The organism is Bacillus sp. YC2, assembly GCF_019891195.1.
Taxonomy (GTDB): domain Bacteria; phylum Bacillota; class Bacilli; order Bacillales; family Bacillaceae; genus Bacillus.
This window is the reverse complement of sequence record NZ_JAHXDO010000001.1, coordinates 115343-229680: the sequence shown is the minus strand read 5'-3', so window position 1 is coordinate 229680 and position 114338 is coordinate 115343. Positions and strand designations below refer to the sequence as shown.

Sequence of the window (114338 nt, the reverse complement as noted above, 5' to 3'; positions counted from 1 at the left end):
GCGGTCAGTCACTCCCGGTATATGAATGATAAACGGCACGCGCTGAAGCTGAACCGTGTCGTACGGAGTGATCTCCTCTTTTCCTAAAAACTCGGCGAGCCCTTTATTATGCGCTTCCGAGATGCCGTAATGATCTCCCATCAGGACGATCATCGCGTTGTCATACAGTCCTTCTTCTTTCAGCTTTTTGAAAAAGTGCTTCAGGGCTTCATCCTCGTAGCGGACGGTCGTCACATAGCGGTTTAATAAGCCGCTGCTTGAGTCAGATTCATCAATGAGTTTATCCCGTTCCCCGATTTCAAACGGAAAGTGGTTGGTTAAAGTAAGTAAATTGCTGTAAAAGGGCTGAGGCAGTTTTTTTAATTTTGCCGCGGACTGCTCCAAAAACTCTTTGTCCTTTAATCCCCAGCCTGTTGACGTTTCCGGTGTCACCTTAAATTCATTCACGTCAAAAAAACGGTCAATTCCAAATGTCTGATACATCTCGTCCCGGTTCCAAAAGGCCTTATTGTTGGCGTGAAACACGGCGGAATAGTAATCATGGTCTTTTAATGTATGGTACATCGTATTGAACTGATGGCCGCTTTTTGTAAAAAAAACGGCGCCGCTTGAAGACGGATATAACGAATTGGCGGCGATAAATTCTGAGTCAGATGTTTTTCCTTGCTCGGTCTGCTGATAAAAATGGGTGAAATCAAAACTTTTTTTTCGCAGTTTATTCATAAACGGGGTAATCTCCTGTCCGTTTACCCGCTTATTCATGACGAAACTCTGCGTTGATTCGAGCGTGACAAAGATTACATTGCGCCCCTTTGCCAGCCCGAACTTTGCTTCAGACGGCTTGCTGTAATCCGCTTGGGTGTAATTCGCAACTGCTGCCAGACTGTCTTCGTCAGCAAACGCTTTTGCGCCGGCATAAAGGGTTTGCGAAACGGTATCATACAAATGAAAGTGGAACAATCCGATTCCTTTCACAAGCGCTTCGCGGTCAAAGGGATGTGTGAACAGCTTCGGCTGCTCGGCTTCCGAGAGCGCAAGATTGCACAGAATCAGGCCGGCCGAAACCCAGGCGTACGTCTTGACGGTGCGGATGCCCGCTTTTTCTTTGACGGACGCGTTCCTTTTCCCAAGATAAAAAAGAAGTGCAATATCTATAAACAAAGCGATATAAAGCGGGTGAAACAGCTCTTGGACACTGCTCCCCATATCGCCCATATTGCTGGCCTGAAACAAAACCGGAATGGTAATAAAATCAATGTAAAACCCGTAAAAAACCGTGTTTGCGATCAAAATCCCCGTCAAGATGACATTGGCGGCGAGCAAAAACATCCGCTGTTTGTTTTCTGTCAGCAAAAGCCCGATCCCAAACAGCGGCAGAATAAAGCTCAGCGGATTGATGAGAAGCAGACATTCCTCCAGCAAGGAATTAATCTGCAATTCAAAGCCGAGTTTATAGACGAGATAGGTTTTTATCCACATAAACAGAATCGACAGGCATAAAAACCATTGTTTTCTTATGAAGGTTTCTTTCATATGTATGACTCCTCACCCTCGCAGCGCCGGTCATGATCCCGAACGCTTTCGTTTATGAGATGCGGCCGTGAAACAGTTCGTAAAAATAATAGCAGGATACAATCGTTAAGCCGGCCAGCACAAGCTGTTCCGAAAAGCTTCCCGTCCTCATGTATAAAGGAAGCCGGAAGCGGATCGCTGACGGAAACAGCAGTTTAATTCCATTAACCGTCCATGCGTCCAGCACCAGGTGGCTCGCCATCCCGATCATCAGCCCTGCCGAAACGCTTTCATTCGGAATGTATGCTGCCGTGATCAAAAACATAATGAGCATAAACAGCAGGCTGTGTGTAAAGGTTCTGTGGCCGAATACGGTGCTCACGACTTTGGACAGTAAAGGCAGCGTTCTGCCGATTTTGCTTTTCGTGTGGCATATATCGGGAATTAACGCCCCTATGGCTCCTGATGCCGTCATAAGGACCGGATCAAATCCGTAATAATAAGCGATTGCCGAACAAGAAGCGATGCCTCCCATGATGTGTGTTTTTCCTGTCATTTTCGCTTCTCCTTTTTATTTTTGCCAAAATCCCCTGAATTACAAATATATCAAGAGAATGCATGTTTGAGCAACAAACTTTACCTCTTCCGCCAAAAGGAAGGAGACGCGAATTTTCGCATATTATGCTGCGGAAAAAGCCACATTATAGGTGTACCCATTTTTCATAAAGAGGTGATACTGATGGCTTTCTTTAACAAAGAAAAAGGAAAAAACAACGATAAAGATAAAAACATCATGCAAGGCGCGCTTGACGATGCCGGTGCAGCTCTTAAAGACGATCCGCTTCAAGAAGCTGTTCAAAAGAAAAAAAACAACCGCTGACACATCAATCGGATAGAGCAAACGCTCTATCCGTTTTCCATCTAATTCCTTTGACAGATCTTTTTATCTCTGATAACCTCTGATTAGAATTGAATGATAAAAATCCTCACTCTTTCTCGGTGAGGTAGAGGTTGCGCTTGATGATGAGTCGCACATGCCAGGCCGACAGGGGCCGCAAAACATGTGTTAAAGGCATCAGCGCCGAAGTGTAAAGAAAGCCGCTCCTTCTTTATGCTGGGACTGTATCTGAATAAGTGCAGGACTGCCGCGTGCTTTTTCGCGGAGGGCTATCCGGAGATCAAGGGTGTGTGTTTCTTTAAGCATGGACTTTTGTTCAGGCTTTTTTTTGTGCGTAAATGTGGTCTCAGGGTCTGGTCCTTACGAATGAACAATCTGGAGGTACTGGAATGGAACAGACGAAAAAATGGGGTTTTTGGTTATTAACGGCATTTGTCGTAGGAAATATGGTTGGTTCGGGCATTTTTTCGCTGCCGAGCTCGCTTGCAGCCATCGCGAGTCCGCTCGGCGCTGCATCAGCATGGCTCTTAACGGGAGCCGGCGTTTTAATGATTGCGCTTGTGTTCGGGCACTTATCGATCCGCAAGCCTGGGCTGACGGCCGGTCCGCAAAGCTATGCAAGGGCGCTGTTTAACGATCCGAAAAAAGGCAACGCCGCCGGATTTACAATGGTCTGGGGATATTGGGTAGCGAGCTGGATCAGCAACGTGGCGATCATCACAAGCCTTGCCGGGTATTTAACATCGTTTTTCCCGATCTTAACGGATAAGCGCGTTATGTTTTCGCTCGGCAGCCAAACAGTCACGCTCGGACAGCTTTTGACGTTTGCCGTATGTACGGTTTTATTGTGGGGCACTCATACGATTCTCATTTCCAGCATTAACGGCGCGAGTAAGTTGAATTTCATCACGACGTTCTCAAAAGTGTTAGGATTTATCTTTTTTATCATTGCAGGTTTGTTTGTGTTTCAAACGTCGTTTTTTGATCATTTTTATTTTCCCGTTCAAAGCGCTCCTCATACAGTGGACGGGATCGGCGGCCAAATTCACAATGCGGCGATTTCAACATTATGGGCATTCGTGGGAATTGAATCGGCCGTTATTTTATCAGGCCGCGCGAGCTCACAGCGTGACGTCAAACGCGCGACCATTACCGGCTTGTTAATCGCGCTGAGCATCTATATCATCGTCACATTGATTACGATGGGCGTGCTTCCGCATGATAAGCTTGCCGGCTCTGAAAAACCGTTTGTTGACGTGCTGTACGCGATTGTCGGCAGCGCGGGGAGCATCATTATGGCGATTTTGGCCATCCTTTGTTTGTTCGGCACGATGCTCGGATGGATTCTGCTTGGCTCCGAGGTTCCGTATCAAGCGGCGAAATCAGGCGACTTTCCCGCTGTTTTTGCGAAAACGAATAAACAGGGCAGTCCGGTTGTTGCGCTTATCGTGACGAACGTGATGTCTCAAATCTTTATCTTTTCGGTCATTTCCCGGACGATTAGTGACGCGTTTACATTTTTGACGACGGCGGCGACGCTCGCGTATTTGATTCCATATCTTGTGTCGGCCATCTACAGCCTGAAGCTCATATGGAAAGGCGAGACGTATGATCAGCTGAAGGGCTCAAGAGTGAGGGACGGCATTATCGCCATCCTCGCCTGCCTGTATTCTGTATACGTCATTATCACAGGAACGGCCGATTTAACGACCTTTATTCTCGGCATCGGGCTGTTTTTCGTCGGGTTGATCATATATCCGTTTGTGTCAAAGAAATTTATCAAGGGCAAACAGACGGTATGAAAAAAAGACACTTCACAGATGTGAGGTGTCTTTTTTGTGTAAGCTTATTTTTTCACAGCGTGAATATAATGAATCGTTTCAAATGCAGACAAATAATCCGTGCGATTGCGAAAGAAAAGGTCATGGATCGCAGCTGGTGATAAATGTTCATAAATGAGTAAACCCGCTGCTTCTAATAATTTCTCCATTTCATCATACGTAAAACACGTCTTCATTGGTTCTCCGCCCGCTGCCGCCATTTGTATCATATGTTCAACCTTGTCAGACATCCCTTTTTCTTCAAAGAGTTTTTCGTCCGCATAATCAAAAACGATAGAACTTCCTGCCGGGACTTGGGCAAATAGGTGATTGATTAAGCGGGAAATGTCCTTTTTCGTTACATAATAAGAAACACCCAAAAAGCTGAAAAAGGTTTTTTTACAGCCGAATCCATGATCAATTAGATGCTGAAAAGAAAACGGATCGGTGAAGTCTGTCGGAACAAAATGAAGATGGCTCGGAATTTGAAAATTAGCATCTTCCAGCCTTTTTATTTTACTTTCCTGTGAAGTCGGGTAATCAAGTTCAAATATATCTAAGCAATGTTTTAATTCCGGATGCCGAAAGCAAAACGTGTCTAACCCGGCTCCGAGTATGACATACTGCTCTGCTCCCAGCATCACTTCGTTAAGCAATACTTTTTCGCAATACGCGGCACGTGCTAAGGGTGTTGGAGAAAGCTGGACTTGTGTAATCCATTTCAGCATTTCTTCCGGATCATCCTGAAACCGTTGAGCTATATCTTTACTGAAAAACGGTATACCTTGAATCATATTGTCTTTGATGTCTGAAAACTCTTTTTGGGAAATGAGATCCTGTGCGATAAAGTCGTCAAAAATTTTGGGACTATCGTATTGACTGTGATAGGCCCGGCCAAACGCTGATATTAACGAAGTTATACTCGACTCATTTTGCTTCATGCCATTCATCCCCCATATAAAAAAATAAGATTCCCCCGGCCGGGAGAATCTTATTATACACGTTGAACCGAAAATGTAAATTTTAGCATAAATAAATTTTTTTGTCAAGATATTTGCAGAAAGAGCCGCTGTTTTAGCGGCTCCCCGGTTACTTCGTTAAACTTTTCGTAATGTAGTCAAGCTGGCCTTCAAGCGAGATCGGATCAGAGAAATAGAAGCCGATCGGGTCAATATGGTACACATGCTTTTGTTTCACGGCATCGAGGTTTTTCCAAATCGGACTGTCGAGCACGCCTGTGTCGCCGCCTGCCTGCCACGGTCCCATAAAGATGTAGTCTCCGGCGAAGTCAGGCAGTTTTTCAAGTGAAATGCTGGCATAGCCAGGTCCTTGATTAATGGCTTTTTCTTTTGTCAGCTTTGTAGCCTTGAGTCCCAGTTTGTCGTAAATGATGCTTCCGCCCCGGCCGAAGTCTTTGCCGAATACGTAAATATCTTTGCCGTTTGTCTGCATAATGGAGATGGTTTTCGAGCCGACCGCTTTTTGAACCTTTGTTTTAGCGGCTGCGGTTTTTTTATCCCACTCGGCTAGCCATTTGCCGGCTTTATCTTCTGTGCCTGTCATTTTCGCAAATTCTTTGAACTGGTCAATGTTGTTCAGTTTGTCATATTTGATGGCGACCGTCGGCGCGATTTTTTCAAGCTTTTCTATATCTGCGCCCTGTGTCGTCCAGACGACGATCAAATCCGGCTTTAAGTCAATGATTTTTTCAACGGAGGTGCCGTCGCCGATATTTGTAACACCTTTTGTCTTTCCTTTGTAGTAAGGGTTTTTAAATACGTTTTCCGGTGCGCCGACAACGTTGATGCCGAGCTGTTTAAAGTCGCCGTAGTAGCCGTCAGCCATGACGACAACTCGTTTCGGGTGCTTCGGTATTTTGATATTGCCGTTTTCGGCTTTATATGTGACGGTTTCTTCTTTTTTAGAAGAACCTTTCGTGTCTGATGAATTTCCGCAAGCGGCCAAAGCGGTGATGAGCAGCACGGCAATGAGGGCGGCGCCGATCTTCTTGTATGTATGGAACATCTGACATTCCTTCTTTCATAGATTATGGGTGATAAAGAGAATCATTATCAGTGTGATTATATCATTGGCGTTTCAGAGAAGCACGCTATTTTTTATGAAATCTTTCTTTTTTATATGATTTTAGTCTATTACAAGGGAAGATAAAGATGCTATACTGAGAAAAGTTATTGATAATCATTATCACTATAGTCGTTGAGAAAGGAAGAACGAGTGTTGGGTCTATTGAAAAAGAAACAGACAATGACGGCTCAAGGTGCTTCAGGGAGCGAAATTCAGTGGACGGCGCGTTCCTTCAGAGCGGTCATTTTGCTTTGTGCGGGTATCGCCGTCTTACTGATCGGCGGAGCTCTTTCCGTTTCTGTCGGGGCTGCTGATATTCATCTTCGAACGGTGTGGGATGCTCTCTTTCACTTTCAGCCGCAAAATACATCCCACCAGATCATACGTGATCTCAGGCTGCCGAGAACCGCTGCCGCCGCGCTCGTCGGGGCTTTTTTAGCTGTGTCCGGGGCTATTATGCAGGGACTGACGCGGAACCCGCTGGCGGAGCCTTCCATTATGGGAGTGACATCAGGGTCAGGGTTTGCGATCGCTTTGGCGTTTGCTTTTGTTCCGGCATTGTCCGCCGCAGGGCTTGTATTATGGTCTTTTGCCGGAGCGGGGATCGGGGCTCTTGCGGTTTTTGGCATCGGTATGTTTTCCAAAGGCGGGCTGACACCGGTGAAGCTTGCGCTGGCCGGTACGGCCGTCAGTTACTTTTTAACGGGGCTGTCAAGTGCGATTGCGATCCGTTTCGATGTCGCCCAAGATGTGAAGTTTTGGTATGCAGGCGGAGTCGCATCCGTGAAATGGCAGGGCGTTCAGCTGCTTTTAGTTGTCGGGGCCATCGGATTGGTGCTCGCATTTCTTATTGCGCGCTCAGTGACGGTGCTTAGTTTAGGGGAAGAGCTGGCCAAGGGGCTCGGGCAATATACAGCGCTTGTGAAAGTGATCGGAATGCTTGTCGTTGTCCTGTTAACGGGCGTTTCTGTCTCAGTCGCCGGAGCCATTTCCTTTATCGGCCTGGTCATTCCGCATATCACCCGTTTTTTGGTCGGTGTTGATTACAGGTGGATTATCCCTTGTTCAGCGGTTTTCGGCGCTGTACTGCTTGTATTCAGTGATATTGCCGCAAGACTCGTGAATGCGCCGTTTGAAACACCGGTCGGCGCTTTGACCGCCCTCATCGGCGTTCCCTTTTTCTTTTATTTGGCGCGCAGGGAAAGGAGAGGGCTGTAATGAAAACGAAAAAACCGCTGGCCGTCATGGCCGTTACGTTTCTTCTTATATTAATCGTCTTTTTTATCAGCCTCAACATGGGTGTCATCCGCATCGCTCCTTTAGAAACGCTTCGTGTCTTTTTCGGACAGGGAGACGCCCGTGACCAGCTTGTTTTATTTGAATTCAGATTGCCGCGCATGGTGCTGTCCTTATTGGTCGGCGCCGGAATTGCGGTATCGGGCGCGATTTTGCAAAGCGTTTCCCAAAATGATTTGGCAGAGCCGGGCATTCTCGGCATTAATGCCGGGGCTTCTCTGTCCGTTGTCCTTTTTATTTTCTTTTTCAAGGGGACTGCTGCTGATTTGAGCATGTTCAGCACGTGGCTGCTGCCGGTAAGTGCGTTGGCAGGAGCCTTTATCGCGGCGCTTCTTATATATGTGCTGGCCTGGAAAAAAGGAGTCTCGCCTGTTCGTCTCATTTTGGTCGGGATTGGCGTAAATGCGGGGTTTAACGCTCTATTGCTGATTTTTCAGCTGAAAATGGAGCCGCGGGACTTCATGCAGGCGCTGGTGTGGATTTCCGGCTCGATTTGGAACGCCAATTGGAAGATGGTGCTGTCCATTTTGCCGTGGCTTTTGTTTCTCCTGCCGTTCAGCCTGTATAAAGCCCGGTATTTAAATGTGCTCCAGCTTGGAGATCAACTGGCAACAGGGCTTGGAACAGCGGTTGAAAAGGAACGGCGCATTTTGCTGATTGCTGCCGTCGCGCTGGCTGCCTCATGTGTCGCTGCTGCTGGCGGGATCGCGTTTCTAGGCTTGATTGCGCCGCATTTGGCAAGAAGGCTGACAGGCCCGCGCCACCAAACGCTTATCCCTGTTTCGGCTTTAATTGGCGCGTTTTTATTTCTGCTGGCTGATACGCTGGCGAGAAATGTCCTCGCTCCGTCGGAGGTTCCGGTCGGCTTGGTGATTTCCGTGCTCGGGGCGCCGTATTTTATTTACTTGCTGATGAAAACGAAATAAAGGAGGGAGACTGCCGCGATGAATTCATTATTGGCAGAACAGCTCACTGTCGGCTATGGCGACCGTTTGATTGTGAAAGATTTGCAAATCGCCATACCTAAAGGAAAAATCACAACATTAATCGGTCCTAACGGCTGCGGAAAATCGACGGTTCTCAAAACGATGTCCAGAATCATGCGTCCGAAATCCGGCGCCGTCTATCTTAACGGACAGGCGATCATGCAAATGTCTACCAAGGAGATAGCGAAGGAAATGGCGATCCTTCCGCAGACGCCTGAAGCGCCGAGCGGGCTGACCGTATACGAACTTGTCTCCTACGGCAGGTTTCCGCATCAGTCCGGAATGGGGCGTCTGAGTGAAAAAGACCGCGATATGATCAAGTGGGCCCTTGAGGAGACGGGAATGGCCGCTTTTCATGACCGTCCGATCGAGGCGCTTTCAGGAGGGCAGCGGCAGCGTGTGTGGATCGCCATGGCGCTTGCTCAAGAAACAGAGCTGCTTCTTCTCGATGAACCGACGACATATCTGGATCTTGCCCATCAGCTTGAAATTTTGCAGCTGCTGGATCAATTAAATAAAGAGCAGGGCCGCACCATTTTGATGGTTATTCATGATTTGAACCATGCCGCACGTTTTTCCCATTACATGATCGCGCTTAAAAAAGGGAGGGTCATTAAGGAAGGGACTGCGGAGGAAGTCATGACACCCGGCATTTTGGAAGAGGTCTTTCATATTGACGCGCAAATCGTCAAAGACCCGCGCACGAACAAACCCGTTTGCTTAACCTACGATTTAATCCAGCAAGAAAGCGTAACGGTGTAACGCAAAAAACGCAGCCATCCGGCCTGCGTTTTTTTTAGTGTGCCCGTGTGTTTTTATGGCCGGAAAAACATTTATCCAGACCGAAAAATACGGCGGCGACGATCAGCTCTTCTGTCGTAGACAGCCAAACATTCCCAATCAGCTCATCTGTCGTATAGGCGGTCATCCAGAGAAATAACAGCTGAACGGTGCTGGCTGAAAGGACAAAAGACAGCCTGCCCGTTTTAAAAAAAGTGAAGCTATGTATCATCAGCCGTTCAAACGGTTCAAAGAATAATCCGAGAATAATAAAAAGCACGGCAAAAAGCAGGACGTACGCAATTGACCCATAGCTCGTCCCCGCTAAAGAAAACACTGTCATCATTACGATAAAATAACCGAAAAATACGGCTGCCGCTGCTGCCGCATATTGAAGCACCTGAAGAAAAAACTCTTTCGGGTTGTGTTGAGTGATCATCTGTTCAGCTCCTTTTCACACAGAGGAAACTTGCAGAGACGAACCTCTGCAAGTCAATTTGTGTCTTTATTTTTTCTTTTTCACAACAGGATGTTTTTCTTTTGAAAGGATATCCGTAAAGTCTTTGCCTAAATCAAGATGCTGCTGAACGAATGTCTCAGGAAGCATGGCAAGCCATTGGTTCAGTGACACATCGGCATAGTGATCATCTTTAAAGATTTCTAAGAAAACAAGCGGCTCATCTCCAAGGTTCTCAACATAGTGGCCCATCGCGAATGGAACGTAACCGACATCGCCCGCCTGATAGTTAAAGGTTCTCGCATGCCCGTCAGAAGCAAACACCGTCATACGCGCTTTGCCGGAAATATAATATTGCCATTCATGCGTATTCGGATGCCAGTGCAATTCTCTCATTGCGCCGGGTTCTACCACAACAAGCGCTGAAGCAATTGTTTTTGACACTTTGAAGTTTGTAGAATCGGCGATATATACTTTACCGCCGTCTGTTTCCGCAGTCGGCCCTTTATCGAGGAGACGGTAGGTGAATGGGTAAGGCGGTTTGCCGTTCGGCCCTTCTGTAATGTCATCCTTCAGGCAGCCCGGAACAGGTTCTTCAAAGATATATTTTTCTTTCGCCGGAAGATTGGCAAGCTCCTTCTCCGTTACCCCGAAGTTATTCGCGATAACATCCAAAGGCGTATGGGCAAGCCAGTCAGTCACTTGGAATGTGCTGTTTTCTGAGAATGAGCCGTCATCAAAGACCAGGAGGAATTCACAGCCTTCTTTCAGCGCCTGAATGGAGTGCGGCAGACCTGACGGGAAGTACCATAAATCCCCTTCCTTCACATCATCAATGAAACTGCGGCCCAGTTCATCAACAATAGTAATCCGAGCTTTGCCTGTAATCATATAAGCCCATTCCGCTTCCTTATGCCAGTGAAGCTCGCGAATCGCGCCCGGTTTCAACCGCATGTTGACAGAAGCCAGGTTTTTTGAGATCGGCAGCTCGCGAACGGTTACCTCACGGGCGTAACCGCCTTTTTCTAACCGATTGTGAACATCTGAGAAAGAGAATTTCATGTTGTCGACTGTACCGTGATCTGTTTCCGGCGGCACCAGCATATCAGGGTTTTGCCGGTCCCTTTCAAGGTTGCGGGGAATGGTGACTGTAGCCCCTTTGTCTCCTCTGATCGGCTGCGGGATATTGCAGTTGTTTTCTTTTGACATGTAAATCGTCTCCTCTCAAACTATGTTTTTTGCCAGAAAGAGAATGTGAAAGGCCTTTCGTTTTCCCTTCTGTTTAGTTAAGTGATGCGTTCTGATGAAAAGTCAACTTCGTTCGAAAATTAATTTTTCATCTTCTGGTCTTTCAGTTCCGTCATCAGCTCGATCAAGTGGTCAAACTTTTTCTCAAACCGGGTGAGAAGGTACATGGCAATAAGTGCAGGGAAACCGAGATTGCCGATTTGTCTCACAACTTCTTCTATAAAAACCTGATCCATTTCCAACCACCTCCTGACTTGATCAGCAGTCGTATATATAAGTGAAAGAAAGAACGGATATCGTAAACCTGAAAGCCGGGAGCGGTTCTTTTTTTTGCTCAGATAAAAAACTGGGCCATAAGGGATACGACACCTTAGTCGGAAAGGAGTAGTTTACTTTTTTTTGCTTTCTTTCATTTAATGTAATTAGGAGGCGGTTTTATGGACTATCAAGTTCTGTTACGGTCAAAATGCAAGGAAATTATGAAACACCCTATTGTCAAACATTTTTTGAGCGACCCGCAGCATTACGAGCAGTTCAAAAATGTGATGGAACACTCAAATGAGAAGGATGCAAAATCACTGGACGAAAATTTTAAGCAGTTTTATAAGGAAATCCGGATCATTAAATATATGAACTCTATGATCCGGATTTTCTCCATCGACTTTGACAAGCGCATCCGCAAAAACCAAAAGCGGTATCCGCTGACGGTTGATCAGCCGGAAGGGGGTGAGCCGCTTCCTTATGAAATGGGGAAAGACGCGTATGAAGAGTTTTTGCGGCAGCAGGGAGATTTGAGCCAGCATGTCCAAAATCGGGATTTGTACGAAGCGCTTCAAACATTAACAGATAAACAAAAAAGTGTATTAACGAACATTTATCTTCACGGGGCGACAATGAAGGAGATTGCCGAGTCGTTAGGCGAATCGCGGCAAAACATTTCCAATATTCACAAAAAGGGGCTGGACAATCTCAGAAAACAGCTGGACAAGCAAAAAAAGGGGGAAAAGAAGCAGTGAACGGGCCATTTGATTGCAACAAAGAGAAAACAGATACTGACGAAATGGAATACCTCATTTCACGTTTTTCACCAATGATAAAAAAAAAACTGAGCAATACTTCTTACCAGGAAAGAGAGGATTTGGAACAGGAACTGAAGATCAAGATATTTGAGAAAGCGGACATGCTGTTATGCCAGGAAGTACCGGGATTTTGGGAATTTATTCTTCATTTTATTAACGAAAGCTCCTGAGGCGAACGGCGGCTTCAACTATATTCCGCCATCACACACGAGAAAAACGAGAGCAGCTGTCCGGTCTCGTTTTTCTTTTCTGTGCCCCGCATTACCTCCGCACTAAAAAAGTACCAAATCTCATCCATATAATGATATGATGAAAAAAAACAGAGAGAAAGGAACGTCAAAGTGGAAAATGCGTCAATTTTAATTGTAGACGATGAGAAGGCGATAGTTGATATGGTCAAACGCGTTCTCGTCAAAGAAGGCTACCATAACGTAACGTCGGCCGGAAGCGCTGAGGAAGCCATCGAGCATGTCAAACATGAAAACGTCGATCTGATCGTGCTGGATGTCATGATGGAAGGGATGTCCGGTTTTGAAGCGTGCACGGAAATAAGAAACTATACCGACGCTCCGATCTTTTTTCTGACTGCCCGGTCGTCTGACGCGGACAAGCTGTCAGGATTTGCATTGGGAGCAGATGATTATATAACGAAACCGTTTAACCCGCTCGAATTGGCAGCGCGCATCAGAGCGCACTTAAAGAGAACGTATAAGCGGGAAGATAAAGAAGCCGGAAAGACGTATTCTTACGATTATTTCTCGTATTCGCCGCAAAACGCCGAGCTGATTGTCGGCGGCCAGCCCGTCAGCTGCTCCGCGCAGCTTCTGCAATTGCTGCAGTTTTTCTGCGAGCATCCCAATGTGGTGCTTTCAAAGGATCAAATCTATGAAAAAGTATGGGGTTACCCGTCTTACGGTGACAACAATACGGTCATGGTGCACATCCGCAAGCTCAGAGAAAAGATTGAGAAGGACCCAAGCAATCCAGATTATATCGTGACCGTGCGCGGCCTCGGCTACCGGTTCATTCCTGATCAAGGAGAAAAAGGAACCGAATCATGAGGATGCGCGGGAAATTTCTGCTCCATTTTTTCGGGCAGCTGCTGCTTGTCATCCTGCTGATTACCGCCATGGCCATCGCTTCGTTTTTCTATTTGGATTGGCGCTTCAGTGAAGCCGAAGCCAACGCCGGTCTTACAAAAGCGACGGCTGACTCTTTTGAAGCATGGCTTGATAAAAATGAGGACGGCTCATGGGATGTCGATGAATTTTTAAAAATGTCGGTCAGAAAACAGCATGGCTGGCTGCAAATTATTAATGACCAGGAAAAAACAGATTACGCTTACCGTGTGCCGAGGGATGTGCCGAGCCATTACAGCAGAAAAGAGCTCTTATCCATTTATCAGAACAAAAATTTTGACAACTATAAGCTGAACTATTGGACCGTCACGATTAATGATGAGACCTATTTAATTTTGTTCGGCTGGAAATCTGCCAGCGAACAGCTCCTCACATACATCGAGTCGCATGAACCGTCCCTTTCTTCGCTTTCTCAATACAAAAAAAGCACAAAAGATTTTATTGAACGGGAGAAAGGCGCGGTGTATCTTCTTGAGGTCAACGGCAGACTGCTCGGAGATATCAACAGCACGAAAAAAGAGCGGGAAAATATAAATGAACTTGAGCTTTTGAAATACAGTTCAAAGCCTTGGAATTATAAGCGGGAATTTTCCTTTAAAAGAATTGATAGAACAAAATGGATGGTCGCGACGGTTCCGAATCCCGTTTATATTCCCGATCATGAATTTAATAAATCATTTTTGAAAAATGTGCTGAAAACCCTGTTTCTGCTGATCGGAGTATTGGTTTTCATGATTTGCATGCTGACGATTTGGTATTCCTTCCGTTTCGGATGGCCGCTTTTTCACACGATCAGATGGCTCGTCAACTTATCGAAAGGCCGGCTTGAGGAGCCGCGCAACCGAAAAGGCCGCCCGGTCAGCAAAAACAAGAAAGGCAAAACAAAGCAGCCGTTCCGCTTTTTCTCCGAGATTTTCGAATCAATGGATCAGCTGACAGACACGCTGAAACGGGATAAGGAAAACAGGGAAAAAATTCAGACGACAAGGGAAGAATGGATCGCCGGTCTGTCCCATGATTTAAAAACGCCGCTCAGCACGATATACGGCTACAGCATGATGTTGGAGTCAAAACAATACGACTGGACGCCGGAAGAAGTCAAAGAAATGGGGCAGATCGTCAGGGAAAAATCAGAATACATGTCTAAGCTGATTGAGGACTTAAACTTGACATACCGGCTGAAAAACGCCGCTCTGCCGATCGAAAGAAGAATGATCAGCGTCGTTCCCTTTATCAGAAACGTCACGAATGATTTTACGAAAAATACATTTTCGGAAGGCTATGACATTACGTTTTCAACGAAAAATGAAGACATTCTTTTCGCAATTGACGAAGCGTGGTTCCGCCGCATCCTGGAGAATCTGCTGGCGAATGCGGTGAAGCATAATAAAAAAGGAACGGCCATTCAGGTCGTGCTTGAGGAATCCGCCGAACAGCTCATTCTGAAGGTCAAGGATAACGGCAGAGGGATGGACGAAGAAACCATCCATCAGCTGTTTAACCGCTATTACCGCGGAACGAATACGAAGGGTCCGTCAGAAGGCACGGGGCTCGGGCTTGCGATTGCCAAGGAGCTCGTTCATCTCCATAACGGAACCATCCATGTCAACAGCAGAATCAACGCGGGAACAGTAATTACGATTCTTTTTAAAAAAGATTGAGTTTGGACGCCGCTTTGTCGGGAATAACAATAAGAGAACGACGAGCAAATGAGGTGTTCAAACATGGAAGCAGTATTACAAGCAGATACGAGAGCAGTTATCGGAGAAGGCCCTTTATGGGACAAGGAGAAAGAATGCCTGTACTGGGTGGATATTTTGGGCAACCAGCTCCATATGTTCACCCCGGCTGACGGTATAAACCGTTCCGTTAAATTTAAATCGTTTGTGACGGCGCTTGCTTTGTATTCAAAGGAAGAATTGATCATGACAATGAAGGACGGATTTTATCTATATCATCTTCAGGAAGACACATTAACGAAAATGAAGCGGCCGAAGGATATGCGGGACGGCATCCGCTTCAATGACGCGAAATGTGATCCGTCCGGAAGGCTTTGGGCGGGAACGACGAGTATGGAAGGAAAGGAGGAGGAGGCTTCGCTGTACCGGTTCAACACGGACAGCAGCCTTGTGAAAATCAAGGATCAAGTCTCCACCTCCAACGGATTGGACTGGGACCGAAATCGAAACCTGATGTACTATATCGATACCCCGACACAGGAAATCGTCTGCTACACATACGATCCGGAAACGGGAGACGTATCAAATCCTAAAACCGTCTACCGGTTTCCGGAATCGAAAGGGTCTCCTGACGGGATGACCATTGATCGAAACGGGATGCTGTGGGTGGCTTTATTCGGAGGCGGACGGGCCGTTCAGATTGATCCATTTCAGCATAAAGAAATCGCGTCAATTGACGTCCCCGCAAAGTACGTCACCTGCTGTGCATTCGGAGGCAAAGAGCTGAAAACATTGTATATTACGACCGCGACGGAAAAAATGACGGAAGCCGAGAGACTCGAACAGCCGCACGCGGGCGGCCTGTTTTCCATCGAGCTTGAGACGGGGGGCTGGGAGCCGGTCCCTTTTGCAGGCGTTGTATAAAAAAAGCCCGGGCACATCTGAGGGGACTGACCCCCTTGTGCCGGGCTTTTTTGTGCGGTTAGATGGAGCGGATAATGCCGCCCTCGACCCTTTGTGCGGTACCGTTAATGGCAGAAGCCGCCTCAGACGCGAGAAATACAATCGTATTGGCCACTTCCTCAGGAGTCGCGTAACGCTGAATGAGCGATGTCGGCTCGTTCACTTTGAAATAATCTTTGACAAAGGTATCTGTATCTTCACCGGCAGCTTTTGCGGCCCCTTCCATGTATGAAGCGACGCCCTCGGTCCAAGTGGGTCCCGGCAGCACGGAGTTGACGGTGACTTTTGTGCCTTTTGTCATTTCCGCCATTCCTCGGGATAAACTGATCAAGGCTGTTTTAGTCATTGAGTATGGAATCATTTGCGCAAGCGGTTTGACACCTGCTTCACTGGAAATGTTCAAAATCCGCCCGCTGTTTCTCTCAAGCATTTGCGGCAGATAGCGGCGGCACAGGCGGACGGCACTCATAACATTCACCTCGAAATACCGGCTCCATTCTTCATCTGTTACCTCGGCAAAGTCCTTCACTTCGAAAAAGCCGAGGTTATTCACGAGAATATCCGCTTCTCCGATCCGGCTGACCTGTTCTATCAGCTCGTCGGCCTCCTCTTGGCGTGATAAATCGGCGGCAATGCCGTGAACCGTACCGTAAGGGGAAAGCTCTTCAACCGTCCGTTCAACGGTGTCTTTTTTTCTCCCGTTCACAATCACTGAGGCTCCTTCGGCTAAAAAGCTTTTCGCGGCGGCTTTTCCGATGCCTGAAGTTGACCCTGTAATGAGAACGAGCTTCTGTTCAAGCTGTAATTGCATGATGATCCTCCCTTTTGCGCGATAATGTAACAGTATACACGATGGATTTTAGTGTTTACGAACAATCTGCTTTCATGCAAAAAGGACTGATATACAAGCTTGACAGACATATAGTATAATTACTGCGAAAAAAGGATACGAATGTCAAAGGGACAATCGTTTATCATAAGCAGGGGGAATACAAAGAATGAAAAAAATCACCGCAATCTGGACGGCGCTGCTTGTCACCGCGGTCCTGACAGCCGGCTGTTCCGGCGGCCACGAAGAAGGAAGCCGGACAAAACAAAAGGCCGTCTCAACCGAGGCATTCCCGGTTACCATCAAGGATGCTGCAAATGAAAAAGTAACTATTCAGAAGGAACCGAAAAAAATCGTTTCGCTGATGCCGAGCAATACCGAAATTACATACGCTCTGGGGCTTGGAGATAAGGTCGTCGGCGTGACGACAAATGATACATATCCAAAGGAAACAAAAAAAATCGCGAAAGTCGGAGATATGAATATTAACGTCGAGAAGGTGGTCGCGCTGAAACCTGATCTCGTGCTGGCACATGCGTCATCCATGTCGGCTTCGGCTGATGCGATGAAGCAATTAAAAGATGCGGGAATCACCGTCCTGACGGTCAATGATGCGCAATCATTCCAAGAAGTGTACAAGTCTATCAATATGATCGGAAAAGCGGCCGGCAAAGAGAAGCAAGCAGACCGCTTAGTCGGAAAAATGAAATCGGACCTTTCTGCCATAGAAAAAAAGGCGGATTCCATTTCTGAAAAAGATGAAAAGAAAGTATTCGTCGAGGTGTCTCCTGACGGCTACACGACGGGCAAAGGCACGTTTATGAACGAAATGCTTGAGGATATACACGCGAAAAACGCCGCCGGCGGCCAAAGCGGATGGGTGCAGCTGACGGATGAAGCGATTGTGAAACTGAATCCTGATGTGATCATTACGACGGACGGCGTAAAAGCCGCTGAAGTGGAAAAACGCGCCGGCTGGGGTGCCGTTAATGCGGTGAAAGACCATCATGTATATTCTGTTGATCCTGACCTTGTCACACGCTCAGGCCCGCGCCTTGCAGAAGGGGTCGAGAAACTTGCAGAAAGTGTTTATCCTGACACGTTTAAAAAATAACCGCGCACTGGCATATACGATAAGCCTTTTGTTTTTAGCCATCTGTATGATGCTCGGCATCTCTATCGGGAGTCTGCGTATTCCCGTATCCGATGTCGTTATGATTGCAATCGGCCGGACGTCCTCTGTTGATCCTATGTACACGAATATTATGATGAATATCCGTTTGCCGAGAGTTGTTCTCGCGGCTCTTGTCGGAGCAGCGCTTTCGATCGCGGGGGCGGCTTTTCAAGGGCTTCTGAAAAATCCGCTCGCCGATCCGTATACGCTCGGTGTTTCCTCAGGCGCCTCCGCGGGAGCTGTCATGACCTTGTTTTTCGGTATTCAGATTCCCTTCTTCGGACGCTTTACACTGCCGGTTATCAGTGTCGCCGCAGCCCTTGCGGCCATGGCGGCGGTGCTGTTTTTCAGCCGGCTCGTCCATGCGTCCATGTCTGTTTCAACGCTCATTTTGACCGGTATTATCATGAATTCATTTTTAGGCGCCCTCATTTCTCTTGTGATCGCCTTAACGGGAAATGATCTGCTGCCGATCGTCCGCTGGCTGTTAGGCAGCGTGTCGATGAGGGGCTGGGGCTATGTCGCGCTGTTTCTGCCTTTTTTTCTGGCCGGGACGGCGCTTTTGCTCATCAACGGAAGAGAATTAAACGTCATGACCTATGGAGAGGAAAAGGCGAAGCTCTTGGGCGTCAGTGTCCGGAGAAGAAAATTGCTCATGATCATTGCCGGTTCTCTGCTGACGGGAGGAGCCGTGGCCGTATCGGGAACCATCGGCTTTGTCGGCCTTGTCATTCCTCATGTGACACGGCTTCTATGGGGGACGGACCACCGCCATCTGCTGCCGCTGTCTGCATTGACGGGCGGCGGTTTTCTCATCCTGGCAGACTTGTTTTCCCGGACCGTGATTGAACCGGTCGAATTGCCGATCGGCATTATGACGGCCTTGGCGGGAGCGCCCGTATTCGCACTGATACTGCTTCGTCAGCATCATGGAGGGAAACGCTTATGATAGTGGTTAACAGCCTGACCGGAGGATACGGGGAGCGGCTGATCGTGAAGGATGTCAGCTTTACGGCTGAAAAGGGTGAATTCCTGGGCATTCTCGGCCCGAACGGCTCCGGAAAAACAACGCTCATGAAATTGCTGACAGGAATGATGGCTCCGGCAAAAGGGAATGTGCTTCTCTGCGGAAGGCCCGTCGGCGCATATAAGCCGAGGGAGCTTGCGAAAATCATGGCCGTTTTGCCGCAGCATACAGAACAAGCCTTTACATTTACCGTGAAAGAAACGGTGTCCTTCGGCAGATATCCCTTTCAAAAAGGGCTATTCAGACAGACGAATCAAAAAGACGAAGAAATCGTTCAAGATGCGATGGAAATGGCGGGCATCGCTCAATATGCGCATCACCCCGTCCAGCATCTGAGCGGAGGAGAACGGCAGCGTGTCTATTTGGCTCAAGCCTTGGCCCAGCAGCCGGATGTTTTATGCCTTGATGAGCCGACGACATTTCTCGACCTCAAATATCAAAAAGACCTGCTCGATATCGTAAAGCGGCTGACGAGAGAAAAAGGGCTTACGGCAGTCAGTATTTTTCACGATCTTAATGCCGCAAGCCAATACTGTGACTATCTGCTGATGATGAAAGAAGGCTGCGCTTATCCGAAACAAACGCCGGAGCAAGCCTTGACGAAACAGAAAATCGAAGACATATACGGCACAAGCGTCAGCGCTTTTCATCAGGAAACATCGCCTAAACCGCTTATCGCGATTGTGCCGGAGGATGGGAATGAAAAAGGGCCGCGATCCGTTCCCTTTTCATCTCTCATAAACAAAAGAGGCAATACTGTGACACTGCATACAGACCGGCCGCTGAGATTATTGTCAACGGCGGCTGACGGCACAGGTTTCTCATGGAGCCGCCGGCTTGTCAGCGCATGCGGCGGCAAAGAGAACGATTATGTTTGCCGCACGTTTGACTCGGTATGCATTGCCGTGACAGCGCATCACAGCCTTTGGGTGCTGGTCAGCGGCTCTTTATCTGATCAAGCGTTTGCAAGGCTTTTAATGGCGGCGAGTGAAGCGAGAACGCAAGCTCTTTTCGGCAAACAAGCAAAAGGCGATATTGTCATTGCCGCTTCGCAAACCGGACATGAACCGGATATCAGCCATGCGGAGCAGATCATCCGCCGCGGCGTGAAACAATGCGTAAAAGCAGCGGAAGAAGGAGGGATATAGCCATGAGACTGTATACGAAAACAGGCGATAAAGGACAAACGAGCCTTATCGGCAAAAGAACGGACAAAGATAGTCTCCGGGTCGAAAGCTACGGGACGATTGATGAGCTGAACAGCTTTGTCGGGCTCGCGCTCGCGGAGCTTTCCGGCTGCACGGACTGCAGCGATCTGGAAGCCGAGCTGCAAAACATTCAGCATGAGCTGTTTGACTGCGGCGGCGACTTGGCGACGGTTACCGAACATAAGGAATACAAACTGAAAGATGAATCGGTTTCCTTTTTAGAAACCTGTATTGACCGTTACACGGCTGAGGCGCCGCCGCTTGAGAAATTTATTCTGCCTGGCGGGCACAAGGCGGCTGCGCAGCTGCATATCGCGCGGACCATCACGAGACGGGCGGAGCGGATCGTGGTGAAACTGAGAAAAACTGAAAACATAAATGAAGCGGTGCTGCGTTACTTGAACCGCCTGTCAGATTATTTCTTTGCTGCCGCGAGAGCAGTAAACGCAAGACAAGGTGTTAATGATATCGAGTATGAAAGAAGCGCTACCGTATTCCGAGACGATAAATAAGTTTTTCACAGCCGGTAAATTCGCCATGCCGGCTGTTTTTTTATTTATCGCTCAATTGATCCCCTATTGCCCATAGGAAAATGTATCTTATGAATTATTGACTGAAAAATGAAACAATGAGATATTATAAGAAACATTGTAAAAAAATGGGGGATTTGATAGATGGATACATATAATAAGAGCGAGAGCATCTGGCATAAAAATTTTACCTTTCTGTTTATCTCCAGGCTTATCAAATTGTCCGGAGACGGCTTTGCCTTTAATTCAATTCTTTGGTTTCTGATTTTTGACGGGGAAGGCGCGATCGGCACAGCGCTTTTAATTGCCGTTACATTTCTTCCGGAGGCGATGCTGGCGCCGATTACCGGGCCATTTATGAAGCAGCATACGCTGAAATTCTGGATGTACTTCTCTGATATCACACGCGCTGCGGTCGTCTTAATCATTCCGATCTGTTATTTCAACGGATTCTCGCCCTTGTGGTTTGTCATGCTTCTGATGATTGTCCATTCAGCGACTGGAGCTGCCTATAATCCCGCCTCTATTTCCTTAATCCCCAATATTGTCGGAGAAAACAGCCTGCAGAAAGCGAATGCGGTTATTCAGTCATCCGGCCAGATCGTGAGGCTTGCCGCGATTACGTTAAGCGGGGTGTTTTTAACCTTCATCAGTCCCGTCTATTCCATGTTTATTGCCTTTATATTCTATCTTCTATCAGGTTTTCTCGTTCTTTTTATTACATATCAAGTGACTCAGGCAAAAACGGAGGCTGTCGCCGTCAAACAGCGGGGGACCTATTTGGGCAGGCTCAAACGGGGGTTCACCCTTGTCAGAAAGCACCAGATTTTATTTCCGCTTGCGATTTACTGTATCTTCATGAATTTTGCGGCCGCTCCGTGGGAAGCGCTCTCGGCTGTATATGTCTCGGAAGAATTAAACATGCCGCCGCTTGTTTTCTCTCTCCTGAAGGCGACGGGCACCGGAGGAGCGTTTTTAATGGGATTTATTTTGGCTAAGGTGAAAGTGAACAAATACGGGCTCTTATTTGTATCGGCGGGGATCATTGAAGGTGCCGCGTTTTTCATCACCGGCATAAACACGTTTTTGCCGCTCGTATTCTTCGCAGCCTTTGCGTTCGGTTCTGCGGTCAGCGCCATCAATGTACCGGAATATACCATTATCCAGACCTCTGTCGATCACGATGATCAGCCGCAAGTCTACGCGGTCATTCATATGATCTCTAATATCTCCATCCCGCTCGGCGCCGTCCTCTGCGGATATGCCGCAAATGCTTTCGGTTCCGGTAAAGTCATCGCGGCGGGCGGTTTGGTTGAAGTGCTTTCGGGAATCGGCATCTTGCTCTTTACGAAGCTGGCGAAAGCGGAACGCTCTGATTTAATCAGAGAAAAAGAAGCGAGCATCCGAATATAACATACTAAAAAAACGCCGTCTACAGCGGCGTTTTTTTATTTGGGGTCCGGGGTCTTATACGACTCCGGTCTGACATGAAAATCAATCTCTGACTTGTTTTGCCGGCGATCCGTTTTGTTTATAGTAAAGACAAGGAAAACGAAAGGAGGATATACATGAATATAAATGTAAAAACTGCAGGCGGTTTTCTGCTTATCGTGTTTGGACTTTCCGTCTTTTTCGGAGGAGGCCATTTCGCTTTTATCATCCCGCTCGTTATCGGCGGCCTCTTACTGTATTGGGGAATCAAACGCTTTTCAAAAGGCAGCGCCGTAACAGGTATCATCGCCGGATTATTCGGGGCGATGATTCTCGTCGCTTCTCTTCCGTTTATCGTTGCGATCGGTCTGGCGGGAGCCATGGTGTACTTTGGCTGGAAAATGATGAAGCAAGGCAGCTCATCCGCTGACGTCCGCTCATACGAGCCGGAAACGGCATCTCCCGGCTATCAATCTAATTTTGATTCAGAATGGGAAGAATTTTTGAAGAAAAAATAAGGAGGAATAAAAAATGGTCTTAAAAAGAATAAGAGATATGTTCGTCGCATCTGTTAACGAAGGGTTGGATAAATTAGAAAATCCAAAGGTTATGCTGAATCAATATGTGCGTGATATGGAGAGTGACATCGCCAAGGCAAAACAAACGATTGTCAAACAGCACACGATCGTCCATCAGTTTAAGAAAAAGCAAGAAGATGCTCACGAAACGGCGGCTAAGCGGAAAAATCAAGCCCAGCTCGCTTTTGATGCCGGTGAGGAAGAGCTTGCGAAAAAAGCTCTGACTGAAATGAAATACCTGGAGGGGAAAGCGGCTGAACATGCAGAGGCCTATGAGCAGGCGAAAACACAGTTGGCCGAGCTGAAGGAACAGCTTGATACGCTTGAAACGCGCCTTCGTGATGTAAAGGATAAAAAACAGGCGCTCATCGCCCGCGCCAATGCGGCAAAAGCGAAAGAGCATATGAATGCATCTTTCGATAAGATTGATAATGAGAGCGCCTACAGAGAGTTTCTGAGGGTTGAAAACCGCATTGAAGAAATGGAAGTCCGCGTAAAATACGGCAATTCAGCAGAGGCAAATACAGAATACAGCCGCTCGCAATATTCGGACGAGGTGGAGGCAGAGCTTGAAAAGATGCGCTCGCTGTCCTTGAAAAAAACAGATCAGCCGACAGCTGTCAGTGAATAATGTGCAAAAGGGAAGATCGGCGTGTAAAGCCTCTTCCCTATATGCACGTATCAATTATCCGGCTTTTCCTTTATAATAAAATGAATAAAAAAGGATGGAACGTAATGAAGCCCATGTTTGGCAAATTGCTGATTACGGCAGGCATCCTCATTTGCTGCTTGTTTTTGGTGAAAGATGTTTTTGCAGAGCGGCTTTTTCCGCTGAACGGGACTGAAGCAGAATCGGCAAGCGTTTCACCGCGGGACATCAGCAGCCTTTCGGTTTCTTCAGAACAAATGGATGTGAAAATCATTGCCGAGACGCGCAACGACATTGCGGCACACGTAACAGGCCCATCCGGAAAACTGTTTGTCCGCAGTCAGGGCAAAACGTTAAACCTCACGGCAAAGGAAAAAGGCTTTCAATTTTTGAATGTCTTTCACCGCTCTCTTTTAATCGTCCGCATTCCATATGAATATAAGCGGGACATTACCGTCCGTTCTTCAAGCGGAAACATAGAAGTTGACGGAAACAGGGGATTAGGCCTTGCTCACCTTGGCGTCCGTTCCTCAAGCGGCAGCATGACATTAAAGCAGGTGCGCGCTGAAACATTTGAAGCGAAGGGATTATCAGGCCATCTGACGGCATCCGATCTTTCCGCAAAAACCGCAAATGTCCGCTCATCCTCCGGAAATGTCAATTTGCATCATGTGGCGGGTGCTCTTAACGTGCGGGTTACTTCAGGAAATGTAAATGCTTCGCTGCAAGAAGCAAATGCTCCCGCGTCCGTCAGGCTTACGAGCGGCAGCGCAGCAATCAGCCTGCCGAAAGACGGGAATTTTACGGTCAACGCCGAATCGGCAAGCGGAAATATCAAACCGTCTTATTCATTTGACGAGACACATCAAGAAGGCGAAAGGCTCACCGGTGTCAAAGGGAACGGGGCTCAGCCGATCGAAATAAAAGTCATAAGCGGAAATGTTGCATTACAATAGACAAGATCGGCACTGGAAAGGAGGCGTAAGCAGCTGAAATGGCAAAAAAACAGATTCTCGGACTTATCATCGCCTTATTAGGCATCAGCATGTTCTTACGTATTATCGGCATCGGCGATTTCCTGTTTTGGCCGCTCTTTTTTCTGATTGCAGGCTATATTTTCAAAAAATATTCGCGCAGCTGGTTCGGCTCCGTCCTGTATATCTTCGCCGCCTTTTTGTTTTTAAGAAACCTGTTCAGCGTCACGTTTAACCTGTTCGGCTATGCTTTCGCTGCTTTTCTCATTTACGCGGGCTACAGGCTTCTCAAAGGAAAACGTGTGTTTGAGCACAAAGAGAAGAAAATCAATCTGGAAAAAGAAGAAGACCCGAAGCCTTCTTCCCAGCCGGACAGCAGACACCCGGATCTCCGCAGCTTTTTTATCGGCGAGCTCAGGATGATGAAGGACCCGTTTGATTTGAATGATTTAAATGTATCCGGTTTTATCGGCGATGTGAAAATCGACTTGTCAAAAGCCATCATTCCGGAAGGCGAAAGCACGATTACAATCAGCGGCGTCATCGGCAATGTAGATGTGTACGTCCCGCCTGATATTGAAGTCGCCGTCAGCTCTTCCGCTTTTATCGGCGATATGAGTCTGCTCGGTTCTAAAAAAAGCGGCATGAGCACGAAGCTGTATACGGTATCCCCTGATTACGGCGATTCGCCGCGGCGGATTAAAATATCAATTTCTTTATTTATCGGCGATGTGGATGTGAACTATTTATGAGGAAAAAAATACTCGCCAATATCCAGTGGCGCGCCATGCGGATGACAACGGGCATCAGCCTGCTCCTTTGCGCTGCGTTTATCACGCTGATGCTTTTATACTACCAGCTTGATCCGGTGCTGCTGCTTTCCTCCGGATGGTTCGGCATTCCGTTTGTTCTCATCTTGCTTTTAACGAGCCTTGCAGCCGGGCTGATCTCCGGATATATGTACGGAAACCGCCTTAAAACGAGAATAGATAAGCTGATTGAAGCGATTTTAAAATTTGAAAACGGCAATTTTGCTTATCGGGTGCCGCCTCTCGGTGATGACGAAATCGGTTTGGCGGCAGATCAGCTCAACGAAATGGCCAAGCGGGTTGAGCTTCAAGTCACATCGCTGCAAAAGCTTTCGAACGAGCGGGCGGAATGGCAGGATCAAATGAAGAAATCGGTCATCTCTGAAGAACGCCAGCGGCTGGCGCGTGACCTTCATGATGCCGTCAGCCAGCAGCTCTTTGCCATCTCCATGATGACGTCCGCCGTCTTGGAACAGGTGAAAGACACTGATGACAAAATCGTCAAACGGATAAAAATGGTCGAGCATATGGCGGGGGAGGCGCAAAACGAAATGAGGGCTCTGCTTCTTCACCTGAGGCCTGTCACGTTAGAAGGAAAAGGGCTGAAAGAGGGGCTGATTGAGCTGTTAAACGAGTTCAAAGCAAAGCAGCCGCTTGATATTGAGTGGGATATTCGCGACACGGGTGTGTCAAAAGGCGTGGAAGATCATCTGTTCAGAATCGTGCAGGAGGCGCTTTCCAACGTATTCAGACATTCCAAAGCGACAAAGGTCACAGTAAGGCTCGGCGCGAAGCATCAGCAGCTGCAGCTTAAGGTGATTGATAACGGGGCGGGTTTTACGATGGATCAAGTAAAGGCTTCCTCTTACGGTTTACACTCTATTAAAGAAAGAGCCAGTGAAATCGGCGGTATAGCGGAAATTATTTCTGTAAAGGGAAAAGGCACGCATGTCGACGTGAAAGTCCCGATTTATCAGAAACCAGAAGGAGAGAACGACAGTGATTCGAGTGTTACTAATTGACGATCATGAAATGGTCAGAATGGGACTGGCCGCGTTTTTAGAAGCACAGCCTGATATAGAAGTCATCGGCGAAGCATCAGACGGTCAGCAGGGAGTCGATCTTGCCGCAGAGCTTTCACCCGATGTGATCTTAATGGATCTTGTCATGGAAGGCATGGACGGCATTGAAGCGACGAAGCTTATCTGCGCCAGACTGGCCGATCCGAAAATCATTGTGCTGACAAGCTTTATTGATGACGACAAAGTATATCCTGTCATTGAGGCGGGAGCCCTCAGCTACTTGCTGAAAACATCCAAGGCGGCAGAAATAGCCGAAGCGATCAGAGCGGCTGCGAAGGGAGAGCCGAAGCTTGAATCGAAGGTAGCCGGAAAGGTGTTATCAAGGCTGCGCCATTCAGAAAACACGCTTCCTCATGAAACGCTGACAAAAAGAGAGCTGGAAATCCTTTGTCTTGTCGCGGAAGGAAAGACGAATAAAGAAATTGGCGAAGAGCTTTTTATTACGATTAAAACGGTGAAAACCCACATTACGAATATATTATCAAAGCTTGACGTCAGTGACCGGACGCAGGCCGCGGTTTACGCCCACCGCAATCATCTCGTGACATAAACGAAGGAGAGCGCGCTGATGCACACTCTCCTTCGCGGCGTATTATTGGGACATTCCCTTCGTTCCGAAATCTCTGATGGCCACTTTGACATGGAATTCAATATCGGATTCACTGAAATGGTGATCCCAGTCAGAGGAAATCTTTCTCCACTTATCCGGATAATGAATCCGCACTTCATCGCCTAAGCCTGTAATGTCCACCTTCAAGTCATGCTGCAAATAATCAATAAACTTTGTGACATCTGAATGAATGCTGCGTGTCACCGTCTTTTTGATTTCATCAATATAGGACTGTTTAAAGGAATCTTCCTTTGGGTTCCAGTCCTCGGACAGGCGGCCCTCCACAAATCGGGTTACGATAAATTTGAATTTCCCGTTTTTATACTTGGTTTTTACTTTATATTTGCTGGAAAATATCTCGAACGATAAAAAATAGCCTTTATGCTTTGAAAATGTAACACCGCCCTTTACCGTACCTGTAAACAGATTCATATCTTGAACCTGCATCGGTGTTAAATTTGCCAGCCAAAATTTATTTTTTATAATAGAAGCGCCGGATATTTCCAGACCGCCGCCCTTTACCTTGCGGACCTGCGGAATGGCGAATGTCTCACCTGCTGCAATTTTTTCTGATATATCTCCTAATGTTACGGGCTGCATCATGCGTATGGTGAACGAATTATTTTCCGTTAAGTCATAAATGGTGTTGGATGCAGGCTCCCCTTGGTCAGTTACGGTAAATATGTCTTTCGTCTGATCGGGCACTGTCATCACGTTGCAGCTTCTCCGCGTTCCGTTGTCCTTGATAAATTGATTCATGAGTGCATCAAGCGGGATATCGTCTTTTAACAGGTTTTGTGAAAATAACATGACGCGCAAATGCTGTGAAAAAGAACGGCGATTTTTTAACGCTGCCGTCCTCAAGGCTTGGTGAACCGTTTCACCGGGTGTCGAGGTGATCTTTGTCGTCTCTCCCGAAGAGGACTGCTCAGAACTGGCTTTTGTCGGAATGAGAATTTGCTGGGTCACCTGCACGTTTTCTTCCTCAGGCTTATCCAGGCCGACGCCTATGACAAGGCTCAAGTCCTCAATGTTCCGGCTGTCCCAGCATCCGGTTAAGAGCAATGTGCAGAGGATGATCACGATGTATGTTTTCATTGCGCTTTCACCTTCCTTTTTACAGCGACAACGATAAATAATAGTAAAGGCAGTAAAAACAAACCGAAGAAGATATAGCCCAGAAAATCGCTGAAGGTCATCAGCTCGTTGGCGTCTGTTGGCATTAATGAGCCGAAGTACGTGGCGATTGCGACAAAAATAATTCCTTTTTTCATCGGCAGTCCGAAAATTTTCTTCAGCCCTGAGGTGGCGAAGTAACCGTACGATACATAAGTGGTGAAGAATTGTACGATCCATACAGCGAGTAAAAAGGATTCAAATCTTTCAATAAACAGACCTTTCAGCTCGAATGATTGAAAGAGCGCAATGGTCGGCCAAATCATGGTTTGAACATCCTGAGTGGTTAACGCGCCGACAACGATGACGTATGAAATCATGTATAAAATGATAGGAATGCTAAAGCCCGTTGCTGACAAACGAAACGCGTGCTTTTTATTCTTGAGATATTCGGGCAAAAACAGCATAACCTCAATTCCCAAAAAGGATACAGAGACAACGGTGAGAGAGTTTGTAATGGAAGAAACCCCCTGGCCCAGCACCGGCCGCAGGTTGTCCAAATTAAAAATCTTAAAGCTGAAAGCAAACACAATCAGCAAAATAATCATGGTGATGGTCAAATAGAAAGGAAACAGCCTGCCAATATCGCTCATGCCGCCTATGATTAAATAAACGGAGCAGGCGATAAAAATAAAGAGAGTGACCGGCACTGGCGTTCTCTCTAAAAGGAAAAATTTCACCATCTCCGCCATGGCGCGCGCTTCAAAACTGGCGACTCCGATAAAATATAAACAGATCATGAGATTCACTAAATTTCCGGCCCATTTGCCGAGCCCTTCATTCATATATTCAAAAAAAGAAGGGTATTGATGCTTTTTCATAATGAGCGTGTTGAGATAGATCAAAAAGATAAAGATGATGCCTTCCAGGCCTAATACAAGCCAGCCGTCCGGTGAATTAGTCTTTAATGTCAGCGCCCGCGGCATGGTCAAGAGGCCTGCGCCCAGCATTGTGTTAGAAATCAACGCCGTTCCTTGATAGCTGGTGATCTTACTTTGCGTTTTTTTGTGGCTCATTTGGTTTTTTCGCCTCTTTTGGTTGATTTTTAATTGGGAGACGGAGTATAGAATCATCGGCATTTTTTAAGCTGAAAAACCCATTCGGCGAGAAATACGGAGATCCGAAGCTTCTTTGTCTTGATAAATGGGTGTAAATCGCCAGCATAAATAAAATCATGCCGTACAGTCCGAACGCTGCCGCAGTAAACATCGATATGAATCGGAGCACACGGAATGACAGACCCATCCCGTACTGAGGCACCGTAAACGAAGCGAGCGCGATAATGCTGACAACGATGACCATGATAGAGCTGACCAGATTGGCTTCAACGGCAGCCTGTCCGATGACGACTCCTCCAACCAATCCGATTGTCTGGCCGAGCGGATTAGGCAGCCGCAGCCCCGCCTCTCTCAGCAATTCAATCGTAATTTCCATCACCATCGCTTCAATGATAGGCGGAAAGGGAACATTTTCTCTGTTCGCCGAGATGGTGACCGCAAGCGCAGTCGGTAAAAGCCCTTGATGGAATGAAACGAGCGCGATATAAATAGATGAAAAAAACATCGTGATAAAAATGGAAGTGAATCGCAGCGCGCGGATGAGCGAGGCTGAAATCCACCGTTCATAATAGTCGTCGGGAGACTGCATCAAAATGCCGAGAGAAGCCGGCACAACCAGAACAAAGGGAGAGTTGTCCACAAGTATGGCGACGCGGCCGTTAAACAGGGCGGAGGACACTTTATCAGGCCGTTCGGTGTTTTGGATTTGCGGGAACGGCGAATACTTATTATCCTCAATGAGCTCCTCAAGCGTCCCGGAATCCTGGATGTCGTCCAGCTGCACTTCGCTGAGGCGTTTTTCAACATCGCTGATGACAGACGAGTCCGCCTTACCTTCTATGTACATGACAGTAGCGTATTTTAACTTGCTTTCTCCGATCAGAATTTTTTTCGTTTTCAGCTTCGGGTGGTTCGTTCTTTGTCTGATCAGGGCGACGTTCGTATCAGTGTCTTCCGTGAAGGCGACTTTAGGCCCTCTTACAAGCTTTTCAGATGTCGGCTCCGTTATGTTTCTCTTTTCCTTTTTCCCCGTTGTCAAAATGTATACGTTGTCAAGCCCGTTAATAAAAACGGCGCAATTTCCTCTTAGAATGGAGGTGATCGCTTCTTTTGCCGTAGTGACGGGGCGGGCGTCAATCATATCGAGACGTTTTGTCACGGTTTCAAGCGTCAGGGTCTCTTCTTCCTTAACCAGCGTTTTGACCGCTTCTTTTATTTTGTCTTCATCGTTTAGTTCGCTGAGATACATATAATAAAAAACAAGGCCGTTCGACAGCATTTTTTTATTTTGAATAAGATCATCGTTTTGTTCAACGTGAGGAAGAACCATCGCCAGATTAATGTGAATATATTCCTTAAATTCCGATTGTGCCACCGCAATCACCCCGCCTTCTAATCCTTGTTAGAGGTTATCTTTTCCTGTTAAAAAAATGATATACTATGTTAAAGTATTTCATGGTACAAGTTTTTTTATGAAAGCGGAGGAGAAATGTGGCACAAGTCAGACTGGCAGGCAATGCTGAAGAAATTGAACAGCTGATCAAATCATTTGAAGCGCATTATGAGGTAGCCTATACGTCAAAGGAGTACCGAAAAACAAATCCGAAGTATAAATATTCTAAGGATTCGCGCGTCTATCTTGAGCTGAAATTAAAGTCGGCAAAGATCGAAAAATAAAAAAGGGTTTCATCTGTTACTGGCGAATAATACTCAGGGTGAAGCAACTGTTATGGAGGGATACATAAAATGGAATACAGAATTGAAAAAGACACCATGGGAGAAATAAAAGTTCCGGCAGATAAGTTTTGGGGCGCTCAGACACAGCGCAGCAAAGAGAACTTCAAAATCGGTTTTGAAAAAATGCCTCAGCGTGTTGTGAAGGCGTTTGCAATATTAAAAAGAAGCACGGCGATCGCTAACGAGCGCCTCGGCAATTTAGATTCTGAAAAAGCACAGGCGATTGCTGCTGTTTGTGATGACGTGTTAAAAGGCAAATATGACGATAACTTTCCGCTTGTCGTTTGGCAGACGGGAAGCGGCACACAAAGCAACATGAATATGAATGAAGTGGTGGCCAACCGCGCGACTGCTTTATTGAAAGAAAAAAATTCTGACCTTACGATCCATCCGAATGATGATGTCAACCGCAGCCAAAGCTCCAACGACACATTCCCGACGGCAATGCACGTCGCGGCGGTCCTTGCCGTATATGAACAGCTCGTTCCGGCACTTGATCAGCTCCGCACAACACTTGATGAAAAAGCAAAAGCTTATGAAGACATTGTCAAAATCGGACGCACGCATTTGCAGGACGCGACTCCGCTGACACTTGGCCAAGAAATCAGCGGCTGGGTCTATATGCTTGACCGTTCGAAAGAAATGATCCTGGAAGCCACTGAAAAAATCCGCGCTCTTGCCATCGGCGGCACGGCGGTCGGAACGGGAATCAACGCCCATCCGCAATTCGGTGAACTCGTGGCTGAGGAAATCACAAAAGTAACAGGGCAGACGTTCAAAAGCTCGCCGAACAAATTCCATGCGCTGACAAGCCATGATGAAATCACTCACGTTCATGGCGCGTTAAAAGCACTTTCTGCCGACCTGATGAAGATCGCAAATGACGTCAGATGGCTGGCGAGCGGCCCGCGCTGCGGCATCGGCGAAATCGTCATCCCTGAAAATGAGCCTGGAAGCTCTATCATGCCTGGTAAAGTCAACCCGACTCAAAGCGAAGCGCTGACTATGATCGCCGCCCAAGTCATGGGGAATGACGCAACAATCGGTTTTGCGGCAAGCCAAGGAAACTTCGAGCTGAACGTTTTCAAACCGGTTATTATCTATAACTTCCTGCAAACGGTGCAGCTTCTCAGCGACGGAATGAATTCCTTCCATGACAAATGTGCCGTCGGTATTGAGCCGAATAAAGAGACGATTCAAGAAAATTTGTCTAACTCATTAATGCTCGTTACGGCGCTCAACCCGCACATCGGCTATGAAAACGCAGCAAAAATCGCTAAGCTTGCCCACAAAGAAGGCTTGACGCTGAAAGAAGCGGCATTACAGCTGAACCTGCTGACAGAAGAGCAATTTAATGAAATGGTGAAACCTGAAGATATGGTGCACCCGAAAGCATAAAAAAGAAAGAACGGCTGCAAATACTGCGGCCGTTCTTCTAAATAAACTGCTGTTTTAATAAATAGCTGAGCTGCTCTGCATTTTCAGCCAGCAGTTCTGATTCCTTCAAATTCAGAATCATCCCTTTTATAATTGCCAATTTCGGCGACTTTTTCTTCATTTCCGCTTCCAGAATCTCCAAGCTCTCGGTGAATTCAGATGCTTGCGATTTGTCCATCGTGCTGATAGAGGCACGGAGGGTCTGCAAAATCGATTTACTTAAAGGATCGGGCTGTCCGTTATGAAGAGGCCCGAACAGTGAGCTTGCCTCATCAAGAGAAATAAAAGGTTCATCCCGTCTGTCCGCCATCCCGTTCACCATGTCATCAACTCTATGAATCACAGTATCCGCCAATGCGGCAGGCTGTACGGTCCGGCCCGTCAAGAGGATATATTCAAGATATATCTGATTGATTCCTTCTATTAAAAAACAAAGCTCGGCTGTATACGGCTCAACCTTTTCTCCGTAAATATTGAGGAGACTGTCAATATGAAATTGCAGTATCGACCGCCGGATTCTTTTTCCGCACTGCGCCACTTCCTCTGTATAAGGAAGAGAGCCGTCTTTCATCTGAACCGTAATAAAATCCTGATGCGCGAGAATCGATTCATAAAACACAGCAAGCTGTTTTTGATAAGCGGCCCTCGGGCTGTCACCTTCTGTTTGAATCGTAGTGATTCGGGTAAACGTTTTATCATAGTAGTAATTCAGCATTGATAGAAGCAAAGCTTCTTTGGAAGGAAAATAAATGTAAAAAGCGCCTTTGGAGATTTTGCATTCATCGGCAATTTCTTGAACTGATGTTGATTTATACCCTTTACGGGCAAACAATTTTATTGCTGCTTCAATAATCAGCTTTTCTTTTTCCTTCAATGGTTCCACCCTTTCGGAGCCAGGAGGCTGGCGTTTACTGCTCATGTATGACTATATGGTCATATGGATTTTCCATAAATTTAACCTGATTGTAACTTGTTTTTTTGTCTTGTTTTATTTATATTATAAAGTGAGATGACCGAATGGTCAAAGTTCTGGCGAAAGGGTGAATCTCAAAAATGAGAGAATTAGACGAAATGATCAGCCGCTTGCGAAACAGAGGGATTAAAGTCGAAAAGGTAAAATATCCAAAGCAGACGATATCTGAAAAGAAATGGGTTCATCAATGCCAAAAACCGCTGAAAACGAATTACAGAGATTTTAACGGCTATTCCTTCACATAAAAAAAGACTGCAATAAAAAATCACAGTCTACTTTGGAACGATAATTCGGTAGGTAACACCCGATTGATCATTTTCAATTGTAATAGATGCTTTGTGCAGGGTTAAAATCCGTTTTACGATGCTGAGTCCAATGCCAAACTCGCCTTTCTTCCCTTTATTAAAAGGCTCGTATAAGCTGGATAGCATCTCATCCTCAATCGGAGGACCGTCATTTTTAACCGTCATCACAATCTGCTGCTGATTTTGGCTGATCTGAACGTGAATTGCCGTTTCGGCGTAGCGAATTTGATTTTCCAGAATGTTTTCAAGGAGCTTGCTCCATTGCTCCGGATCACCGGACATCATCATCACATCTCCCGTGTCAACGGTCCACGACAATTCTTTCCGCGCCCATTTGAGCCGCTCAATCACTTCTTCCGTCACCTTCACAATGTCGAATGTTTCATGATGAATCGGCTGCTTCAGTAAATAATCAAGCTTCGTTAAATATAATAAATCCTTGATTTTTTTCTCAAGCTTTTCAGCTTCGCCTTCAATCACGTCAATTGTGTTTTCAAGATCCCCTTTAGGAAAAATCCCGTCTTTAATCGATTGGGTATAGCCTCTTATGACCATAACAGGCGTTTTTAAATCATGAGAAATATTTTGTAAAAGGGTTCTTTCTGTCTCATCCTTTTGAACCAGTTTGCTCCGCATATCCTCAATGGTATGGCCTAATTTTCCGATTTCGTCTTTTCGATCGACAATGACCGGATCATCCCAATCCTGTTCAGATATCCGCTTTACATGCTTTTCCAAGGAAACGAGCGGTCGCGATAAATATTTGGCGAGCCAAATCGCCGGAATCCAGCTTAATAAAATAACGCCTGCAATAATAAACAGAAGCTGCCTGAACAGTGTATATGCCAGATCATCCCGATAAGAATCAAGTGCGTAAGACAGCATCATGGCATTTTGTCCGTTAATGGTGAGGCCTTTTTTAATGACAAAAAACACTTTCTCCCCGCTGACTTCTGCGCTGTATCGTTTCGTGATGCTGTGCTGGCGGCCGGCGAGCTTGTACACCTTATGGATAAACGAGTTAGATAGGTAGCTCAGATCTCTGTCACTGGCCGATTCTTCCCGTTCCGGCAAAAGGAGGTGCTGCACAGAACGGAATGTAGTCGGGGCTGTCGCGTCCTCGCTGTAATATCCCCGCTCAATAGATCCGGGCAGACGGTACTCCGTCAGGACATGCTGTTCATTTTCAATTGTCGTGTATGTTTCATCTGTGAAAAAATCACGCAGCGTATTTGAAAACAGCACGAGCAATAGGATAGAGATGGCTAAGAGAATGCCTGAAATCACAACCCATATTTGAAAAGCGAGCGGTTTATTTTTCATGACGTCATCATCCTGTAACCGAATCCGTATATGGTTTCAACCTTCAGCTCGGGCATTTTTTTCCGCAGCCTGCGGACAAGATCATCGACCACGCGGTCAGTACCGAAATAGTCATGGCCCCATATTTTTAACAAAATGTCCTCTCTGGAAAAGGGATGGCCCTTATGATGAATGAATAAAAGCAGAAGATCAAATTCCTTAGACGTGAGATTGATCAGGTTCCCGTTTTCGTCATATACCTCTCTGGCTTCTTCGGCTACATTGTAGGAGGATACGGCGGTCCCGGTTTTTTTGGCGGCCGGCTGTTCTTTATAGACAAGCTCCAGCAGCTTTTGAACCCGTATAATCAGTTCCCTGGGCAGAAACGGCTTTGCGATATAATCATTGCTTCCAAGCTCTAATCCAAGAACCCTGTCAATATCCGCGTCCCGTGCGGAAATAAAAATGACGGGCACATCGGGGTCTTTTTCTTTTATTTCTTTTATGAGGGTATAGCCGTCTGTATCCGGAAGCATGATGTCAAGAATCCACAGGTGGGGAGACGGCTGCATCAGCTTTCTGGCATCCTCGCCTTTTGTAAAAGATGTAATGTTCCAGCCTTCATTCTCTAAATATTTTGTAAGCAATTCATTCAGATTGTCCTCATCTTCAACTAGATAAATGGTGTATGACAAGGCAACTCACATCCTTTCAACGTCATTATACTAGTTTTAACACATTCAAGGCGCATTTTCATAATTTCACATATTCTTTTCATTTTTATCCCACAATGTTTGTTTATGATGTATATAAGGGAAGAAAGGAAGAAAAAAAGCGAGGAAGATAACATGTTCAAACACATATTGTTTTGGTGCTTTGCTTTTCTCCTTATTATTGGGACAATAGAACTTGTACATGCAATGAATATGTAATAAATAGAATGAAAACATGCTAAAGGAGTGTGCATGAATATGAACGATCACCGAGATGACGGTATCAGCAGGGATCAGTCAGATCTTTCACATACGGAACAAAATAAACAAGAACCGAAGCAGATAAGCCATCAGGAGCAGCAGCTGCTAAAAGCGCCTGACTCCGGGGAAGCAAGAAATGAGACAGCCGCAACAGCGGAAATCGAAAAGACGGCTGCTGTGAAAAAAGAAAAGAAACGGAGAGCCGCATGGCTGAGCCCGATCTTAGGCGGAATTATCGGGGGAGGTTTGGTGCTTGGCATTGTGCCGAATCTGCCGAGTGAGCAGCATAAGACGGAAGCCGTTTCAGATACAAAGCAGGTTCAGTCCTCAAACTTTACGTCAACGCCTTTAAAAAACACCTCAAGCGTGGCAGATATGGTAGAGGATTTGGAGCCTGCCATCGTCGGGGTGTCCAACTATCAAGCAAACCAAAGCAGCCAGTTTGGGTTTGACAGCAGCTCAAGCTCTGAAACGGAGAGCGGTACGGGGTCCGGCGTCATCTTTAAAAAGGATGGCCAAAAAGCGTATATCATTACAAACAACCATGTCGTAGAAGGAGCCAACAAATTGGCAGTGACGCTGTATAGCGGTAAAACCGAAACGGCGAAGCTCGTCGGAAAGGATGCCATCAGTGATTTAGCCGTGTTGGAAATCAGCTCATCAAATGTCAAAAAGGTGGCCAGCTTCGGGGATTCCTCTAAGCTCCGCACAGCTGATAAAGTCATTGCCATCGGCAATCCGCTCGGCCAGCAGTTCTCCGGCACCGTCACTCAAGGCGTCATCAGCGGGCTTAACAGAACGGTTGACGCCGATACGTCACAAGGCACGGTGGAAATGAACGTCATTCAGACAGACGCGGCAATCAATCCGGGGAACAGCGGCGGTCCGTTAATCAACTCCAGCGGCCAAGTCATCGGAATCAACAGCATGAAAGTCAGTGAAAACGGTGTGGAATCACTCGGATTCGCCATCCCGAGCAACGATGTAGAACCGATTGTTGACCAGCTTCTGGCAAAAGGAAAAGTCGAACGCCCGTTTTTAGGAGTGCAGATGATTGACATGTCGCAAGTGCCGGAAACGTATCAGCAGAACACGCTCGGACTGTTTGGAAATCAACTGGGCAAAGGCGTTTATGTAAAAGAAGTGCAATCCGGTTCACCGGCGGCCAAAGCCGGCATCAAGTCAAATGATGTCATCGTAAAATTAAATGGAAAAGATATTGCAAGCAGCGCCGATATCAGACAGATCCTTTATAACAAATTGAAAATCGGTGACAAGACGTCTATCCAAGTTCTCAGAGGCGGAAGCAAAAAGACGCTGGATGTCACGTTAACAAAACAAACTGAAAGCGCAAGCTGAGCGCATAAAAAAAGCTGAACCCTCAAATAAGGGGTTCAGCTTTTTTCGTTCATTCGCCTAAGTATGCTGACAGCATCCACACGTGTTTGTCCGCTTCTTCCGCTAAACCGACAAAAAGATCGGCTGTTGAAGGGTCATTTTGTTCCTCGGCGATGCCGATGACAAATTTCGATTCGCTGCTGATTTGTTTGTAATCGTTAATCAGTGTTTGCACCATTTCAGAAGCCGTTTTTTCACTGCCTTCATCAGAGATGGAGGCCAGTTTAAGATAGCTGTTTAATGTCGCGGCCGGCTGTCCGCCGATGGCCAGCAGCCGTTCGGCAATCGTATCGGCTGTTTCCGCCGCTTGATCATACAGCTCTTCAAATTTTTCATGAAGCGTAAAGAAGTGAGGCCCTTTTACATACCAATGGAAGCGGTGCAGCTTAGAGTACAGAATAAACCAGTTTGATAATTGGGTGTTCATTGAGTTCTCAACTAAAGATTCATTTTTTTTCGCATGTTGTGTGTTCATATTTATCGTCCTCCCTGTGATCTGTTAATTTAATTATATCACATATCAAATGAAAATCAATACTAAATTATAATTATTATAAATAAGGATCAATGGAGCAGCTTTTTCTTAATAACGGATTCCCATGCGGACCAAGAAAAGAGCGAGCGGAAGGCCAGAGTCAGTTTGACGCCTTTGCCGATCGGGTAACGTAATTTTTTCAGCCGTTTTAGCTGTGCTAATTGAGAAATCAGCTCCGCCACCTCACTCGGATCCCCGCTTTTTGAAGCGCTGTTTTCGACGTAAGCCTTAATGGGCTCATAATAACGGTCATATGGCGACCCTTTGCCGGGGGGCGTAATTTGCCGTGCGAGAGACGTCTCCCAAATAGAAGTCTTATATGATCCCGGTTCAACTAGGGCGGCATCAATTCCGAAAGGCAAAAGTTCCAGGCGCAGGCACTCTGTAAACCCTTCGACCGCAAATTTGGAAGACGAGTACGGAGAGAGGGAAGGAAGTCCTGTCAAGCCGCTGATACTGCTGATATTAATGATTTTCGCTTCGCCATGCTTTCTCATATACGGCAGAACGGTTTTCGTGACGTTAATCAGGCCGAATACATTCGTCTCAAACTGCCGTCTGTAATGTTCCATCGGCACGTTTTCAATAAATCCGCCGTACGCCGTACCGGCATTGTTTACAAGCAGATCGACAGCTCCGAAATCGCTGATCATTTTCCCGAAATCAGAAACGGATTGTTCGTCCGTCACATCTAACGGAACAATGGTAAGGTGCCCGCCGACATCCGATTGAGCGGCCGTTTGCTTCAGCGCCTCAGCCTTTTCCGGCTGTCTTGCTGTTGCGATGACGTGATAAGGCCCGGCAAGCTTAATGGCTGTCAGCAGCCCAAATCCGCTCGTTGCGCCTGTTACAATGGCAATTTTTTTGGTCATATCGTGAGCCTCCCGTTTTTTTATATACATAGTGTATAACATCTTCCGGAAAGAAGGGGAAATCGTTCGGAAATCTGTCAGAATTGTTCTATAATAAAATAAACTCGGATGAAAGGGGTTTTACAAGATGGCTTTAGAGAGTTTGAACGAAACGTGGGATTTAAACTCAATTTTTAAAGGCGGCAGCCAGTCGGAAGAATTTCAAGCGTACATCAGCAGGCTGAAACATCATCTCAGCGCTTTTCAACAAGCGGCAGAGGCATTTAAAGCGCCGCAGCATGCAGATGATGAAAAGGAGCTGACTCATCTGATTGATATGTTTGAACGGTCAGCCATCATGATCAGGCAGGCTGGAGCATTCGTCAGCTGTCTTCAGGCCCAAAATATTGAAGATCAAAAGGCGAACGAATGGAAGGCGCAAATCAATCAGCTGAGCAGCGATTTTAAATCCTCTCTTGTCACGCTGGACCATACACTTGCTCAAATTGATCAATCCGTATGGGAAGGACTTCTGCAACAGCCCGGCCTGCAGGATCTCACATACATATTAAATGAAAGAAGAGACCGGGTCGCAGAGAAACTCAGTGCAGCAGAAGAGAAGCTGATTGAAGGCCTGGCCGTCGACGGCTATCACGCCTGGGGCGACTTGTACAATGCGTCTGTCGGCAGAATGAAGATTCCGTTTCAAGATGGGGAGCTATCTGTCGGACAAGCGGAAAACATGATGGCGAATCCGGATCGTTCCGTCAGACAAAAAGTGTTTGAGGGATTAAATGAAGCATGGGAGCGGGAAGAGGGATTGTTCAGCAGCACATTGAACCATCTGGCCGGCTTCCGCACCGAAACATATAGAGCGCGGGGCTGGGAAAGCGCCTTAAAAGAACCGCTTGCCATCAACCGAATGAAACAAGAGACACTGGATACGATGTGGCAGGTCATCACTGATCATAAACAGCCGTTTGTTGAGTACTTAAATCGAAAAGCGTCTCTTTTGGGGCTGGAGCGGCTGAATTGGTATGATGTGGGCGCTCCGGTCGGTGAGGCGCCTAAGGAATATACGTATGATGAAGCGGCCAATCTGATCATCAGTCAATTCTCGACGTTCGGCAAAAAGCTTTCCTCATTTACGGAAAAAGCGTTTCGCGATCGCTGGATCGAGGCGGAAAACCGCAGCGGCAAACGGGTCGGAGGCTTTTGCACGAGCTTTCCTGACAGCGGGGAATCACGCATTTTTATGACGTTTTCCGGCAGCGCTTCAAATGTGTCGACGCTTGCGCATGAACTCGGACACGCGTTTCACCAGGATGCGATGCTTCAAGTGCGGCAGTTAAACAGAGCCTATGCGATGAACGTAGCCGAAACCGCTTCAACCTTTGCAGAAATGATCGCAGCCGATGCCGCTTTGAAACAAGCTGAGACGAAGGATGAGAAGCTGTTTTTACTGGAGGATAAAATACAACGAAGCGTAGCCATGTTTATGAATATTCATGCGAGATTTTTATTTGAAACACGTTTTTATGAAGAGCGGAAGCAGGGAGTCGTCCCGGCAGACAGATTAAATGAGCTGATGGAAGCGGCGCAGAAAGAAGCATTCTGCGATTCATTAGGAGAATACCATCCTCATTTTTGGGCGTCAAAGCTTCATTTTCATATTTCCGGAGTTCCGTTCTACAATTTTCCGTATACTTTCGGTTATTTATTCTCGCTTGGCATATACGCAAGAGCGCTGCGGGAAAAAACTGATTTTGAAGAAAAATATATCGCGCTGTTGTGCGATACCGCTTCAATGACGGTTGAAGATTTGGCAATGAAGCATTTGGGGGCAGATTTAACAAAGCGTGCGTTTTGGGAGGACGCGGTCGGCCTTGCCGTACAAGACGCGAAAGATTTTTTGAAGCTGACTGAATTTTAATCTTCATCTTCATACGAAGCAGCCGGAGTGTTCACCGCTCCGGCTGTTTTTATGTTGAGTGAATGACAAAACCCGCCCTTGGACATACCTAAAAATGATCGGAAATGAATGGGAGTGAATCGCATGAAATGGATCAGGACGGCGGGCGCCGTATGTATCACGCTGATGCTGATTGCCGGATGCCGATTGAATGAACAAGAGCGGGAAGCAATAGAAGACATCGCACCCGTTTCATCCGCAAAGCCGGTGCCTTACGACAGCTTTTCCCTTCGGGTGAACTACGGGGACGGCGAGCATAACCGCTATGAAGGCATGTATGAAAAAAAGGGCCGGGACGAAAAGGCGGACATACTGGATAAGCTGTCAGGCGTCCATCGGGAAGGTGAAGAAGCGCTTGATGAAATGAAGATGATTCTCGGAGAACTGGCTTTAAACAGCCGGATGCCGGAGAGGGAAGTCGTTCGGCAGGTGCTCTCTGCGTTCAATTTAGACAGCCATTATGACCATTTTTATTTGAAACTGAAGAAAAGCGACGGGGAAATAACAGAAATCAAGAAATAACCGCAGCAATGCTTTTTTTGCCTAAAACTAATTGATAATGATACTCAAAGTCATTAATTTCTGTTACAATATAATCATTATACGGTTGTTGACTATTTAGGCAGTTTGTTTATATACATAGTGTTGGGAAACACGAAAAGGAGCGGTTAGCGGAATGAGTGCAATTTCTACAGAAACGTTGAGCTTAGGGTACGGGGAAACCGTTATTATTGATGAGTTGGATGTGACAATTCCAAAAGGCGAAATTACCGTATTAATTGGCAGCAACGGCTGCGGAAAGTCGACACTTTTACGTTCATTGGCGCGGCTGATGAAACCGAGGGGCGGCTCTGTTCTTTTAGAAGGAAGAGCAATTGCCAAACTTCCGACAAAGGAAGTGGCAAGAGAGCTTGCTATTTTGCCGCAGAGCCCGTCGGCTCCAGAGGGTCTTACGGTGCATCAGCTTGTGAAACAGGGAAGATACCCTTATCAAAGCTGGCTGAAGCAATGGTCGGCAGAGGACGAAGATGCAGTGGCGAAAGCGCTCAAAGCGACGAAGCTTGAGGAAATGGCCGACCGCCCGGTAGATTCCTTGTCAGGCGGCCAGCGCCAGCGCGCGTGGATTGCGATGACGCTCGCTCAGGATACAGATATCATTTTGCTTGACGAGCCGACAACCTATCTCGACATGACACACCAAATTGAAATTCTTGATTTGCTGTTTGAATTAAATGAGAAAGAAAAGCGGACCATCGTCATGGTGCTGCACGATTTGAATTTGGCGTGCCGCTACGCCCATTATCTTGTGGCGATTAAGGATAAACAGATTTATGCGGAAGGCCGCCCTGAGGAAGTCATCACTTGCGATCTTGTGCAGCAGGTATTTGCAATGAACTGCCAGGTCACGCAGGACCCGCTGTTCGGCACGCCGCTTTGCATCCCGCACGGCCGGGGCAGATGTATCGTTCAGGAAGCAGCCCTCTCCGCCCGTTCGTCATAATCATTGAAAAGGGAAGGGAACGGTATGGTATGGAAGAGAAGCTTCAGCAGCAGCTGGACGGTTTGCTTGAAAAATATACGGAGCTATTGCTTGGCGAAACCGATCATGAATTAAAGGAAGAAGTCAAGCAGTGGATTTTGTACACACATATCGCCAAAAGCATGCCCCCGCTCGTAAAACATTGGAATGAATCCTACCCGGACGCCAAGCAGGGTATGAAAGACACGATACAGCATATTAAACAGCTGAATGAAGAACATAGAAAAAAACAATAAAAAAGCTTCCGGCATCAGATAGAGGTGCCGGAAGCTTTTTTTGCTGAAAACGAATCAATAAAGGCGACCAATGCGCTGCTCATATACGAATCCTTCCGCGTGACAAATTCTGTTTTCATCAGGCTGAATGATTCCGGAATGGCCCAGAGATGGACGGAGCCTTGTGCAGCATGCTGTTCAATGACGCTTCTAGGAAGCAGTGTGATGCCGAGCCCCGCCGTCACTCCGCCGATGATCGCTTCAAGCGTGCCAAATTCCATAATAGCCGGGTGTGCCGTTCCGGCGGAATGAAGCCATCGCTCCAATGTGTCACGGTACGTGCAGCCCGTGCTGTACACAAGGATCGGCTTTTTCACTGCCTCTTCTATATCTGAAACAGCAGCTGGCGTCACGACAACCGCTTCTTCTTCAAATGCCGGGACGGAATGCAGTTCCGGGTGTTTGATGTGACAGCCGATAAAGGCGCCGTCTAATTCGTAGCGCAGAACTTTATCGGTTAAGAATTGAGTATGGCCTGTAGAAAGTGACAGCTGTACGTCAGGATACCGCTCGTAATAGGCTGCCAGGAGCTTTGGAAGCCTGACGGCGGCAGTCGTTTGAGTGGAACCGATCATAAGCGGCCCGCTCGGCTTGCTTGAAGAGGCAAGCGCCTTTTTGGCTTCTTCTAAAAGACCGACAACCTGATCCGCGTATTGAAGCAGCACCGAGCCGCTGGAAGAAAGCGTCATGCCCCGGTTATGACGGAAAAAAAGCTCTGTTTTCAGCTCCTCCTCCAGATGCTGGATTCTGGCTGTGACATTTGACTGCACATAACCGAGGCGCACGGTAGCTCTCGTAATGGAGCCTTCTCGGGCGACCATTTGAAAAATCCGTAAATCTCCGCTTTCCATTGTATGTTCCCCCGCTTCTGTTTTGGTATCAATTTGAATGATAGCAAGTATCTTTAACAATCATTATACGAAACAGCAGCCGTCCATTACAATAAACATATCAGCTGATAACAATAGATCGAATGAGGAGTGGAAGAAATGAACCTTCAGCATAAAACGGCACTGGTGACTGGCGGCGGCACGGGAATCGGAAGAGCGGCATGCCTAGCTTTGGCAAAACGGGGAGCGGCAGTTGCGGTCAACTATTTACGTTCCAAAGCGGAAGCAGAAGAAACAGCGGAACTGATTACAAAAGCAGGAGGACGCGCCATCACCATTCAAGCTGACGTTTCAATAGACAAAGAGGCAAGGAGCTTGGTAAGCGAAGCCGCCAAGGAGTTTGGAAGCCTTGATTTACTCGTTAACAATGCAAGTATCACTAAACATATCCCGCTCGGTGATTTAGAATCTGCACATGATGATGTGTGGGATAAACTGTTTGCTGTCAATGTGAAAGGGATGTTTCATTGCGCGAGAGCGGCGGCTCCTTATATGAAGAAAAATAAGACCGGGGCGATTGTGAATGTAGGGAGCATCGCCGGCACGACGGGGGCAGGCTCTTCACTCCCATATGCCGTATCAAAAGCGGCAGTGCATGGTTTGACAAAATCACTTGCTCACGCGTTAGCTCCGGAGATCAGAGTATGCTGTGTCGCACCCGGAGCGGTTGCGACAAGGGGGTGGGCAGGCCGTGAAGAGACGATGCACCGGCTCGCCGGGCATTTGCCGCTGGAGCGTATCTCGGCTCCGGAAGATATTGCGGAACTGATTTGCTCCGTGTTGGAACAGGAAGCGATGACCGGCCAAATCATAACTGCCGACTGCGGGCAGACATTATAAAGGAGAGAGCCTATGCCATTTGTGCAGATTCATTTACAGGCAGGCAAAAGCGAAGCGTGGATCAAAAAGCTGAGCACAGCCATTCACAAAACGATGACGGAAATCATTGGTGTGCCGCATGATGACTATTTTCAGGTAGTGCATCAGCATCAAAAAGGCGAGTTTTTCTATGATCCGTCCTACCTCCAAGTCGAGCGGACCGATGCTCTGATTTATGTGCATTTTACGTTGAAAAACTCAAGAACGGCCGAACAGAAAAAAGCATTTTATCATCAATTTGCAAGCCGCCTTCATGAAGACCTTGAAATCAGAAAAGAAGACGGATTTATCGTGCTTTCAGGAAATACAGAGGAAGACTGGTCGTTCGGAAACGGAATGGCGCAAATGATAAGAGAGAAATAAAAAAAGCCCGCGGACTTCGCGGGCTTCCTTCAAATTACACGGCTTTCGCCTTTTCTTCTTGTTTTCCAGATTTTTTGTTTGTCAGTTTAATGGATTTCACGAACAGGGTCAGAACAAGTCCGGCTGCGATGAAGGCCAGACCAGTATAAAACACACTGTGAAGCGAATCCATTAATGATGTTTTCAGAACCGGCACGATATGTGAAGAGAAAGCGGCCGGAATTTGCTTAATCGATTCCTGGCTGAACAGGGATTGAAGCAGTCCTTCAGGATTGCTCGCGATCATGTCTTTAAACTGAGCGGCAAAGGAACTTGCCTGTTTCGGGAGAGAGTCTAAGTACGGCACGAGCCGGTCGGTTAAAAGGGTGCCGGATCTTGCATTCATGACCGCACCGAGCACCGTAATTCCGAATGTTCCCCCGATCATCCGGAAAAATTGACTTGAGGATGTAACCACTCCAAGCTCTTCTTTTGAAAATGTTTCTTGCAGCGCAAGTGTGAGAAGCGGCATGACAAGTCCCATGCCCAGCCCGATCACGGCCATATAGCACGTTGCCGCAAGTTTGCTTGTATCCAGCTGCAATGTGGTTAATAAAAAGAATCCGACGGCCATAATCAGCATGCCGATCATGATTTGCGGTTTAATGCCAATCTTGTAGACGAGCTGGCCACCGATAATACTTGTGATAATCATAGAAACCATCATCGGCGTCATAATGGTGCCGGAAGCAGTGGCGCTGACCCCGATAATGCCCTGCATGAAGAAAGGAACAAACGTTACGGCGCCAAACATACCGATACTCATGAAAAAGCCGATCAAATTCAGCACGGTGAATGTTCTGTTTTTAAATAAATGCATCGGAAGGATCGGCTCTTTTGCTTTACATTCAGCAATGACAAACCCGACAATGCCGATAAGGGCAAGCGCAAAGAGACTGATAATCTGCCAAGAGCCCCATGCGTAATCTTTTCCGCCGAAGCTGAGTGCAAGCAGGAGGCTGACAATCCCGACAATCATTGTGAAAATGCCGGCGATATCAAAATTGATCGGTCCTGTCTGTTTCTTGCCTTGAAGCCCTCTTGCAATAAAGATCACGGCTAAGATTCCGACTGGAAGGTTAATATAAAAGACCCATTTCCAATTTAAAGAGTCGACAATCCAGCCGCCGATTTGCGGGCCGATAACGGATGCAAGGCCGTAAATCGCTCCGAACAGACCTTGGAACTTGGCGCGCTGTTTACCTGTGAACAAATCCCCGATGACAATCATAGCCATCGGCATCATGACTCCGCCGCCAATCCCCTGCAAACCGCGGAAAATAATCAATTCAGTCATATTGTTGGCCATTCCGCACAGTGCAGAAGCGCCCATAAAGATAATCAAACCCGAGACATATACGACCCGTCTTCCCAATAAGTCTGCAAGTTTCCCCGCAATCGGAACGACCGTCGTAGAAGTCAGCAGATATGCCGTGGTAAGCCACGTCATCATGCTTAATCCCCCAAGATCGCCCACAATTTTAGGAATCGCTGTTCCCACGATTGTACCGTCAAGGGCTGAGAAAAACATGGCAATGATTAAGCCTGTTATTAATAGTGTGCGTTTTGAATTCGAATGTTCAGTGCTCATTTTCGGCAACTCCTCTTTTCTTTTCATGGATGTTTCCCGGCGTCAGGTGATTGTCGGCGGCATCCGCAACTTTTTGAATGATCTTCGACGCCTGTATCAGCTCTTCTTCAGAAAGAACGGAAAGGCTGCGCGCTAATATTGCTTTTCTTCCCGCGACAACGTCTTCGAATTTTTTTTCACCTTTTTTTGTGAGGCTGACGTCAATCACACGTCTGTCCTGCTTATTATGCGTGCGGACGATAAGGTTTTTTTGCTCAAGGCGGTCGGCCATTAAGGTCACCGCGCTCGGCTTCACCTCCATGCGTTCCGCAATCTCAGAAACCTTGCAGCTGCCGTGTTTTTTTAAACTGGCTAAAACAAATAATTGGGCGGGTGTCACCTCTTGTTTTGCCATGCTCTCCACCATTTCCGGCTGTATTTTTTGCAGCAGGGTCTGAAGGGATGCTTGAATATCAGACACATATTGATCCGCGTTTTTCATAAATCCTCCTAATCTGTTCCTCGGGAAAATAATTAACATTAGTTAAATATAAATAAGGATTAACAATAAGTCAATCCTTTTGTAAAAAAATAAAAAAAGGATTTGATGCTTGGCGAAAACATCAATCCTTTACACTTCTTATTGCTGATAAGGAGATTGCTGCTGAACGGTCTGCTGAAATTTCTGGTACGATTGCTGAAGCTTTTGGGTGTCCGCTGCTTCGACGGAATACCAGCCGTTTTGAAACATCACATCGTATAATCTTCTTTGCGCTTTTTGTGACTCATCGAAAATAGATTGAATATCTTGATAAAGAGACTCGTGGCTGAATTCATGTAAGGCTGTGCAATATGATGACGTCATATATTTTTCTGTCGTCAGCAGCTCATTCACCAAGTCTCTGTCGTTCATTTGCGCCGTATTCGGCACCGGGGTTTGCGGATTGCTGATTTTTTGATTTTGCTGATTCATGTTTTTTCCTCCTATTGCATATAGCCTGTTGTCTGTCCGCCTTGAGCAGGATTCAAATGGCCCAATATTCTTTGATAATGTTTTTCATGCATCTGGCCGATCTGTTCAAGCTCTTGTTTTAATGTCTGATCCTGGCATTGGCCTGCCATAAAGTGTGCTTTTTTCATAGCAAGCAGATTCCAGTTCAGCATGTCCTCCAGATACAAATGATCCTTTGTTGAGATAACGGCAGGCGGCATGTTTGCGTGCTGCTCTTGATTATTCATATAAACGCCTCCTTTGATGTCTGTTCTTTTTATGTTTCTCTATGCTTGTGATTTCATACGGATAAATTAAAAGGGGGTGCTCACCCTTGCTGCGGAGCATATGTTTGTTTTTGTCCAAAAATAAAATGCTTACCAAACTTGCGCAGGCTTACGGTATCCGCTTCGGCGCGGGAAGATTCGTCGCAGGCGAGACGATCGGCGAAGCGGTGAAAACGGTGAAGCGGCTGAATCAATCGGGATTGTCGGCCTCCATTGATTACTTAGGTGAATATGCCGGTTCAAAGAAGGATGCCGGCCGGACGGCGGAAGAATGTAAAAACGCAATCAGAGCCATTGCCGATAATCAATTAGATTGTGAGCTGTCTGTGAAATTAACTTCCATCGGATTGGATATTTCAGAGAAACTCGCTGAGAATCATATAAGGGAGATCCTGTCGGAAGCGAAAGAGCGGAACGTTCCCGTAACGATTGACATGGAGGATTACGCCAGATGCGGACGCACGCTTGAGCTGTATAAACGGTGCAAACCGGATTATCCGATGCTCGGAACTGTGATCCAGGCGTATTTGTACCGCGCCGCTGAGGATATCGGAAGCCTTCAGCCATATAAGCCGCGGCTGAGGCTTGTAAAAGGCGCTTATAAAGAATCGGCGGCTGTTGCATTTCCTGATAAAAAAGGGACCGACCTCCATTATCAGCAATTGATCAAGCTTCAGCTGCTGAGCGGCCATGAAACAGCGGTGGCGACCCATGACGATAACATCATTTCTTATACGAAACAACTCATTTCCGAACACGGCATTCCCCGTGAACAATTTGAATTTCAAATGCTGTACGGAATCAGGACGGAGCGGCAGAAGGAGCTTGCTGCGGAAGGATACCGGACGCGGGTGTACGTCCCGTACGGAATCGATTGGTACAGCTACTTTATGAGAAGGATTGCTGAGCGTCCGGCCAACGCAGCGTTTGTGTTAAAAGGAATCTTCAAAAAATAGCGGCTGCTCCAAAAAGCAGCCGCTTCCTGTTATTCCATGTTTTCTTTTTTATATTGCTGGTTTTGGCTCGTACGCTTGCCGCCGCTGTGCTTTTGTGTCGGTCCCGCATTTCCTTTAACGCTTGCCGCGCTCACTGCCGCAGAAGACGGATCTTTTTTTACCCGCACCATTCCCTTCACCTCCGGCTTTACGTTTCCCGTCTTCGGTGCGGATCATGCGAAAGACAAAAAATTTTAAAAAATTCCATATTTGCTATTGAAGTCATCCCCGAAATCTTTTAAGATGAAAGAAGAAAAGGGTTTCATTTTTTTTGCCGAAAAAATGAATGACTATTCATTCAAAGTTCAAGGGGGATGACTCATGCACAAGTTTATAAAGAAAGCAGCCGTTCTTGGATCAGGAGTAATGGGGTCCGGAATTGCCGCGCACTTGGCTAACATCGGAATTCCCGTCCTGCTGCTTGATATTGTGCCAAACGAGCTGACAAAGGATGAGGTGAAAAAAGGGCTGACATTAGAAAGCCCGGAGGTCCGAAGCAGACTGAGCCGAACGGCCATGAAAAAGCTGCTGAAGCAAAAGCCTGCACCGCTGACTTCTGCTGCCAATCTTGACTATATTACGCCAGGCAACTTAGAAGATAATGCGGCTGATTTAAAGGATGCAGATTGGATTATTGAAGTAGTCGTTGAAAATCTCGACGTGAAAAAACAGATTTTCTCACTTGTCGATGAATATCGCAAACCGGGCAGCATCGTTTCGAGCAATACGTCCGGTATTTCTGTCACGAAAATGGCAGAAGGAAGATCAGCCGATTTTAAAGCTCATTTCTTAGGAACCCATTTCTTCAATCCCGCCCGCTATCTCAAGCTTTTGGAAATCATACCGATTCAGGAAACCGATCCAAACGTTCTGAAATTCATGACATCCTTTGCTGAAAACACGCTCGGTAAAGGCGTCGTTACAGCGAAAGACACGCCTAACTTTATCGCCAATCGCATCGGAACTTACGGCCTGTTAGTCACCGTAAGAGAAATGCTTTCCGGGGGCTATCACATTGGTGAAGTGGATACTGTGACAGGGCCGCTGATCGGCAGACCGAAAAGCGCAACCTTCAGAACCCTCGATGTCGTGGGGCTTGATACATTCGCCCATGTCGCAAAAAATGTGTACGATAAAGCTGACGGCGCTGAAAAAGACATGTTTAAGCTGCCTGAATTTATGAATGAAATGCTGAATAACAAATGGCTGGGCAGCAAATCGGGCCAAGGCTTTTATAAAAAAGAAGGTAAGACAATATATGAGCTCGATCCGCTTACCATGACATATGGTGAACGCACGAAAATGAAAACACCCGCTTTAGAAGCAGCCAAACAGGCAAAGGGTGCTAAAGGCAAAATGAAAGCGCTTATATACTCTGATGACCGCTCCGGACACTTGCTTTGGAATATCACCTCGAAAACGCTTTTGTATTCGGCTCAGCTGCTTGGCGAAATCGCTGATGATATAAAAGCAATTGATGAAGCCATGAAATGGGGCTTCGGATGGGAGCTCGGGCCGTTTGAAATGTGGGATGCCATCGGCGTCAAAGAATCGGTCAAACGGCTTGAACAAGAAGGCGCAGCGCTTCCCGGCTGGGTGAAAGAAATGCTTGATAAAGGCAATGACACTTTCTATATGAAGGAAAACGGAACTCAGTTTTATTATGCAAACGGCCAATACAGGGCGATCAAAGAAAATCCGAAACGAATCAGTCTGCAAAAGATAAAAGAAACAAACGGCGTCATCAGCAAAAACGGCGGCGCGAGCCTGATTGATCTCGGCGATGATGTCGCGCTTTTAGAATTCCACACGAAAAGCAACGCGATCGGGTTAGACATTATCCAAATGATTGACAAAGCGCTTGAGGAGACGGAGCGGAATTATAAAGGGCTCGTCATCGGAAACCAAGGCAGACATTTCTGCGCGGGCGCGAACCTGGCGATGATCTTAATGGAAGCTCAGGATGATAACTTCATGGAAGTCGATTTTGTCATCCGCCGTTTTCAGCAAACGATGATGAACATAAAGTACAGCGCCAAACCGGTCGTGGCGGCACCGTTCGGCATGACGCTCGGCGGCGGAACCGAAGTCTGTCTTCCGGCGGCGCGCATTCAAGCCGCAAGTGAATCATACATGGGTCTTGTCGAAACAGGCGTCGGCCTGATTCCGGGCGGCGGCGGAAACAAAGGATTGTACATGAATTACGTGAATAACGGAGCGGAATTGATGGACGCGGCTATTAAAACGTTCGAGACAATTGCTTTAGCCAAGGTATCAGGTTCTGCGCACGAAGCCCGTGATATGCAGATTCTGTCTCCGGCTGACCAGGTCAGCATGAACCAAGATCATCTGTTACATGACGCGAAACAGCTTGCGGCGTCCTTATATGACAGCGGCTATCGTCCGCCTGCACGGAAAAAAGTGAAAGTCACCGGGGAAACCGGCTGTGCGGCCTTGCTGCTCGGAGCTGATCAGATGAGGCGTTCAGGGTATTTATCAGATCACGATATGAAGATTGCGAAAAAGCTTGCCCATGTCATTGCCGGCGGAAGAGTTCCGTTCGGTACAGAGGTTTCTGAAGAATACTTACTCGAGATTGAAAGAGAAGCCTTTTTAAGTCTCGCAGGCGAGGCGAAATCTCAAGCCAGAATGCAGCATATGCTGGTCAAAGGCAAACCTTTACGGAACTAGGAGGGTGTTTATGAGAGAAGCAGTCATTGTGGCCGGTGCGAGAACCCCGGTCGGTAAAGCGAAAAAAGGGTCGCTGGCAAACGTTCGTCCTGATGATTTAGGAGCGCTTTGTGTCAAAGAAACGCTGAAACGGGCAGGCAGCTATGAAGGAAATATCGATGACTTAATTATCGGATGTGCAACACCTGAAGCTGAGCAGGGCTTAAATATGGCGCGGAATATCGGCGCGCTGGCGGGGCTTCCCCATACGGTGCCGGCCATTACGGTAAACCGCTACTGCTCTTCCGGACTTCAATCCATCGCGTATGGAGCGGAAAAAATCATGATCGGCGCAGGTGATACTGTCATCGCGGGCGGAGCGGAATCTATGTCGCAAGTTCCGATGATGGGGCATGTGACGCGCCCGAATATCGCTTTGGCAGAACATGCACCTGAATATTATATGAGCATGGGCCATACAGCGGAGCAGGTTGCCGAAACATACGGCGTTTCCCGCGAGGATCAGGACGCATTTGCCGTCCGCAGCCACCAAAATGCGGCGAAAGCGCTGGAAGAAGGGAAATTTAAAGATGAAATCGTCCCCGTCGATGTGTCGCTGACAGAAATCGGCGCTGATCATAAACCGAGGGAAAAGCACTTCGTTTTCTCTCAAGATGAAGGGGTGCGTCCGGGAACGTCAGCTGATATTTTAGCGAAGCTCCGTCCGGCTTTTTCAAAAACCGGAACCGTGACAGCCGGAAACTCATCACAAACGAGTGACGGAGCGGCGGCTGTCATGCTCATGGATCGTGAGAAAGCCTCATCGCTCGGATTGGCGCCGCTTGTGAAATTCCGTTCCTTTGCCGTTGGCGGCGTCCCGCCTGAGGTGATGGGAATCGGACCGATTGAAGCCATTCCGCGCGCTCTCAAGCTTGCCGGGCTGGAATTACAGGATATCGGGCTCTTTGAATTGAATGAAGCCTTTGCTTCACAAGCCATACAAGTGATCAGGTCACTCGGAATTGACGAAGAAAAAGTCAACGTCAACGGCGGAGCGATCGCGCTCGGTCATCCGCTCGGCTGCACGGGAACGAAGCTGACCCTTTCACTCATACATGAAATGAAACGGAGAAACGAGCAATTCGGCGTGGTCACGATGTGTATCGGAGGCGGCATGGGAGCTGCCGGCGTATTTGAGCTACTTTAAAAGGGGGAAACAATCATGAATCAGGAAACGGTCAAAGTCAAAAAAGGCGGCAGCTTTCTTATTGAAGATACGGCATATGATCAGGTGTTCACACCGGAGGATTTTACAGACGAACATAAAATGATCGGAAAAACGACAGAAGACTATGTCGTAAACGATGTTCTTCCGCACATTGATGAAATCGAAAACCATCAGTTTGAGCACTCTGTCAGACTGTTGAAAAAAGCCGGCGATCTTGGCCTTCTCGGCGCAGATGTCCCTGAAGAATACGGCGGCATCGGCCTTGATAAAATCAGTTCTGCCTTCATTACAGAAAAATTTTCACGTGCGGGCAGCTTCTCGCTTTCTTACGGCGCCCATGTCGGCATCGGTTCATTGCCGATCGTGTTTTTCGGAACAGAAGAGCAGAAAAAAACATATTTGCCGGATTTAGCTTCAGGCCAAAGAATCGCGGCATACGCTTTGACTGAGCCGGGATCCGGATCAGATGCGCTCGGCGCAAAAACAACCGCCGTATTAAATGAAGCGGGCACGCATTACATTTTAAACGGAGAAAAACAATGGATTACAAACTCAGCGTTTGCCGATGTATTTGTCGTCTATGCAAAGGTGGACGGTGACAAATTTTCCGCGTTTATTGTAGAAAAAAATTATCCGGGTGTGTCAACCGGCCCGGAAGAGAAAAAGATGGGAATTAAAGGCTCATCCACAAGAACGCTTATTTTAGATCAAGCAGAAGTGCCGAAAGAAAACCTGCTTGGTGAAATCGGAAAGGGCCATGTGATTGCGTTTAATATCCTGAATATCGGGCGTTACAAGCTCGCAGTCGGTACGATTGGCGCTTCAAAACGGGTCATTGAGCTGTCCGCGGCTTATGCAAACCAGCGCCGCCAATTTAAAACGCCGATCTCAGGCTTCACCCTTACCCAGGAAAAGCTTGCGACAATGTCAGCAAAGCTTTACGCGATGGAAAGCTCTGTATACAGAACGGTCGGGCTTTTTGAAGATAACATGAGCAGACTGACCGAAGAAGCGCAAAAAGACGGCCGTGAAGTCGCCAAATCCATTGCCGAGTATGCAATCGAATGCTCACTGAACAAAATGTGCGGATCAGAAACGCTTGATTACATTGCCGACGAAGGCGTCCAAATCCACGGCGGTTACGGTTTTATGCAAGAATATGAAGTGGAGCGCGCTTACCGCGATTCGAGAATCAACAGAATCTTTGAAGGAACAAATGAAATCAACCGTTTGATCGTGACGAGCACATTCCTGAAAAAAGCCGTAAAAGGGGATCTTCCGCTCTTTGATAAAGCGAAGGCGCTTCAAGAGGAATTAATGATGCTGATGCCTGAAGAGCCGGGTTCAGAGCCTCTGGAGCAGGAAAAATACATCGTCAGACAGGCGAAGAAAATCGCCCTTTTAACAGCAGGTCTTGCGGCGCAGAAATACGGAAAGGAAATTGAACGTGAGCAGGAAATCATGGTGAACATCGCTGACATCGTCAGCGCGCTGTACGCGTTGGAATCTGCCGTCCTCAGAACGGAAAAAGCGATTGCGGCAGACGGCGCTGAAAAAGCCGCGCAAAAGCTGTTATATACAGAAATCTTTGCGCAGGAAGCTCTTCAGGACATTGAAGCGCACGCAAAAGAGTCGTTAATCGCCATGGAAGAAGGAGATTCTCTCCGAATGATGCTTTCCGTGCTGCGCAAACTGACGCGCCTGACACCGAAAAATCTCATTCAGAAAAAACGTGACGCAGCTGCCGTCATTTTCAGAGAAGAAAAATATACAGTATAATGCACAGCTCCTGTAAGCGCTCCGAATTCGGAGCGCTTTTTCATGAAGCAACGTTTTAGGTTTTTACCAGTGATTGTGTTAAAATAACGACGATCATTTACAAGGGGTGAAGAAGATGTCGATAAATTTTTACTGGTACCCTAAATGCGGAACGTGCCGTAATGCGAAAAAATGGCTGGAAGACCACGGCAAGGAAATAAACGAAATACATATTACGGAACAAACGCCGACGAAAGAAGAAATCAAAGACCTTTATGAAAAAAGCGGTCTTGAGCTGAAAAAGTTTTTCAACACGAGCGGAATGAAATATCGTGAGCTGAACTTAAAGGAAAAGCTGTACCACATGTCAGAGGATGAACAGCTTGAACTTCTGGCTTCCGACGGAATGCTTCTTAAGCGTCCGATTACGTCAGACGGCACAAAAGTCACAGTCGGCTTTAAAGAAGACCAATTCGAAAAATATTGGATTTAATGTCAGTAACAAAGAATTATGGTATCTTCTTATTATAAGCATAAAAAATGGAGGGATTTAGATGAGCACACCGAAAGATTTACGTTATTCAGAAGAACACGAATGGGTAAAAGTTGAAGGCGAAAAAGTCCGCATCGGAATTACGCATTTCGCGCAATCTGAACTTGGCGATATCGTTTTTGTCGAGCTTCCTGAAGTCGGCGCTGAAATTAAAGCGGACGAGCCGTTCGGCAGCGTTGAATCCGTAAAAACGGTATCTGAGCTGTATGCGCCGATCAACGGAACGGTGACGGAAGTGAACGAAGGCCTTGATGACAGCCCGGAATTCGTGAACGAGTCTCCATACGAAAAAGCGTGGATGATCGTCGTTGAACCGGCTGATGCAAAAGAAATCGAAAACCTCATGACTGCCGAACAATACGAAGAAATGACGCAGGAAGACTAATCGGATAGCAAAAGAACCATTTGGACACTCTATCTGTAACGGGAGGTGTCCAAAATGGCTTTTGATAAACAAAAGGTTGATGTAACAGAGCACGTAACGGGCCGCTTACAAAACGGCCAGTTTTCTTTGTTTCATGAAAATGAAGCCATCGGCCAAATGACAGGCATGAACCAATATGAGCTCAAACCGGGCTTTTCATTTGAAAATCAAAAATTTTATAAAACAGCCGATGTTGTATCCGAGAAGGATCCGAAATACGTGGATTGCGACTATGAAAGCGGCTGGTGTTAACAGTTGGCGGTGAATTTCACTGCCTTCTTTTTCAATCCGAGGCTAAAAAAACCGGCAGGTGATGCGCAATGAATATCGGCGATGAAGAGAAAGTCTTAATCGTAGAAGGAAAATCAGATAAAATCAAAGTCAGGGAAGTGCTCAGTGAACCTCTGGACATTGTCTGTACAAACGGAACGATCGGCCAAACGGAATTGGAGGATTTAGCGGACCGTTTGTTTGACAAAGATGTTTATATCTTAGTTGACGCAGACGATTCGGGAGAAAAATTAAGAAAGCAGCTGAAACGGGAGCTTCCCGAAGCCCGCCATATCTGCATTGACAGAACGTACAAGGAGGTTGAGGCGTCTCCAAGCCACCATCTTGCATCGGTGCTCCTCGGCGCCGGCCTGAATGTGGACCCCGTATTTTTAAAAAGAAAGACCTGAGGTGGTAATCAAATGAAAGAACTCCAAGAAAATGAACTTGAATCAATTGAAGATGATGTGTATCTCCTGTACTTGTACACCCCATTTTGCGGCACGTGCCAGCTGGCTTCCAAAATGCTTTCTGTCGCGGAGGAAATGCTGCCCGGCGTCGCCTTCTATAAAAACAACGTGAATTATTCCCCCGTCTTCGCTAAAGCCTATCAGATTGAGAGTGTCCCGTGCTTTTTGCTGTTTAAAGACGGAAAGCTTGTTGAGAAAGGATATGCATTCCGCTCCGTTTCCTATTTATACGAGCTGATTAAACAAAAAACATCTCAAACGTCTCCTATGTGACATTTTTTATAGGAAAATGTCGTCCGTTTTATAAAGGGTTCTCCCCGTTAAAAGAGAACTTTGTATGTATGGCCAATAAACGGGAGGTTATACGAGTGGAGAAAATAGAAGTTTTAGAGAATGACGGACAGCATCTGTTTTTGAAACCCCTATTACATACCTCAACGCTGCTGATTACGTTCCAAGGTGAAACAGAAGCTTTAACGGTCTCAATAAACGGGCAGGGAGAAATGAGAAAAACCGCTGTTTCAGCAGAAGAGTCTAACTTGACCTTTTACGGAAACCAAACAGAAATCATTCATTTGCTGCACGGCAACATTTCCCTGCAAAAGCTCATTCAAAGCGGAAGATTGAAAGTAAAAGGATCATTCAGAGCCCTGTTGAAACTGGAAGCCATTCTGTGGCTGACAAACGGATTTTTTCAAACAATCAGCAAAAGGCCTTAAAACCTGCCAATCTACTATGTGAAAATAACTACCATTATTTATTTTATTGACTTTTTATCATTCGCCATGCTATCCTACATTAAGAATTTCCGGACGAAAAGACGATATGTTTTCTCTTATCAAGAGAGGTGGAGGGAAGTGCCCTATGAAGCCCGGCAACCGTCAACTATGTTGAAATGGTGCCAATTCACTCGAAGCGATCTGCTTTGGAAGATGAGAGAAAGGCCTTTTTCAATAAGCCTTTCTGCTCAATTGTGCAGAAAGGCTTTTCTTTTGCGGAGAATTCCGGAAGATTTCTTAGAATAGTGTAAGGCAGGTGATTGCTTTGATCCATCTTCAAAATGTTTCAAAAATTTACAAAGCGAAACATGGGGATGTCAATGCTGTCCAAGATGTCAACCTCGATATCAAAAAGGGCGAAATTTTTGGAATTATAGGATATAGCGGAGCTGGTAAAAGTTCCTTAATCCGTCTTCTGAACGGTCTTGAAAAACCGACTTCAGGAACCGTGGAAGTCGCGGGGACGGAATTAAATAAAGTAAGCAGCCGCGGTTTAAGAAAAGCGCGCCAGGAAATCAGCATGATTTTTCAGCACTTTAATCTTCTTTGGTCGCGCACCGTTCGGGATAATATTATGTTTCCGCTGGAAATTGCCGGCGTGAAAAAAAGAGAACGGATTCGCCGTGCTGATGAACTGATTAAACTGGTCGGATTAGAAGGAAAGGAAAAATCGTATCCTTCCCAGCTGAGCGGCGGTCAAAAGCAGCGTGTCGGAATCGCGAGAGCGCTCGCCAATAATCCGAAGGTCCTTCTTTGTGACGAAGCGACGTCAGCGCTTGACCCGCAGACGACAGATTCAATTTTAGATCTTTTATCCGATATAAATGAAAGACTCGGTTTGACGATTGTGCTTATTACCCATGAAATGCACGTCATCCGTAAAATCTGCAACAGAGTCGCCGTCATGGAAAACGGAAAAGTCGTCGAAGAAGGCGAAGTGCTTCAAGTCTTCAGAAATCCGCGTGAACAGATGACAAAGCGTTTCGTTCAGCAGGTCACCGAGCCTGAGGAAACGAAAGAAACCATTCAGCATCTGCTTCAGGAAACGGCGACAGGAAAAACGATTCAGCTTTCGTTTGTCGGGCAGGCTGCAGAACAGCCTCTCATCACTGAGATGATCAGAAACTTCGATGTGGATGTCAACATTCTGCAAGGTAAGATTTCACAGACGAAGGACGGGGCGTACGGTTCTTTATTCATCCACATTGACGGACAGGAAAAAGAAGTAGAAAATGTGATCCGGTTCATTAAAGACAAACAGGTAGAAGCAGAGGTGATCACAAATGTTTGAAAAATGGTTTCCGAACGTTGATGTAAGTGAACTGTGGACCGCAACTTATGAAACCCTCTATATGACGATTATCGCTTTACTCTTTTCTTTCGTCATCGGGGCTGTCCTCGGCCTTCTGCTCTTTTTAACAGGCAAGGGAAGCTTATGGCAGAATAAAGCGATTAACAGTGTGATTGCGGCAGTGGTTAACGTATTCCGGTCTATTCCGTTTCTTATTTTAATTATTCTGCTCCTCGGTTTTACTAAGTTTTTGGTCGGATCGATTTTAGGTCCGAATGCGGCTTTGCCCGCTTTGATTATCGGCTCTGCGCCGTTTTATGCCCGCCTTGCGGAAATCGCGCTCCGGGAAGTTGATAAAGGTGTCATCGAAGCTGCCAGATCAATGGGAGCGAAGACATCGACGATCATTTTTAAAGTATTGATTCCTGAATCAATGCCTGCGTTAATCTCAGGCATCACCGTTACAGCCATCGCCCTGATCGGTTCGACCGCTATTGCCGGAGCCATCGGTTCAGGCGGACTCGGAAACCTTGCATATGTCGAAGGGTACCAGTCAAATAATACGGATGTAACGTTTGTGGCAACGGTATTTATTCTCATCATCGTCTTTATCATTCAGATTATCGGTGATGTCATCACAAATATAATAGACAAAAGATAAGGGAGGATTTACATTGAAAAAGATTGTGTTAAGTGCGTTGCTGCTTGTTTTTGCAGGAGTTTTGGCTGCCTGCGGATCGAGTGCGGGCTCAAATAAAAAGGAAATTGTTGTTGCCGCGACAAAAACACCGCATGCTGAAATTTTAAAAGAAGCGGAGCCGTTATTGAAGAAAAAAGGCTATACATTAAAAGTCAAAGTGCTGAACGATTACAAAATGTACAACAAAGCATTAGCTGATAAAGAAGTGGATGCAAACTACTTCCAGCATGTTCCTTACCTTGAGCAGGAAATGAAAGAAAATAAAGATTACAAACTCGTTAACGCCGGCGCAGTTCATCTTGAGCCGTTCGGTATTTACACGAAAAAATATAAATCATTGAAAGACCTGCCAAACGGCGCGACAATCATCCTGACAAATAACGTCGCTGAACAAGGCCGTATGCTGGCAATGCTTCAAAAAGCCGGACTGATCACATTAGATCCGAAAGTAAAAACAGTTGACGCAACAACGAAAAACATCACAAAAAATCCGAAAAACCTGACGTTCAAAAAAATCGCGCCGGAATTAACGGCAAAAGCATATAACGAAGAAGAAGGCGACGCGGTCTTCATCAACGTCAACTATGCGATCCAAAACAAATTAAACCCGTTAAAAGACGCGATTGAAGTAGAATCAACGAAAAACAACCCATACGCAAACATTATCGCCGTGCGCAAAGGTGAAGAAGATTCAGCAAAAATCAAAGCGCTTATGGAAGTTCTTCACTCTAAAAAAATTAAAGACTTCATTGAGAAAAAATACGACGGAGCCGTGCTCCCCGTATCTGAATAAAGACGAAAACCCCGGATGAACAATCCGGGGTTTTTTTGGGTATTAATCGCGGAACTGTTCATAATAAAGAAGAATGTTACCGAATGGAGGGATTATGAGTTGAATCAATATCATAACAACGGCGGAAGCGTACATGACGCATTAAAACAATACAAAGAGGGGTTAGGCGTATTTGAACAAAAAATGCCGATGATGGGCCGGAAGTTTAATGAATTTACTGAGCAGTGCTTCTCAGCGGATTCTTTGACAGAAAAAGAAAAGCAATTAATCGCTCTCGGCATCAGTATTAACGCCCAAGATGAATTTTGTATGATTTATCATACGAAAGGATGCATGGACCAAGGCGCGACAGAAGAAAATATCCTTGAAGTTGTAAGCGTCGCTGCAGCCTTCGGCGGAGGGGCCGCTCTCAGCCAGGGCGTAACCCTCGTGCAGCAGTGCATTCAGGAATTCGGAAATACCGCGCATTAGAAGGAGCAAATGTTTGAATGCTTCCCATAGACGCAGCTCGCAGGCCGCATCCGGCATATCCGAAAGTATTCAGGGGCACACTCTCTTTGGCTGCCGCAATGAATCATTGTTACAATGGAAACAAATAGATGAAGGGATTGATTCATTATCTGCACCAGCCAGGACAGACTGGACCTTGACTATACGTCGGAAATGGAAAAAGCGATGCAGCAGTCATACGGCATCGGCTATGAAGAATACGGACGGCGTCTTTCAAAAAGGATGGAAGTCGAACGGCAGAGGGAGCGGGAATATCAAAAAAGCAAGCTCCTCGCAGCGCAGTTTAATGAGAAAATCGGTCTGTAAAAAAGGGTGGGATTCCACCCTTTTTCTGTTTCAAACAGCTTTAATTACGTTAAGATCTTTGATAAACTTTAGAAATGTTCCGGGTAATATAAAAAGTTGTATTTACATTTCATTTGTTATAAAATTAGAATGAGAATAAATTGAGAATAATGATTATATATTTTGGAGGTATAGATATGGCTGCTTCAACATTAACGATCAAGGATCTTCACGTTGAAATCGAAGGGAAAGAGATTTTAAAAGGTGTAAACCTTGAAATAAAAGGCGGCGAGTTCCACGCTGTCATGGGACCGAACGGTACCGGTAAATCCACGCTTTCAGCTGCGATTATGGGGCACCCTAAATACGAGGTCACAAAAGGAAGCATCACGCTTGACGGCAAAGACGTATTGGAAATGGAAGTAGACGAGCGCGCGCAAGCCGGCTTGTTCCTTGCAATGCAATATCCGAGCGAAATCAGCGGTGTGACAAATGCCGACTTCCTTCGTTCAGCGATTAACGCACGCCGTGAAGAAGGCGATGAAATTTCTCTTATGAAATTCATCCGCAAAATGGACGAAAACATGGAATTTTTAGAAATGGATCCTGAAATGGCGCAGCGCTATTTGAACGAAGGTTTCTCAGGCGGGGAGAAAAAACGCAACGAAATCCTTCAGCTTATGATGATTGAGCCGAGAATCGCCATTCTTGATGAAATCGATTCAGGTCTTGACATTGACGCTTTGAAAGTCGTTTCTAAAGGAATCAACAAAATGCGCAGCGAAAACTTTGGCTGCTTAATGATCACTCACTACCAGCGCCTTCTGAACTACATCACGCCTGATGTCGTTCACGTTATGATGCAGGGCCGCGTAGTTAAATCCGGCGGTGCAGAGCTTGCACAGCGCCTTGAAGCGGAAGGTTATGACTGGATTAAACAAGAACTTGGCATTGAAGACGAAACTGTAGGCCAAGAAGCGTAAGCGTTAGGGGGATTAACATGACATTGGAAACTAAACTATCCGTAGATCAGGACTATGTCAAAGGCTTTTCCGAAAAGCATCAAGAACCTGCCTGGCTGAAAAACCTGCGCTTACAGGCTCTTGAAAAAGCTGAGGATCTGCCGCTGCCTAAGCCTGACAAAACAAAAATTACAAACTGGAACTTTACAAAGTTCAACAAGCATACAGTAGAAAATGCGCCGCTTTCTTCTTTAGAAGATTTAGCTGACGAAGCAAAAGTGCTGATCGATATCGAAAACGAAGACAAAACGTTATATGTACAGCGTGACCAAACGCCGGCCTTCCTTTCTCTGTCTAAAGAGCTGAAAGACAAAGGCGTTATCTTTACGGACATCTTAACGGCTGCGCGTGAGCACAGCGATCTCGTTGAAAAATATTTCATGAAAGACGGCGTAAAAGTCGACGAACACAAACTGACTGCTCTTCACGCGGCGTTAGTGAACGGAGGGGCATTCCTTTATGTTCCTAAAAATGTTCAAGTGGAAACGCCTGTACAGGCTGTTTACGTCCATGAAAGCAATGACACGACGCTGTTTAACCACGTGCTCATCGTTGCTGAAGACCACAGCTCCGTCACTTATGTGGAGAACTACGTCAGCACGGTGAATCCGAAAGAAGCCGTATTCAACATTATCAGTGAAGTCATTACAGGTGATAATGCCAGCGTGACGTACGGTGCGGTTGACAACTTATCTGCGGGTGTCACAACATATGTAAACCGCCGCGGATCTGCACGCGGACGTGACAGCAAAATCGAGTGGGCGCTCGGACTGATGAACGACGGCGACACGATTTCTGAAAACACGACAAACCTCTATGGCGACGGCACTTACGGGGATACGAAAACCGTTGTTGTCGGAAGAGGGGAGCAGACGGAAAACTTTACGACGCAAATTATCCACTTCGGTAAGGCTTCAGAAGGCTATATCCTGAAGCACGGAGTTATGAAAGATGCCGCTTCTTCCATTTTTAACGGAATCGGCAAAATTGAGCACGGTGCGTCTAAAGCAAACGCTGAACAAGAATCACGCGTTCTGATGCTCAGTGAAAAAGCACGCGGAGATGCAAACCCGATCCTATTAATCGATGAAGACGATGTAACTGCAGGGCATGCGGCATCTGTCGGCCGTGTGGACCCGATCCAGCTTTACTACTTAATGAGCCGCGGAATTTCGAAAGAAGAAGCAGAGCGCTTAGTCATTTACGGATTCCTTGCGCCGGTGGTAAAAGAGCTTCCGATTGAAGGAGTTAAGAAACAGCTCGTTTCCGTTATCGAAAGGAAAGTTAAATAATGAATATCACTGATATTCGTGAACAGTTCCCGATCCTTCATCAGCAAGTGAACGGACATGATCTCGTGTATCTTGACAGTGCGGCGACTTCCCAGAAGCCGCGCGCTGTTATTGAAGCAGTGGACCAGTATTATAGTCATTATAATTCTAATGTCCACAGAGGCGTCCATACTCTTGGAACAAGAGCGACAGACGGCTATGAAGGAGCGCGTGAAAAAGTCCGGAAGTTTATCAACGCGAAGTCAATGGCTGAGATTATTTTCACAAAAGGCACGACAACTTCACTGAATATGGTGGCGCTGAGCTACGCCCGCGCCAACTTAAAACCCGGTGACGAAGTGGTCATCACCCAAATGGAGCATCATGCGAATATCATTCCGTGGCAGCAGGCTGTTAAAGCAACTGGCGCGACTTTAAAATATATCCCGATGCAGGAAGACGGCACGCTTTCGTTAGAGGACGTCCGGCAGACTGTCACCAGCCATACGAAAATTGTGGCGGTCGCTCATGTGTCAAACGTGCTTGGCACGATTAACCCGATTAAAGAGATCGCGAAAATCGCCCATGACAATGGCGCGGTTATCGTAGTTGACGGGGCGCAAAGCACACCGCACTTGAAAATCGACGTACAGGATTTAGATTGCGACTTCTTCGCGCTTTCTTCCCATAAAATGTGCGGCCCGACGGGAATCGGCGTGCTGTACGGCAAGAAAGAACTGCTTGAGAATATGGAGCCGGCCGAATTTGGCGGCGAAATGATTGACTTTGTAGGTCTTTACGAATCAACTTGGAAAGAGCTTCCGTGGAAATTTGAAGCAGGCACGCCGATTATCGCGGGTGCGATCGGATTAGGCGCCGCGATTGACTTTCTTGAAGAGATCGGGCTCGACGAGATTTCACGGCATGAGCACAAGCTTGCAGCCTATGCGCTGGATCGCTTCGCACAGCTTGACGGCGTGACGGTGTACGGGCCGAAAGAGCGTGCAGGACTCGTAACATTTAATCTTGATGATGTCCATCCTCATGATGTCGCGACTGTCCTCGATGCTGAGGGCATTGCGGTCAGAGCGGGCCATCATTGCGCCCAGCCGCTGATGAAATGGCTGGATGTATCTGCTACTGCGAGAGCGAGCTTTTACCTGTATAATACAGAGGAAGAAATTGATAAGCTTGCGGAAGCACTCCAAAAGACAAAGGAGTACTTTACAAATGTCTTTTAATGCAAACTTAGATACATTGTACAGACAAGTGATCATGGATCATTATAAAAATCCGCGCAACAAAGGGGTTTTAGACGACAGTATCGTTGTCGATATGAACAACCCGACTTGCGGCGACCGGATCAGACTGACAATGAAGCTTGACGGCGATATCGTTCAAGAAGCGAAGTTCGAAGGAGAAGGCTGTTCCATCTCCATGGCTTCCGCTTCGATGATGACGCAGGCGATAAAAGGAAAAGATATAGAAACCGCCCTCTCCATGTCTAAGATTTTCTCAGACATGATGCAAGGGAAAGAGTATGACGACTCGATAGATCTCGGGGATATTGAAGCCCTTCAAGGCGTCTCAAAATTCCCGGCTCGGATTAAATGTGCCACCCTTTCATGGAAAGCACTTGAAAAAGGAGTCGCTGGAGAAAAAGGCGGCAATTAAAAGATTGGAGTGAAAATGGATGGCTAAAAAAATGCCTGAAATTGGTGAATACAAGTATGGTTTTCACGACAAGGACGTTTCCATTTTCCGTTCAGAGCGCGGATTGACAAAAGAAATTGTTGAAGAAATTTCTCGCATGAAAGAAGAGCCTCAATGGATGCTTGATTTCCGTCTGAAATCTCTTGAGCATTTCTACAACATGCCGATGCCGCAATGGGGCGGGGATTTAAAATCGTTGAACTTTGACGAAATTACGTATTACGTAAAACCGTCTGAGCGTTCAGAGCGTTCTTGGGATGAAGTGCCTGAGGAAATTAAACAGACATTTGACAAACTCGGAATTCCTGAAGCTGAGCAAAAATACCTTGCCGGTGTTTCTGCACAGTATGAATCAGAGGTTGTTTACCACAACATGAAAGAGGATCTTGAAGCACAAGGCATCGTCTTTAAAGACACGGACAGCGCGCTGAAAGAAAATGAAGATATTTTCCGCGAGCACTGGGCGAAGGTCATCCCGCCGACTGACAATAAGTTTGCGGCGCTGAACTCAGCAGTATGGTCCGGCGGTTCTTTCATCTATGTACCGAAAGGCGTAAAAGTGGAAACGCCGCTTCAAGCATACTTCCGCATCAACTCTGAAAACATGGGCCAATTCGAACGCACATTGATCATCGTTGACGAGGAAGCAAGCGTTCATTACGTAGAGGGCTGTACGGCTCCTGTGTACACAACAAACTCGCTTCACAGCGCGGTTGTTGAAATCATCGTCAAAAAAGGCGGCTACTGCCGTTATACGACGATCCAAAACTGGGCGAACAACGTATACAATCTTGTAACGAAACGTACGGTTTGTGAAGAAAACGCAACGATGGAATGGGTGGATGGAAACATCGGCTCTAAGCTGACAATGAAATACCCGGCTGTCATCCTGAAGGGTGAAGGCGCGCGCGGTATGACGCTTTCTATCGCTCTTGCGGGCAAAGGACAGCATCAGGACGCAGGTGCGAAAATGATTCACCTTGCTCCGAATACGTCATCCACGATCGTATCAAAATCGATTTCAAAACAAGGCGGAAAAGTAACGTACCGCGGTATCGTCCACTTCGGACGGAAAGCGGAAGGCGCCCGTTCAAACATCGAATGCGATACGCTCATTATGGATAACAAATCAACATCAGATACCATTCCTTACAATGAAATCTTAAACGACAACATTTCATTGGAGCACGAAGCAAAAGTATCAAAAGTATCTGAAGAACAGCTTTTCTACTTGATGAGCCGCGGTATTTCTGAAGAAGAAGCGACAGAAATGATCGTAATGGGCTTCATCGAGCCATTCACAAAAGAGCTGCCGATGGAATACGCAGTTGAAATGAACCGTTTGATTAAGTTCGAGATGGAAGGTTCTATCGGTTAATGATAAAAAGGACACGGCAAATGCCGTGTCCTTTTTATATTAAAGGCTGCTGTTTGCAGAAATCTTTATGCAGCCGGCACTTAGCGACATCATTGCGAATCGGACTGATTAGGAACGGGGCGCTTGATTTGTTAAAATAAATAAGACAAAACAGATAGAAAAGGTGTTACACATGAAGTCTTATATCATTATCGGGGCCGGCATTCTCGGTGCGTCAGCGGCTTACCATCTCGCAAAAGCCGGAGCTGAGGTAACGGTTATTGACCGGAAGCAGGCCGGACAGGCTACTGACGCGGCGGCGGGAATCGTGTGTCCGTGGCTGTCACAGCGCCGCAATAAGGCATGGTATGCAATTGCAAAGGGCGGGGCCCGTTATTATGAACAATTAATCAAACAGCTTGAAGCTGACGGAGAAACCGATACCGGATACAAAAAAGTCGGAGCCGTCAGTCTGCATACTGATGAAAAAAAGCTTGATCAGATGGAGGAAAGAGCCTATAAGAGAAGAGAGGATGCCCCTGAAATCGGGGACATTACAAGATTATCTCCGGCAGAAACGAAGGCTTTGTTTCCTCCGCTGTCGGGTGAGTACGGGGCGGTCCATATCAGCGGCGCGGCCCGGGTGAACGGGAGGGCGCTTCGTAAGGCGCTGCTAAACGCGGCCATTAAGCACGGCGCGTCAGTTTACCATGAAGAGGCGTCAATACTGACAGCGGACGGTGCCGTCACCGGCGTGAAAACCGCAGAACGTACGCTTACTGCCGATCAGGTTCTCGTAACGGCCGGCGCATGGGCGAAGGAGCTGCTTGAGCCGCTCGGCATCCGTTTTTCAGTATCCTATCAAAAAGCGCAAATCGTTCATTTGGAGCTTCCGGGAGAGGAAACAGGCAGCTGGCCCGTCGTCATGCCGCCGAACGACCAGTATATTCTCGCGTTTGAAAACGGCCGGGTTGTGGCCGGCGCCACTCATGAAAATGATGCCGGTATGGATTTGCGGGTAACGGCAGGCGGTCTCCGCGAGATTTTTGAGAAAGCTTTGACCGTGGCACCTGGACTTTCAGACAGCACAATGCTTGAGGCAAGAGTCGGGTTCAGGCCGTTTACGCCCGGATTTCTCCCTGTCATCGGCACGCTGCCGAATGTCAGCGGCCTTTTGATTGCCAATGGGCTCGGTGCATCAGGATTGACCAGCGGACCGTATCTCGGGGCCGAATTGGCGAAACTCGCACTCGGTCAGCAGACAGAAATTGATTTGAGCCTTTATGATCCGGCGGGGGCGCTTGAATGAAAGAATAGCTTTTCGGGCATTCTTATGTTAGGATGGAGCTTTAATGAATAAGAGGACGTGACCCATTTTGATAAAAATAAACCTACCTGCTCCTGACGTAACCATTACAGAACGGCAGCAGTCACCGTCGGAAAATGAACCGGCGATTAAAGCGATTTACGGCTTCATTGATTTTCATCAAATTCCGAGAGACAAAGGCGGCATCTTTATGTTTTATAACATTCATGATGAGCTGCTGTTTGTCGGGAAAGCCAGGAAATTAAGACAAAGAATCAAAAAGCATTTTGAAGACAATGTGTCGCCTGTTAAAAATCACAGAGACGAAGTGTATAAAATTGAAGTATGTGTCGTAAATGATCCGATGGAAAGGGATATTTACGAAACGTACGCAATCAATACCCTTCAGTCGAAATACAACATTGAGAAAGTATTTTATAAATAAGCAAAACCGGAGCCTTTTAAGCTCCGGTTTTATTTATGCCTGCAGCGCCAGCCACATCACCGCAATGTGGACGATCAGGAGGCAATAGACGACTAGGAAAAACTGGACATATCGTTTTCTGATAAACATACAAACGATCATCAGCACAGGAAAAACAAGCACGCCGATCGTCTTATTAATCGCAATGTTGGGGCGATTCGTCACGTCGTAATGAATGGCCATATCGGCAGGAAGGAACGGATAGAAAACAATCGACAGAATAAATGCCAGAATCACTGTTCCCCACAACACTTTATCATTCATCAAAAACATATGAACACTCCTTTATTTTTACATATAATAGTATATTAGTCCGAAAAATCTAATTTATCAATATTTTACCTGTTGATTAGTGTATAATCATGTCAAATCCAAATTTCCATATTTAAGGAGGGTTTCGATTGGCTGACATGAATCAAAACAAAGTGTTCTCATTCTTTCTTATTGTTATGGCCGCCTGGATGGTCGTTTTGTTTTTTACCGTCATTGCAGCGCTTCCAAGCTCCGCCATCCAGTTAACCAAACATCAATCAAAAACCATTTCAATGATTTACCCGCAGAGCTGGGGATTTTTCAGTAAGGATCCGAGAGAAGACAGCTTAAATATATATCCTCTCAACCCCGGCGAGGAGCTCAGATGGCCGAATAACTCGCTGAAAAATGTGATCGGCTTGAATCGATACGGACGGACTCAAGGAATAGAACTCGGCCTTATGCTGGAAAAACTGCCCCCCAAAGAGAAATGGAAGGATTACACGGCAGGGCGAGATATTAAGAATACCACATTTTTGAAAGTGGAAAATGAGTCTCCATCCCCAAGACTGAAAGGGAAAATGATCATTACATATGAACGGATTACCCCATGGGCATGGAGTAAACATGCCAAAACCAAACGAACCATTAAAAAATTCATTGGAGTGGATGTCAATTGATGCAGGATGCAAAAAAACAGCTCACCTCATGGATCATTGAGCACCCGCCTTGGACAAATGTGTACGGGCTTGCCAGAAGCTTAATCGCGCTCGGCACTTTATTAACATTGCTGTTCAATCCGGCGTCTGTTTTCTTTAAAACACAAAATCAAGTGCTCGACTTTTCCAATACCTTCAGCCTGTTTTTGCTGTTTCCCGATTTTCAGCACATCGAGATCATTAAGGCCGTTTGTGTTTGTATTTTAGTCCTCGTTGTGATTGGCTGGCGTCCGCGCCTGACGGGTTTTTTCCATTGGTGGATTTCGTACAGCTTTCAAAACTCCGCCGTCACCCTTGACGGAGGAGATCAGATTGCCGCCGTTTTTACGCTGCTGCTGCTTCCGCTGACATTAACCGATCCGAGAAAATGGCACTGGTCCCCGTATGAAGAGTCCTATGCCGAAAGAAGGCTTGAGCCTTATTACCGATCTTTATGCTGGGCGACGCTGACGGTGATCAGAATTCAGGTCGCGATGCTGTATTTTAATTCCGTGGTCGCCAAGCTGATGGAAGAAGAGTGGCAAAACGGAACTGCCGTTTATTATTATCTGAACGATCCGATGCTCGGACTGCCTGATGCGCTCCACGGCCTGTTTGATTTTATGCTGCAATCCAAGCTCGTCATGATACCGACTTGGGGCACGCTCATTGTGCAAACCATTATGTTCTGCGCCCTTTTTGCCCCGAAAAAGTATTGGCGCCTGGTTTTATTTATGTCAATCTTTATGCACGAAATATTTGCTGTCATGCTGGGGCTTACCTCTTTTTCTATCACGGTGTCTGGTATTTTGGTTCTATTTTTGATTCCGGCAGAAAAAACAGTAGCTTTGAACCATTACACTAAGCCATTTTTCAGATACAATTTTCTCAATAAAAGGAAAAGGAGGAAATTATATGGTTAATCAAAAAGGGAACAGAAAGTCAATTGCAGCAATGATCATGGTGTTTGTCTTAATGGTTGCATTAGTAGGCCCGCAAGTATCAGCTAAAACCAATCCATCCGTCAGTTACTCCGGGGAAGAGATTTTTTCCGGCATCTTTTTCGGACAAGGTGAAGTCGCAAAGCTTCTCCCAGAAGTATGGGATTCCAAAGCCGTTCAAAAAATCGATCAGGATGAATTAAAACAAGTCTCTGACCAGGTCATCGCTGATATTAAAAATGCTTCCCCCGCTTATTTTAAAGAATTAAAAACAGCGGTTTACAGCGGTGACTATGAGCAAGTAAACAGCATAATTGAAAAAGGTTCAGCGATTATGGCGAAAGTGCTCAAAGCGGAATTTGACAAAAACAGCTTTGACAAGGGAAAATCAACAGCCATCGGCCAATGCGCGACAGCTGTATGGGTATTTTTAAACGCTGCAGCCGCCATTGAAACAATCGCTTTAGCCGTAGCGGCCATCATTTTGACAGTGGCCAGCGTAGATGAGGACTCTGATTTAGGAAAAGAGCAGCTCATCGCCAATGTCGTTGACAGAATTAACGCGCAGCATTAAAGCTCACGGGAGAAACGCTAAGGAAACGCGCCTTAGCGTTTTTCTAATTCCAACGCTTGTTTTAAATACGCTTCTGAATCAAATCCGAGTGCCTCGTCCGCTTCTTTTTTGATTTCAAGCTGATATTGCACATACTTGTCATATTTCGGGCTCAGTTTCTGGAGGAGGTTGCTGAAAGGCGACCCTTCCTTCATCGCCGGTAAATCAGAAGCTGATTCCCCGAGCCTGATAAGGCTTTCTCTGTATTCGTCATCTGTCTGCACTCTCTTCACAAGCTGGATAAGGGTGTTTTTATGGGTTTCCCAAGTTGCGGGATCTTTCTGCAATATCAATTCAATAAATTGGTCGTGCTGGGCTTTGTATTGCTGAAGCTGTGCCGAATCCTCCTGTCCGAGCAGCTGCATCATCGGGTGTGCCGCCGGGACTTCTTCCATATCATCCAATACTTTGACCAGTTCTGCCCAATTCTCTTTTTTCTCATCTGTATCAATGGCAAAGTCAAAGAATGGTTCAAACACCGCCGCGATAAATTCTCCGAACTCTCCCGGGAACAGCTTTTTCAGCTGAAGGCCCATATACTTCGGTTCATCGATTTTCACTTCTCCGATATCATGTAAAATCGAATCGACATTTTCTGAATCCTTCACGCGTTTGATCAGCATCTCCGTTAATTTCCGTTCCTGCTCCAGCTCTTCAATTTGCAGGCTGAGCTTTTGATGCTGCTGCTGTAAAATATCATGTAAGCTGCTGCCCTCTAATAAGAATGCTTTAATGTCGCTGACAGACAGCGCCAGCATTCTGAGGGCGGCAATCATTTTCAGTGTATTGACCTCCTGATCCGAGTATTCCCGGTAGCCGTTGTCAGGGTTTTTGCTGACCGTAATCAGCCCTTCCTGTTCATAATATTTGATGGCTTTTTTCGTGAGGCCCGTCTGACGGGCTGCTTCTTTTATATTCATTTTGCATCACTCCCTGCTCCCATTCTAAACGTGTCTCTAAGGGTCAGGTCAAGAGAGTGCGGGAAATTAAACCGAGCCTGTTTTTCTTTATCATATTTTAGAAATTTCAGAAAATAATATTGACAACACTCCCGTTATGAGATTAATATAACGTTATATAATGTTATATAACGTTATATAATAAAATACTGAGGAGTGAAGGATTTGAGTCAAACTGCCGCAAAAGTGAATCAAGAGGTTCAGGCTTTCTTGCAAGATTTGAAAGAAAAAACGATTGATCATGTCTTTTTTGTCGCATGCGGAGGTTCTTCAGCTATTATGCACCCGAGCAAGTACGTGTTTGACAGAGAGGCGAAAGCAATCAGTTCTGATCTCTACAGCTCGAATGAATTTATTCAGCGCAATCCCGTGCAGCTCGGAGAAAACTCTCTCGTTATTTTGTGCTCGCATTCAGGCAACACGCCGGAAACGGTAAAAGCCGCCGGGTTTGCGAGAAAAAAAGGCGCGCTGACAATAGCGATGACCTTTGAGCCTGACTCCCCGTTAGCCAAAGAAGCTCAATATGTCGCCGTATACGATTGGGGCGAAGAAGCATTGGCGATAAACACAAACTACGGCGTCCTTTACCAAATTGTCTTCGGCGCTTTAAACGTACTGGAAAACCATGCGGCGTTTGAGCAGGCGATCGACGGGCTTGATAAGCTGCAGGCCGTTTATGATAAAGCGCTTGAACAGGAAGCGGAAAACGCGAAAGCATTTGCGAAAGCCCACGAAAAAGAAGACATCATTTATACAATGGCAAGCGGTGCAAACTACGGCGTCGCTTACTCCTACAGCATCTGCATTCTTATGGAAATGCAATGGATTCACTCCCACGCCATTCATGCCGGAGAATATTTTCATGGGCCGTTCGAAATCATTGATGAATCCGTTCCGTTTATTATTCTGCTCGGCTTAGATGAAACAAGGCCGCTTGAAGAGCGGGCGCTTTCCTTCTCTAAAAAATACGGAAAAAAACTGACTGTGCTTGATGCAGAAACGTATAATTTTTCCGGAATTGATGAATCGGTAAAAGGTTATCTTGCTCCCCTCGTGTTAAACAGGGTGCTGAGAAGCTATGCGGATGCTTTGGCCGATGCAAGAAATCATCCATTAAGCCAGAGACGATATATGTGGAAAGTCGAATATTAAAATCGCGGATTATTCTTCATCAGACTATAATGTTATATAACATTATAGTCTGATGACAAAGGAGGAAAAGCATCTGAAAAAGCTCATTTGCCTGTTTATTCTGATATCCGTATTTCTGCTTTCCGTCACCGGCTGTTCAAGCCAAAGCAGTTCCTCAGACGGGAAAGTGACCCTGAAGTTTTTCCACAGGTGGCCGAAAGAGCCGGAAAAAAGCTATTTTGAAGAGGCGGTTAAGGAATTTGAAGCCGCTCATCCGGACATTCACATCCAAACTGAAGCGGTATTAAATGATTCCTATAAAGATAAAGTCAAAGTCATGCTGGGGACAACGAGCCCTCCTGATATTTTCTTTTCATGGAGCGACCGATTTGCAGATAAATTCATCAAAGGAAATAAAGCCCTCGATCTTTCTTCCTTTTATCAACAAGATAAGGATTGGTCTTCACAGCTTGTCCAGTCACAAATCAAACCCTTTACGTATAACGGCAAAGAGTACGGCGTTCCTTGGCAAATGGACGCAAAATCATTTTTTTATAATAAAGACATTTTTAAGAAACTGAACCTGAAGCCGCCGGCGAAGTGGAATGAGCTTATCACCGTGTCTGAAAAGCTGAAGGAAAACGGGTATATCCCGATCAGCTTCGGCACAAAAGCGCCGTGGACCATTTCCCATTATATCGGGACACTGAACCAGCGCATGGTGGATGAAAAAACGAGAGAAAAAGATTATAACCCGAAAACGGGATCATTTACAGATGAAGGCTACGTCAAAGCGCTTGAAAAGCTTGAGGAGCTTATGCCTTACTTTACAAAGCATGTGAACTCCGTGGATCACGAATATGTGCGGCAGCAATTTACGAGCGGAAAAGCGGCGATGATTTATGCAGAGACGGCAGAGATTAAGCTCGTTGACCCGGTGAACCTGGGACTGTTTCCGTTCCCGAAAATCAGCGGGGAAAAGGGATCACCTCGCGCATTAACCGGATCGCCAGAAGGGTTTATGATTTCTTCGAATACGAAGCACCCGAAGGAAGCGATGGAATTTCTCCAGTTTTTAACCTCGAAAAAAATGGGTGAGAAGCTGATCAAGGATGTCGGCAAATACAGTGCGGTTCAGGGAACGGCGACAGAAAAGAATTCGACTCCGATCCAGCGTGAAGCCGTACAGGACATCACAAGCGCCGAATCAATGGTGCCGTGGTTTGATATGGATGTTGATGTTGAAATCGCGGATGTGTATGCCGCAAGCGTCCAGCAGATGCTTGGGGGAACGATGACACCGCAGCAGGTGATGAAGGCGGTGCAAAAAGCAGCGCAGCAAGTCAAAGCGTCTGCTGAATAGAAAAGGCTCTTTTGTAAAAGGAGATGAATGTCCTTGGTCAACCAAAATCGATTCATTCCGTATTTGTTTCTTGCGCCGGCTCTGATTTTTTTACTTTTCGTTTACGTTCCGATTTTTGAAAATGTGTTTCTCAGTTTGTTTGAATGGAGCTCATTTAATCCTGAAAAAACATTTATCGGATTTAAAAACTATATCGAGCTGTTTCATGATCCTGTGTTTTTCAAAGCGCTCGGCAACAATGTGCTGTATGCGGTGATTTCGCTTATCTGCCAAGTGTGCGGAGGATTAATATTGGCGGCTGTGCTGGAAGACAGATTGGTGAGAAAGTGGTCGCCGTTTTTCCGCACGGTATTTTTTCTCCCCGTCGTCATTTCCATGACCGTCATTGCTTTGCTGTTTGATTTTATTTATAACCCGGAGATCGGGCTTTTGAATCAGCTGTTGGAGGCCGTCGGACTTGATGAGCTGACGCGGGCCTGGCTCGGCGATGAAAGCACCGCCATGCTGTCTGTCATTTTTGTTTCTCAATGGCAGTCCGTCGGTTATATCGCTATGTTGTATATTGTATCCATTCAAAAGATACCGGATGAATTGTACGAATCGGCGCAGCTGGACGGTGCAGGCAAGGTGCAGCAGTTTTTTTACATTACAGTGCCGCAGACGAAAGAAATGTCGTTTGTTGCGGTGGTGATGACGCTGACCGGGGCATTTACCGTATTTAACGAGCCGTACATTTTGACAGGCGGCGGGCCGGGTAACGCTTCTGAAGTGCTGAGCACGTTTTTATATAAGAGCGCCTTTACAAAAGATATGATGGGATACGCTTCTGCGATCGCGACCGTGGTGCTTTTGCTTACGCTTGCCTTGTCGCTCATACAAATGAAGTTTTTTAAAACCGGAAAGGAGGAGTAGCCGATGCTTCCTGAAAAGACGGATTCATACAGAATGGAACCGGATCTGAATCACACGCCGGCCGTGAAAACAGCTGGAAAGCGGAGAAAATGGTTTATCGGTGAAACGTCTGTATGGCTGTTTCTCTTTATCTATTTGATTGCCGTCGCTTATCCGCTTTTGTGGATGGTCATCAGCGCCTTTAAAAGCTCGGATGAAATTTTTGAGCACAGCTGGTCGCTTCCTTCTGTTTGGCATTTTGAAAACTTCGTGTCCGCTTGGAATCAGGGAATTTCCGCTTATTTTATGAACAGTGTCATTGTGACCGTGCTGACGTGCCTGATTACCGTATTTGTCAGCGCTTGGGCGGCATACGGGCTGTCACGTTTTCAATTTAAAGGAAAAGGATTTCTGCTTATCATCTGCCTTGGCGGATTGATGCTGACGCCGCAAGTCAGCCTTGTGCCGCTTTATTCCATTATTCAATCGCTGGGGCTGTACAATACGTACTGGGCTTTGATTCTCCCGTACGCCGCTTATCGGATTCCGTTTACGATCATATTGATCCGCTCGTATTTTCTGTCAATTTCTAAGGAGCTGGAAGAGGCGGCGTATCTTGATGGCTGTACTAGTTTCGGTGTATTTTTCAGAATATTCTTACCGATGAGCGTGCCGATTTTGGTTACGTCCGGTATTCTGACGGCTTACCATACGTGGAACGAGTTTATGTTTGCGATCATCTTTATAGATGACGAAAATCTGCGGACGATACCGGCCGGGCTGATGCAGTTCAGGGATGCATTGCAGACTGACTGGGGCGTGCTGCTTGCAGGGTTAACCATTTCGGCCGCTCCGATTATCGTGCTGTTTTTATTTATGCAGAAATATTTTATCCGCGGCATCGCCGCCGGAAGCGTAAAAGGATAAGGAGGATGAAAATGAAACTGATTGCGGCGGGAGACAATGTAGTAGATTATTATCAGGATCAAGAGACGTTTTATCCGGGCGGGAATGCTTTAAATGTGGCGGTGCTTGCAAGACGGTTGGGCCATGACGCTTCTTATATCGGCATCCTCGGCAGTGATGAAGCGGCAGCTCATCTATTAAACGTGCTGAAGCTTGAGAAGGTGAACACCGATTATATACGCCAGGCATACGGTGAAAACGGAATGGCGGTCGTAACACTTGATGAGCGGGGCGACAGAATATTTGTCGGGTCGAATAAAGGAGGGGTGCAATCGCGTCTGACACTCGCTTTTCAGGAAAACGATGTAACATTTATCAGAGAGCATGATGTGCTGCATACGAGCGTATACAGCAGGATTGAACGCGATCTTCCGAATTTATGCGGCATTGTGCCGATTTCCTTTGATTTTTCAACAAAACGAGAGGATTCGTATTTACAAACGGTCTGTCCGTACGTGACGTATGCGTTTTTTTCCGGCAGTGATCTGAGTGAGTCCGAATGCGTGAAGCTTGCCGAAAAAGCACATGGCTTCGGTGTGAAAATCGTGTGTTTGACAAGAGGCGAACATGGGGCTGTGTTATCGGATGGGACCCGCATCTATCATCAGCCGATTGTAAGGGCTGATATAATAGATACATTGGGGGCGGGAGACTCTTTTATCGCCGGATTTCTTACCGCCTTTTTTGAGCATCAGGATATTCGGCATGCGCTTTTAGGGGCCGCACAGACGGCTGCGAAAACGTGCGGGGTATTCGGGGCGTTCGGGTACGGTCATCCATACAAGCCTGACGGCGGCAAAAGCAGTGAAAAAACGAGAATACTATAAGCAGTGTCTCGTTTTTTATGCCTTTACGTGTAAGGGCTGTTAATGGTAAATGTGACGCGGTCAGTATGCATTAAAAACAGCGAGCTGTAAATGGGCTGGTCTTTTGACATAAAAGCGGTTTTGTCAATTTCAAAAAGCGCATCCCCGATATCACAAGCCAAATACCGGCTTTCTTCCTGTTTGGCATACACGACATTTAACAGCTTCGTATTATGGGTGGGAACGACTTGATAGTGCTGTTTCAAAATATCATGCATGGATACGCCGTCACTGATGAACGTGCCGATATCGGGAAACAAATGAAGCGGGTAGTGGGCGATTTCGAATGAGAGCGGCTGGTCGTCGTGAAATAAAATGCGTTTTAATTCAAGGACGGGACTCTCAGGAGCGACGTTGAGCTTTTGAGCGATCGGTTTGGGCGCTTCGATGATTTCGTGGGAAAGGACCTGATGTTTCGGTTTTTTTCCTGTCGATTCCATAAATTCGGAGTAGCCGTTAACCGCGATCAGCTCCCGTTTCAGTTTAGGGCTTTTCACGAATGTTCCTTTTCCCTGCTGCCGAATGAGCCAGCCTTCTTCAACCAGGTCGAGGATGGCCTTTCTGACGGTTATCCGGCTGACATTGTACGTTTCGCAAAGCTCGTTTTCAGAAGGCAGTTTGACGGACGGTGAATAAATGCCCTTTTTAATGTCATCCGCAATAATTTGTTTCAGCTGAATATATAAAGGTTTTGAACTCCCGTTATTTAACAATAGGGCGGGCCTCCTTATCTCATGTATTATGTATATTATATGTATTATGACGTTATAATACAAATTTGCTTTTATATTATGAATCTGGCAGAACCCCCGATCAATTTAAAAATAACAGAAAGCTGAGGCGGTTTCCAGTATTGGAGGAGGTTTCTCATGGCATCATTAACATTTAATCATGTCAAAAAAACATATGGCTCTCAGTCATTGACAGTCAAAGATTTTCATTTAGATGTAAAGGATCAGGAGCTTTTGGTTCTTGTCGGTCCGTCAGGCTGCGGCAAATCTACGACACTCAGAATGATCGCCGGGCTTGAGAGTATTTCAGAGGGCCATCTTTATATCGGCGGTGATGTGGTGAATCATCTGCCGCCGAAGGATCGCGACATTGCCATGGTTTTTCAGAATTACGCGCTGTACCCGCATATGACGGTATTTGATAATATGGCGTTCGGGCTCAAGCTTAAAAAAATGCCGAAAAAAGAGATCACAGAGCGTGTCCGGGCTGCCGCCGATATTTTGGAAATCGGGCATTTGCTGAAGCGGAAGCCGAAGGCCCTATCAGGCGGGCAGCGGCAGAGGGTCGCGCTCGGACGGTCGATCGTGCGTGAGCCGAGGGTTTTTTTAATGGACGAGCCTCTTTCCAACCTAGACGCGAAGTTGCGCGTGACGATGCGTGCCGAAATCAGCAAGCTCCATCAGCGGCTGAAGGCGACCATCATTTATGTGACGCATGATCAAACAGAAGCGATGACGATGGGGGACAGAATTGTCGTGATGAATGAAGGGGACATTCAGCAGGCGGCAAGCCCTCATGATATTTATCACTATCCGGCGAATATGTTTGTGGCAGGGTTTATCGGCTCGCCGGCGATGAATTTTATGAAGGGCGTGATTGAGGAAAAGCAGGGAGAGCTGTTTTTTGCCAACCCGTCTGTTCGTTTGCTTATTCCGAGAGAAAAAGCTGTCATGCTCAAGCAAAAAGGATATAGAGGTCAGCAGATGATGCTTGGGCTGCGCCCGGAGCATATGGCGCTCGCGAATTTTAACAAGCCGCTTGGCTCAGTGTGCCGGGCCGTTGCGGAAGTATGTGAAAACTTAGGCGCGGAAATGCATGTTCACGCAGCTGCGGGAGAGGAACGGCTGACCGTCCGCCTTGACGGAGGCACGCAAGTCAGAACAGGCGACGCCATTCAGCTTGACGTCAATATGGAACGGGCCATCTTTTTTGATGCCGATACCGAGGAAGCCGTCTATTAATAAAGGGAGCCTGACTGCCGGGGCTCCCTTTACACGTTTCATATGTTCGGCCGGAAAATAGAGCCGGCTCTCTTCCGTCTTTACTGCCAAATCTCATCTGCCCATTCCGGGTGGTCAATAAATGGGTTGCGATTGTGCTGATAGTCTTCATAAATGATGTCGTTTCGCCGTTTTTCGGTGCTGTCGACGGGGTCTTGTTTATTCCATTTGAGCAAAACGGACAGTTTCCCCATGTACGGAGCGGAGCCGTTTCCCGTTTTCTCATTCAGTTCAAGGTCTGGATATCCGTCGTCTCCTTCATAGCGCACCGCCATGTAAAAAAGCATGCGTGCGACGTCTCCCTTAACCTCATTCCGCGGCTCCCACGAATCGCCGTCATAGTAATTGCCCGGCGCTTTAGGGTATTCCGTGCCGCCATTATCAAAATCCATGTTGCCTCTGGCGCTGTTCACCTGGACATCCGCCGGACGCAAGTGATGAATATCAGTCCCGGGGCCTGCCGCGGTTCCGAAGTTTCCGTGAGACTTTGCCCACACGTGTTCGCGGTTCCAGTCGCCGACACTGCCTCCGTTTTTACTTTTTGCCCGTGATTCCTGTGTATAGAGCAAGATGACATTGTTCGGGTTTGCCGGGTCTTCGTCAGTTTCCTTTAATGCATTCCACACTTGGCTGTAAGACAGCTTCGTATGACCGCTGATGATGCGGTGCAGGGAGCTTTTTAAGGCTGTCCCGCTTTTTCCCGAAGCTTCTTTGTAATACGTGTCCGTATCCGCCGAAGGAGCGATGGGAGCCGGGGCGGATTGCGGTAAAACTTGTGTGCCTCCGGCAGTTGAAACCGCCAATCGGCTGTACAGGTTCATTTCGGTTGGCGCGCCTGCAGAGGCAGACGGCGCAACCCATCCGGAAATCAATAACAAACAGACGAGCGGCAGCAGCCATTGTTTTTTTGTCATTACTTGCCCTCCTTTCCCTCTATTATCCAAAAAATAAAGCTCAAATTCTATCTTTTTCGAAAAATGGTTCCTTTGGATCGGTGCCCATCAGTCTTTCGGCTTATGATGCGGCAGGGCTGCATTTAGATAGGGTATCTAAAAAACAAAAGATTTTTTAGATGAAATGATAATGAACTCTGTATGCGCTCCTTCTATAATGAAGGTCACCGTGACAGTTCTGCCAGAAAGAAAGGGAGGGAGCATATGGAACATCAGCAGCTTTCGGCCAATAACGGAATTACCGATTACATACAATGGCTGTCTCAATTCGGCGCATCCGCTGAAGGCGGCGTGACGAGGCTTTTATACACAAAGGAATGGATGGACGCCCAGCTTGCCGTGAAAAAGAAAATGGCGTCATTAGGGCTTGAAACGAGATTTGATGATGTCGGAAATGTGTTTGGCCGGCTGAGCGGTACAGAGTCACCCGGCGAGCTGATTTTGACAGGGTCGCATATTGATACTGTTATTAACGGCGGAAAATATGACGGAGCATATGGCGTGCTTGCCGCCATGCTTGCGATCACCCATCTTCGAAAGACATACGGACGTCCGAAAAAAACGCTGGAAGCTGTTTCGCTTTGTGAGGAGGAAGGGAGCCGTTTTCCCATGACCTATTGGGGATCAGGAAATATAACCGGTGCTTTCTCACTTTCAGATGCAAAAAAGCCAAGTGATGGCTCAGGTGTTTCCTTAAAAGAAGCAATGCTTCAATACGGTTTCGGGTCAGGCCGCTACACCTCACCTTTCCGGACGGATATAAAAGCCTTTCTTGAAATTCATATTGAACAGGGACAAACGCTTGAAAGATCGGGAAAGGACATCGGCGTTGTCACTGAAATCGCCGGGCAGAGGCGCTATAATGTAACGCTTTACGGAGAATGCAACCATGCGGGCACTACTTCGATGAAGTGGCGGAAGGACCCGCTTGCAGCGGGAAGCAGCATGATCCATGAACTTGTCATCTTGGCGGAAAAACAGCCGGAAGAACTTCGTCTGACTTGCGGAAAAATGACGGTTGAGCCGAATGTGCCGAACGTCATCCCGGGCCGGATTCAATTTTCCGTTGATATCCGCCACCAGGCAGAGGCCGTGCTGAGCGACTTTCATCAAAAACTGGCATCTCTTATTGAAAGAATCAGTCACGAAAAAGGCGTCCGGCCCGTCATTGACGAATATATGAGAATAGAGCCGGTACCGATGGATCAAACGCTGACACGAGCGGCTGTCGAAGCGGCAGCTGAACAGGGCGCAAGCTGTGAGGAAATCATAAGCGGGGCGGGGCATGATGCTCAGATGATCGGCAGGACATTTCCGGCCTGCATGCTGTTTGTGCCGAGCCGGGGCGGAGTCAGCCATTCGGCGCTTGAATTTACCTCCGCACATCAGCTGGATATCGGCGTCCGTACGTTAGCGAATTTATTATATAAGCTTGCTTATTAATATAAAGGAGGAATCAGCGTGACAGTCAGAAGAGAATTGTGCCTTCCGCAAAGAACGATTATGACGCCGGGGCCGGTGGAGGCGGATCCGAGAGTGCTGAGGGCGATGGGAACCCCAATCATCGGCCAGTTTGACCCGGCTTTTACCGGTATCATGAATGAGACGATGCAAATGCTCCGTGAATTGTTTCAAACGGAAAACCGCTGGGCCTATCCGATTGACGGCACATCAAGGGCGGGAATTGAAGCCGTCCTGGCGAGTGTAATAGAACCGGGCGACAGCGTGCTCATTCCGATATACGGCCGCTTCGGCTATCTGCTGACCGAAATCGCAGAGCGGTACGGGGCAGACGTTCACACGATGGAATGTGAGTGGGGAACGGTATTTCGCCCTAAAGACATTATCAGCGAGATGAAAAAGGTTCATCCGAAAATTGTTGCTATGGTGCACGGAGAAACGTCAACGGGACGCATCCATCCTTTAAAAGAAATCGGGGAAGCGTGCCGCGCTCAAAATGCCCTCTTTATCGTTGATGCCGTAGCTACGATCGGAGGCTGTGCCGTCAAAACTGATGAGTGGAAAATCGATGCGGTTATCGGCGGAACGCAAAAATGTTTATCAGTCCCTTCAGGGATGGCGCCGATTACATATAACGACCGAACGGCGAAGGTGATTGCGGCTCGTAAAAAGGTGGAGCGCGGCATCGCGACGGCGGCTGACAGCATGCGATTTTCCGATCATCGTCCGATTACGAGCAATTATTTTGATTTAAGCCAGCTGGAAGACTATTGGAGTGAAAGAAGGCTGAATCACCATACAGAAGCGACCACTATGCTGTATGCGCTGCGAGAAGGTGTGCGCGTTGTTCTCGAAGAAGGGCTTGATAACCGTTTCCGCAGGCATCGCCGTCATGAAGAAGCGCTTGCGGCGGGGCTGGAAGCGATGGGGCTCGTTTTATTCGGTGATCCGGGGTGCAAACTTCCGGTTGTCACATGTGTACAGGTCCCGCAAGAAGCCGATGGAGAATCTGTCAGACGTATGCTGCTGTCGCAATTCGGAATTGAAATCGCCAGCTCGTTCGGACCGCTCGCGGGAAAAATATGGCGGATCGGAACGATGGGCTACAGCTGCAGAAAGGAAAATGTGCTGTTTGTGCTGGCCGGACTCGAAGCTGTTCTCATCAGGCATGATGTTCCCGTCAGAGCGGGCAAAGCGCTGCAGGCGGCGCTTGATGCATATGACATGTCAACTGAAACAGCGGGAGCTGAATAGCTTGCACCATTTAGCTGTCATGATGACAGGGTCTTAGCAGGAAATCATCTGGACTTTATTCCCTTTTCCCCGTTATACTGTAAGAGATAAAAAATGACAATTCTGGAATGATCGCCTGTTTTGTCTGGGGAGAAGGTAGTGAATCATGATGACGTACATAGGCAGATTATCAATTTTAATGCTTAATATGTTTATAGCAATGCTTGGAATCGGGCTGATTATTCCGATAATGCCTGCATATATAACGGAATTCGGAGCAACAGGGAGTACGATGGGCCTTCTTGTCGCGGCGGCGGGGGTTACACAGCTCTTATTTGCGCCTATTGCCGGGGAAATAACCGACAAATACGGACGGCGAAAACTGATTATATTCGGCATTGCAGCGTTTGCGGTGTCGCAATTGATATTTGCATTTGCCGGCAGTCTGTGGCAATTGTTTGCGTCCAGGCTCTTGGGCGGGATGGGCGCCGCATTTTTAATGCCGTCCATGTTTGCGTACATCGCGGATATTACGACGGAAGAAGAGCGGGGCAAAGGAATGGGGCTGTTCAGTGCGGCGATGACACTCGGAGTCGTGATCGGCCCGGGAGTCGGCGGCTACTTAATTCATTACGGCATGTCCGTTCCGTTCATTGTGTCCGCAATTCTTGCTTGTTTTTCAACGGTGCTCTCATTTTTCTTTCTGCCCGAGACGCTGGACCGGGAAAAGCAGCTGGAAGCCCGCGCGAAAAGAGAAAAGCGTGAACATCTGCTGAAACAAATGTCACGCGCGCTCAAATCGCCATTTGCATTTATGCTGATTTTGGTTTTTGTGCTTAACTTCGGCATTATGAACTTTGAATCGATTTTCGGCCTTTATGTTGATCATAAGCATGGGTTTAAAGCGTCTGACATTGCTTTCATTATTACGGTTGCCGGCCTTATCGGCGTTTTTGTGCAGGCTGTCGGCGTCAGTTTTCTCGTCCGCAAGTTCGGTGAGAAACGTGTCATTAACGCCACCCTTATCGGAGCAGCTGCCGGACTCGTATGGTGCCGGTTTGCCGGTTCATATTGGACAGTGTTTGCGGCCGCTATCTTTTTTCTTATGCTGACGTCTCTGCTCCGGCCGGCAGTCAATACGATGCTGTCAAAGCTAGCTGGTGATCAGCAGGGCTTTGCCGGCGGGATGAATACTTCATTTATCAGCTTGGCAAATATCGCCGGACCGTCAGCAGCCGGTTTTCTCTTTGACGTTAATATGGAGATTCCGTATATGCTTGGTGCGGCCATTCTTGTCATCAGTTTTTTTGCTGCATTGAGCTGGAGCAGAAAAGAACAAGCCCGGCCATTTACGCAAGAAGGATAATCGAAAGCCTCCGGAGAGCCGGGGGCTTTTTCGTTTTTCTCTAATTTCAGTCGTTTGATTGAAAAAAGCCCCTTACAGTGTAAAGGGTTATTCCAGGGTTTTTATGTATTCACTTTATTATAAAATAAAAGGGGTACCAATGACCCCTTTTATGTTTAATATAATGCCGCTCCTAAATCATAAGGAATGACTTTTTCATTTGTATGTTATCGGGCATTCACCTAGGATATTTTTAGTGAAACAACTTCTCATTACAATCATAAGAGCCCGGCTATATTGGCAGCAGGCTCTTATCACATGTGACATTATTTTTTTGTATAACGCACCCAGTCGTAATGAGCGTATAGCGGTGTTACACCATTGTAGGAACCGAGCCATTCATCGACACCCGTACCATTCCACAAGTTCATCATGATCTTTCCTGGTGTTGTCGGAATTTGGCTTGTCGCAGTATGTTTTAATTGCCCATCGACATACCATTTAATAGAGTTTGGCTGCCAATCGAACGCATACGTATGATAGGCATTGGCAGCATCAAATCCGAGATCCACAATCTTCTCATGGTTTCCTGCACCATTTGTATAATAGTTAAATTGAACCTTTGTTGTGTCTTTTCCTAAAAATTCGATATCAATCTCATCCCAAGGAGTTCCTTCCGTTGGACCTGTGTAAGTGAAGAACGATGAAACGATCCCTGCGTTTTTAGCTGGTTTCATTCTGACTTCATAAAGCCCATAGCCATATGTTTGAACAGAGCGGTTTTCCCCGCAATCAAACTTGTTATAAGATGGGCTTGTTAGCGCCAAACGCATTTCACCTAATGATGTCATTGATACGTTATTAGCACGCCAAGTGCAGTCGAACATATTTCCATTCGAATAACCATTTGCTTTTTGCCATAATCCGGGGTTATAGCTGTTAAAAGGGTCAAAAAACGATCCGCCTGTTTGAGCCGAGGCAGTAGAAGTGACTGCAGACAAACTCATAAACAATCCAGTGACAAGAAGCAACAACACTCGTTTCATAGGATAAGACATGTTGGCATCCCTCTTTCGAAAGCGTTTTCTTTATCGATCATACATGATTCTTTTAAAAGGGAACATCGGTCAAAATAATGATAATAACGAATCTTCTTATTAGAATCCTGTAAGTCCGAAGTATCTCAGTTATTCTGTCTAATATTGAAGATGACTCTTTGAAAGAAGAAAGCATGGGTTGATGGATGGGATTAGAATCAAATACGGATCAAAAGCGATATTGCGAGCTGTTTCTTATACGCCTGGAGGCACAGCATTGTATAGAGCAGGTTTGACAGGTGGACACAGATCATAAAAATAAGATGATAAAGCTTCAATGTGAATGAGCCTAAAATTGGCTCTTTTTTTCTTTCCAACTGCGATAACAAAACTAATATGTGATGGATAAATGGAGGGGAATAGCATTAAGCCTTACTTTATTAATCGGTGTACAAGCCATTGGATAAGCGCTATAAGTAGACTTGTTTTAGTCCTGTTCCATTACAGCTTGTAGAGAAAACAATGTCTTTCTGAAAGCTTTTTTGAGTTCATGAGTATTCTGAAAGCTTATAAGGCGTGAGGAGTCAGGCTCGGCAACCTCCGACTGAGAGACCGGGCTATGTCAAAGCGGGGACTGACCTGCGGCGGAATTTGAGGTGGCCCGGCGTTTCAGTAGTTCTCCTTTATATTTTCATTTTTGCAAATCGTCCTCAATGATCCTATCGATTGTAAAGAAGCACGGTATGGTCAAGAGAAAATAACATCTGGTGTATAACTCCAGGCTGTTAAACATAGTCTGGAGTATACATAATTTTGAAGATTAGGAGGAATATTGATGGGGGATTTATCAAACAGTGTTTGGGTTTGCCGCAGTTTTTATAATAGGACTGAACATCTGGAGGATGTGAATCAGCTCCTGTTTGGTGAGGGGAAATTTGTATTTGAATCTTCTAATGCTCCCCAAATCGTTAGAGGGTCCTTGACTTTGTCTCCTAAAAACAATTATCGCCTTACCTTAAAAGGATATTTAGAGGGAAGTCATGTCAGATGTCAAGGAAAGGGAATAAAAGGAACTCCGACAAGCGGCTGGGTTTATGACTTTATTGGTTACTTCATGCCTGAATGGTCAGGCGGTATAGAGCAGAAACCTGTTCTTGTTGGTTCATTAATCAGAACAGCACCTCATGATGGAAAATCTGCAGGAGAGACGGCTTCCTTTATTGCAGTCCAAAGAGACTTTTTGGAAGTTCGCGAAGTCATTCCGCTTCCGGATAAAGTGTTACATATGCTTGCATCTAGAAAGCATCGGCTGCATCATTTTATTTGGCATTCCATTAGGGATAATTGGTGTATACTGAGCGAGAAAAAAAGAAAGCAAGTTAGAGAAAAAGGCTGGCAGCCGGGAGAAAAATCTGATGAAAGGCCTTCAATAAACAGTACGGGCGCCCCTTTTATTCGTAACGGGTCTGGAGAAGATTTTTTGTACATGCACCGCAAAATGATTCAGAAGGTCAATTCAATGATGGACAAGCCTATTTTGGGGTGGCCTGAAATTCCGGCTCCGGGATCTTTAGATATTGACGCCATACCAGACAAACCAGTTTCAGAAGAGGATTTCCCATTAGGAAACCCAGATGGCTTTGCTGTTCCGCCGGCTTGGGACAGCAGTAAAGAACCATTAAATAAACGGATCAAGCATCTTAAGACTGATGGTTTCTATTGGTCACGGATGAAATGGTGGGACCGGGAATTTAAGAATCCGCAATACCTCAGCACCCTTACACTTGGGGAATTAGGATCTTTACTTGAATGGACCGTCCATAATGACATGCATATGCGCTGGAGTTCGGTTCCCAGAGATCCTATTTCGGGTGAGGCGCTGCCGGATGGAAGAAAAAACCCTGATGATTTAGATAGTAAATGGGATGCGCCTCATTATGACTTTTTGGGTGATCCTTATTCAGCACACGTCAACCCTGTTTTTTGGAGATTGCATGGCTGGATTGATGATCGTATCGAAGATTGGTTTCAAGCTCACGCAGCAGCTCATCCTGAAGAGATAGAACGATCAGAGATCAACGGCGTGAAATGGTTCAAAAAGGGAAAGTGGGTTCAAATTGCTCATCCTTGGTCAGAACCCTTACCTGGGCGCCTTGATGAAGAAGAAATGGAGAAGATCGTCCATATTTTATTTCGGGATCCAAGCTTATGCTCAAAAGAAAATGCTTTCACTCATTATTTTTAAAATAAATCAAATCATTTTAATGAAACACCAAACGAACTCTTTGTTTGGTGCTTGTTTGATTTTAGAAGAGCTGCAGCATACACGGAATATCGGAAAGATTGCATATGAACTTGAAGGCCTTGTTAGAGAAGGGTTTTAAAGCATCAATAAATGAATTCTTGGTTTTTCTTAGCATTAGCATGCGGTTTCGTATTCAGTCAGCAGCAAACACTCAAGATATGTTTCAAGTTGCTTCCGCTCGTCTTCAAACAAGCGCTGGAACGCGAATGGCGGATCGGCTCTGTGTATCCTTCAGGATCTCATCGACGACAGGATCGCACGTATGATTTTGAGATTGGAAGGTGACGTGAAGAAGCTATGCAAACCCATTAACATTCTGCACCCGATCAGGCAGATGAAGTGATGAATCGAAGGCGTTTCACGCTCGTGGAATACAGAACCGGCAATATCGCGCACCTTTTCTTCGCCAACATACCTCTCCGTATGCTTCGTCCTTGTTTACATAAGTCCAGCCGATATGTCAATAGACAAATAACGGCCGGCTGCTGTCGGGCAAGGAGGGAATGTCATTGGACACTATTTCTGAAACAATCGTATTTTATGAACGGATCTCTAATTAAAGTTTCTTTTGTGTCAGAGTATTAACTGGTGAGCCGCTGCATCCTCAGCGCGAGCCGCAGGCGCATCGTTGTCTCCGGATCTTTTAAACTTTTTCCGAGCAGTTCTTCGCATTTTTCTAAACGGTAGATCACTGTATTTCTGTGTACATACAGACGCTTGGCGGTCTCCGATATTTGGCAGTGAGTCTCCAAATAGACTGACAGCGTATGAAGCAGGCTTTGGTCTTCCTGCTGCCGGTCGGCCAGGCTCTGGAGGGTGGAGTGATAAAACTTTTTCAAATCCTCCGCCGGGAGCAGACGAAGAAGCTCAGGCACATCTTTAGCGTGATAGATTTGAATAAATCCTGCGCTTCTGGACAGGTGGCCTGACGAGAGCGCGTCTGAAGCTTCAGTAAAAGCATCGGGCACATCGATCAGCCGCTGGCAGATGTTGCTGACGCCAAAGGAAACCGTCCGTTTAAACTGCGCTCTGACCTGTGCTTGAAACTGCTCTAAAAAACTGATGACCGATGCGTGCATTTCATTCCAGCTGTCTGTCGCTTCTATTAAAAGAATACCGACGTTTCCTTTAATGAAGAGGTGAGGCGGAAATGGAAAAGCTGACAGTTCACCTTCGAGCAAATCAAACACATTGTCAGAAGCAAGCTGATTTTCGGTAAAGCTGATCGTTTTATCGTTTCGGTCAAGCTTGCCTGCAATGCACATGTATTTTTGATCCCAGCGGAGCCGGAATTCTTTGGCGCGGCTTTTGATTTCTTCATGGCCTGTGAACGAGCGCTCAATGAAATTACTGAAAAATTCATTGCGGGCCCGTCTGCTGAATTGCTTCAAGGCATTTTCTTTCAGCAGTTCAAAGGAAATCACATTGGCTGCCTGTTCGATCGTTAAAATCATGCCCTTATCGGCTGGCTGCACCAGCTCAGGCACGACCAAGAAGCCGGAGTTTTTTTCATAATGGAGAATCGGCAGGACAGAATATGCCTTCCGGTCGGACAGCATGGAAAAGCAGGTGAAGAAAGGGCCGGAAAGAGAATAAAGGGTATTTTTCAGTGAAGCTGTGTCAATGGATGTGTGGTGGGACGACGACATAAGTTTTGTATGCTGATCCAAGAGCAGCACAGGAAGCCGGAGAATGGCTGAGAGCTTTTTCAGCAATGATTGCAGGCCTTTGCCGCTCATAATATGGTTTGTGAATTTTTTATGGGCGTAAATCGCCTGCTGCAGTTCGTTTGAGCGCATATCAAGAATATGGCTCAGCGTGGCGTTGACGATATCTCCGAGCCTCACGTCCTCCGGAAGCTCAATAATCGGAAACTCATATTGATCTGCAAGCTCCGCAATATCTTTCGGAATCACATCGAGATAACGCTTCGTTTTAATCCCGAGCCCCGCGCAGCCCCGTTTTGCCATATGGCGGATTAAGTCTCTCAAAAGCTCCGGGCGGTCCTTCAAGTGATATGCCGTGGTGACGAGCAATTCGTTTTTATGTAAAAAATCAGCGATGTCAGGGGCGTCCATCATATTGACGTGCTGGACCTCCCTCCAGCCGCCGGACTTGCCTGCAAGTAATGATGCGCGGTCATAAGCGGGAATCTTCATCACATCATAAATATTCATTAATCATTCTCCTTTCCGGTTCTAAAGACAACCATTGGTTAATATGAATAAAAATCATGAAAATTTATAGCGGTTTTGCTGATGTCATACGAACATAGTAGCAGTAAACTGAAAATAATAGACGCATTTCGGTACAAAAACTGACACGAAAAATCGTCATCCTTACAGGGAGGAATATGAAATGGCCTATGATGTAATTGTAAAGGGTGCGAAGGCTGTAAGAAAAGATGGGGTCCAGCAAGCCGACATCGCCGTAAAGGACGGAGAGATTGCTATGATCGGCCCCCTCATTAATGAAAAATCGGACAAAGTGGTGCAGGCACACGGCATGTATGTGTTTCCGGGATCGGTTGACTGCCATGTGCATTTCAACGAACCCGGACGTGACGATTGGGAAGGCATTGAGACCGGATCGAATATGATGGCCGCGGGCGGCTGTACGACATATTTTGATATGCCGCTGAATTGCATTCCGTCTACGGTGACCGCTGAAAACCTGCTGCAAAAGGCGGAAATCGCAAGCCGGAAATCAGCGGTCGATTTTGCGCTCTGGGGCGGATTGGTTCCGGGGCACACGAAAGATATCCGGCGGATGGCAGAGGCCGGGGCCATCGGCTTTAAAGCATTTTTATCAAAATCAGGCACCGAGGAATTCCATTCAGCCGATGAGCGGACTCTTTTAAAGGGAATGAAAGAAATCGCGGCCTGCGGGAAAATTTTGGCCCTCCATGCGGAAAGTGATGCCCTGACCCGTTTCTTGGAGGCAGAGTATGCTTTGCAAGGAAAAATTGATGCGGACGCCTATGCTTCCTCCCGGCCCGAAGAAGCCGAATGCGAGGCCGTGCAGCGCGCCATAGAATATGCAAAAGCAACCGGATGCCCGCTCCATTTTGTACATATCAGCACGAAAAGAGCCGTGCTTTTGATTCAGCAGGCGAAAGAAGACGGCGCGGATATCACCGTTGAAACGTGCCCGCACTATTTATTGTTCAGCCATGAAGACTTCCGACGAAAAGGAGCGGCCGCCAAATGCGCTCCGCCGCTCCGTTCGGAAGCAGATAAAGAAGAATTGATCGATATGCTGGCCGCGGGGCTGGTTGATATGGTGTCTTCTGATCATTCGCCCTGCCATCCGTCCCTCAAACGCGAGGATAACATGTTTCTGTCGTGGGGAGGAATCAGCGGAGGCCAATTTACGCTGCTCAGCATGATTCAATTGGCGCTTGAACGGGGAATTCCTTTTGAAACGGTTGCCGAATGGACGGCGGCCGGTCCTGCAAAGCGCTTCGGGCTGACGAAAAAGGGCCGGCTTGAAGCGGGATGCGATGCTGATTTTACCATCGTGCAGCCGGAACCCTGCACCGTAACAAAAGAGACGATGTTTGCCAAACATAAACAAAGCTTGTACGAAGGCCATACCTTTCCTTACCGTATCGCTGCGACATACAGCAGGGGGCGATGTGTGTATCAGGATGGCCAAATTAAAGACAGCGGCGCCTCCGGAACATTTCTGATTCCATCTGAAAAAATTAAGCCGATCCTCTGACGGGGAGCGGCTTTTTTTATCGTTTTGAAAGCGGTTATCGTGGTATCTTTTTATAAAAAGGAGCAAATCACATTGTATGATCAAATCATGAACATATTAACGGCATCTTGGTCGCGAAAGACAAGCTCAAAATGGACTGAAGAATGCCCGGCCAAAGGCCAGTGCGGCGTGACGGCTCTAGTCATCCAAGATGTTTATGGCGGTGCCATTCTCAAAACCAAAACAGGAGACAGCTGGCATTTTTACAACCGAATAAATGGGGAGATTTATGATTTTACGGAAAGCCAGTTTCAAGAGCCGATCGTGTACCGGCATACCCCTTCTTCCAGAAGTGAAGCATTTTCGGACACCAATGAGAAACAATACCGGCATCTCAAAAAAGCATTCAGAAAAAACATGGAAAAGGAAAGAGAAAAACACCTGTGATAAACTAGGATGAGAGGTGAATGAATGTGATTTATATCGGACTGACGGGATGGGGGGATCATGACAGCATCTATCCGCCCAAAACAGCAAGCCAGCAAAAACTGCAGGCTTATTCATCCCACTTTCCTATCGTCGAACTGGACGCGAGTTTTTATGCCATTCAGCCAGCCCGCAATAATGAAAAATGGGTCAAGGAAACGCCTGAATCCTTTCAGTTTGTGATTAAGGCATATCAAGGAATGACGGGCCATCAGCGCGGCGATATTCCGTATGAAACGAAGGAAGACATGTTTGCGGCGTTTAAGCTGTCATTGACGCCGTATGTACAGCATAACAAGCTTGCCATGGTGCTGTTCCAGTTCCCGCCGTGGTTTGACTGTAAGAAAGAAAACGTCGCTTATTTGCGGTGGTGCAGACATCAGATGGGTGATATCCCATGCGCGCTTGAATTCCGCAATCGGTCATGGTTTTCGCCCCAATTTTATGAACAGACGCTTTCCTTTATGAAAGCGGAAGGCTGGATACACAGCATCTGCGACGAGCCGCAGATCGGAGAGGGCAGCATTCCGACCGTGCTGAAAGCAACTGATGAAGAGAAAACGCTAGTCCGGTTTCACGGCCGGAATAAGCAGGGCTGGATCAAACCTGACGGCGGCCAAAACTGGCGTGAGGTCAGATATTTATACCGCTACAACAAACAGGAGCTTGAAGATTGGACAAACAATCTTCAAAAGCTGGAAAAACAGTCGCGCAATTTATATGTGCTGTTTAACAATAATTCGGGCGGTGACGCTGCAGATAACGGCATGCAGATGCTTGAAATGTTAAATATTCAATATACCGGGCTTTCGCCGAAGCAGCTCGATTTATTCAGCTAGAAAAGAGGTTTCACGATACATGTCTTATCTTATTTTAATTTTACTGGGTTTTATCGCAGGAACGGTCGGAAGTCTGATCGGGCTTGGCGGAGGAATCATCATCGTGCCGGCGATGCTCTATTTAAGCACGATGACCTCGTTTTTTCATGACGTGACGCCGCAGATTGCAATCGGGACATCGCTTTTGGTGATTATTTTCACAGGGCTTTCATCAACGCTTGCCTATATGAAATATAAAACCGTTGATTACAAAAGCGGGCTGATTTTTTTCATCGGCTCAGGCCCGGGAAGTATCATCGGGGCGTATTTGTCTAAACTTTTTAATGCTCATACGTTTTCTGTCTGGTTCGGACTTTTTATGATTATCATTTCCATCACATTAATGCTGAAGGTGAAAGCAAAACCGGTCAATAAAGAGCATAATGGCATGATCCGCACGTATCAGGACGAATCAGGAGAGGTTTATACATATTCGTACCGTGTTTTTACCGGTATAGTGATTGCTTTTTTTGTCGGCTTATTGGGAGGTCTTTTCGGCATTGGAGGCGGCTCTCTTATGGTTCCGGCCATGATGCTGCTGTTTTTATTCCCGCCGAAGGTCGCAGTGGCGACGTCGATGCTGATTATTTTCTTATCCTCTGTGACAGGCTCCGTGTCACATATTGCAGAGGGTCATGTCAATTGGCTGTATGCGTTATGCCTCGTGCCGGGCGCTTGGTTCGGCGGAAAAATGGGCGCGTGGGTCAATAAGCGGGTGCAAACGAAAACGATCGTGCTCCTCATGCGGATCGTATTAATTTTGATCGGCTGTGAATTAATGTATCAAGGAATATTCAGCTAAAAGAATGAGGGAGAGATTGTATGTTGGAGAAGCTCCGTTTATATCATACGAATGATTTGCACAGCCATTTTGAAAATTGGCCGAAAATCGTACATTACATCGAACAAAAGAAAAAAATGCATGCAAGGGATGGGGAGGAAACACTCGTATTTGATATCGGGGACCACATGGACCGCTTCCAATTCATAACGGAAGCGACTTACGGAAAGGCGAATGTCGATCTGTTAAACCGCCTTGAGATTGATGCTGCCGCCATCGGCAATAATGAAGGAATCACGCTGCCGCATGATGAGCTGGCAGACTTATATGATCATGCCGCGTTTCCCGTGATTGTTTCCAATCTGTTTGATACGGACGGAAATCGCCCCCGATGGGCTGTTCCTTATCTCGTCAAAACGCTGAAAAACGGAATGACCATCGCCGTGCTCGGCGTCACGGTGCCATATTATCCCGTGTATGAAAAACTCGGCTGGGCGGTGACCGATGCTTCAGAAAGCATTAAAGAATCACTTGACGCAGTCAGAGGAAAAGCGGATATTATCATTCTTCTGTCGCATTTAGGCTTGATAGATGATCGGGAAGCCGCCGAGGAATTTCCCGGTATTGATGTTATTCTCGAATCACATACACACCATCTGCTGGCGGATGGGCAAACGGTCAACGGCGTCCTGCTGGCATGTGCGGAAAAGTACGGGAACTATGTCGGCTGCGTCGAGCTGACGATAGACGGTGAAAAGCGGTGCATCGTTCATAAACAAGCGTCGGTCGAAAAAATGTCGGAATGGCCCGGGGAATCCGAGGATACGAAGGCCTTTTTGAAAGAAAAGGAGCAGGAAGCTGAAAACATCCTTTCTGTGCAGATTGCTGATCTGAAAGAAGAGGCGGGCGTGAACTGGTTTGAGGAATCACCGCTCCCGCTGCTTTTGGCTGATGCGCTGAAAAACTGGTGCGGCTGTGAAGTCAGCATGGTGAACTCAGGCGTCATTTTGGGGCCGTTAAAGGCGGGACCTGTAACAAAGCTTGACTTGCACCGCATCTGCCCCCATCCGATTAATCCGGTCGCCGTGCGCCTTTCTGGCAAGGAACTGAAAGAAACGATCGGACAGGCTGCAGCAGAAAAAATAGAGCAGCTGCGGATTAAAGGACTCGGCTTTCGCGGGGAAGTCATGGGCAAGATGGTGTACGCCGGAGCAGAGGTGCAGACAGATGTGCTTGATGACGGTGTGACTCATCTTATCAATGTGAAAGTGAACGGAGAAGAAATCGTTGAAGACCGGATGTACTCAGTCGCGGTTCTTGATATGTTTACACTGGGAAAACTGTTTCCTTATATACGCGATGCAAAAGAAAAACAATATTTTATGCCGGAATTTTTAAGAGATCTCCTCGCCTGGAAGCTTGCTCAATAGTCGGAAAACCTGCAACAAGCCGCCCTTCTCATCATAAAGTAAGGAGAAGGGAGTGGCTGATTTGGTCAATATGACACCGATTTTCATAGATGGAACGCCGTTTACCGCCGTCACAATCCAGCTTCCCAAAACAAACTTTATGGCTGTCACGTGTGAATATGGATACATTATGTGCGGAGCGCTTGATATTGCCCTCTTAAACGACAAATTAAAGGAACGCGGCATTATTGCCGGCCGCGCCGTCGGTGTCCGCACCATTGAACAGCTTTTGGACGCCCCTTTAGAGTCCGTCACCTTTGCGGCAAAAGATCTCGGCATTCATGCGGGCATGAAGGGGAGAGAAGCGCTGCTGAAAATGGCAAAATAAATTAGCCCGGCTATTACTATGTCCCTCCTTACAAGCATACATTGTGATATGTAAGGGGGGATTTTCTTGCCTAGATACCGGGGCCCTCTTCGCAAGAGAGGGCCTTTGCCTTTTCGATATGTGATGCTTTTGTCGTTTGTCTTTTTCATCATATCGACTGCAATCAGCCTTTGGATGATCAACGTCTCGATAAAACCGGTGCTTATGAACATCGGAGAAATGGAAACAAAGCGTGTGGCGACAGAGGTCATTCAGGAATCAATTGAAGAATATATGTCCCATAGCGATAATGTGAAAGATATGGTGGATATGAAAACGGACGAAAACGGAAAAGTCACCACAATGGATTTTAATACTCAAGTGGTCAACAGTATGAAGACAAAGGTGACAAAGCAGCTCCAAGCCCATTTGAAGGAAGCGGAATCGCACAATAAGCAGCATGAAACAAAAAAAGACAGCAAAACCGCCGATAATATTATGATCAATATCCCGTTAGGGCAAGTCACGGGAAACAGCATTCTCGGAAATCTGGGGCCGAAAATTCCCGTCCGTTTTAATCTGATCGGTGACGCATTAACGGATGTAAAAACAAAAATTAAGCCGTACGGCATTAACAATGCCCTCATTGATATCAGTATTTTTGTGGAAATTAAAGTGAAAGTCATCATACCGTTTGCCAGCGAAACCTCAGTTGTCACAAATAACATTCCCGTCTCGATCAAAGCGATCCAAGGAGAGGTGCCGCAATTTTATAACGGAAGCGGCGGATCTGGCGTGACGCCTTCCGTGCAGCTGCCGAGTGAAAAACAGGAGAAATCCGGAACCGATAAAGGCAAATAAAAACACACAGCCGCTTTTTTCTTCCCGGCGGCTGTGTGTTCATTTTTTCTTGCGTATCTCGTTTCGTTCCCATGCCCTTAAATGCGGATACGGATCAAAGGACCACTCCGTCCGGCCGTTATCCTTATACATGCCGTAATGAAGATGCGGCGGAAATTTCCCCGCGGTGCCCGGCGGGCCGTAGCCGGAGCTTCCGACAGAACCGATCACCTCTCCCGGCTTGACGATCTGGCCTTTCTGAACCCCTTTTGCAAAGCCGTTCAGATGGGCAAAATAGTGATACGTATTATGAATGTCCCTGATGCCGATTCTCCAGCCTCCGAAGCGATTCCAGCCTTTCATTTCAACGATTCCGTAGCAGGTGGATCTGACGGGAAGCCCGTAATGGGCGAAAAGGTCCGTCCCTTCGTGAATCCGCCTCCCGCCAAAGCCCCGCGCGGCTCCCCATGTGCTCCGGTAGCTGTAATCCGTTTTAACGGGCAGCGGAAAGGCATGCTCTCCGAGATCAATGCGCCCGAACGTTTTGAACAATTTTATAAATTCGCTGATGATGCCGACCGTCTGATCCCGGCCGTAATAATTCCAGAGGCCGATGCGGATATGGTCAAGATCCGTCCCGAATGTCATTAAATAGTGCGCAAACGTATAAAGGATATCCTCGTCATTACTTACCTCGGCTTTTCCATCGCCGTCGCCGTCCAAGCCGATTCCGTCAAATACTTTAATACTGAGCGGCGCGTCATCCTTTGGATTTGGATTTTCCGGCCCGCTCCATATGTGATCTGGAATATAAATGCTGATGATTCCGGCTTTTTCAGGCAAGTCTTTTCTATTATCCCGAACGTTTTCTTCATATTGATCAACAGCTGCAAGCACGTACCAAGGAATCTGAGTGACCGCTTCGGCTTTGCGGTACAATTCCATCCGCTTGGCAAAAACGGAGTCAGATTGTTCTTTCCCGGCAGCAGCCGGGCAGAAAAAGGACAAAAGGAGAAGAACAGAAAACAGAACTTTCACAACATGATCTCCTTTCATATTGAATACAAATAGTTTGCGGCAACAATTCAATAAAATGTGAGTAATTCTCTTCCCTTGTCGAGAAATTTTTCCTATGTTAAAGTGACTAATGAATAGAAAACCGCAAGTTTTGCATCCATCGTGAAATAGAAATTTTTCGCACAAGAAAACGAATACAGGGATAATGGAGATGATGGGGAAATGGCGAAGAAAGACGAGCATCTGAGAAAGCCTGAATGGCTCAAAATAAAGCTGAACACGAATGAAAACTATACGGGCCTGAAAAAATTAATGCGTGAAAATAACCTGCATACCGTATGTGAAGAAGCAAAATGCCCGAACATTCATGAATGCTGGGCTGTCAGACGTACGGCGACATTTATGATTCTCGGGTCTGTTTGTACGAGAGCCTGCCGCTTCTGCGCGGTAAAAACAGGCCTTCCGACAGAGCTTGATTTGCAGGAGCCGGAACGCGTGGCCGATTCAGTCGCCCTGATGAACTTAAAACACGCCGTCATCACAGCCGTAGCGCGTGATGATCAGAAAGACGGCGGAGCAGGTATCTTCGCGGAAACGGTTCGCGCCATCCGCAGAAAAAGCCCGTTCACTACGATCGAAGTCCTTCCATCTGATATGGGCGGAAACTACGACAACCTGAAAACATTAATGGACACCCGTCCTGATATTTTAAACCACAACATTGAAACGGTTCGCCGCCTGACGCCGAGAGTCCGTGCCCGCGCAACGTATGACCGTTCATTAGAATTTTTACGCCGGGCGAAAGAAATGCAGCCTGACATCCCGACAAAATCAAGCATCATGATCGGTCTCGGGGAAACAAAGGAAGAGATTATTGAAGTGATGGACGACCTGTTGGCGAACAACGTAGATATCATGGCGATCGGCCAATATCTGCAGCCGACGAAAAAACACTTAAAAGTCCAAAAATATTACCATCCGGACGAATTTGCTGAATTAAAAGAAATCGCTATGCAGAAAGGCTTCAGCCACTGTGAAGCCGGCCCGCTAGTCCGCTCGTCTTACCATGCGGATGAACAAGTAAACGAAGCGTCTAAAAAACGCCAGGCCCAGGCATAATATAAGCCCCGAAAACCCAAAACGCCGCAGGTTTTGGGTTTTTGTGATGGTTTATTTTTTTCTTCATACACGGCATCTTGAATAAGGATCGGCTGAACCGTTAAACTGGATAGAAAAGGAATGAAAATTTCCTGTCCGCTCGATTCGCCTGATTTTGCAATTGATGGACAGAAGTCAATGAATTATGATAGTAAAGAGTGATAAAAGAGGTGAAGACATGATTCTTATTCAAAATGCCGAGTTTGAACTCGTTCATGATTTTAAAAACGGCTTTAATGAAGAAGCGTTCAAAGCCCGCTATTCAGACATATTAAATAAATATGACTACATTGTGGGAGACTGGGGATACAGTCAGCTGCGGCTCAAAGGCTTCTTTGATGACCAGAATCAAAAGGCAACCTTTGAAACGAAAATCAGCACATTAGACGAGTACATTTACGAATACTGCAATTTCGGATGCGCGTATTTTGTCTTGAAACGGATCAGAAAATAATACATGCAAAGGGGATGCTGTCACGTGTATTTTGTTGACAGAAATAAGATCGAACAAACACTCCGATTTTTCGAAAGCCAGCTGGCACTGTTTAACAGCCAGACGGATTGGCAAACCGAAATTGAAAAAAGGGCGCTTGAGCGCATCGGCCATCTCATGATCGAGTGCATTCTCGATGTCGGAAATGATATGATTGACGGCTTTATTATGCGTGACCCGGGCAGCTACGATGATATCATGGATATTCTTACTGATGAAAAAGTCGTAACGGAAGAAGACGGAAGCCGGCTGAAGCGATTGATTTCCTGCCGGAAGCAGCTGGTACAGGAATATCAAAAAGCTGATCACAAGGAGCTGTTTGCGCTCGTCACGGCAAACCTGGACGTGCTCCGAGCCTTTCCGGCACGCGTGAGAACTTACCTTGAAACGGAGCTCGGCCCTGTTTCCGCTTTTAAATAACAACGAGAAAGAAAATCCACAGGAGTGTTGAGCATGAAAGCATATAAAGGATATTTAATTGACTTGGACGGCACAATGTACAACGGAACCGAAAAAATCGAAGAAGCGTGTGAATTTGTGAGAACACTCAAAGCGCGCGGCATTCCGTATTTATTTGTGACAAACAATTCATCACGGACGCCGAAGCAGGTGGCCGACAAATTAATGAGCTTCGACATTCCGGCATCCGAAGAGCAGGTTTTCACGACAAGCATGGCGACTGCGCAGCATATCGCCCAGCAGAAAAAAGGCGCTTCGGTATATGTCATCGGCGAAGAAGGCATCCGCCGGGCGATTGAAGAAAACGGCCTGAGCTTCGGAGAAGAAAACGCTGACTTTGTCGTCGTGGGAATAGACCGCGGCATTACATACGAAAAATTGGCGACCGGATGCCTTGCCATCAGAAACGGCGCCCGGTTTATATCAACAAACGGTGATGTTGCCATCCCGACAGAAAGAGGGCTTTTGCCGGGAAACGGCTCGCTTACATCCGTATTGACGGTATCAACAGGCGTGCAGCCCGTGTTTATCGGGAAGCCTGAATCCATCATTATGGAACAGGCGATGCGTGTGCTCGGAACGGATATTTCTGAAACGCTGATGGTCGGTGATAATTACGCGACCGATATTATGGCCGGCATCAATGCGGGAATGGACACGCTGCTCGTTCATACCGGCGTGACGAAGCGGGAGCATATGGCTGATTATGACACGAAGCCGACGCATGCGGTCGATTCTTTAACGGAATGGCTTGAATATATGTAAGAAAAAAGGGGCGGCCGTTCGGCCGCCCTTATTCTGTATTTCTTGCGCGATGTGCCAGCCTGCTTGATGCCGCGGCGGCGATCGCTCCGACAATATCATCGAGAAAAGTATGACATTCGCCCGTTGACTTATCATTTAACCGTGCGAGGATGCCCGGTTTTTCCTTATCAATGTAGCCGTAGTTTGTAAAGCCGATGGAACCGTATATATTTACGATAGAGAAGGCGAGCACCTCGTCAACCCCATACAGGCTTTCATCAATCGCCAAAATGGTCTGAAGCGGCTCAGACAGCTTTTTTTGCTCGGCGAGTATGTCTAATTCAATCCCTGTTAAAATGGCATTTTGCACCTCTCGTTTTGCGATGACCCGGTTTACATTCAGCTTACATTCCTCCATAGTCAAATCGGGATGATATTGTTTCTGGAGAAAAAACACAAGCTCGGCAATATCGGCCACCTCTACCCCCCGTTCTTTTAACCGCGTTCTGGCGACGGCTTCCACCTGATTCAGCTGCTCTTTTTCTGACATTTGCTTCACCCAATCTTTTTTTACTAGTTTATACAACATCCGGTCCGATGTTTCTCCTCTCACCTTGAAGAATTACAATATGTATTCATAATTTCGCCGGTGTATGACTACGATGTGAATAGCCCCAATCTTACAGGCAGGTGATTATGATGAAAGACATCATTAAAGAAAAGTACGGCATTCAAATCAGGCATCTTTCCGTTTATCAGCGGTATCAGTGCTTTCAAACGCCGAATTCCTTTTTCCTCATCATTCCCGTCTCTCAATTTTCCCAATCAGAGCTGACGGAACTTTATTATATGAGTCAGTATTTACAAGAACAAAGTGACCCATACGTTTGTGTGTTTATCTTTACGAAGGAAGGGGAGCTGACCTTTGAACATGAGGGCAAAACGTTTGCGCTTTTAAAGGCGGCGCTCCCGGTCTTAAACCGGTCATTTTCTGTCGGTGCGGAGCTTGCCGAATTCCACAGAAAGGGCAGAGGCTTCCCGTACGAAGTGAAAGAAGCGGGCCGAATCGGCCAGTGGAAGGATTTATGGGGAAAGCGCGTGGATCAGCTTGAATCATTCTGGATGCAGAAAATCCGTATGTCCCCGCTTGAGCCGTTTGAAAAGAAAATGATTGAATCGTTTCCTTATTATTCGGGCTTAGCGGAAAACGCCATTCAATATTTAGTGGATACGGAGCTGGACGACAATCCCCAAGCCGAGGATTCGGGAACGATCTGCCACCAGCGGATGGAGCGCAGCACATGGTCAGAGGAATCATTAATCCGCATCCCGGGTGATTGGGTATTTGACCATGCGTCCCGCGACATTTCGGAATATATGCGCAGCACGTATTTATATCATCGCGACGATCTACTCAATAACGGATTTCAGTTTCTGCAGGAATATGAACAAATCACGCCCCTATCCTCCTTTTCCAAACGCCTGTTTTACAGCCGCCTCCTATTTCCGCTTCATTACTTCGAGACGGTGGAGAGCTATTACATTTCACCGGATTCCGAAAAGCACTTTTATGAAGAGCAGCTCGACTACATCCTTGCCGATTGCGGGCGGTATGAGCAGTTTTTACAAACGTGCCATGACATGATGAATGTAAGGTCAGCCCAGGTTTTTGTCCCGCCTGTAGCCTGGCTCGGAAAAGGAATCAGTTCGTAAGAAAATATTACACAAAAATATTTAGAAAATATAGAATCTTGTCATATCAAGGCGTTAAGCGTTTACAATCCTATAAAACCAAGGTACGGCCGCTTGTCAAAACAAATAGGGGCTTATATAATATTTGTAACTTAAATGTCTGTGAAGGGTTAACAATTGTCCTTTATGAGTGGACAGATGGAAGAAAGGTGGAGTTTTTTTGAAAGCGATTCGTATTGGACTGTTAGGATTGGGAACCGTGGGAAGCGGTGTCGTAAAAATCATTCAAGACCATCAGGATAAGCTCATGCATCAAGTCGGCTGTCCGGTTACGATTAAAAAAGTTCTGGTGAAAGATATTAATAAAAAAAGAGAAGCCGAACTGCCGAAAGAAGTGCTGACGACAGAGGTGTACGACGTCATTGATGATCCTGATGTCGACGTCATCATCGAAGTCATCGGAGGCGTGGAACAGACGAAAGAATACCTGCTTGACGCTTTAAAAGCGAAAAAACACGTTGTAACCGCTAATAAAGATTTGATCGCCGTTTACGGCTCAGAGCTTTTGGCCGCCGCTCAAGAAAATGGGTGTGACCTGTATTATGAAGCGAGCGTCGCCGGCGGAATCCCGATTTTACGCACGTTGGAAGAAGGGCTTTCCTCTGACCGGATCACAAAAATGATGGGAATTGTCAACGGAACGACAAATTTTATCTTAACAAAAATGATCAAAGAAAAAAGCCCGTACGAAGAAGTGCTGAAGGAAGCGCAGGACCTCGGATTCGCAGAAGCGGACCCGACCGCCGATGTAGAAGGCTTGGATGCGGCGCGCAAGATGGCTATTTTAGCCCGCCTCGGTTTTTCCATGAATGTCGATCTGGAAGATGTCAAAGTGAAAGGCATCTCCCAAATCACAGACGAAGACATCAGCTTCAGCAAACGCCTCGGCTACACGATGAAGCTGATCGGCATCGCCCAGCGTGATAACAGTAAAATCGAGGTCAGCGTTCAGCCGACGCTGCTTCCGGATCATCATCCGCTCGCCGCCGTTCACAATGAATACAACGCCGTATACGTGTACGGAGAAGCCGTTGGGGAAACGATGTTTTACGGACCGGGAGCGGGAAGTATGCCGACCGCGACATCAGTCGTGTCAGATCTTGTCGCGGTGATGAAAAACATGCGTCTCGGCGTGAACGGCAGCAGCTTTGTGGCGCCTCAGTTTGAGAGAAATCTGAAGCAGCCGTCCGATATTTATGCCCAGCAATTTCTAAGAATTCACGTGAAAGACCAAGTCGGATCATTCTCGAAAATCACATCCGCCTTCTCAGAACGGGGAGTGAGCTTTGAAAAGATTCTGCAGCTGCCGATTAAAGGGCATGATGAACTTGCTGAAATCGTGATTGTCACGCATCATACGTCAGAAGCGGACTTCAGCGACATCCTGCAAAACTTACATGATCTCGAAGTCGTACAAGAAGTAAAGAGCACATATCGAGTAGAAGGGAACGGTTGGAGCTAATGTGGAAAGGGCTTATCCATCAGTATAAAGAATTTTTGCCTGTGACAGATCAGACACCGGCGCTGACATTGCATGAAGGCAATACACCGCTGATCCATCTCCCGAAGCTTTCTGAAAAGCTCGGAATTGAACTGCATGTCAAAACAGAAGGCGTCAATCCGACGGGATCGTTTAAGGACCGCGGGATGGTGATGGCTGTTGCCAAAGCGAAAGAAGAAGGAAACGATACGATCATGTGTGCGTCAACCGGAAACACATCCGCCGCAGCTGCGGCATATGCGGCGAGAGCCAATATGAAGTGTATCGTCATTATTCCGAACGGAAAAATCGCGTTCGGAAAGCTTGCCCAAGCCGTCATGTACGGAGCGGAAATTATCGCGATAGACGGAAACTTTGACGACGCGCTTGCCATCGTCCGTTCCATTTGTGAAAAATCTCCGATTGCATTGGTGAACTCGGTAAATCCTTATCGGATTGAAGGGCAGAAAACAGCTGCCTTCGAAGTATGCGACCAGCTTGGCGGAGCTCCGGATATCCTGGCGATCCCGGTAGGAAACGCAGGCAATATCACGGCTTACTGGAAGGGATTTAAGGAATACCACGAGAAAAACGGCACCGGCCTGCCGAAAATGCGCGGTTTTGAGGCGGAAGGATCTGCGGCTATCGTCCGCGGCGCGGTCATTAAAAATCCTGAAACAGTGGCAACAGCCATTCGGATCGGAAACCCGGCCAGCTGGGACAAAGCCGTGCTTGCGGCAGAAGAATCAGCCGGAAAAATCGATGAAGTGACAGATGAAGAAATTCTCCATGCATATCAGCTGATTGCCCGTGAAGAAGGAGTGTTTGCCGAACCCGGCTCTTGTGCCTCGATTGCCGGCGTTTTAAAACAGGTGAAATCGGGTGAAATTCCAAAAGGAAGCAAGGTTGTCGCAGTCTTAACCGGAAACGGCTTAAAAGATCCGAACACGGCAGTCGATATTTCTGACATTCAGCCGATGACTTTGCCGACAGATGAAGACTGCATTCTTGAATATCTGAACGGAGCGGCTCATGTATGAACGAGGCGGATATGCTGTTTTCCATTACCGTTCCGGGAAGCACAGCTAACTTAGGGCCGGGTTTTGATTCAGTCGGGATGGCGCTCAGCAGATATTTGAAGCTCTCGGTTTACCGAAGCGGAGAATGGAAGTTTACGCCCGAAACGGAAACTGTCGCGGGCATTCCTGCAGGTGCGGACAATTTGATTTATCAAGTCGCCAAACGGACGGCTGACCGCTATAATGAAGAACTGCCGCCTGTCCACGTAAAAGTATGGAGCGATATTCCGCTCGCGCGCGGACTCGGCAGCAGCGCGGCCGCTATCGTCGCAGCGATAGAGCTTGCTGACGAATTATGCAGTCTGGAGCTGTCAGAAAGAGACAAGCTGCATTTGGCCAGCCTGGAGGAGGGCCACCCCGATAATGCCGCTGCGTCCCTCACAGGAGGGCTTGTGATCGGTCTTCACGAAGAAGATGAGACACATATCGTGCGTGTTCCGGATGCCGACATTGACGTTGTCGCGGTCATCCCGTTTTATGAAGTGCTGACGAGAGACGCAAGAGACGTGCTTCCGAAACAGCTTCCTTACCGTAACGCCGTAAAAGCGAGCGCCGTCAGCAATCTTCTCATTGCTGCCATCATGTCAAAAGACTGGGCGCTGGCGGGAAAAATGATGAGTAAAGATATGCTCCATCAGCCGTACCGCGCCATGCTTGTCCCCGAATTGTCGAAGGTGGAACATGCGGCTGAGATGAAGGGAGCATACGGGACGGCACTGAGCGGAGCGGGGCCGACAATTCTTGTGCTGACTGAAAAAGGAAAGGGAGAGGAGCTGAAACAACAGCTGTCCCTGAACTTCCCGCACTGTGAAATTGCGGCGCTGACCGTTCCGAGAGAAGGAAGTGTCATTGATCGGAATCCTTTGCAGCAGGTGAAAAGCATATAATGTTAAAAAGCGTTCTTCACGGCAGAGAAGAACGCTTTTTTTCGAAGAGCAGGATTTTTATTTAGGGAAGCGAAATAAAAAGAAAAGGAGGAGAATGAATTGAAAAAACTCATGACCGAAGAAGACATTGCGGCACTTGTATCCGTGACCGACCCCCAGTATGCCCCTGACGGCAAACGGGCGGCCTACGTACAGACAAAAGTAAATCAAGAGCAGGATTCGTATTCCTCAGCGATTATGATGTATGACGCAGAGACCGGGACGTCAAGCCGATGGACATATGGGGACAAGAAAAACACCAGTCCGAGATGGTCTCCGGACGGATCGCGTCTCGCTTTTGTTTCTGACAGGGACGGAGGTGTTCCCCAGCTCTTTATCATGAACGCCGGCGGAGGAGAGGGCGAAAAAGTGACCGATATCCCATGGGGCGTATCTGACCCCATATGGTCTCCCGACGGCAAATCAGTGCTTCTATCCGTCAGTCTGACTTCATCTGAACGCGCGGATGATCAAGAAAAAAAGAAACGAGATGAATTTGAGCCTGTTGACGTTCAATCATTAACGTACAAACGTGATGGAAGAGGTTTACTAAAAGGAAGCTGGGCGCAGCTTGTGCTTGTCAATCCGGAAACGGGAACTATTCAGCAGCTTACGGATCATGAAGCTGATCATTATGACGCGGCATTTTCTCCAAATGGCGAACGGCTTGTGTTTACCGCCAATTTAACCGATCAGGGCGATGCCAGTAAGCCGAGCGATGTCTATGTAATGGAGCTGAAAAGCGGCCGCCTGACACAAATTACGCCGTACAGCGGCTCCTTCGGTTCGTGCGCGTTTTCACCGGATGGTTCTTATATCGCCATACTCGGCCATGAAAATGAATATCGCAATGCGACATTAGAAAAGGCATGGCTCTACGACATGAAAAACGAACGGCTGTCTTGCCTGACTGACATGCTGGATGTCCATTTAAGTGACGCGCTTATTGCGGATTCACTTATAGGAGGCGTTACCCCGCGTCCGGTATGGACAAACGACGGCCAGGGATTTTACGTCCTCGGAACCGAGCAGGGAAGCACCGGCATTTATTATATTTCAATTGACGGACTCGCTTACCCGATCCGGTTAGAAGATGAATACGTAAACGGTTTTACTTTTCATCCCGATCAAAAAAGCTATATCGCCGTCATTGCCAAGCCGTCACGGCCCTCTGAGCTTTACAGCATTCCGCTGGGAGAAGGGGAAGAGGAACAATTGACGGCGGCCAATGACCGTTTTGTCGAGGAGCATATCATATCCGTTCCGGAAAACCTGCAATATGAAACAAAGGATGGGCTGACGGTGAACGGCTGGTTTTTAAAGCCCGCGCGATTTGAAGAAAATAAGACAAATCCGCTCATCCTTTACGTACACGGCGGGCCTCACATGATGTACGGACATACATATTTTCACGAATTTCAAGTGCTGGCCGCTCAAGGGTATGCAGTCGTGTATGTGAATCCGAGAGGCAGCCACGGCTATGGACAGGACTTTGTCAATCGTGTCAGGGGGGATTACGGCGGAGGAGATTACCGCGATGTCATGCAGGCTGTGGATGAGGCTGCAGATGCTTATCCGTTTATTGACCGGGATCGTCTCGGTGTGACGGGAGGAAGCTACGGAGGATTTATGACCAATTGGATCGTCGGCCAGACAGACCGTTTTAAAGCGGCTGTCACGCAGCGCTCTATTTCAAACTGGTTCAGCTTTCACGGTGTCAGTGATATCGGTTACTTTTTCACAGACTGGCAGCTTGGGCACGACTTATTTGAGGAAACGGAAAAGCTATGGGAGCGTTCGCCGATAAAATATGCGTCACAAGTCACGACCCCGCTTTTAATTCTTCATGGAGAGCGAGATGACCGCTGCCCGATAGAACAAGCGGAGCAGCTTTTTACCGCACTGAAAAAATTAAACAAAACAACCGCGTTTGTCAGATTTCCGGGAGCCACGCATGAATTGTCACGCAGCGGCCGCCCTAAGCAGCGGATGAAGCGGCTGAACTATATCTGTTCGTGGTTTGATCAATATTTGTAAAAATAAAAAACCAGGCTGTGAGATCAGCCTGGTTTCTTCTTGATTAAAATACTTGTTCTACTTCAACGACACCCGGCACTTCTTCAAGAAGGGCGCGTTCGATTCCCGCTTTCAGCGTAATCGTTGAACTTGGGCAGCTTCCGCATGCGCCAAGGAGGCGAAGTTTTACAATCCCTTCGTCCACGTCGACAAGCTCACAGTCACCGCCGTCACGAAGCAAAAACGGGCGTAATTTATCTAATACTTCCTGTACTTGTTCTTTCATTTCAACCTCAGTCATGACATTCGCTCCTTTCATATGCATAAAACCATTATATTCACAGTAACGATAAAAATCTAATGTTTGGTTTGCAAAGTTGCTTTCATTATTATAGCACATCTATACTTGAACATAAAAACCGTTTTTTATACAAAAGCTGCCCCGTCCTTTGTATACTGGTGTAAAGGGGATGATAAACATGACAGAGCCGATTATGCTCAGCGTTTACGGCGCGGAAACGGTCTGCGCAAGCTGCGTGAATATGCCCGGCGCCAAGGATACTTTTGAATGGCTGGAGGCGGCGCTGAAGCGGAAATATCCTGATCAGCCTTTTAGGATGCAATATATTGATATTAATGAACCGCCTCAACGAGAAGACATTCAAGAGCTCTCAGAACGAATCAGAAACGACGAATTCTTTTATCCGCTCGTTTTAGTGGAGGACGTCATTGTAGGGGAAGGAAATCCGAATTTAAAAGATATATATGAAGAAATGGAAAAGCGCGGCTACGTAGCCGGTTCATAGAAAAAAGCCGCTGATGGCCAATCAGCGGTTTTGCTTTTATCATCCGTTATGATGCTTGTACATCCATAAAAGCCCGGATTTTAACAGACGGGGCACACGCCCGATCAGCGGACGGTCGGCGACAAGGCCGAAGCCCGCTTTTTTTCCGAGTGAGCCGAGCACGCCTTTCAGCTTAAACTGCGGCATCGTTTCCGGCAGCTCTTCCTGATTCCAGCGTTTTTGAAGAATTTGTACGATTTGTTCAGCCTGGGCTTCGGCCAGCTGGGCGCTGGGTGCATGCGGAAGGCTCGCGCAATCGCCGACGACATATACATGCTCATCACCCGGAATATTATGGTGCGGTGTTAACACGACGCGGCCTTGTGCGTCTTTTTCTGCATCTAAGTCTCTTACGGCTTGATTCGGCTGAATTCCGGCCGTCCAAACGATAGCATCGGCGTGAATGGCTTCGCCGTGGTTATACACGATGCCGTCTTCCACTTGTGTAATATTCGCTTTATTGATAATGGTGACTCCGTGTTCCTCAAACCAATTTTGGACATATTTACTCAGCCGCTTCGGAAAGCTTGATAAAATCAGTTCACCGCGGTCAAATAATATAATGTTTAAATCGTCACGGCTCTCTCTTAATTCACTGGCAAGCTCAACGCCGCTTAATCCCGCTCCGACAATAGCGACAGCTGCATTGGCGCCGAGGTTGTTCAGTCTTTGATAGGTTGCGCGTGATTGGTCAATCGTCTGAATGCTGTATGTGTGTTCCGGGGCGCCGGGCACGTTATGATACTTATCCTCGCAGCCCAGCCCGATAACCGCATCATCGTAAGAAATCGGTTCGCGGTCATGGAACAGTACTTGTTTATTTTTCGTGTCGACCGAAGACACCTCTCCGTATTGAACATCCAAATTCGGGTGTTCAGGAAAAGACACTCTGATATGATGATCAGAAATAGTGCCGGCAGCAAGTGCATAATATTCTGTTTTTAAGCAGTGATACGGATTTCTGTCAATCAGCGTAATTGAAATATCTGACGGAAGCTGGTTCGGCAATAAACGGTGAAGCACCCGCATGTTCCCGTACCCTCCGCCGATCAAGACCAATTTTTTCATTATGATTCCCCTTTTGCCCGAAAAATATGGTAGTCAATGTTGTTACAAAATAACGAACTATGTAAAATAACATCTAGAATTATATCGAATTTGATCTAAAACCACAATAATAGTTTTAAAATAACCTACAAATTGACCAGAAAACGCATAATAGTAAAACCTTTACCCTGAATTAATATGTTACGATAATGCTTACGCCAAACCATCTCTTTGACGAAAAGCGGAAATTCCGTTAGGATAAGGTACATATGTGAGGTGAAACCGCATGAATCCGATGATTGAATTCTGTGTCAGCAATTTAGCGCGCGGTTCCCAGGAAGCACGAGAGATATTGGAGAAGGACCCGAATCTGGACGTGCTTGAATACGGCTGTTTAAGCTATTGCGGAAAATGCATGGAGTCCATGTTCGCCCTTGTTAACGGCGAAGTGGTCACAGGGAACACGCCGGCTGAACTTGTTGAAAACATATATACATTCATAGAAGAAAATCCGATGTTTTAATCAGGGGGCTCCGAGCGGGCCTCTTTTTTTATTGCTCCGAGTTTTGGCAAAATAAAAAATTTGTAGACAGCAAAAATAAATATTGTTATCTTAATAAAGACTTTTTTTAAATAAAATTTTAGAGGTGGATTCATTGAATATAGTTTGGGGGCTGCTCGGGGCAGCGGCTATATTAGCCATTGCTTTTTTGTTATCAGAAAAGAAAAGCAAAATTAACGTAAGAACCGTCATCGTCGGTTTATGTTTACAAATTGCCTTTGGATACATCGTGTTAAAGTGGGATGCGGGGCGGGCTGTGTTTTTATGGTTTTCCAGCCGCGTTCAGCTTCTCATTGATTATGCGAATGAAGGGATCAGCTTTATTTTTGGTCCTCTTTTGAAAGTGGGCAGCAGCCCGGCATTTGCACTGAGCGTTCTGCCGGTCATTATTTTCTTCTCAGCGCTCATTGCCGTTTTGTATCATTTGAAAATCATGCAGCTCATTTTCCGCGTCATCGGAGGCGGGCTCTCAAAACTTCTTGGGACAAGCAAAACAGAATCGCTTGCAGCGGCAGCGAATATTTTTGTCGGCCAATCCGAATCACCGCTTGTCATTAAACCGCTGATTGCCGGATTGACACGTTCCGAGCTGTTTACGATTATGACGAGCGGTCTATCTGCTGTAGCGGGCTCCACTCTTTTCGGTTACGCGCTGCTGGGCATTCCGATCGAATATTTGCTGGCGGCAAGCTTTATGGCGGCTCCGGCCGGTCTCGTATTCGGTAAAATACTGATTCCGGAAACGGAAAAAACACAGACGGTAAAAGGCGATTTTAATATGGACGAAGGTGAAGGCGCCGCGAATGTGATCGACGCCGCTGCAAAGGGCGCGTCCACAGGTCTTCAAATTGCTTTGAACGTCGGGGCCATGCTGCTTGCGTTTGTCGCATTAATCGCCGTTGTGAACGGAATTCTCGGCGGAATCGGCGGCTGGTTCGGTTTCAAACATATTACATTAGAATCCATTCTAGGGTATGTGTTTTCTCCAATTGCATTTGTGATCGGTGTTCCTTGGCATGAAGCCTTAGAGGCGGGAAGCTATATCGGGCAAAAACTTGTATTGAACGAGTTTGTCGCTTACTCAAACTTCGGCCCCCATATTGCAGATTTTTCGAAAAAAACGTCTACCATTATCAGCTTTGCCTTGTGCGGATTTGCCAACTTCTCATCCATTGCGATTATGCTCGGCACACTGGGCGGTTTGGCGCCAAGCCGCCGTTCAGACATCGCGCGCCTCGGATTGAGAGCGGTCATTGCGGGAACGCTCGCAAATCTTCTCAGCGCCGCGATTGCCGGTATGTTTATTTAAACGTAAAAAAAGCCACGATTTGTGGCTTTTCAGCGATGTGCCGCCTGCCGGGTATCCCGGCACTATCCGGCCCGTTTATTCATCAACGAGTTTGGTTTTAAACGATAAAAGCTCCCTGCATATAACATGCAGGGAGCTTTTATGTATGAAAAACGGGGGATAATTGTATTGTGTCCGCACGAAAGAGCTTTTATACTAAGAAAAAGAAAAAAAGTTGGAGGCCGATATGAATTCATTTCGTTTTACCAAGATGCACGGTCTTGGAAACAGTTATATATATGTGAACCAATTTGAAGAACAGCTGCCGGAAGAACGGCTGGCAGACATCGCTGTCAAGGTGTCGAGCATTCATACGGGAATCGGCTCTGACGGATTGATTCTCATTTGTCCGTCTGAGAAAGCGCCCGTGAAAATGCGGATCTTTAATAATGACGGTTCAGAAGGAAAAAACTGCGGCAACGGTCTTCGCTGTGTGGCAAAGTACGCATACGAACATAAGCTGACAGAAGAAACGTCCTTTTTCATCGAAACGCTGTCAGGCCTTGTGAAAGCAGACATTAAAGAGGAAAACGGAATGGTGCGCGAAGTCGCAGTTGATATGGGCGAACCGCGCCTTACAAAAAAAGAGCTGCCGATGGAGGGCAATGGTGATGAACAGACGATAAATGAAACCTTCACATTCGGAGAAGCGGAGCTCGCGGGAACAGCCGTTTCAATGGGAAATCCCCACATCGTATTTCCGATTGAAGACATTAATCAAGCGCCTTTGACAACGCTCGGGCCCGTCATTGAAAAAGATCCGAGATTCCCGGAAGGCGTCAATGTCGAATTTGTGGAAACGGTAAACGCCAATGAGCTTCATTTTCGCGTTTGGGAACGGGGCTCCGGCATTACCCAGGCATGCGGAACCGGCGCCTGCGCAGCGGCTGTCGCATCTGTATTAAACGGTGTATCCGAACGGAATCAAGACATTACCGTTCATTTAGCCGGAGGCGACCTTGTGATTAACTGGCAGGACAACGGGCATGTCCTCATGACAGGCCCAGCTGAAACCGTATGTGACGGCGTCTATTTTCTGTAAACAGCTCGTTTGAGAATTGGGCCCTTCATGTTTATAATAGATAACAGCATCCGTTTTTTTAAAAAGGAGGTCATACCATGAGTGTTCCCGTAACAATTACTGAAGCAGCGGCTTTGCATATAAAAGATATGATGAAAGAGCATGAAGAAGAAAACGCGTTTCTCCGTGTAGGCGTAAAAGGCGGCGGCTGCAGCGGCCTGTCTTACGGAATGGGGTTTGAGCATGAAAAAGGCGAAAAAGACAGCTTGTTCGAGCAGCACGGCATCAACGTTTTGGTCGACAGCGAAAGCCTTGATATTATGAACGGCACCATCATCGACTTCAAGCAGTCTATGATGGGCGGCGGTTTCACGATCGACAATCCGAACGCCATCGCATCATGCGGCTGCGGTTCTTCTTTCCGCACGGCTAAAAATGCCGGCACACCGGAAGAGTGCTAGGGGTTTAGCACGGTATATCAACGTTTTGCGACACGCCAATGTTGGCGGGATATGATTCGATCATCTAATCGAAAACTGTCCCGGGAGATTGCAGATTGCAGCAGCGAATAACCTTTACTATTTTGGGAGTAAAAACAAACCTGTTTCATGGTTGTTAGGATTGTTAATGACGCTTGTCTTAGCGATGTAAATTAAATCATCGTTAAGGGAGGCGTTTTTATTATGGCGTTAAAAAAAATGGCGGAGAGTTACGAGTGTTTTAGGGGGCAAAAAAAATACCCGCGACTACTACTTAGCGAAGCAATAGAGATTACATTGGCCGGAAAAAGAAGAACAGAAGGGCTCTGAGATAGAATGCTCTCAGATTATAAAAAAGTGTGGCGCTATCGGTTTCAAGAGCATTGAACTGGTCATTAGGCTGTGTTTTTCTAAGCAAAAAAAGATTATGATAACGATGTTTAAACATATCGGCGTCATGGTGCTGTGCATCATTTGTTTACTGATCGCTGCGGCAATTGTTGAGGCTTATATCACACCAATATTTAAGTAGAAGGGGCAGAATGAATATGAGAAGTAAATTATCATTAATCGGAGTGCCGATTGTTATGATCATAGGGTATGTCATTTCTTTATCCTTTGAGTGGTTATTTCCTGTACTTACTTTTGGGGCAGCGGGATTGTATATTTTTTTATTTGCCCCTTTTCATAAAATGATTCGATACGTTTTTTTGCTTATCTTTCTCATTAATCTTTTATCCAGTATTGTTCTATATTTTAATATTTAAAAAGACATTCATGGATTGAATGTCTTTTTTGTAATTGCCGTTTAAAATTTATCGCCATTAAAAATTGAGTTTTTCACAATGACGTAATCGACATTTCGAATCGCGTCAAGCTTGTTTCCTCCGGCGTAAGAAATTGATGATTGGAGATCCTGCTCCATTTCAGTCAGTGTGTCCTGTAAAGAGCCTTTATGCTCGACATGCATTTTTTTGCCCTCAACATTTTTCTTCTCGCCTTTTTGATATTCGGAAGCGGAGCCGAAATATTCTTTATACAGCTTTCCGTCGATTTCTATCGTTTGTCCCGGTGATTCCTCGTGGCCGGCGAATAATGATCCGATCATGACCATAGACGCGCCGAAACGGATGGATTTCGCAATATCGCCGTGCGTGCGGATGCCTCCGTCAGCGATGATCGGTTTGCTTGCCGCTTTTGCGCACCAGCGAAGCGCGGCTAATTGCCAACCGCCTGTTCCGAAACCGGTTTTAATCTTTGTGATGCAGACCTTCCCTGGACCGATTCCTACTTTTGTCGCATCAGCACCCGCGCGTTCTAATTCCCTTACGGCTTCCGGCGTTCCGACATTGCCCGCAATGACAAAGCTTTCCGGCACGTTTTCTTTTATAAAGTGAATCATCTCAATCACCGCGTTGGAATGGCCGTGAGCGATGTCAATTGTGATGTAATCCGGTACAAGCTGCTGTTCTTTTAATTCCCGGATGAAGGCATAATCATTTTCCTTCACGCCGACACTGATGGAAGAAATAAGCCCGCGCGCTTTCATGTCTTGGACAAAGGATAAGCGTTTTTCCGGCTCAAAACGGTGCATGATATAAAAGTAACCGTTCTCCGCAAGCCGGATTGCGATGTTCTCATCTATAATTGTTTGCATATTTGCGGGTACGACCGGAAGCTTAAATGTGTGCCCGCCCAATGTCACTGATGTATCACACTCAGAGCGGCTGTTTACAATACACTTTGCAGGAATTAATTGAATATCTTCATAATCAAATACGTTTTCCATACATAACACCCCTAAAAACGAATAATAAAATCACATATAAATTAAATGTTCGTCTTTTTATAATGTACTTCGTTTTGTATCTGATGTCAAATGTTTTCATATTTCTTTATAGGGGGCAAATGCCGGCGGCTTGTCATCCGTACGGAGTTTGGTTATCATAGTGATATTGGATTTTTAGATCAACTGTTTGTCTTAATAGATATGGAAGAAACAGGAGGGAGGGTTCGGTATGAATCAGGAGCAGCACGAACACAATCCAAAAGCCCAAAAAATTCAGGACCGGATTATTTTAGGAACGATCTGGGTCGTGTCAGCACTTGTCATTGCGCTTGTTGTCGGAACGGTGATGAATTATATCTGGATATTTAAATAAAAAAGAGTCTGTGCCGCGATGACACAGACTCTTTTTTATTATTTTTCAAACATGCTTGTGGAATGCAGAGGCTGGACGCGCGCTTTCGGGTCCATGTAAGCCTTCGCGTTGTTTACGGCTGTCGGCGCTTCGCCGAAACCGCTGGCGATCAGTTTTACTTTTCCTTCATATGTGCAGATGTCTCCTGCAGCGAAGAATCCTTCAATATTTGTTTCCATTGTGCTTTTCACCACGATGGAGTTTTTCTCGATATCAAGCCCCCAGTTTTTAATCGGGCCAAGAGATGAAACAAAGCCGTAGTTTACGATCAGGTCGTCAATTTCGACAATTTCTTTACGGTCGCCTTTCACTTCTTCAAGCACGAGCTGCTCAATCCGGTCTTCACCGACAAGTTCAGACGGAACAAACGGCGTCAGCACGTTTACTTTAGAATTGTGCAGGTTTTCTACACTGTGCTCATGCGCACGGAATTTGTCACGGCGGTGAACGATGCTGACTTCTTTCGCAATCGGCTCAAGCATAAGCGCCCAGTCTACCGCGGAATCTCCGCCCCCTAAGATGGCAACGCGTCTGCCCGCGAATTGATTGAGGTCGTCAATGAAGTAATGAAGATTTTTTCCTTCATATTGCTCTGCTGATTCAAGCTCAAGCTTTCTCGGCTTAAATGCGCCGTTTCCTGCAGTGATGATTACTGTTTTTGAATAATGCGTTTCTGAATTCGTAACAAGCTTAAACACGCCGTCTGCTTGCTTTTCAACTGATTCAACGGCTTGCTCTAAGCAGATGGTTTGATCAAATTTTCCCATCTGCTCTTTCAGGTTATTCACGAGCTCTTGTGCGCGGATTTTCGGGAATCCGGCTACATCATAAATATATTTTTCAGGATACAGCGCGCTAAGCTGGCCGCCAAGCTGGGGCAGGCTTTCAATGATTTTGACGCTTGCCTGTCTCATTCCCCCGTAAAATGCAGTAAACAGGCCGACCGGG

General features: G+C 46.7%; 123 protein-coding genes, 2 pseudogenes and 2 riboswitches (2 of these 127 running past the window's edge). Of the genes and pseudogenes, 91 read left to right on the top strand and 34 right to left on the bottom strand.

What is annotated here, in order from left to right:
• Nucleotides 1–1533, bottom strand: the 5' portion of a protein-coding gene (locus KY305_RS01170; protein WP_223060995.1) for an LTA synthase family protein. Its footprint begins 324 nt before the window's first position; 1533 of the gene's 1857 nt are visible here — the first part of the coding sequence; the start codon lies at nt 1531–1533; its stop codon lies off the left edge, out of view.
• A gap of 52 nt (nt 1534–1585) precedes the next feature.
• Complete coding sequence (locus KY305_RS01165) at nt 1586–2068, bottom strand: metal-dependent hydrolase (RefSeq protein ID WP_223060994.1); 483 nt, start codon at nt 2066–2068, stop codon at nt 1586–1588.
• A gap of 183 nt (nt 2069–2251) precedes the next feature.
• Between KY305_RS01165 and sspJ the strand changes: the two genes are divergently transcribed.
• Nucleotides 2252–2392, top strand: coding sequence for a small acid-soluble spore protein SspJ (gene sspJ, locus KY305_RS01160; RefSeq protein WP_061522295.1), 141 nt, complete (start codon nt 2252–2254; stop codon nt 2390–2392).
• 117 nt (nt 2393–2509) lie between these two features.
• Nucleotides 2510–2690: riboswitch (Lysine riboswitch) on the top strand.
• 109 nt (nt 2691–2799) lie between these two features.
• The gene (locus KY305_RS01155; RefSeq protein WP_223060993.1) at nt 2800–4212 is read left to right on the top strand and encodes an amino acid permease; all 1413 of its coding nucleotides are present in this window, start codon (nt 2800–2802) and stop codon (nt 4210–4212) included.
• A 44-nt stretch (nt 4213–4256) separates the two neighbouring features.
• Here the strand turns inward: KY305_RS01155 and KY305_RS01150 are convergent, their stop codons facing one another.
• Together KY305_RS01150 and KY305_RS01145 are read right to left on the bottom strand one after the other, a co-directional pair.
• Nucleotides 4257–5171, bottom strand: coding sequence for a class I SAM-dependent methyltransferase (locus KY305_RS01150; RefSeq protein ID WP_223060992.1), 915 nt, complete (start codon nt 5169–5171; stop codon nt 4257–4259).
• A 148-nt stretch (nt 5172–5319) separates the two neighbouring features.
• The gene (locus KY305_RS01145; RefSeq protein WP_223060991.1) at nt 5320–6255 is read right to left on the bottom strand and encodes an iron-hydroxamate ABC transporter substrate-binding protein; all 936 of its coding nucleotides are present in this window, start codon (nt 6253–6255) and stop codon (nt 5320–5322) included.
• 240 nt (nt 6256–6495) lie between these two features.
• Here KY305_RS01145 and KY305_RS01140 point away from each other — a divergent pair, with 240 nt between their 5' ends.
• Genes KY305_RS01140 through KY305_RS01130 form a run of 3 tightly spaced genes read left to right on the top strand, consistent with a single transcriptional unit; the run spans nt 6496 to nt 9359 of the window.
• On the top strand, nt 6496–7533 hold the full coding sequence (locus KY305_RS01140; protein ID WP_223061602.1) for a FecCD family ABC transporter permease: 1038 nt from the start codon (nt 6496–6498) through the stop codon (nt 7531–7533).
• Nucleotides 7533–8537, top strand: a complete 1005-nt coding sequence (locus tag KY305_RS01135; RefSeq protein WP_223060990.1) for a FecCD family ABC transporter permease — start codon at nt 7533–7535, stop codon at nt 8535–8537. The genes KY305_RS01140 and KY305_RS01135 overlap by 1 nt, the downstream gene beginning before the upstream one ends.
• An 18-nt stretch (nt 8538–8555) precedes the next feature.
• The gene (locus tag KY305_RS01130) at nt 8556–9359 is read left to right on the top strand and encodes an ABC transporter ATP-binding protein (RefSeq protein WP_223060989.1); all 804 of its coding nucleotides are present in this window, start codon (nt 8556–8558) and stop codon (nt 9357–9359) included.
• Nucleotides 9360–9393: 34 nt separating this feature from the next.
• Here KY305_RS01130 and KY305_RS01125 read toward each other — a convergent pair whose 3' ends face one another.
• The 3 genes from KY305_RS01125 to KY305_RS01115 form a co-directional block, all read right to left on the bottom strand.
• On the bottom strand, nt 9394–9816 hold the full coding sequence (locus KY305_RS01125) for a regulatory YrvL family protein (protein ID WP_262417516.1): 423 nt from the start codon (nt 9814–9816) through the stop codon (nt 9394–9396).
• A gap of 66 nt (nt 9817–9882) precedes the next feature.
• Entirely contained in the window at nt 9883–11043 is a 1161-nt protein-coding gene (locus tag KY305_RS01120; protein WP_223060988.1) for an oxalate decarboxylase family bicupin, read from the bottom strand.
• Between the two features lie 119 nt (nt 11044–11162).
• Nucleotides 11163–11318, bottom strand: a complete 156-nt coding sequence (locus KY305_RS01115; protein WP_064485277.1) for a YvrJ family protein — start codon at nt 11316–11318, stop codon at nt 11163–11165.
• Nucleotides 11319–11561: 243 nt separating this feature from the next.
• Here KY305_RS01115 and KY305_RS01110 point away from each other — a divergent pair, with 243 nt between their 5' ends.
• The 5 genes from KY305_RS01110 to KY305_RS01090 all read left to right on the top strand — a co-directional run bounded on the left by KY305_RS01110 (nt 11562) and on the right by KY305_RS01090 (nt 15903).
• Entirely contained in the window at nt 11562–12098 is a 537-nt protein-coding gene (locus KY305_RS01110) for a sigma-70 family RNA polymerase sigma factor (RefSeq protein ID WP_214803671.1), read from the top strand.
• Nucleotides 12095–12331, top strand: coding sequence for a sigma-O factor regulator RsoA (rsoA, locus tag KY305_RS01105; protein WP_223060987.1), 237 nt, complete (start codon nt 12095–12097; stop codon nt 12329–12331). Before KY305_RS01110 ends, rsoA begins: the two co-directional genes overlap by 4 nt.
• A 171-nt stretch (nt 12332–12502) precedes the next feature.
• The gene (locus KY305_RS01100; RefSeq protein WP_223060986.1) at nt 12503–13222 is read left to right on the top strand and encodes a response regulator transcription factor; all 720 of its coding nucleotides are present in this window, start codon (nt 12503–12505) and stop codon (nt 13220–13222) included.
• Nucleotides 13219–14961, top strand: a complete 1743-nt coding sequence (locus KY305_RS01095) for a HAMP domain-containing sensor histidine kinase (RefSeq protein ID WP_223060985.1) — start codon at nt 13219–13221, stop codon at nt 14959–14961. The genes KY305_RS01100 and KY305_RS01095 overlap by 4 nt, the downstream gene beginning before the upstream one ends.
• 63 nt (nt 14962–15024) lie before the next feature.
• Nucleotides 15025–15903, top strand: a complete 879-nt coding sequence (locus KY305_RS01090; protein ID WP_223060984.1) for an SMP-30/gluconolactonase/LRE family protein — start codon at nt 15025–15027, stop codon at nt 15901–15903.
• Nucleotides 15904–15961: 58 nt separating this feature from the next.
• Here the strand turns inward: KY305_RS01090 and KY305_RS01085 are convergent, their stop codons facing one another.
• Nucleotides 15962–16753 (bottom strand): SDR family NAD(P)-dependent oxidoreductase, encoded by a 792-nt coding sequence (locus KY305_RS01085; protein ID WP_223060983.1) that lies wholly within the window; start codon nt 16751–16753, stop codon nt 15962–15964.
• Between the two features lie 187 nt (nt 16754–16940).
• On the opposite strand from KY305_RS01085, the gene KY305_RS01080 reads away from it, so the two are divergent.
• The 11 genes from KY305_RS01080 (at nt 16941) to liaR (ending at nt 26783) form a co-directional block, all read left to right on the top strand.
• Nucleotides 16941–17885, top strand: a complete 945-nt coding sequence (locus KY305_RS01080) for an ABC transporter substrate-binding protein (RefSeq protein WP_223060982.1) — start codon at nt 16941–16943, stop codon at nt 17883–17885.
• A complete protein-coding gene (locus KY305_RS01075) occupies nt 17848–18894 on the top strand; it encodes a FecCD family ABC transporter permease (protein ID WP_223060981.1) in 1047 nt (348 codons plus the stop codon). The genes KY305_RS01080 and KY305_RS01075 overlap by 38 nt, the downstream gene beginning before the upstream one ends.
• Entirely contained in the window at nt 18891–20120 is a 1230-nt protein-coding gene (locus tag KY305_RS01070) for an ABC transporter ATP-binding protein (protein WP_223060980.1), read from the top strand. Before KY305_RS01075 ends, KY305_RS01070 begins: the two co-directional genes overlap by 4 nt.
• Nucleotides 20121–20122: 2 nt before the next feature.
• The gene (locus KY305_RS01065) at nt 20123–20692 is read left to right on the top strand and encodes a cob(I)yrinic acid a,c-diamide adenosyltransferase (RefSeq protein WP_223060979.1); all 570 of its coding nucleotides are present in this window, start codon (nt 20123–20125) and stop codon (nt 20690–20692) included.
• Between the two features lie 162 nt (nt 20693–20854).
• Complete coding sequence (locus KY305_RS01060; RefSeq protein WP_223060978.1) at nt 20855–22123, top strand: MFS transporter; 1269 nt, start codon at nt 20855–20857, stop codon at nt 22121–22123.
• Nucleotides 22124–22278: 155 nt separating this feature from the next.
• Nucleotides 22279–22659, top strand: a complete 381-nt coding sequence (locus tag KY305_RS01055) for a protein liaI (RefSeq protein ID WP_223060977.1) — start codon at nt 22279–22281, stop codon at nt 22657–22659.
• 13 nt (nt 22660–22672) lie between these two features.
• The gene (gene liaH / locus KY305_RS01050) at nt 22673–23350 is read left to right on the top strand and encodes a stress responsive protein LiaH (protein WP_214803154.1); all 678 of its coding nucleotides are present in this window, start codon (nt 22673–22675) and stop codon (nt 23348–23350) included.
• 104 nt (nt 23351–23454) lie between these two features.
• Nucleotides 23455–24324 (top strand): LiaG family protein, encoded by an 870-nt coding sequence (gene liaG, locus KY305_RS01045; RefSeq protein WP_223060976.1) that lies wholly within the window; start codon nt 23455–23457, stop codon nt 24322–24324.
• Nucleotides 24325–24362: 38 nt separating this feature from the next.
• The gene (gene liaF, locus KY305_RS01040) at nt 24363–25094 is read left to right on the top strand and encodes a cell wall-active antibiotics response protein LiaF (protein ID WP_223060975.1); all 732 of its coding nucleotides are present in this window, start codon (nt 24363–24365) and stop codon (nt 25092–25094) included.
• Nucleotides 25091–26173 carry a two-component system sensor histidine kinase LiaS gene (gene liaS, locus KY305_RS01035; protein WP_223060974.1) on the top strand — a complete coding sequence of 361 codons (1083 nt, stop codon included), beginning with the start codon at nt 25091–25093 and terminating at the stop codon, nt 26171–26173. Before liaF ends, liaS begins: the two co-directional genes overlap by 4 nt.
• The gene (liaR, locus tag KY305_RS01030; RefSeq protein WP_223060973.1) at nt 26151–26783 is read left to right on the top strand and encodes a two-component system response regulator LiaR; all 633 of its coding nucleotides are present in this window, start codon (nt 26151–26153) and stop codon (nt 26781–26783) included. The genes liaS and liaR overlap by 23 nt, the downstream gene beginning before the upstream one ends.
• Nucleotides 26784–26825: 42 nt before the next feature.
• Here liaR and KY305_RS01025 read toward each other — a convergent pair whose 3' ends face one another.
• From KY305_RS01025 to gerAA, 3 genes are read right to left on the bottom strand one after another with little or no spacing between them, the layout of a single operon-like run.
• A complete protein-coding gene (locus KY305_RS01025; protein ID WP_223060972.1) occupies nt 26826–27941 on the bottom strand; it encodes a Ger(x)C family spore germination protein in 1116 nt (371 codons plus the stop codon).
• On the bottom strand, nt 27938–29035 hold the full coding sequence (locus KY305_RS01020) for an endospore germination permease (RefSeq protein ID WP_223060971.1): 1098 nt from the start codon (nt 29033–29035) through the stop codon (nt 27938–27940). The genes KY305_RS01025 and KY305_RS01020 overlap by 4 nt, the downstream gene beginning before the upstream one ends.
• Complete coding sequence (gerAA, locus tag KY305_RS01015) at nt 29010–30452, bottom strand: spore germination receptor protein GerAA (RefSeq protein WP_223060970.1); 1443 nt, start codon at nt 30450–30452, stop codon at nt 29010–29012. Before gerAA ends, KY305_RS01020 begins: the two co-directional genes overlap by 26 nt.
• Before the next feature lie 116 nt (nt 30453–30568).
• Between gerAA and KY305_RS01010 the strand changes: the two genes are divergently transcribed.
• The gene (locus KY305_RS01010) at nt 30569–30754 is read left to right on the top strand and encodes a YvzF family protein (RefSeq protein WP_061522149.1); all 186 of its coding nucleotides are present in this window, start codon (nt 30569–30571) and stop codon (nt 30752–30754) included.
• A 69-nt stretch (nt 30755–30823) separates the two neighbouring features.
• Nucleotides 30824–32212 (top strand): class II fumarate hydratase, encoded by a 1389-nt coding sequence (gene fumC, locus KY305_RS01005; RefSeq protein WP_223060969.1) that lies wholly within the window; start codon nt 30824–30826, stop codon nt 32210–32212.
• Nucleotides 32213–32249: 37 nt separating this feature from the next.
• Here the strand turns inward: fumC and KY305_RS01000 are convergent, their stop codons facing one another.
• Nucleotides 32250–33125, bottom strand: coding sequence for a TetR/AcrR family transcriptional regulator (locus KY305_RS01000; RefSeq protein WP_223060968.1), 876 nt, complete (start codon nt 33123–33125; stop codon nt 32250–32252).
• Between the two features lie 179 nt (nt 33126–33304).
• On the opposite strand from KY305_RS01000, the gene spxO reads away from it, so the two are divergent.
• Entirely contained in the window at nt 33305–33469 is a 165-nt protein-coding gene (spxO, locus tag KY305_RS00995; protein WP_156476243.1) for an anti-adapter protein SpxO, read from the top strand.
• Between the two features lie 27 nt (nt 33470–33496).
• Here spxO and cssS read toward each other — a convergent pair whose 3' ends face one another.
• Nucleotides 33497–34852, bottom strand: a complete 1356-nt coding sequence (gene cssS / locus KY305_RS00990) for a two-component system sensor histidine kinase CssS (protein ID WP_223060967.1) — start codon at nt 34850–34852, stop codon at nt 33497–33499.
• Nucleotides 34849–35526, bottom strand: a complete 678-nt coding sequence (cssR, locus tag KY305_RS00985) for a two-component system response regulator CssR (RefSeq protein ID WP_214803189.1) — start codon at nt 35524–35526, stop codon at nt 34849–34851. The genes cssS and cssR overlap by 4 nt, the downstream gene beginning before the upstream one ends.
• A gap of 276 nt (nt 35527–35802) precedes the next feature.
• Here cssR and KY305_RS00980 point away from each other — a divergent pair, with 276 nt between their 5' ends.
• Nucleotides 35803–37164 carry a S1C family serine protease gene (locus tag KY305_RS00980; protein ID WP_223060966.1) on the top strand — a complete coding sequence of 454 codons (1362 nt, stop codon included), beginning with the start codon at nt 35803–35805 and terminating at the stop codon, nt 37162–37164.
• A 49-nt stretch (nt 37165–37213) separates the two neighbouring features.
• On the opposite strand, the gene KY305_RS00975 is transcribed toward KY305_RS00980, so the two are convergent.
• Entirely contained in the window at nt 37214–37678 is a 465-nt protein-coding gene (locus KY305_RS00975) for a Dps family protein (RefSeq protein WP_223060965.1), read from the bottom strand.
• 89 nt (nt 37679–37767) lie between these two features.
• The gene (locus tag KY305_RS00970) at nt 37768–38610 is read right to left on the bottom strand and encodes an oxidoreductase (RefSeq protein ID WP_223060964.1); all 843 of its coding nucleotides are present in this window, start codon (nt 38608–38610) and stop codon (nt 37768–37770) included.
• A 127-nt stretch (nt 38611–38737) separates the two neighbouring features.
• On the opposite strand from KY305_RS00970, the gene KY305_RS00965 reads away from it, so the two are divergent.
• From KY305_RS00965 to KY305_RS00950, 4 genes are all read left to right on the top strand, one after another.
• Entirely contained in the window at nt 38738–40522 is a 1785-nt protein-coding gene (locus tag KY305_RS00965) for a M3 family oligoendopeptidase (RefSeq protein ID WP_223060963.1), read from the top strand.
• Nucleotides 40523–40645: 123 nt separating this feature from the next.
• Nucleotides 40646–41083, top strand: coding sequence for a YusW family protein (locus tag KY305_RS00960; RefSeq protein ID WP_223060962.1), 438 nt, complete (start codon nt 40646–40648; stop codon nt 41081–41083).
• Between the two features lie 154 nt (nt 41084–41237).
• On the top strand, nt 41238–42062 hold the full coding sequence (locus tag KY305_RS00955) for an ABC transporter ATP-binding protein (RefSeq protein WP_223060961.1): 825 nt from the start codon (nt 41238–41240) through the stop codon (nt 42060–42062).
• 29 nt (nt 42063–42091) lie between these two features.
• On the top strand, nt 42092–42337 hold the full coding sequence (locus tag KY305_RS00950) for a YusU family protein (protein ID WP_223060960.1): 246 nt from the start codon (nt 42092–42094) through the stop codon (nt 42335–42337).
• 14 nt (nt 42338–42351) lie between these two features.
• Here KY305_RS00950 and KY305_RS00945 read toward each other — a convergent pair whose 3' ends face one another.
• Complete coding sequence (locus KY305_RS00945; protein ID WP_223060959.1) at nt 42352–43227, bottom strand: LysR family transcriptional regulator; 876 nt, start codon at nt 43225–43227, stop codon at nt 42352–42354.
• A gap of 138 nt (nt 43228–43365) precedes the next feature.
• Here KY305_RS00945 and KY305_RS00940 point away from each other — a divergent pair, with 138 nt between their 5' ends.
• Entirely contained in the window at nt 43366–44106 is a 741-nt protein-coding gene (locus KY305_RS00940; protein ID WP_223060958.1) for an SDR family NAD(P)-dependent oxidoreductase, read from the top strand.
• Between the two features lie 12 nt (nt 44107–44118).
• The gene (locus KY305_RS00935; protein WP_223060957.1) at nt 44119–44508 is read left to right on the top strand and encodes a tautomerase family protein; all 390 of its coding nucleotides are present in this window, start codon (nt 44119–44121) and stop codon (nt 44506–44508) included.
• Between the two features lie 34 nt (nt 44509–44542).
• Here the strand turns inward: KY305_RS00935 and KY305_RS00930 are convergent, their stop codons facing one another.
• The 4 genes from KY305_RS00930 to KY305_RS00915 all read right to left on the bottom strand — a co-directional run bounded on the left by KY305_RS00930 (nt 44543) and on the right by KY305_RS00915 (nt 47356).
• Nucleotides 44543–46165 carry an MDR family MFS transporter gene (locus KY305_RS00930; protein ID WP_396021499.1) on the bottom strand — a complete coding sequence of 541 codons (1623 nt, stop codon included), beginning with the start codon at nt 46163–46165 and terminating at the stop codon, nt 44543–44545.
• Nucleotides 46128–46619 carry a MarR family winged helix-turn-helix transcriptional regulator gene (locus tag KY305_RS00925; RefSeq protein WP_223060955.1) on the bottom strand — a complete coding sequence of 164 codons (492 nt, stop codon included), beginning with the start codon at nt 46617–46619 and terminating at the stop codon, nt 46128–46130. Before KY305_RS00925 ends, KY305_RS00930 begins: the two co-directional genes overlap by 38 nt.
• A 138-nt stretch (nt 46620–46757) precedes the next feature.
• On the bottom strand, nt 46758–47090 hold the full coding sequence (locus KY305_RS00920) for a spore coat protein (protein WP_223060954.1): 333 nt from the start codon (nt 47088–47090) through the stop codon (nt 46758–46760).
• Nucleotides 47091–47101: 11 nt separating this feature from the next.
• A complete protein-coding gene (locus KY305_RS00915) occupies nt 47102–47356 on the bottom strand; it encodes a hypothetical protein (RefSeq protein ID WP_223060953.1) in 255 nt (84 codons plus the stop codon).
• Nucleotides 47357–47442: 86 nt separating this feature from the next.
• Here KY305_RS00915 and KY305_RS00910 point away from each other — a divergent pair, with 86 nt between their 5' ends.
• The gene (locus tag KY305_RS00910; RefSeq protein ID WP_223060952.1) at nt 47443–48351 is read left to right on the top strand and encodes a proline dehydrogenase family protein; all 909 of its coding nucleotides are present in this window, start codon (nt 47443–47445) and stop codon (nt 48349–48351) included.
• A 29-nt stretch (nt 48352–48380) separates the two neighbouring features.
• On the opposite strand, the gene KY305_RS00905 is transcribed toward KY305_RS00910, so the two are convergent.
• Nucleotides 48381–48521, bottom strand: a complete 141-nt coding sequence (locus KY305_RS00905) for a YuzL family protein (protein ID WP_223060951.1) — start codon at nt 48519–48521, stop codon at nt 48381–48383.
• 190 nt (nt 48522–48711) lie between these two features.
• Here KY305_RS00905 and KY305_RS00900 point away from each other — a divergent pair, with 190 nt between their 5' ends.
• From KY305_RS00900 to KY305_RS00800, 21 genes are all read left to right on the top strand, one after another.
• Nucleotides 48712–51081, top strand: coding sequence for a 3-hydroxyacyl-CoA dehydrogenase/enoyl-CoA hydratase family protein (locus tag KY305_RS00900; RefSeq protein WP_223060950.1), 2370 nt, complete (start codon nt 48712–48714; stop codon nt 51079–51081).
• Nucleotides 51082–51091: 10 nt separating this feature from the next.
• The gene (locus KY305_RS00895; protein ID WP_223060949.1) at nt 51092–52267 is read left to right on the top strand and encodes an acetyl-CoA C-acetyltransferase; all 1176 of its coding nucleotides are present in this window, start codon (nt 51092–51094) and stop codon (nt 52265–52267) included.
• A gap of 15 nt (nt 52268–52282) precedes the next feature.
• Nucleotides 52283–54067: an acyl-CoA dehydrogenase family protein gene (locus tag KY305_RS00890; RefSeq protein WP_223060948.1), complete on the top strand. Its 1785-nt coding sequence runs from the start codon at nt 52283–52285 to the stop codon at nt 54065–54067.
• A gap of 115 nt (nt 54068–54182) precedes the next feature.
• Nucleotides 54183–54539 (top strand): arsenate reductase family protein, encoded by a 357-nt coding sequence (locus KY305_RS00885; RefSeq protein ID WP_061522170.1) that lies wholly within the window; start codon nt 54183–54185, stop codon nt 54537–54539.
• 61 nt (nt 54540–54600) lie between these two features.
• On the top strand, nt 54601–54984 hold the full coding sequence (gcvH, locus tag KY305_RS00880; RefSeq protein WP_214803230.1) for a glycine cleavage system protein GcvH: 384 nt from the start codon (nt 54601–54603) through the stop codon (nt 54982–54984).
• A 54-nt stretch (nt 54985–55038) separates the two neighbouring features.
• A complete protein-coding gene (locus KY305_RS00875) occupies nt 55039–55275 on the top strand; it encodes a YusG family protein (RefSeq protein ID WP_214803233.1) in 237 nt (78 codons plus the stop codon).
• Nucleotides 55276–55343: 68 nt separating this feature from the next.
• A complete protein-coding gene (locus tag KY305_RS00870; protein ID WP_262417515.1) occupies nt 55344–55703 on the top strand; it encodes a toprim domain-containing protein in 360 nt (119 codons plus the stop codon).
• A gap of 12 nt (nt 55704–55715) precedes the next feature.
• Nucleotides 55716–56036, top strand: coding sequence for a thioredoxin family protein (locus tag KY305_RS00865; RefSeq protein ID WP_223060947.1), 321 nt, complete (start codon nt 55716–55718; stop codon nt 56034–56036).
• 95 nt (nt 56037–56131) lie between these two features.
• A complete protein-coding gene (locus tag KY305_RS00860) occupies nt 56132–56482 on the top strand; it encodes an SCP2 sterol-binding domain-containing protein (protein ID WP_223060946.1) in 351 nt (116 codons plus the stop codon).
• Between the two features lie 113 nt (nt 56483–56595).
• Nucleotides 56596–56702: riboswitch (SAM riboswitch) on the top strand.
• 105 nt (nt 56703–56807) lie between these two features.
• A complete protein-coding gene (metN, locus tag KY305_RS00855; RefSeq protein WP_223060945.1) occupies nt 56808–57833 on the top strand; it encodes a methionine ABC transporter ATP-binding protein MetN in 1026 nt (341 codons plus the stop codon).
• Nucleotides 57826–58494 carry a methionine ABC transporter permease gene (locus KY305_RS00850; RefSeq protein WP_223060944.1) on the top strand — a complete coding sequence of 223 codons (669 nt, stop codon included), beginning with the start codon at nt 57826–57828 and terminating at the stop codon, nt 58492–58494. Before metN ends, KY305_RS00850 begins: the two co-directional genes overlap by 8 nt.
• Before the next feature lie 13 nt (nt 58495–58507).
• Complete coding sequence (gene metQ / locus KY305_RS00845) at nt 58508–59326, top strand: methionine ABC transporter substrate-binding lipoprotein MetQ (protein ID WP_223060943.1); 819 nt, start codon at nt 58508–58510, stop codon at nt 59324–59326.
• Nucleotides 59327–59425: 99 nt separating this feature from the next.
• A complete protein-coding gene (locus tag KY305_RS00840) occupies nt 59426–59797 on the top strand; it encodes a carboxymuconolactone decarboxylase family protein (protein WP_214985498.1) in 372 nt (123 codons plus the stop codon).
• Nucleotides 59798–59989: 192 nt separating this feature from the next.
• Nucleotides 59990–60142: a YuzK family famiily protein gene (locus tag KY305_RS00835; protein WP_223060942.1), complete on the top strand. Its 153-nt coding sequence runs from the start codon at nt 59990–59992 to the stop codon at nt 60140–60142.
• Between the two features lie 176 nt (nt 60143–60318).
• Nucleotides 60319–61104, top strand: a complete 786-nt coding sequence (gene sufC / locus KY305_RS00830; protein ID WP_174228592.1) for a Fe-S cluster assembly ATPase SufC — start codon at nt 60319–60321, stop codon at nt 61102–61104.
• 17 nt (nt 61105–61121) lie between these two features.
• Entirely contained in the window at nt 61122–62435 is a 1314-nt protein-coding gene (sufD, locus tag KY305_RS00825; RefSeq protein WP_223060941.1) for a Fe-S cluster assembly protein SufD, read from the top strand.
• Nucleotides 62435–63655 carry a cysteine desulfurase SufS gene (gene sufS / locus KY305_RS00820; protein ID WP_223060940.1) on the top strand — a complete coding sequence of 407 codons (1221 nt, stop codon included), beginning with the start codon at nt 62435–62437 and terminating at the stop codon, nt 63653–63655. The genes sufD and sufS overlap by 1 nt, the downstream gene beginning before the upstream one ends.
• Nucleotides 63645–64088, top strand: coding sequence for a Fe-S cluster assembly sulfur transfer protein SufU (gene sufU, locus KY305_RS00815; RefSeq protein WP_061522181.1), 444 nt, complete (start codon nt 63645–63647; stop codon nt 64086–64088). The genes sufS and sufU overlap by 11 nt, the downstream gene beginning before the upstream one ends.
• Before the next feature lie 19 nt (nt 64089–64107).
• Nucleotides 64108–65505 (top strand): Fe-S cluster assembly protein SufB, encoded by a 1398-nt coding sequence (gene sufB, locus KY305_RS00810; RefSeq protein WP_223060939.1) that lies wholly within the window; start codon nt 64108–64110, stop codon nt 65503–65505.
• A 172-nt stretch (nt 65506–65677) separates the two neighbouring features.
• Nucleotides 65678–66793 carry an NAD(P)/FAD-dependent oxidoreductase gene (locus KY305_RS00805; protein ID WP_223060938.1) on the top strand — a complete coding sequence of 372 codons (1116 nt, stop codon included), beginning with the start codon at nt 65678–65680 and terminating at the stop codon, nt 66791–66793.
• 67 nt (nt 66794–66860) lie between these two features.
• Nucleotides 66861–67235 (top strand): nucleotide excision repair endonuclease, encoded by a 375-nt coding sequence (locus tag KY305_RS00800; protein WP_214803266.1) that lies wholly within the window; start codon nt 66861–66863, stop codon nt 67233–67235.
• A gap of 33 nt (nt 67236–67268) precedes the next feature.
• Here KY305_RS00800 and KY305_RS00795 read toward each other — a convergent pair whose 3' ends face one another.
• Nucleotides 67269–67547 (bottom strand): DUF1648 domain-containing protein, encoded by a 279-nt coding sequence (locus KY305_RS00795; RefSeq protein ID WP_223060937.1) that lies wholly within the window; start codon nt 67545–67547, stop codon nt 67269–67271.
• Between the two features lie 176 nt (nt 67548–67723).
• Between KY305_RS00795 and KY305_RS00790 the strand changes: the two genes are divergently transcribed.
• The 3 genes from KY305_RS00790 to KY305_RS00780 are packed head-to-tail and all read left to right on the top strand — an operon-like array spanning nt 67724 to nt 69739.
• On the top strand, nt 67724–68206 hold the full coding sequence (locus KY305_RS00790; protein WP_223061600.1) for an SdpA family antimicrobial peptide system protein: 483 nt from the start codon (nt 67724–67726) through the stop codon (nt 68204–68206).
• The gene (locus KY305_RS00785; RefSeq protein ID WP_223060936.1) at nt 68203–69147 is read left to right on the top strand and encodes a sporulation-delaying protein SdpB family protein; all 945 of its coding nucleotides are present in this window, start codon (nt 68203–68205) and stop codon (nt 69145–69147) included. Before KY305_RS00790 ends, KY305_RS00785 begins: the two co-directional genes overlap by 4 nt.
• Complete coding sequence (locus tag KY305_RS00780; RefSeq protein WP_223060935.1) at nt 69140–69739, top strand: sporulation delaying protein family toxin; 600 nt, start codon at nt 69140–69142, stop codon at nt 69737–69739. The genes KY305_RS00785 and KY305_RS00780 overlap by 8 nt, the downstream gene beginning before the upstream one ends.
• Before the next feature lie 32 nt (nt 69740–69771).
• Here the strand turns inward: KY305_RS00780 and KY305_RS00775 are convergent, their stop codons facing one another.
• Nucleotides 69772–70698, bottom strand: coding sequence for a MerR family transcriptional regulator (locus tag KY305_RS00775; RefSeq protein ID WP_223060934.1), 927 nt, complete (start codon nt 70696–70698; stop codon nt 69772–69774).
• Nucleotides 70699–70902: 204 nt separating this feature from the next.
• Between KY305_RS00775 and KY305_RS00770 the strand changes: the two genes are divergently transcribed.
• From KY305_RS00770 to KY305_RS00750, 5 genes are read left to right on the top strand one after another with little or no spacing between them, the layout of a single operon-like run.
• On the top strand, nt 70903–71889 hold the full coding sequence (locus tag KY305_RS00770) for an SIS domain-containing protein (protein ID WP_223060933.1): 987 nt from the start codon (nt 70903–70905) through the stop codon (nt 71887–71889).
• Between the two features lie 52 nt (nt 71890–71941).
• Nucleotides 71942–73231 (top strand): ABC transporter substrate-binding protein, encoded by a 1290-nt coding sequence (locus tag KY305_RS00765; RefSeq protein ID WP_396021498.1) that lies wholly within the window; start codon nt 71942–71944, stop codon nt 73229–73231.
• Between the two features lie 33 nt (nt 73232–73264).
• Nucleotides 73265–74143, top strand: coding sequence for a carbohydrate ABC transporter permease (locus KY305_RS00760; protein ID WP_223060932.1), 879 nt, complete (start codon nt 73265–73267; stop codon nt 74141–74143).
• A gap of 3 nt (nt 74144–74146) precedes the next feature.
• Nucleotides 74147–75049, top strand: coding sequence for a carbohydrate ABC transporter permease (locus KY305_RS00755; protein WP_223060931.1), 903 nt, complete (start codon nt 74147–74149; stop codon nt 75047–75049).
• Nucleotides 75050–75060: 11 nt separating this feature from the next.
• A complete protein-coding gene (locus tag KY305_RS00750; RefSeq protein ID WP_223060930.1) occupies nt 75061–75915 on the top strand; it encodes a fructoselysine 6-kinase in 855 nt (284 codons plus the stop codon).
• Between the two features lie 23 nt (nt 75916–75938).
• On the opposite strand, the gene frlR is transcribed toward KY305_RS00750, so the two are convergent.
• The gene (gene frlR, locus KY305_RS00745; RefSeq protein WP_214803277.1) at nt 75939–76667 is read right to left on the bottom strand and encodes a transcriptional regulator FrlR; all 729 of its coding nucleotides are present in this window, start codon (nt 76665–76667) and stop codon (nt 75939–75941) included.
• A 156-nt stretch (nt 76668–76823) separates the two neighbouring features.
• Between frlR and KY305_RS00740 the strand changes: the two genes are divergently transcribed.
• The gene (locus KY305_RS00740; RefSeq protein ID WP_223060929.1) at nt 76824–77927 is read left to right on the top strand and encodes an ABC transporter ATP-binding protein; all 1104 of its coding nucleotides are present in this window, start codon (nt 76824–76826) and stop codon (nt 77925–77927) included.
• 80 nt (nt 77928–78007) lie between these two features.
• On the opposite strand, the gene KY305_RS00735 is transcribed toward KY305_RS00740, so the two are convergent.
• Nucleotides 78008–78880, bottom strand: a complete 873-nt coding sequence (locus KY305_RS00735) for an endonuclease I family protein (RefSeq protein WP_223060928.1) — start codon at nt 78878–78880, stop codon at nt 78008–78010.
• A 243-nt stretch (nt 78881–79123) separates the two neighbouring features.
• On the opposite strand from KY305_RS00735, the gene allC reads away from it, so the two are divergent.
• The 3 genes from allC to KY305_RS00720 all read left to right on the top strand — a co-directional run bounded on the left by allC (nt 79124) and on the right by KY305_RS00720 (nt 82979).
• Complete coding sequence (allC, locus tag KY305_RS00730) at nt 79124–80362, top strand: allantoate deiminase (RefSeq protein WP_223060927.1); 1239 nt, start codon at nt 79124–79126, stop codon at nt 80360–80362.
• An 18-nt stretch (nt 80363–80380) separates the two neighbouring features.
• Nucleotides 80381–81634 (top strand): pyridoxal-phosphate-dependent aminotransferase family protein, encoded by a 1254-nt coding sequence (locus tag KY305_RS00725; RefSeq protein WP_223060926.1) that lies wholly within the window; start codon nt 80381–80383, stop codon nt 81632–81634.
• Between the two features lie 148 nt (nt 81635–81782).
• Entirely contained in the window at nt 81783–82979 is a 1197-nt protein-coding gene (locus KY305_RS00720) for an MFS transporter (RefSeq protein WP_223061598.1), read from the top strand.
• Between the two features lie 305 nt (nt 82980–83284).
• Here KY305_RS00720 and bglS read toward each other — a convergent pair whose 3' ends face one another.
• Nucleotides 83285–84016, bottom strand: coding sequence for a beta-glucanase (gene bglS, locus KY305_RS00715; protein WP_223060925.1), 732 nt, complete (start codon nt 84014–84016; stop codon nt 83285–83287).
• A 113-nt stretch (nt 84017–84129) separates the two neighbouring features.
• Here bglS and KY305_RS19830 point away from each other — a divergent pair.
• Both KY305_RS19830 and KY305_RS00705 read left to right on the top strand, forming a co-directional pair.
• A pseudogene (locus KY305_RS19830) lies at nt 84130–84311 on the top strand (hypothetical protein); the annotation flags it as partial.
• Between the two features lie 519 nt (nt 84312–84830).
• Nucleotides 84831–86240: a hypothetical protein gene (locus tag KY305_RS00705; protein WP_262417513.1), complete on the top strand. Its 1410-nt coding sequence runs from the start codon at nt 84831–84833 to the stop codon at nt 86238–86240.
• Nucleotides 86241–86881: 641 nt separating this feature from the next.
• On the opposite strand, the gene KY305_RS00700 is transcribed toward KY305_RS00705, so the two are convergent.
• Nucleotides 86882–88477 (bottom strand): PucR family transcriptional regulator, encoded by a 1596-nt coding sequence (locus KY305_RS00700; RefSeq protein ID WP_223060922.1) that lies wholly within the window; start codon nt 88475–88477, stop codon nt 86882–86884.
• A 181-nt stretch (nt 88478–88658) separates the two neighbouring features.
• On the opposite strand from KY305_RS00700, the gene KY305_RS00695 reads away from it, so the two are divergent.
• The 7 genes from KY305_RS00695 to yunB all read left to right on the top strand — a co-directional run bounded on the left by KY305_RS00695 (nt 88659) and on the right by yunB (nt 94784).
• The gene (locus KY305_RS00695; protein ID WP_223060921.1) at nt 88659–90023 is read left to right on the top strand and encodes an allantoinase; all 1365 of its coding nucleotides are present in this window, start codon (nt 88659–88661) and stop codon (nt 90021–90023) included.
• Nucleotides 90024–90095: 72 nt separating this feature from the next.
• On the top strand, nt 90096–90449 hold the full coding sequence (locus tag KY305_RS00690; RefSeq protein ID WP_223060920.1) for a YunG family protein: 354 nt from the start codon (nt 90096–90098) through the stop codon (nt 90447–90449).
• 26 nt (nt 90450–90475) lie between these two features.
• Nucleotides 90476–91327 (top strand): DUF72 domain-containing protein, encoded by an 852-nt coding sequence (locus tag KY305_RS00685; RefSeq protein WP_223061597.1) that lies wholly within the window; start codon nt 90476–90478, stop codon nt 91325–91327.
• Between the two features lie 19 nt (nt 91328–91346).
• On the top strand, nt 91347–92168 hold the full coding sequence (locus KY305_RS00680; protein WP_223060919.1) for a sulfite exporter TauE/SafE family protein: 822 nt from the start codon (nt 91347–91349) through the stop codon (nt 92166–92168).
• Between the two features lie 20 nt (nt 92169–92188).
• Entirely contained in the window at nt 92189–93577 is a 1389-nt protein-coding gene (locus KY305_RS00675) for a bifunctional metallophosphatase/5'-nucleotidase (protein ID WP_223060918.1), read from the top strand.
• A 61-nt stretch (nt 93578–93638) separates the two neighbouring features.
• On the top strand, nt 93639–93944 hold the full coding sequence (locus KY305_RS00670) for a YunC family protein (RefSeq protein WP_223061596.1): 306 nt from the start codon (nt 93639–93641) through the stop codon (nt 93942–93944).
• Nucleotides 93945–94010: 66 nt separating this feature from the next.
• Entirely contained in the window at nt 94011–94784 is a 774-nt protein-coding gene (gene yunB, locus KY305_RS00665; protein ID WP_223060917.1) for a sporulation protein YunB, read from the top strand.
• Between the two features lie 39 nt (nt 94785–94823).
• On the opposite strand, the gene lytH is transcribed toward yunB, so the two are convergent.
• Nucleotides 94824–95801, bottom strand: a complete 978-nt coding sequence (gene lytH, locus KY305_RS00660; protein ID WP_223060916.1) for an L-Ala--D-Glu endopeptidase — start codon at nt 95799–95801, stop codon at nt 94824–94826.
• Nucleotides 95802–96002: 201 nt separating this feature from the next.
• Here lytH and lipA point away from each other — a divergent pair, with 201 nt between their 5' ends.
• The 4 genes from lipA to KY305_RS00640 all read left to right on the top strand — a co-directional run bounded on the left by lipA (nt 96003) and on the right by KY305_RS00640 (nt 98655).
• Nucleotides 96003–96899, top strand: coding sequence for a lipoyl synthase (gene lipA / locus KY305_RS00655; RefSeq protein WP_003222888.1), 897 nt, complete (start codon nt 96003–96005; stop codon nt 96897–96899).
• Nucleotides 96900–97116: 217 nt separating this feature from the next.
• Nucleotides 97117–97392: a YutD family protein gene (locus KY305_RS00650; RefSeq protein ID WP_003151928.1), complete on the top strand. Its 276-nt coding sequence runs from the start codon at nt 97117–97119 to the stop codon at nt 97390–97392.
• Nucleotides 97393–97416: 24 nt separating this feature from the next.
• On the top strand, nt 97417–97851 hold the full coding sequence (locus KY305_RS00645; RefSeq protein ID WP_223060915.1) for a DUF86 domain-containing protein: 435 nt from the start codon (nt 97417–97419) through the stop codon (nt 97849–97851).
• A 33-nt stretch (nt 97852–97884) separates the two neighbouring features.
• On the top strand, nt 97885–98655 hold the full coding sequence (locus KY305_RS00640; protein ID WP_223060914.1) for a TIGR01457 family HAD-type hydrolase: 771 nt from the start codon (nt 97885–97887) through the stop codon (nt 98653–98655).
• 28 nt (nt 98656–98683) lie between these two features.
• On the opposite strand, the gene KY305_RS00635 is transcribed toward KY305_RS00640, so the two are convergent.
• Nucleotides 98684–99184 (bottom strand): phosphatidylglycerophosphatase A family protein, encoded by a 501-nt coding sequence (locus KY305_RS00635; RefSeq protein ID WP_223061595.1) that lies wholly within the window; start codon nt 99182–99184, stop codon nt 98684–98686.
• A gap of 146 nt (nt 99185–99330) precedes the next feature.
• Here KY305_RS00635 and cotNH point away from each other — a divergent pair, with 146 nt between their 5' ends.
• The 5 genes from cotNH to KY305_RS00610 all read left to right on the top strand — a co-directional run bounded on the left by cotNH (nt 99331) and on the right by KY305_RS00610 (nt 105908).
• Complete coding sequence (gene cotNH / locus KY305_RS00630) at nt 99331–100347, top strand: spore coat-associated protein CotNH (protein WP_223060913.1); 1017 nt, start codon at nt 99331–99333, stop codon at nt 100345–100347.
• 199 nt (nt 100348–100546) lie between these two features.
• A complete protein-coding gene (locus KY305_RS00625) occupies nt 100547–101848 on the top strand; it encodes a homoserine dehydrogenase (RefSeq protein ID WP_223060912.1) in 1302 nt (433 codons plus the stop codon).
• Complete coding sequence (gene thrC / locus KY305_RS00620; protein ID WP_223061594.1) at nt 101848–102906, top strand: threonine synthase; 1059 nt, start codon at nt 101848–101850, stop codon at nt 102904–102906. The genes KY305_RS00625 and thrC overlap by 1 nt, the downstream gene beginning before the upstream one ends.
• The gene (thrB, locus tag KY305_RS00615; RefSeq protein WP_223060911.1) at nt 102903–103832 is read left to right on the top strand and encodes a homoserine kinase; all 930 of its coding nucleotides are present in this window, start codon (nt 102903–102905) and stop codon (nt 103830–103832) included. The genes thrC and thrB overlap by 4 nt, the downstream gene beginning before the upstream one ends.
• Before the next feature lie 99 nt (nt 103833–103931).
• Nucleotides 103932–105908: a S9 family peptidase gene (locus KY305_RS00610; protein WP_223060910.1), complete on the top strand. Its 1977-nt coding sequence runs from the start codon at nt 103932–103934 to the stop codon at nt 105906–105908.
• Between the two features lie 43 nt (nt 105909–105951).
• Here KY305_RS00610 and KY305_RS00605 read toward each other — a convergent pair whose 3' ends face one another.
• Complete coding sequence (locus KY305_RS00605) at nt 105952–106287, bottom strand: NifU family protein (RefSeq protein WP_197464687.1); 336 nt, start codon at nt 106285–106287, stop codon at nt 105952–105954.
• Nucleotides 106288–106366: 79 nt separating this feature from the next.
• Here KY305_RS00605 and KY305_RS00600 point away from each other — a divergent pair, with 79 nt between their 5' ends.
• Complete coding sequence (locus tag KY305_RS00600; protein ID WP_223060909.1) at nt 106367–106693, top strand: YuzD family protein; 327 nt, start codon at nt 106367–106369, stop codon at nt 106691–106693.
• Between the two features lie 39 nt (nt 106694–106732).
• On the opposite strand, the gene KY305_RS00595 is transcribed toward KY305_RS00600, so the two are convergent.
• Nucleotides 106733–107800: an NAD(P)/FAD-dependent oxidoreductase gene (locus KY305_RS00595; protein WP_223060908.1), complete on the bottom strand. Its 1068-nt coding sequence runs from the start codon at nt 107798–107800 to the stop codon at nt 106733–106735.
• A 265-nt stretch (nt 107801–108065) separates the two neighbouring features.
• Between KY305_RS00595 and KY305_RS00590 the strand changes: the two genes are divergently transcribed.
• The 6 genes and pseudogenes from KY305_RS00590 to KY305_RS00570 all read left to right on the top strand — a co-directional run bounded on the left by KY305_RS00590 (nt 108066) and on the right by KY305_RS00570 (nt 111956).
• Entirely contained in the window at nt 108066–108302 is a 237-nt protein-coding gene (locus KY305_RS00590) for a YuzB family protein (protein WP_061522216.1), read from the top strand.
• Nucleotides 108303–108435: 133 nt separating this feature from the next.
• Nucleotides 108436–109650: a NupC/NupG family nucleoside CNT transporter gene (locus tag KY305_RS00585; RefSeq protein ID WP_223060907.1), complete on the top strand. Its 1215-nt coding sequence runs from the start codon at nt 108436–108438 to the stop codon at nt 109648–109650.
• A gap of 226 nt (nt 109651–109876) precedes the next feature.
• The gene (dapF, locus tag KY305_RS00580) at nt 109877–110731 is read left to right on the top strand and encodes a diaminopimelate epimerase (protein ID WP_223060906.1); all 855 of its coding nucleotides are present in this window, start codon (nt 109877–109879) and stop codon (nt 110729–110731) included.
• A gap of 77 nt (nt 110732–110808) precedes the next feature.
• Complete coding sequence (locus KY305_RS00575) at nt 110809–111171, top strand: HesB/IscA family protein (protein WP_013353444.1); 363 nt, start codon at nt 110809–110811, stop codon at nt 111169–111171.
• 379 nt (nt 111172–111550) lie between these two features.
• Nucleotides 111551–111721 (top strand): annotated as a pseudogene (locus tag KY305_RS20460) (stage II sporulation protein M); the annotation flags it as partial.
• 16 nt (nt 111722–111737) lie between these two features.
• The gene (locus KY305_RS00570) at nt 111738–111956 is read left to right on the top strand and encodes a DUF5970 family protein (RefSeq protein WP_223060905.1); all 219 of its coding nucleotides are present in this window, start codon (nt 111738–111740) and stop codon (nt 111954–111956) included.
• Between the two features lie 41 nt (nt 111957–111997).
• Here the strand turns inward: KY305_RS00570 and guaC are convergent, their stop codons facing one another.
• A complete protein-coding gene (gene guaC / locus KY305_RS00565; protein WP_223060904.1) occupies nt 111998–112978 on the bottom strand; it encodes a GMP reductase in 981 nt (326 codons plus the stop codon).
• A gap of 229 nt (nt 112979–113207) precedes the next feature.
• Between guaC and KY305_RS00560 the strand changes: the two genes are divergently transcribed.
• Nucleotides 113208–113351, top strand: coding sequence for a hypothetical protein (locus KY305_RS00560; protein WP_223060903.1), 144 nt, complete (start codon nt 113208–113210; stop codon nt 113349–113351).
• 38 nt (nt 113352–113389) lie between these two features.
• Here KY305_RS00560 and yumC read toward each other — a convergent pair whose 3' ends face one another.
• Nucleotides 113390–114338, bottom strand: the 3' portion of a protein-coding gene (gene yumC / locus KY305_RS00555; RefSeq protein WP_223060902.1) for a ferredoxin--NADP reductase 2. The gene runs 47 nt beyond the window's last position; only the last 949 of its 996 coding nucleotides appear in the window; its start codon lies beyond the right edge, outside the window; the stop codon is at nt 113390–113392.

Coding starts and splice junctions, on each gene's coding strand:
- bglS (WP_223060925.1), bottom strand. CDS start 84,016: ATGTCTTATCCTATGAAACGAGTGTTGTTGCTTCTTGTCACTGGATTG.
- KY305_RS01165 (WP_223060994.1), bottom strand. CDS start 2,068: ATGACAGGAAAAACACACATCATGGGAGGCATCGCTTCTTGTTCGGCA.
- KY305_RS00905 (WP_223060951.1), bottom strand. CDS start 48,521: ATGGTGCGGGTAAAAAAAGATCCGTCTTCTGCGGCAGTGAGCGCGGCA.
- KY305_RS00900 (WP_223060950.1), top strand. CDS start 48,712: ATGCACAAGTTTATAAAGAAAGCAGCCGTTCTTGGATCAGGAGTAATG.
- liaF (WP_223060975.1), top strand. CDS start 24,363: ATGGCAAAAAAACAGATTCTCGGACTTATCATCGCCTTATTAGGCATC.
- KY305_RS01130 (WP_223060989.1), top strand. CDS start 8,556: ATGAATTCATTATTGGCAGAACAGCTCACTGTCGGCTATGGCGACCGT.
- KY305_RS00675 (WP_223060918.1), top strand. CDS start 92,189: ATGTTGGAGAAGCTCCGTTTATATCATACGAATGATTTGCACAGCCAT.
- liaG (WP_223060976.1), top strand. CDS start 23,455: ATGAAGCCCATGTTTGGCAAATTGCTGATTACGGCAGGCATCCTCATT.
- spxO (WP_156476243.1), top strand. CDS start 33,305: ATGAGAGAATTAGACGAAATGATCAGCCGCTTGCGAAACAGAGGGATT.
- KY305_RS00595 (WP_223060908.1), bottom strand. CDS start 107,800: ATGAAAAAATTGGTCTTGATCGGCGGAGGGTACGGGAACATGCGGGTG.
- KY305_RS01095 (WP_223060985.1), top strand. CDS start 13,219: ATGAGGATGCGCGGGAAATTTCTGCTCCATTTTTTCGGGCAGCTGCTG.
- KY305_RS01085 (WP_223060983.1), bottom strand. CDS start 16,753: ATGCAATTACAGCTTGAACAGAAGCTCGTTCTCATTACAGGGTCAACT.
- fumC (WP_223060969.1), top strand. CDS start 30,824: ATGGAATACAGAATTGAAAAAGACACCATGGGAGAAATAAAAGTTCCG.
- gcvH (WP_214803230.1), top strand. CDS start 54,601: ATGAGCACACCGAAAGATTTACGTTATTCAGAAGAACACGAATGGGTA.
- KY305_RS00605 (WP_197464687.1), bottom strand. CDS start 106,287: ATGTGCTATAATAATGAAAGCAACTTTGCAAACCAAACATTAGATTTT.
- KY305_RS00980 (WP_223060966.1), top strand. CDS start 35,803: ATGAACGATCACCGAGATGACGGTATCAGCAGGGATCAGTCAGATCTT.
- KY305_RS00740 (WP_223060929.1), top strand. CDS start 76,824: ATGGCATCATTAACATTTAATCATGTCAAAAAAACATATGGCTCTCAG.
- KY305_RS00970 (WP_223060964.1), bottom strand. CDS start 38,610: ATGACCAAAAAAATTGCCATTGTAACAGGCGCAACGAGCGGATTTGGG.
- dapF (WP_223060906.1), top strand. CDS start 109,877: ATGAATTCATTTCGTTTTACCAAGATGCACGGTCTTGGAAACAGTTAT.
- cotNH (WP_223060913.1), top strand. CDS start 99,331: ATGATGAAAGACATCATTAAAGAAAAGTACGGCATTCAAATCAGGCAT.
- KY305_RS01150 (WP_223060992.1), bottom strand. CDS start 5,171: ATGAAGCAAAATGAGTCGAGTATAACTTCGTTAATATCAGCGTTTGGC.
- KY305_RS01070 (WP_223060980.1), top strand. CDS start 18,891: ATGATAGTGGTTAACAGCCTGACCGGAGGATACGGGGAGCGGCTGATC.
- KY305_RS00915 (WP_223060953.1), bottom strand. CDS start 47,356: ATGAATAATCAAGAGCAGCACGCAAACATGCCGCCTGCCGTTATCTCA.
- KY305_RS01155 (WP_223060993.1), top strand. CDS start 2,800: ATGGAACAGACGAAAAAATGGGGTTTTTGGTTATTAACGGCATTTGTC.
- KY305_RS01110 (WP_214803671.1), top strand. CDS start 11,562: ATGAAACACCCTATTGTCAAACATTTTTTGAGCGACCCGCAGCATTAC.
- KY305_RS00790 (WP_223061600.1), top strand. CDS start 67,724: ATGGCCGCCTGGATGGTCGTTTTGTTTTTTACCGTCATTGCAGCGCTT.
- KY305_RS00560 (WP_223060903.1), top strand. CDS start 113,208: ATGAATCAGGAGCAGCACGAACACAATCCAAAAGCCCAAAAAATTCAG.
- guaC (WP_223060904.1), bottom strand. CDS start 112,978: ATGGAAAACGTATTTGATTATGAAGATATTCAATTAATTCCTGCAAAG.
- KY305_RS01065 (WP_223060979.1), top strand. CDS start 20,123: ATGAGACTGTATACGAAAACAGGCGATAAAGGACAAACGAGCCTTATC.
- KY305_RS00895 (WP_223060949.1), top strand. CDS start 51,092: ATGAGAGAAGCAGTCATTGTGGCCGGTGCGAGAACCCCGGTCGGTAAA.
- KY305_RS00680 (WP_223060919.1), top strand. CDS start 91,347: ATGTCTTATCTTATTTTAATTTTACTGGGTTTTATCGCAGGAACGGTC.
- KY305_RS00720 (WP_223061598.1), top strand. CDS start 81,783: ATGACGTACATAGGCAGATTATCAATTTTAATGCTTAATATGTTTATA.
- sufB (WP_223060939.1), top strand. CDS start 64,108: ATGGCTAAAAAAATGCCTGAAATTGGTGAATACAAGTATGGTTTTCAC.
- KY305_RS00765 (WP_396021498.1), top strand. CDS start 71,942: ATGACAAAGGAGGAAAAGCATCTGAAAAAGCTCATTTGCCTGTTTATT.
- KY305_RS00930 (WP_396021499.1), bottom strand. CDS start 46,165: ATGAAAAGAAAAGAGGAGTTGCCGAAAATGAGCACTGAACATTCGAAT.
- sufD (WP_223060941.1), top strand. CDS start 61,122: ATGACATTGGAAACTAAACTATCCGTAGATCAGGACTATGTCAAAGGC.
- KY305_RS01090 (WP_223060984.1), top strand. CDS start 15,025: ATGGAAGCAGTATTACAAGCAGATACGAGAGCAGTTATCGGAGAAGGC.
- thrB (WP_223060911.1), top strand. CDS start 102,903: ATGAACGAGGCGGATATGCTGTTTTCCATTACCGTTCCGGGAAGCACA.
- sspJ (WP_061522295.1), top strand. CDS start 2,252: ATGGCTTTCTTTAACAAAGAAAAAGGAAAAAACAACGATAAAGATAAA.
- KY305_RS00965 (WP_223060963.1), top strand. CDS start 38,738: ATGGCTTTAGAGAGTTTGAACGAAACGTGGGATTTAAACTCAATTTTT.
- KY305_RS00695 (WP_223060921.1), top strand. CDS start 88,659: ATGGCCTATGATGTAATTGTAAAGGGTGCGAAGGCTGTAAGAAAAGAT.
- KY305_RS00920 (WP_223060954.1), bottom strand. CDS start 47,090: ATGAATCAGCAAAATCAAAAAATCAGCAATCCGCAAACCCCGGTGCCG.
- thrC (WP_223061594.1), top strand. CDS start 101,848: ATGTGGAAAGGGCTTATCCATCAGTATAAAGAATTTTTGCCTGTGACA.
- KY305_RS00780 (WP_223060935.1), top strand. CDS start 69,140: ATGGTTAATCAAAAAGGGAACAGAAAGTCAATTGCAGCAATGATCATG.
- KY305_RS01115 (WP_064485277.1), bottom strand. CDS start 11,318: ATGGATCAGGTTTTTATAGAAGAAGTTGTGAGACAAATCGGCAATCTC.
- KY305_RS01025 (WP_223060972.1), bottom strand. CDS start 27,941: ATGAAAACATACATCGTGATCATCCTCTGCACATTGCTCTTAACCGGA.
- KY305_RS00950 (WP_223060960.1), top strand. CDS start 42,092: ATGGAAGAGAAGCTTCAGCAGCAGCTGGACGGTTTGCTTGAAAAATAT.
- KY305_RS00575 (WP_013353444.1), top strand. CDS start 110,809: ATGAGTGTTCCCGTAACAATTACTGAAGCAGCGGCTTTGCATATAAAA.
- lipA (WP_003222888.1), top strand. CDS start 96,003: ATGGCGAAGAAAGACGAGCATCTGAGAAAGCCTGAATGGCTCAAAATA.
- KY305_RS00955 (WP_223060961.1), top strand. CDS start 41,238: ATGAGTGCAATTTCTACAGAAACGTTGAGCTTAGGGTACGGGGAAACC.
- KY305_RS00750 (WP_223060930.1), top strand. CDS start 75,061: ATGAAACTGATTGCGGCGGGAGACAATGTAGTAGATTATTATCAGGAT.
- KY305_RS00945 (WP_223060959.1), bottom strand. CDS start 43,227: ATGGAAAGCGGAGATTTACGGATTTTTCAAATGGTCGCCCGAGAAGGC.
- KY305_RS01135 (WP_223060990.1), top strand. CDS start 7,533: ATGAAAACGAAAAAACCGCTGGCCGTCATGGCCGTTACGTTTCTTCTT.
- allC (WP_223060927.1), top strand. CDS start 79,124: ATGGAACATCAGCAGCTTTCGGCCAATAACGGAATTACCGATTACATA.
- KY305_RS00975 (WP_223060965.1), bottom strand. CDS start 37,678: ATGAACACACAACATGCGAAAAAAAATGAATCTTTAGTTGAGAACTCA.
- KY305_RS00570 (WP_223060905.1), top strand. CDS start 111,738: ATGAGAAGTAAATTATCATTAATCGGAGTGCCGATTGTTATGATCATA.
- cssS (WP_223060967.1), bottom strand. CDS start 34,852: ATGAAAAATAAACCGCTCGCTTTTCAAATATGGGTTGTGATTTCAGGC.
- sufU (WP_061522181.1), top strand. CDS start 63,645: ATGTCTTTTAATGCAAACTTAGATACATTGTACAGACAAGTGATCATG.
- KY305_RS00600 (WP_223060909.1), top strand. CDS start 106,367: ATGACAGAGCCGATTATGCTCAGCGTTTACGGCGCGGAAACGGTCTGC.
- KY305_RS00850 (WP_223060944.1), top strand. CDS start 57,826: ATGTTTGAAAAATGGTTTCCGAACGTTGATGTAAGTGAACTGTGGACC.
- KY305_RS00590 (WP_061522216.1), top strand. CDS start 108,066: ATGAATCCGATGATTGAATTCTGTGTCAGCAATTTAGCGCGCGGTTCC.
- KY305_RS00870 (WP_262417515.1), top strand. CDS start 55,344: ATGAATATCGGCGATGAAGAGAAAGTCTTAATCGTAGAAGGAAAATCA.
- KY305_RS00925 (WP_223060955.1), bottom strand. CDS start 46,619: ATGAAAAACGCGGATCAATATGTGTCTGATATTCAAGCATCCCTTCAG.
- liaS (WP_223060974.1), top strand. CDS start 25,091: ATGAGGAAAAAAATACTCGCCAATATCCAGTGGCGCGCCATGCGGATG.
- KY305_RS00935 (WP_223060957.1), top strand. CDS start 44,119: ATGCCATTTGTGCAGATTCATTTACAGGCAGGCAAAAGCGAAGCGTGG.
- KY305_RS01055 (WP_223060977.1), top strand. CDS start 22,279: ATGAATATAAATGTAAAAACTGCAGGCGGTTTTCTGCTTATCGTGTTT.
- KY305_RS00940 (WP_223060958.1), top strand. CDS start 43,366: ATGAACCTTCAGCATAAAACGGCACTGGTGACTGGCGGCGGCACGGGA.
- KY305_RS00795 (WP_223060937.1), bottom strand. CDS start 67,547: ATGTTTTTGATGAATGATAAAGTGTTGTGGGGAACAGTGATTCTGGCA.
- KY305_RS00960 (WP_223060962.1), top strand. CDS start 40,646: ATGAAATGGATCAGGACGGCGGGCGCCGTATGTATCACGCTGATGCTG.
- KY305_RS00755 (WP_223060931.1), top strand. CDS start 74,147: ATGCTTCCTGAAAAGACGGATTCATACAGAATGGAACCGGATCTGAAT.
- KY305_RS01060 (WP_223060978.1), top strand. CDS start 20,855: ATGGATACATATAATAAGAGCGAGAGCATCTGGCATAAAAATTTTACC.
- KY305_RS01145 (WP_223060991.1), bottom strand. CDS start 6,255: ATGTTCCATACATACAAGAAGATCGGCGCCGCCCTCATTGCCGTGCTG.
- KY305_RS00885 (WP_061522170.1), top strand. CDS start 54,183: ATGTCGATAAATTTTTACTGGTACCCTAAATGCGGAACGTGCCGTAAT.
- KY305_RS00650 (WP_003151928.1), top strand. CDS start 97,117: ATGATTCTTATTCAAAATGCCGAGTTTGAACTCGTTCATGATTTTAAA.
- sufS (WP_223060940.1), top strand. CDS start 62,435: ATGAATATCACTGATATTCGTGAACAGTTCCCGATCCTTCATCAGCAA.
- KY305_RS00705 (WP_262417513.1), top strand. CDS start 84,831: ATGGGGGATTTATCAAACAGTGTTTGGGTTTGCCGCAGTTTTTATAAT.
- KY305_RS00875 (WP_214803233.1), top strand. CDS start 55,039: ATGGCTTTTGATAAACAAAAGGTTGATGTAACAGAGCACGTAACGGGC.
- KY305_RS00700 (WP_223060922.1), bottom strand. CDS start 88,477: ATGAATATTTATGATGTGATGAAGATTCCCGCTTATGACCGCGCATCA.
- KY305_RS01020 (WP_223060971.1), bottom strand. CDS start 29,035: ATGAGCCACAAAAAAACGCAAAGTAAGATCACCAGCTATCAAGGAACG.
- KY305_RS00805 (WP_223060938.1), top strand. CDS start 65,678: ATGAAGTCTTATATCATTATCGGGGCCGGCATTCTCGGTGCGTCAGCG.
- liaH (WP_214803154.1), top strand. CDS start 22,673: ATGGTCTTAAAAAGAATAAGAGATATGTTCGTCGCATCTGTTAACGAA.
- KY305_RS01080 (WP_223060982.1), top strand. CDS start 16,941: ATGAAAAAAATCACCGCAATCTGGACGGCGCTGCTTGTCACCGCGGTC.
- KY305_RS00735 (WP_223060928.1), bottom strand. CDS start 78,880: ATGACAAAAAAACAATGGCTGCTGCCGCTCGTCTGTTTGTTATTGATT.
- KY305_RS01120 (WP_223060988.1), bottom strand. CDS start 11,043: ATGTCAAAAGAAAACAACTGCAATATCCCGCAGCCGATCAGAGGAGAC.
- KY305_RS01140 (WP_223061602.1), top strand. CDS start 6,496: ATGACGGCTCAAGGTGCTTCAGGGAGCGAAATTCAGTGGACGGCGCGT.
- KY305_RS00835 (WP_223060942.1), top strand. CDS start 59,990: ATGGAAAAAGCGATGCAGCAGTCATACGGCATCGGCTATGAAGAATAC.
- KY305_RS01125 (WP_262417516.1), bottom strand. CDS start 9,816: ATGATCACTCAACACAACCCGAAAGAGTTTTTTCTTCAGGTGCTTCAA.
- KY305_RS00865 (WP_223060947.1), top strand. CDS start 55,716: ATGAAAGAACTCCAAGAAAATGAACTTGAATCAATTGAAGATGATGTG.
- KY305_RS00775 (WP_223060934.1), bottom strand. CDS start 70,698: ATGAATATAAAAGAAGCAGCCCGTCAGACGGGCCTCACGAAAAAAGCC.
- sufC (WP_174228592.1), top strand. CDS start 60,319: ATGGCTGCTTCAACATTAACGATCAAGGATCTTCACGTTGAAATCGAA.
- KY305_RS00890 (WP_223060948.1), top strand. CDS start 52,283: ATGAATCAGGAAACGGTCAAAGTCAAAAAAGGCGGCAGCTTTCTTATT.
- KY305_RS00635 (WP_223061595.1), bottom strand. CDS start 99,184: ATGTCAGAAAAAGAGCAGCTGAATCAGGTGGAAGCCGTCGCCAGAACG.
- KY305_RS00640 (WP_223060914.1), top strand. CDS start 97,885: ATGAAAGCATATAAAGGATATTTAATTGACTTGGACGGCACAATGTAC.